The organism is Streptomyces sp. NPDC111520 (assembly GCF_055635295.1).
The window spans coordinates 1-113,779 of the sequence record NZ_JBVKBW010000001.1 but is presented as its reverse complement, the minus strand read 5'-3'; the positions used below and the strand labels follow the sequence as shown (position 1 = coordinate 113,779).

The 113,779-nt window shown below is 72.8% G+C and carries 100 protein-coding genes and 1 riboswitch (1 of these 101 cut by a window edge); of the genes, 59 read left to right on the top strand and 41 right to left on the bottom strand.

Going from position 1 to position 113,779, the window contains the following annotated elements; all coding sequences use genetic code 11:
* A protein-coding gene (locus ACZ7MY_RS00500) for an IclR family transcriptional regulator (protein WP_499598241.1) crosses the window boundary here: on the bottom strand, window positions 1–522 show its 5' portion. 246 nt of this gene lie to the left of the window's left edge; only the first 522 of its 768 coding nucleotides appear in the window; it begins with the start codon at window positions 520–522; the stop codon falls past the left edge of the window.
* A gap of 181 nt (window positions 523–703) precedes the next feature.
* On the opposite strand from ACZ7MY_RS00500, the gene ACZ7MY_RS00495 reads away from it, so the two are divergent.
* Both ACZ7MY_RS00495 and ACZ7MY_RS00490 read left to right on the top strand, forming a co-directional pair.
* A complete protein-coding gene (locus tag ACZ7MY_RS00495) occupies window positions 704–1,129 on the top strand; it encodes an ATP-binding protein (protein ID WP_499598239.1) in 426 nt (141 codons plus the stop codon).
* Between the two features lie 94 nt (window positions 1,130–1,223).
* The gene (locus tag ACZ7MY_RS00490; RefSeq protein ID WP_499598237.1) at window positions 1,224–1,646 is read left to right on the top strand and encodes a TOBE domain-containing protein; all 423 of its coding nucleotides are present in this window, start codon (window positions 1,224–1,226) and stop codon (window positions 1,644–1,646) included.
* 22 nt (window positions 1,647–1,668) lie between these two features.
* On the opposite strand, the gene ACZ7MY_RS00485 is transcribed toward ACZ7MY_RS00490, so the two are convergent.
* The 4 genes from ACZ7MY_RS00485 to ACZ7MY_RS00470 form a co-directional block, all read right to left on the bottom strand.
* Window positions 1,669–2,688 (bottom strand): TolB family protein, encoded by a 1,020-nt coding sequence (locus ACZ7MY_RS00485; protein ID WP_499598235.1) that lies wholly within the window; start codon window positions 2,686–2,688, stop codon window positions 1,669–1,671.
* A 23-nt stretch (window positions 2,689–2,711) separates the two neighbouring features.
* Window positions 2,712–3,971 carry an MFS transporter gene (locus tag ACZ7MY_RS00480; protein ID WP_499598233.1) on the bottom strand — a complete coding sequence of 420 codons (1,260 nt, stop codon included), beginning with the start codon at window positions 3,969–3,971 and terminating at the stop codon, window positions 2,712–2,714.
* A gap of 5 nt (window positions 3,972–3,976) precedes the next feature.
* Entirely contained in the window at window positions 3,977–4,876 is a 900-nt protein-coding gene (locus tag ACZ7MY_RS00475; RefSeq protein ID WP_499598231.1) for an alkaline phosphatase family protein, read from the bottom strand.
* A 189-nt stretch (window positions 4,877–5,065) separates the two neighbouring features.
* Window positions 5,066–7,384, bottom strand: coding sequence for an N-acetylmuramoyl-L-alanine amidase (locus ACZ7MY_RS00470; protein ID WP_499598229.1), 2,319 nt, complete (start codon window positions 7,382–7,384; stop codon window positions 5,066–5,068).
* A gap of 227 nt (window positions 7,385–7,611) precedes the next feature.
* Here ACZ7MY_RS00470 and ACZ7MY_RS00465 point away from each other — a divergent pair, with 227 nt between their 5' ends.
* Window positions 7,612–10,572: a bifunctional [glutamine synthetase] adenylyltransferase/[glutamine synthetase]-adenylyl-L-tyrosine phosphorylase gene (locus tag ACZ7MY_RS00465; RefSeq protein WP_499598226.1), complete on the top strand. Its 2,961-nt coding sequence runs from the start codon at window positions 7,612–7,614 to the stop codon at window positions 10,570–10,572.
* A 21-nt stretch (window positions 10,573–10,593) separates the two neighbouring features.
* On the opposite strand, the gene ACZ7MY_RS00460 is transcribed toward ACZ7MY_RS00465, so the two are convergent.
* Genes ACZ7MY_RS00460 through ACZ7MY_RS00450 form a run of 3 tightly spaced genes read right to left on the bottom strand, consistent with a single transcriptional unit; the run spans window position 10,594 to window position 14,255 of the window.
* Entirely contained in the window at window positions 10,594–11,436 is an 843-nt protein-coding gene (locus ACZ7MY_RS00460; protein WP_499598224.1) for a phosphatase PAP2 family protein, read from the bottom strand.
* 37 nt (window positions 11,437–11,473) lie between these two features.
* Window positions 11,474–12,562 (bottom strand): LacI family DNA-binding transcriptional regulator, encoded by a 1,089-nt coding sequence (locus ACZ7MY_RS00455; protein ID WP_499598221.1) that lies wholly within the window; start codon window positions 12,560–12,562, stop codon window positions 11,474–11,476.
* Window positions 12,563–12,587: 25 nt separating this feature from the next.
* Window positions 12,588–14,255, bottom strand: coding sequence for a glycoside hydrolase family 13 protein (locus ACZ7MY_RS00450; protein ID WP_499598219.1), 1,668 nt, complete (start codon window positions 14,253–14,255; stop codon window positions 12,588–12,590).
* Between the two features lie 325 nt (window positions 14,256–14,580).
* Here ACZ7MY_RS00450 and ACZ7MY_RS00445 point away from each other — a divergent pair, with 325 nt between their 5' ends.
* The 5 genes from ACZ7MY_RS00445 (at window position 14,581) to ACZ7MY_RS00425 (ending at window position 20,762) form a co-directional block, all read left to right on the top strand.
* On the top strand, window positions 14,581–15,855 hold the full coding sequence (locus ACZ7MY_RS00445) for an extracellular solute-binding protein (RefSeq protein WP_499598217.1): 1,275 nt from the start codon (window positions 14,581–14,583) through the stop codon (window positions 15,853–15,855).
* A 136-nt stretch (window positions 15,856–15,991) separates the two neighbouring features.
* Window positions 15,992–16,993 (top strand): carbohydrate ABC transporter permease, encoded by a 1,002-nt coding sequence (locus ACZ7MY_RS00440; protein WP_499598216.1) that lies wholly within the window; start codon window positions 15,992–15,994, stop codon window positions 16,991–16,993.
* Window positions 16,994–17,046: 53 nt separating this feature from the next.
* On the top strand, window positions 17,047–17,973 hold the full coding sequence (locus ACZ7MY_RS00435; RefSeq protein WP_499598214.1) for a sugar ABC transporter permease: 927 nt from the start codon (window positions 17,047–17,049) through the stop codon (window positions 17,971–17,973).
* Between the two features lie 88 nt (window positions 17,974–18,061).
* Window positions 18,062–19,693: a glycoside hydrolase family 13 protein gene (locus tag ACZ7MY_RS00430; RefSeq protein ID WP_499598211.1), complete on the top strand. Its 1,632-nt coding sequence runs from the start codon at window positions 18,062–18,064 to the stop codon at window positions 19,691–19,693.
* A 31-nt stretch (window positions 19,694–19,724) separates the two neighbouring features.
* Window positions 19,725–20,762, top strand: coding sequence for a LacI family DNA-binding transcriptional regulator (locus ACZ7MY_RS00425; RefSeq protein WP_499598208.1), 1,038 nt, complete (start codon window positions 19,725–19,727; stop codon window positions 20,760–20,762).
* A gap of 388 nt (window positions 20,763–21,150) precedes the next feature.
* Here ACZ7MY_RS00425 and ACZ7MY_RS00420 read toward each other — a convergent pair whose 3' ends face one another.
* The gene (locus ACZ7MY_RS00420) at window positions 21,151–22,611 is read right to left on the bottom strand and encodes an alpha/beta fold hydrolase (protein ID WP_499598205.1); all 1,461 of its coding nucleotides are present in this window, start codon (window positions 22,609–22,611) and stop codon (window positions 21,151–21,153) included.
* A gap of 327 nt (window positions 22,612–22,938) precedes the next feature.
* On the opposite strand from ACZ7MY_RS00420, the gene pulA reads away from it, so the two are divergent.
* From pulA to ACZ7MY_RS00405, 3 genes are all read left to right on the top strand, one after another.
* Window positions 22,939–28,398: a pullulanase-type alpha-1,6-glucosidase gene (gene pulA, locus ACZ7MY_RS00415; RefSeq protein ID WP_499598203.1), complete on the top strand. Its 5,460-nt coding sequence runs from the start codon at window positions 22,939–22,941 to the stop codon at window positions 28,396–28,398.
* Window positions 28,399–28,613: 215 nt separating this feature from the next.
* A complete protein-coding gene (locus tag ACZ7MY_RS00410) occupies window positions 28,614–29,354 on the top strand; it encodes a TNT domain-containing protein (RefSeq protein ID WP_499598201.1) in 741 nt (246 codons plus the stop codon).
* Between the two features lie 11 nt (window positions 29,355–29,365).
* Complete coding sequence (locus ACZ7MY_RS00405; protein WP_499598199.1) at window positions 29,366–29,716, top strand: hypothetical protein; 351 nt, start codon at window positions 29,366–29,368, stop codon at window positions 29,714–29,716.
* An 82-nt stretch (window positions 29,717–29,798) separates the two neighbouring features.
* Here ACZ7MY_RS00405 and ACZ7MY_RS00400 read toward each other — a convergent pair whose 3' ends face one another.
* The gene (locus ACZ7MY_RS00400) at window positions 29,799–30,305 is read right to left on the bottom strand and encodes a GNAT family N-acetyltransferase (protein ID WP_499598196.1); all 507 of its coding nucleotides are present in this window, start codon (window positions 30,303–30,305) and stop codon (window positions 29,799–29,801) included.
* Between the two features lie 563 nt (window positions 30,306–30,868).
* A complete protein-coding gene (locus tag ACZ7MY_RS00395; RefSeq protein ID WP_499598193.1) occupies window positions 30,869–32,836 on the bottom strand; it encodes a hypothetical protein in 1,968 nt (655 codons plus the stop codon).
* Window positions 32,837–33,124: 288 nt separating this feature from the next.
* Between ACZ7MY_RS00395 and ACZ7MY_RS00390 the strand changes: the two genes are divergently transcribed.
* Both ACZ7MY_RS00390 and ACZ7MY_RS00385 read left to right on the top strand, forming a co-directional pair.
* Window positions 33,125–34,288: a hypothetical protein gene (locus ACZ7MY_RS00390; protein WP_499598190.1), complete on the top strand. Its 1,164-nt coding sequence runs from the start codon at window positions 33,125–33,127 to the stop codon at window positions 34,286–34,288.
* Window positions 34,289–34,311: 23 nt separating this feature from the next.
* Window positions 34,312–34,836 carry a DUF1203 domain-containing protein gene (locus ACZ7MY_RS00385; RefSeq protein WP_499598187.1) on the top strand — a complete coding sequence of 175 codons (525 nt, stop codon included), beginning with the start codon at window positions 34,312–34,314 and terminating at the stop codon, window positions 34,834–34,836.
* A 65-nt stretch (window positions 34,837–34,901) separates the two neighbouring features.
* On the opposite strand, the gene glnII is transcribed toward ACZ7MY_RS00385, so the two are convergent.
* Entirely contained in the window at window positions 34,902–35,921 is a 1,020-nt protein-coding gene (gene glnII / locus ACZ7MY_RS00380) for a glutamine synthetase (RefSeq protein ID WP_499598184.1), read from the bottom strand.
* A gap of 299 nt (window positions 35,922–36,220) precedes the next feature.
* Here glnII and ACZ7MY_RS00375 point away from each other — a divergent pair, with 299 nt between their 5' ends.
* The 5 genes from ACZ7MY_RS00375 to ACZ7MY_RS00355 all read left to right on the top strand — a co-directional run bounded on the left by ACZ7MY_RS00375 (window position 36,221) and on the right by ACZ7MY_RS00355 (window position 39,780).
* Complete coding sequence (locus tag ACZ7MY_RS00375; protein WP_499598182.1) at window positions 36,221–36,595, top strand: 5-carboxymethyl-2-hydroxymuconate Delta-isomerase; 375 nt, start codon at window positions 36,221–36,223, stop codon at window positions 36,593–36,595.
* Between the two features lie 2 nt (window positions 36,596–36,597).
* A complete protein-coding gene (locus ACZ7MY_RS00370; protein ID WP_499598179.1) occupies window positions 36,598–37,467 on the top strand; it encodes a Gfo/Idh/MocA family protein in 870 nt (289 codons plus the stop codon).
* Window positions 37,468–37,525: 58 nt separating this feature from the next.
* A complete protein-coding gene (locus tag ACZ7MY_RS00365; RefSeq protein ID WP_499598177.1) occupies window positions 37,526–37,927 on the top strand; it encodes a hypothetical protein in 402 nt (133 codons plus the stop codon).
* A gap of 150 nt (window positions 37,928–38,077) precedes the next feature.
* Entirely contained in the window at window positions 38,078–39,100 is a 1,023-nt protein-coding gene (locus ACZ7MY_RS00360) for an NADPH:quinone reductase (protein WP_499598174.1), read from the top strand.
* 77 nt (window positions 39,101–39,177) lie between these two features.
* A complete protein-coding gene (locus ACZ7MY_RS00355; protein WP_499598170.1) occupies window positions 39,178–39,780 on the top strand; it encodes a TIGR03086 family metal-binding protein in 603 nt (200 codons plus the stop codon).
* Between the two features lie 43 nt (window positions 39,781–39,823).
* Here the strand turns inward: ACZ7MY_RS00355 and ACZ7MY_RS00350 are convergent, their stop codons facing one another.
* Window positions 39,824–40,660, bottom strand: a complete 837-nt coding sequence (locus ACZ7MY_RS00350; protein ID WP_499598168.1) for an undecaprenyl-diphosphate phosphatase — start codon at window positions 40,658–40,660, stop codon at window positions 39,824–39,826.
* Window positions 40,661–41,085: 425 nt separating this feature from the next.
* Between ACZ7MY_RS00350 and ACZ7MY_RS00345 the strand changes: the two genes are divergently transcribed.
* The 9 genes from ACZ7MY_RS00345 to ACZ7MY_RS00305 all read left to right on the top strand — a co-directional run bounded on the left by ACZ7MY_RS00345 (window position 41,086) and on the right by ACZ7MY_RS00305 (window position 50,002).
* Window positions 41,086–42,180 carry a magnesium and cobalt transport protein CorA gene (locus tag ACZ7MY_RS00345; protein ID WP_499598165.1) on the top strand — a complete coding sequence of 365 codons (1,095 nt, stop codon included), beginning with the start codon at window positions 41,086–41,088 and terminating at the stop codon, window positions 42,178–42,180.
* Between the two features lie 26 nt (window positions 42,181–42,206).
* A complete protein-coding gene (locus ACZ7MY_RS00340) occupies window positions 42,207–43,382 on the top strand; it encodes an NAD(P)/FAD-dependent oxidoreductase (protein WP_499598163.1) in 1,176 nt (391 codons plus the stop codon).
* Window positions 43,379–43,687, top strand: coding sequence for a (2Fe-2S)-binding protein (locus ACZ7MY_RS00335; protein WP_499598160.1), 309 nt, complete (start codon window positions 43,379–43,381; stop codon window positions 43,685–43,687). The genes ACZ7MY_RS00340 and ACZ7MY_RS00335 overlap by 4 nt, the downstream gene beginning before the upstream one ends.
* Before the next feature lie 358 nt (window positions 43,688–44,045).
* Window positions 44,046–45,380: an FAD-dependent oxidoreductase gene (locus ACZ7MY_RS00330; RefSeq protein ID WP_499598157.1), complete on the top strand. Its 1,335-nt coding sequence runs from the start codon at window positions 44,046–44,048 to the stop codon at window positions 45,378–45,380.
* Entirely contained in the window at window positions 45,377–46,276 is a 900-nt protein-coding gene (locus ACZ7MY_RS00325) for a dihydrodipicolinate synthase family protein (protein WP_499598154.1), read from the top strand. Before ACZ7MY_RS00330 ends, ACZ7MY_RS00325 begins: the two co-directional genes overlap by 4 nt.
* A 369-nt stretch (window positions 46,277–46,645) precedes the next feature.
* Window positions 46,646–47,647: a proline racemase family protein gene (locus ACZ7MY_RS00320; protein WP_499598151.1), complete on the top strand. Its 1,002-nt coding sequence runs from the start codon at window positions 46,646–46,648 to the stop codon at window positions 47,645–47,647.
* Window positions 47,648–47,705: 58 nt separating this feature from the next.
* Window positions 47,706–48,377 carry a GntR family transcriptional regulator gene (locus ACZ7MY_RS00315; protein WP_499598149.1) on the top strand — a complete coding sequence of 224 codons (672 nt, stop codon included), beginning with the start codon at window positions 47,706–47,708 and terminating at the stop codon, window positions 48,375–48,377.
* A gap of 32 nt (window positions 48,378–48,409) precedes the next feature.
* Window positions 48,410–49,066 carry a (2Fe-2S)-binding protein gene (locus tag ACZ7MY_RS00310; RefSeq protein ID WP_499598148.1) on the top strand — a complete coding sequence of 219 codons (657 nt, stop codon included), beginning with the start codon at window positions 48,410–48,412 and terminating at the stop codon, window positions 49,064–49,066.
* Window positions 49,067–49,210: 144 nt separating this feature from the next.
* Window positions 49,211–50,002, top strand: a complete 792-nt coding sequence (locus tag ACZ7MY_RS00305; protein ID WP_499599307.1) for an SAM-dependent methyltransferase — start codon at window positions 49,211–49,213, stop codon at window positions 50,000–50,002.
* A gap of 18 nt (window positions 50,003–50,020) precedes the next feature.
* Here the strand turns inward: ACZ7MY_RS00305 and ACZ7MY_RS00300 are convergent, their stop codons facing one another.
* Both ACZ7MY_RS00300 and ACZ7MY_RS00295 read right to left on the bottom strand, forming a co-directional pair.
* Complete coding sequence (locus tag ACZ7MY_RS00300) at window positions 50,021–50,479, bottom strand: SRPBCC family protein (RefSeq protein ID WP_499598146.1); 459 nt, start codon at window positions 50,477–50,479, stop codon at window positions 50,021–50,023.
* Window positions 50,480–50,897: 418 nt separating this feature from the next.
* The gene (locus tag ACZ7MY_RS00295) at window positions 50,898–51,668 is read right to left on the bottom strand and encodes a transposase (RefSeq protein ID WP_499598144.1); all 771 of its coding nucleotides are present in this window, start codon (window positions 51,666–51,668) and stop codon (window positions 50,898–50,900) included.
* Window positions 51,669–51,767: 99 nt separating this feature from the next.
* Here ACZ7MY_RS00295 and ACZ7MY_RS00290 point away from each other — a divergent pair, with 99 nt between their 5' ends.
* The 4 genes from ACZ7MY_RS00290 (at window position 51,768) to ACZ7MY_RS00275 (ending at window position 54,728) form a co-directional block, all read left to right on the top strand.
* Window positions 51,768–52,193: a hypothetical protein gene (locus ACZ7MY_RS00290; RefSeq protein WP_499598142.1), complete on the top strand. Its 426-nt coding sequence runs from the start codon at window positions 51,768–51,770 to the stop codon at window positions 52,191–52,193.
* A gap of 102 nt (window positions 52,194–52,295) precedes the next feature.
* Window positions 52,296–52,919: an XRE family transcriptional regulator gene (locus tag ACZ7MY_RS00285; protein WP_499598139.1), complete on the top strand. Its 624-nt coding sequence runs from the start codon at window positions 52,296–52,298 to the stop codon at window positions 52,917–52,919.
* Between the two features lie 448 nt (window positions 52,920–53,367).
* A complete protein-coding gene (locus tag ACZ7MY_RS00280) occupies window positions 53,368–53,808 on the top strand; it encodes a DUF6228 family protein (protein ID WP_499598137.1) in 441 nt (146 codons plus the stop codon).
* A gap of 212 nt (window positions 53,809–54,020) precedes the next feature.
* On the top strand, window positions 54,021–54,728 hold the full coding sequence (locus tag ACZ7MY_RS00275; protein ID WP_499598134.1) for a tyrosine-type recombinase/integrase: 708 nt from the start codon (window positions 54,021–54,023) through the stop codon (window positions 54,726–54,728).
* Between the two features lie 108 nt (window positions 54,729–54,836).
* Here the strand turns inward: ACZ7MY_RS00275 and glnA are convergent, their stop codons facing one another.
* Window positions 54,837–56,249, bottom strand: a complete 1,413-nt coding sequence (glnA, locus tag ACZ7MY_RS00270) for a type I glutamate--ammonia ligase (protein ID WP_499598131.1) — start codon at window positions 56,247–56,249, stop codon at window positions 54,837–54,839.
* Between the two features lie 199 nt (window positions 56,250–56,448).
* On the opposite strand from glnA, the gene ACZ7MY_RS00265 reads away from it, so the two are divergent.
* Window positions 56,449–56,916: an RDD family protein gene (locus ACZ7MY_RS00265; protein WP_499598129.1), complete on the top strand. Its 468-nt coding sequence runs from the start codon at window positions 56,449–56,451 to the stop codon at window positions 56,914–56,916.
* Between the two features lie 76 nt (window positions 56,917–56,992).
* Here ACZ7MY_RS00265 and ACZ7MY_RS00260 read toward each other — a convergent pair whose 3' ends face one another.
* The 4 genes from ACZ7MY_RS00260 to lipB form a co-directional block, all read right to left on the bottom strand.
* Entirely contained in the window at window positions 56,993–57,673 is a 681-nt protein-coding gene (locus ACZ7MY_RS00260; RefSeq protein ID WP_499598126.1) for a DUF4191 domain-containing protein, read from the bottom strand.
* A gap of 98 nt (window positions 57,674–57,771) precedes the next feature.
* The gene (locus ACZ7MY_RS00255) at window positions 57,772–57,996 is read right to left on the bottom strand and encodes an SCO2195 family GlnR-regulated protein (RefSeq protein ID WP_499598125.1); all 225 of its coding nucleotides are present in this window, start codon (window positions 57,994–57,996) and stop codon (window positions 57,772–57,774) included.
* A gap of 237 nt (window positions 57,997–58,233) precedes the next feature.
* Window positions 58,234–59,208 carry a lipoyl synthase gene (lipA, locus tag ACZ7MY_RS00250; RefSeq protein ID WP_499598122.1) on the bottom strand — a complete coding sequence of 325 codons (975 nt, stop codon included), beginning with the start codon at window positions 59,206–59,208 and terminating at the stop codon, window positions 58,234–58,236.
* 39 nt (window positions 59,209–59,247) lie between these two features.
* Window positions 59,248–60,054, bottom strand: coding sequence for a lipoyl(octanoyl) transferase LipB (gene lipB / locus ACZ7MY_RS00245; protein ID WP_499598119.1), 807 nt, complete (start codon window positions 60,052–60,054; stop codon window positions 59,248–59,250).
* Between the two features lie 362 nt (window positions 60,055–60,416).
* Here lipB and ACZ7MY_RS00240 point away from each other — a divergent pair, with 362 nt between their 5' ends.
* Window positions 60,417–61,943, top strand: a complete 1,527-nt coding sequence (locus ACZ7MY_RS00240; protein ID WP_499598117.1) for an NsdA family TPR-like regulatory protein — start codon at window positions 60,417–60,419, stop codon at window positions 61,941–61,943.
* A 70-nt stretch (window positions 61,944–62,013) separates the two neighbouring features.
* Here the strand turns inward: ACZ7MY_RS00240 and ACZ7MY_RS00235 are convergent, their stop codons facing one another.
* On the bottom strand, window positions 62,014–63,255 hold the full coding sequence (locus ACZ7MY_RS00235; RefSeq protein ID WP_499598115.1) for an NAD(P)/FAD-dependent oxidoreductase: 1,242 nt from the start codon (window positions 63,253–63,255) through the stop codon (window positions 62,014–62,016).
* A gap of 154 nt (window positions 63,256–63,409) precedes the next feature.
* Window positions 63,410–64,312: a TIGR01777 family oxidoreductase gene (locus tag ACZ7MY_RS00230; RefSeq protein WP_499598114.1), complete on the bottom strand. Its 903-nt coding sequence runs from the start codon at window positions 64,310–64,312 to the stop codon at window positions 63,410–63,412.
* Between the two features lie 50 nt (window positions 64,313–64,362).
* Between ACZ7MY_RS00230 and ACZ7MY_RS00225 the strand changes: the two genes are divergently transcribed.
* Window positions 64,363–64,848 (top strand): GNAT family N-acetyltransferase, encoded by a 486-nt coding sequence (locus ACZ7MY_RS00225; RefSeq protein ID WP_499598113.1) that lies wholly within the window; start codon window positions 64,363–64,365, stop codon window positions 64,846–64,848.
* Between the two features lie 78 nt (window positions 64,849–64,926).
* Here ACZ7MY_RS00225 and ACZ7MY_RS00220 read toward each other — a convergent pair whose 3' ends face one another.
* The 6 genes from ACZ7MY_RS00220 to ACZ7MY_RS00195 all read right to left on the bottom strand — a co-directional run bounded on the left by ACZ7MY_RS00220 (window position 64,927) and on the right by ACZ7MY_RS00195 (window position 73,055).
* Window positions 64,927–65,442: a DUF4240 domain-containing protein gene (locus ACZ7MY_RS00220; RefSeq protein WP_499598110.1), complete on the bottom strand. Its 516-nt coding sequence runs from the start codon at window positions 65,440–65,442 to the stop codon at window positions 64,927–64,929.
* A 61-nt stretch (window positions 65,443–65,503) separates the two neighbouring features.
* Window positions 65,504–66,469 (bottom strand): helix-turn-helix transcriptional regulator, encoded by a 966-nt coding sequence (locus ACZ7MY_RS00215; protein WP_499598107.1) that lies wholly within the window; start codon window positions 66,467–66,469, stop codon window positions 65,504–65,506.
* A 420-nt stretch (window positions 66,470–66,889) separates the two neighbouring features.
* The gene (gene sucB / locus ACZ7MY_RS00210) at window positions 66,890–68,671 is read right to left on the bottom strand and encodes a 2-oxoglutarate dehydrogenase, E2 component, dihydrolipoamide succinyltransferase (RefSeq protein WP_499598105.1); all 1,782 of its coding nucleotides are present in this window, start codon (window positions 68,669–68,671) and stop codon (window positions 66,890–66,892) included.
* A gap of 51 nt (window positions 68,672–68,722) precedes the next feature.
* Window positions 68,723–70,111: a dihydrolipoyl dehydrogenase gene (gene lpdA, locus ACZ7MY_RS00205; protein ID WP_499598102.1), complete on the bottom strand. Its 1,389-nt coding sequence runs from the start codon at window positions 70,109–70,111 to the stop codon at window positions 68,723–68,725.
* A 303-nt stretch (window positions 70,112–70,414) separates the two neighbouring features.
* A complete protein-coding gene (locus ACZ7MY_RS00200; protein ID WP_499598100.1) occupies window positions 70,415–71,926 on the bottom strand; it encodes a leucyl aminopeptidase in 1,512 nt (503 codons plus the stop codon).
* Window positions 71,927–72,215: 289 nt separating this feature from the next.
* Window positions 72,216–73,055 carry an adenosylcobinamide-GDP ribazoletransferase gene (locus ACZ7MY_RS00195; RefSeq protein WP_499598098.1) on the bottom strand — a complete coding sequence of 280 codons (840 nt, stop codon included), beginning with the start codon at window positions 73,053–73,055 and terminating at the stop codon, window positions 72,216–72,218.
* A gap of 69 nt (window positions 73,056–73,124) precedes the next feature.
* On the opposite strand from ACZ7MY_RS00195, the gene ACZ7MY_RS00190 reads away from it, so the two are divergent.
* The gene (locus ACZ7MY_RS00190; RefSeq protein WP_499598096.1) at window positions 73,125–73,862 is read left to right on the top strand and encodes a hypothetical protein; all 738 of its coding nucleotides are present in this window, start codon (window positions 73,125–73,127) and stop codon (window positions 73,860–73,862) included.
* Window positions 73,863–74,038: 176 nt separating this feature from the next.
* Here ACZ7MY_RS00190 and cobT read toward each other — a convergent pair whose 3' ends face one another.
* Complete coding sequence (cobT, locus tag ACZ7MY_RS00185; protein ID WP_499598094.1) at window positions 74,039–75,082, bottom strand: nicotinate-nucleotide--dimethylbenzimidazole phosphoribosyltransferase; 1,044 nt, start codon at window positions 75,080–75,082, stop codon at window positions 74,039–74,041.
* A gap of 40 nt (window positions 75,083–75,122) precedes the next feature.
* Window positions 75,123–76,325, bottom strand: coding sequence for a bifunctional adenosylcobinamide kinase/adenosylcobinamide-phosphate guanylyltransferase (locus ACZ7MY_RS00180; RefSeq protein WP_499598092.1), 1,203 nt, complete (start codon window positions 76,323–76,325; stop codon window positions 75,123–75,125).
* 69 nt (window positions 76,326–76,394) lie between these two features.
* Here ACZ7MY_RS00180 and ACZ7MY_RS00175 point away from each other — a divergent pair, with 69 nt between their 5' ends.
* Window positions 76,395–76,601 carry a hypothetical protein gene (locus ACZ7MY_RS00175; protein WP_499598089.1) on the top strand — a complete coding sequence of 69 codons (207 nt, stop codon included), beginning with the start codon at window positions 76,395–76,397 and terminating at the stop codon, window positions 76,599–76,601.
* 117 nt (window positions 76,602–76,718) lie between these two features.
* Here ACZ7MY_RS00175 and ACZ7MY_RS00170 read toward each other — a convergent pair whose 3' ends face one another.
* The 3 genes from ACZ7MY_RS00170 to ACZ7MY_RS00160 form a co-directional block, all read right to left on the bottom strand.
* Complete coding sequence (locus tag ACZ7MY_RS00170; protein WP_499598086.1) at window positions 76,719–77,819, bottom strand: S1C family serine protease; 1,101 nt, start codon at window positions 77,817–77,819, stop codon at window positions 76,719–76,721.
* A gap of 49 nt (window positions 77,820–77,868) precedes the next feature.
* Window positions 77,869–78,579: a class I SAM-dependent methyltransferase gene (locus ACZ7MY_RS00165; RefSeq protein WP_499598084.1), complete on the bottom strand. Its 711-nt coding sequence runs from the start codon at window positions 78,577–78,579 to the stop codon at window positions 77,869–77,871.
* Window positions 78,580–78,647: 68 nt separating this feature from the next.
* The gene (locus ACZ7MY_RS00160; protein ID WP_499598082.1) at window positions 78,648–79,238 is read right to left on the bottom strand and encodes a DUF3043 domain-containing protein; all 591 of its coding nucleotides are present in this window, start codon (window positions 79,236–79,238) and stop codon (window positions 78,648–78,650) included.
* A 195-nt stretch (window positions 79,239–79,433) separates the two neighbouring features.
* Here ACZ7MY_RS00160 and ACZ7MY_RS00155 point away from each other — a divergent pair, with 195 nt between their 5' ends.
* The 5 genes from ACZ7MY_RS00155 (at window position 79,434) to ACZ7MY_RS00135 (ending at window position 85,838) form a co-directional block, all read left to right on the top strand.
* On the top strand, window positions 79,434–80,225 hold the full coding sequence (locus ACZ7MY_RS00155; protein ID WP_018557019.1) for a PspA/IM30 family protein: 792 nt from the start codon (window positions 79,434–79,436) through the stop codon (window positions 80,223–80,225).
* A 20-nt stretch (window positions 80,226–80,245) separates the two neighbouring features.
* Complete coding sequence (gene pspAA, locus ACZ7MY_RS00150) at window positions 80,246–80,524, top strand: PspA-associated protein PspAA (RefSeq protein ID WP_499598079.1); 279 nt, start codon at window positions 80,246–80,248, stop codon at window positions 80,522–80,524.
* Between the two features lie 108 nt (window positions 80,525–80,632).
* Window positions 80,633–81,850: a sensor histidine kinase gene (locus tag ACZ7MY_RS00145; protein WP_499598077.1), complete on the top strand. Its 1,218-nt coding sequence runs from the start codon at window positions 80,633–80,635 to the stop codon at window positions 81,848–81,850.
* Window positions 81,847–82,533: a response regulator transcription factor gene (locus ACZ7MY_RS00140; protein ID WP_499598074.1), complete on the top strand. Its 687-nt coding sequence runs from the start codon at window positions 81,847–81,849 to the stop codon at window positions 82,531–82,533. Before ACZ7MY_RS00145 ends, ACZ7MY_RS00140 begins: the two co-directional genes overlap by 4 nt.
* A gap of 164 nt (window positions 82,534–82,697) precedes the next feature.
* The gene (locus ACZ7MY_RS00135; RefSeq protein ID WP_499598072.1) at window positions 82,698–85,838 is read left to right on the top strand and encodes an efflux RND transporter permease subunit; all 3,141 of its coding nucleotides are present in this window, start codon (window positions 82,698–82,700) and stop codon (window positions 85,836–85,838) included.
* Between the two features lie 82 nt (window positions 85,839–85,920).
* Here ACZ7MY_RS00135 and ACZ7MY_RS00130 read toward each other — a convergent pair whose 3' ends face one another.
* Both ACZ7MY_RS00130 and nadA read right to left on the bottom strand, forming a co-directional pair.
* Entirely contained in the window at window positions 85,921–86,805 is an 885-nt protein-coding gene (locus ACZ7MY_RS00130) for a GNAT family N-acetyltransferase (RefSeq protein ID WP_499598069.1), read from the bottom strand.
* Window positions 86,806–86,820: 15 nt separating this feature from the next.
* Window positions 86,821–87,996, bottom strand: a complete 1,176-nt coding sequence (gene nadA / locus ACZ7MY_RS00125) for a quinolinate synthase NadA (protein ID WP_499598067.1) — start codon at window positions 87,994–87,996, stop codon at window positions 86,821–86,823.
* A gap of 242 nt (window positions 87,997–88,238) precedes the next feature.
* Here nadA and ACZ7MY_RS00120 point away from each other — a divergent pair, with 242 nt between their 5' ends.
* The gene (locus tag ACZ7MY_RS00120) at window positions 88,239–88,592 is read left to right on the top strand and encodes an iron-sulfur cluster assembly accessory protein (protein WP_319134051.1); all 354 of its coding nucleotides are present in this window, start codon (window positions 88,239–88,241) and stop codon (window positions 88,590–88,592) included.
* 80 nt (window positions 88,593–88,672) lie between these two features.
* Here ACZ7MY_RS00120 and ACZ7MY_RS00115 read toward each other — a convergent pair whose 3' ends face one another.
* Window positions 88,673–90,025: a hypothetical protein gene (locus ACZ7MY_RS00115; RefSeq protein WP_499598063.1), complete on the bottom strand. Its 1,353-nt coding sequence runs from the start codon at window positions 90,023–90,025 to the stop codon at window positions 88,673–88,675.
* Between the two features lie 102 nt (window positions 90,026–90,127).
* Window positions 90,128–90,331: a hypothetical protein gene (locus ACZ7MY_RS00110; RefSeq protein WP_499598061.1), complete on the bottom strand. Its 204-nt coding sequence runs from the start codon at window positions 90,329–90,331 to the stop codon at window positions 90,128–90,130.
* 137 nt (window positions 90,332–90,468) lie between these two features.
* On the opposite strand from ACZ7MY_RS00110, the gene ACZ7MY_RS00105 reads away from it, so the two are divergent.
* The gene (locus tag ACZ7MY_RS00105; protein WP_499598058.1) at window positions 90,469–91,443 is read left to right on the top strand and encodes a carbohydrate kinase family protein; all 975 of its coding nucleotides are present in this window, start codon (window positions 90,469–90,471) and stop codon (window positions 91,441–91,443) included.
* A 499-nt stretch (window positions 91,444–91,942) separates the two neighbouring features.
* Here the strand turns inward: ACZ7MY_RS00105 and ACZ7MY_RS00100 are convergent, their stop codons facing one another.
* Window positions 91,943–93,364 (bottom strand): cysteine desulfurase/sulfurtransferase TusA family protein, encoded by a 1,422-nt coding sequence (locus ACZ7MY_RS00100; protein WP_499598055.1) that lies wholly within the window; start codon window positions 93,362–93,364, stop codon window positions 91,943–91,945.
* A gap of 268 nt (window positions 93,365–93,632) precedes the next feature.
* On the opposite strand from ACZ7MY_RS00100, the gene ctaC reads away from it, so the two are divergent.
* The 4 genes from ctaC (at window position 93,633) to ACZ7MY_RS00080 (ending at window position 98,121) form a co-directional block, all read left to right on the top strand.
* Window positions 93,633–94,598 carry an aa3-type cytochrome oxidase subunit II gene (gene ctaC, locus ACZ7MY_RS00095; protein WP_499598052.1) on the top strand — a complete coding sequence of 322 codons (966 nt, stop codon included), beginning with the start codon at window positions 93,633–93,635 and terminating at the stop codon, window positions 94,596–94,598.
* Window positions 94,595–96,337, top strand: coding sequence for an aa3-type cytochrome oxidase subunit I (gene ctaD / locus ACZ7MY_RS00090; RefSeq protein WP_499598049.1), 1,743 nt, complete (start codon window positions 94,595–94,597; stop codon window positions 96,335–96,337). The genes ctaC and ctaD overlap by 4 nt, the downstream gene beginning before the upstream one ends.
* On the top strand, window positions 96,334–96,732 hold the full coding sequence (locus ACZ7MY_RS00085; RefSeq protein ID WP_018557033.1) for a cytochrome c oxidase subunit 4: 399 nt from the start codon (window positions 96,334–96,336) through the stop codon (window positions 96,730–96,732). The genes ctaD and ACZ7MY_RS00085 overlap by 4 nt, the downstream gene beginning before the upstream one ends.
* A 123-nt stretch (window positions 96,733–96,855) precedes the next feature.
* A complete protein-coding gene (locus ACZ7MY_RS00080) occupies window positions 96,856–98,121 on the top strand; it encodes a L,D-transpeptidase (protein WP_499598046.1) in 1,266 nt (421 codons plus the stop codon).
* Window positions 98,122–98,123: 2 nt separating this feature from the next.
* Here ACZ7MY_RS00080 and ACZ7MY_RS00075 read toward each other — a convergent pair whose 3' ends face one another.
* Window positions 98,124–98,525 carry a hypothetical protein gene (locus ACZ7MY_RS00075; protein ID WP_499598043.1) on the bottom strand — a complete coding sequence of 134 codons (402 nt, stop codon included), beginning with the start codon at window positions 98,523–98,525 and terminating at the stop codon, window positions 98,124–98,126.
* A 169-nt stretch (window positions 98,526–98,694) separates the two neighbouring features.
* Between ACZ7MY_RS00075 and ctaE the strand changes: the two genes are divergently transcribed.
* The 6 genes from ctaE to ACZ7MY_RS00045 all read left to right on the top strand — a co-directional run bounded on the left by ctaE (window position 98,695) and on the right by ACZ7MY_RS00045 (window position 105,886).
* Complete coding sequence (gene ctaE / locus ACZ7MY_RS00070; RefSeq protein ID WP_319163544.1) at window positions 98,695–99,315, top strand: aa3-type cytochrome oxidase subunit III; 621 nt, start codon at window positions 98,695–98,697, stop codon at window positions 99,313–99,315.
* 81 nt (window positions 99,316–99,396) lie between these two features.
* Window positions 99,397–100,206: a cytochrome bc1 complex diheme cytochrome c subunit gene (gene qcrC / locus ACZ7MY_RS00065; protein WP_499598040.1), complete on the top strand. Its 810-nt coding sequence runs from the start codon at window positions 99,397–99,399 to the stop codon at window positions 100,204–100,206.
* Between the two features lie 8 nt (window positions 100,207–100,214).
* On the top strand, window positions 100,215–101,255 hold the full coding sequence (qcrA, locus tag ACZ7MY_RS00060; protein WP_499598038.1) for a cytochrome bc1 complex Rieske iron-sulfur subunit: 1,041 nt from the start codon (window positions 100,215–100,217) through the stop codon (window positions 101,253–101,255).
* Window positions 101,252–102,889: a cytochrome bc1 complex cytochrome b subunit gene (gene qcrB, locus ACZ7MY_RS00055; RefSeq protein ID WP_499598035.1), complete on the top strand. Its 1,638-nt coding sequence runs from the start codon at window positions 101,252–101,254 to the stop codon at window positions 102,887–102,889. Before qcrA ends, qcrB begins: the two co-directional genes overlap by 4 nt.
* Window positions 102,890–103,016: 127 nt before the next feature.
* Window positions 103,017–104,081 (top strand): anthranilate phosphoribosyltransferase, encoded by a 1,065-nt coding sequence (trpD, locus tag ACZ7MY_RS00050; protein WP_499598032.1) that lies wholly within the window; start codon window positions 103,017–103,019, stop codon window positions 104,079–104,081.
* Window positions 104,082–104,243: 162 nt separating this feature from the next.
* A riboswitch (SAM riboswitch) is annotated at window positions 104,244–104,360 on the top strand.
* 152 nt (window positions 104,361–104,512) lie between these two features.
* Window positions 104,513–105,886 carry an aminotransferase class V-fold PLP-dependent enzyme gene (locus ACZ7MY_RS00045; protein ID WP_499598030.1) on the top strand — a complete coding sequence of 458 codons (1,374 nt, stop codon included), beginning with the start codon at window positions 104,513–104,515 and terminating at the stop codon, window positions 105,884–105,886.
* Between the two features lie 36 nt (window positions 105,887–105,922).
* Here the strand turns inward: ACZ7MY_RS00045 and ACZ7MY_RS00040 are convergent, their stop codons facing one another.
* Both ACZ7MY_RS00040 and ACZ7MY_RS00035 read right to left on the bottom strand, forming a co-directional pair.
* Entirely contained in the window at window positions 105,923–106,204 is a 282-nt protein-coding gene (locus tag ACZ7MY_RS00040) for an Lrp/AsnC family transcriptional regulator (protein WP_499598028.1), read from the bottom strand.
* The gene (locus ACZ7MY_RS00035) at window positions 106,201–106,980 is read right to left on the bottom strand and encodes a rhomboid family intramembrane serine protease (RefSeq protein ID WP_499598025.1); all 780 of its coding nucleotides are present in this window, start codon (window positions 106,978–106,980) and stop codon (window positions 106,201–106,203) included. The genes ACZ7MY_RS00040 and ACZ7MY_RS00035 overlap by 4 nt, the downstream gene beginning before the upstream one ends.
* 115 nt (window positions 106,981–107,095) lie before the next feature.
* On the opposite strand from ACZ7MY_RS00035, the gene ACZ7MY_RS00030 reads away from it, so the two are divergent.
* The 6 genes from ACZ7MY_RS00030 (at window position 107,096) to ACZ7MY_RS00005 (ending at window position 113,689) form a co-directional block, all read left to right on the top strand.
* A complete protein-coding gene (locus tag ACZ7MY_RS00030) occupies window positions 107,096–107,347 on the top strand; it encodes a hypothetical protein (protein ID WP_499598022.1) in 252 nt (83 codons plus the stop codon).
* 89 nt (window positions 107,348–107,436) lie between these two features.
* The gene (locus ACZ7MY_RS00025; protein WP_499598020.1) at window positions 107,437–108,846 is read left to right on the top strand and encodes an NYN domain-containing protein; all 1,410 of its coding nucleotides are present in this window, start codon (window positions 107,437–107,439) and stop codon (window positions 108,844–108,846) included.
* 315 nt (window positions 108,847–109,161) lie between these two features.
* Window positions 109,162–110,187, top strand: coding sequence for a C40 family peptidase (locus tag ACZ7MY_RS00020; protein ID WP_499598017.1), 1,026 nt, complete (start codon window positions 109,162–109,164; stop codon window positions 110,185–110,187).
* Window positions 110,188–110,341: 154 nt separating this feature from the next.
* Entirely contained in the window at window positions 110,342–111,397 is a 1,056-nt protein-coding gene (locus tag ACZ7MY_RS00015; RefSeq protein WP_499598015.1) for a C40 family peptidase, read from the top strand.
* Window positions 111,398–111,428: 31 nt separating this feature from the next.
* On the top strand, window positions 111,429–112,604 hold the full coding sequence (locus ACZ7MY_RS00010) for a hypothetical protein (RefSeq protein ID WP_499598014.1): 1,176 nt from the start codon (window positions 111,429–111,431) through the stop codon (window positions 112,602–112,604).
* Window positions 112,601–113,689 (top strand): M48 family metallopeptidase, encoded by a 1,089-nt coding sequence (locus ACZ7MY_RS00005; RefSeq protein WP_499598011.1) that lies wholly within the window; start codon window positions 112,601–112,603, stop codon window positions 113,687–113,689. Before ACZ7MY_RS00010 ends, ACZ7MY_RS00005 begins: the two co-directional genes overlap by 4 nt.
* The last annotated feature ends 90 nt before the right edge of the window (window positions 113,690–113,779 follow it).

The following is a 113,779-nucleotide window of genomic DNA, read 5'->3' as shown; positions in this document are numbered from 1 at the left end:
CAGGTCCTCCGGGACCACCAGGGTGTGCCGCGTGTACGCCTCCAGCTCCTCCTTCAGCAGCGGCTCCAGCGGCGCCGCTCCGTAGGCCAGCAGGATCTTGCCGAGCGAGGAGGCGTGCAGCGGCAGCAGCGCTCCGACGTCGAGGGTCTGCAGGCTGTCGTCGGGCCGGAAGACGTGGTGGACGACGAGGACCTGGCCCTCCAGCGGGGTGCCCAGGCGCACCGCCTCGCCGCTGCGGGCGGCCAGGGCGTCGGCCCAGTTGATCGACCGCGACCGCAGTTCGTTGACGTCCAGGTAACTGGTGCCCAGGTGCAGCAGGGCCGCCCCGAGCTGGTACTTCCCGGTCGCCGGGTCCTGCTCGACGAAGTCCACGTGCTGGAGGGTCCGCAGGATGCCGTGGGCCGTGCCCTTCGCCAGCCCGAGGGAGGCGGCCACCTCGCCCAGCCCGAGCCGGCGGGGACCGCCGGCCAGGAGCCTGAGGATCGCCGCCGCCCGTTCGATGGACTGGAGCGGGCCGGCCATACGTCGATGCTATCCCCGGCAACGGCGATGGGCATCAGCGCGTTTCCGCAGGTCGTTCGGCCTGCGAAGGCGGCGTTCGACAATGACGACCCCGATTCATTGACCCGCGATGCCCCGTCTCGGAAGCTTTCGTCCAGGTCCGGGAGTCCACCCGGCAGGACTCCCCCGGGAGGAGGACACCATGGCGGCAGAGCCCGAGACGATGTCGCAGCGCGAGGACGTGCACGTCTGCGCGCTGTCGCACATCCCGGGTGCCCTGTCCGTCGTGCGCCGACGGGTACGGGGCGTGCTGGCGGACTGGGAGCTGTGCCCGGAGGTCGCCGAGGACGCGCTGCTGGTGATCTCGGAGCTCACCACGAACGCGATCGTCCACGCCGACGGCCCCGCCTCCCTGCGCATCTGCTGGACCGAGGTCGACGGGCACAGCGCCCTCCACATCGAGGTGACCGACGCGGGCCCGTCGGCCCGTCCGTGCCTACCGGGGGGCTCCACCGACCCCGACGAGCACGGCCGGGGCCTCGGCATCGTGGGCGCCCTCTCGACACGGCACGGCATCCGTGCCGACTGCGCGGGGGTCACCCGCTGGGCGGACCTGGTCACCGCCTGAGCCGCCGCCGGCGGGGCAGTACCGCCGCCCGGGCCCGGAGCGGGCGGCGGGTCGTTCCGCGCGCCGCGCCGGGAGCGGGCTTACGGTGCCGCTCATGGCACTGAGCATTCGCAACCAGATCGACGGCAAGGTCGCCTCGGTGGTCCCGGGCGAGGTGATGGCCGTGGTCACCGTCCGCCTCGACGGCGGGGGGCCGGACTTCACGGCGGCCGTGACGGCCGAGGCCGTGCGGGAGCTCGGCATCATCCCCGGGGGCGGGGTGACGGTGCTGATCAAGGCGACGGAGGTGTCCTTGGCGACGGCTCCGGTGCGCGGGATCAGCATCCGCAACCGGATCCCGGGGACGGTGACGGCCGTGACGGCGGGTGGGGCGGTGGCGACGGTGCGGGTGGCGTTCGGGGGCGGTCGTGAGCTGACGTCCGTGATCACCCGGGAGGCCCTGGAGGAGCTGGGGGTCGCCGAGGGTGCCGACGTCGTGGCGCTGGTCAAGGCGACCGACGTGTCCCTGGCGACCTGAGCGGGCGGTGCCCGCCGGGGCCCTAGCCGAGGTACGCGGGCGCCAGTGCCGCCGTCATCATGCGGCGGGCCGAGCCGGTGCCGTCGGCGGGCACCGTCCACAGGTCCGCGCCGAAGTCCCCGGAGAGGGCGTAGACGAGCGTGTGGTCGTCGCGCCAGACGACCTGGTCGTCGACGCTGCGCCGCTCGGCGAGCGGGGTCTCGCGCATGGTGGCCAGGTCCAGGACGTACAGCCGCCACGGAGCGTCGGGGGAGAGGCCCGCGACGCGCTTCTTGAAGACCAGCCGGGTGCCGTCGGGCGAGAGCGAGGGGCACTCGACGTTCTCGCGCAGCGTCCGCACCGAGCGGTCCGCGACGTCGCCGCGGACGAGGTAGGTGCGGCCGGCGGTGCCGAGGGTGGCGTAGAAGTGGGTGTCGTCGGAGTAGGTCACGCCCCAGAAGTTGACGTCGGCGGCGTGGTAGGGCCGGCCGTCCTTGGTGATCCGGAAGTCCTCGAGGTTCGTCACCAGGGCCCAGGTTCGGGTGTCCAGGACGGACGTGCGGGTGGAGAAGTTCGTGCCCGCGTAGGAGTCGCCGCCGACGAACACCGTCCAGGCGACCATGCGCCCGCTGGGCGATACGCGGGCCCGGGTCGGGATGCCCGCGAGGGGGAAGCTGCGCAGCTCGTGCAGCCGGGCGTCCAGGACGACGGCACGGTAGCTGTCCTGGACGGCGCCCTTGACCGACTGCAGGCAGATGCCGGTGCCGGCGGCCGCGTGGAAGCGCAGGCACTTGACGTCCGAGGCGGTGCGCGCGGCCCCCGGGCTGCCGGCCGGGACGGTGGCCAGTTCGTCCCGGTGCGGGCCCCAGGCCATGTTGCGGAACACCATGCGGGGCGCGTCCGGCGCCAGCGTCACCGTCCCGGACGTGACCGCGGGGCCGCCGGCCTGCGGGCGGTCCTTCTCCGCCGCGCGGTCGGCGGCGCGCAGCACGGAGACGGCGGCGACGGCGGCCAGCGCCGCCACGGCGGCGAGCAGCACGAACAGACGGCTGCGGGTGTTCATGGGGGGCCTTTCCTCGGGGGGGCTTAGGAACTCGGCGCCGGACGCAGGTACACGGCGCAGACCGCGCACACCGTCAGTGCCAGCGCGGCGGCGGTGAGGGCCGTGCGGTCGCCCCAGGCGGTCCAGGCGGCGCCGAAGGCGAGGGAGGCGGCGAAGCGGGCCGTGGCCTGCCCGGTCTGGACGAGGGCGAGCCCGGCGCCGTGCAGTTCCTCGGGTACGGCGGTGGACGCGGCGGCCATCAGCACCCCGTCCGTGGCGGCGTAGAAGGCGCCGTGCAGCAGCAGGACGACGTACACCGGGCCGTGCGCGAGCAGCAGCCCGTACGCGGCGAGCAGGGCCACGTGCCCCGCCAGGAACATCCGCCAGCGGCCCATCCGGTCGGCCAGCCGCCCCAGCGGCATCGCGAGCAGCAGGAAGGCCGCCGCGGTGCCCAGGGGGAGCAGCGCGAACCAGCGGTCGGGGACGCCGAGCCGGTGCTGGAGCAGCAGGTAGACGAAGGAGTCGCTGACCGTCGACAGGCCCAGCAGCGTCGCGCACACCGTCAGCCGCCGCACGTCCCGGCGGCGCAGCAGCGCCAGGGAGGCACGCAGCGTGGGCCGGGGCGAGTCCGCGGACGCGGGCACTTCGGCGGTGGGAGCCCCGCCGCGGCCGCCCGGCACGAACAGCAGCAGCACCAGCACGCCCACGGCGGCCACGCAGGAACTCACCGTGAAGACGGCGTCGTAGCCCTCGGCGGCCTGCCGCAGGATCAGGAAGGCCACCAGCGGCCCCAGCAGCGCCCCGGCGGTGTCCATGGCGCGGTGCACGCCGAAGGCCCGCCCGCGCGTCTCCGGCGCGGAGGACAGCGAGATCAGCGCGTCCCGCGGCGCGGTGCGCAGGCCCTTGCCGGTGCGGTCGACGGCGAGGACGGCACCGATCAGGGGCAGGCTGTGGACCAGCAGCAGCGCGGGCTTGCACAGCGCCGACAGGCCGTAGCCGACGGCCGCGACCGCCTTGTGCCGGCCGCCGCCCCGGTCGGCGAGGTGGCCGCCGGCCAGCCGCACCAGGGCGCTGAAGCCGTTGTAGACGCCGTCGAGCAGACCGAAGCCGAGGGGGGAGAGGCCGAGTCCGGCGACGAGGTAGAGGGGGAGCACCGCGGTGACCATCTCCGACGACACGTCGGTGATCAGGCTGACGGTGCCCAGGACGAGGACGGTGGGGGCGACGGCGGTGGCCCGGGGTCCGGGACGCGACGCGTCCCGGACCCCGGTGCCGGCTCCGCCGCGGCTGTCCGCGACGTACACCGGCCTCAGCTCGCCCAGATTCCGGTGATGTCCGAGGCGGAGGCGGCGTTGCCCGCGTGCGTGCTCAGACCCGCCAGGTCCTCCAGCGTGCGGAGCACGTTGTAGTGGTTGTAGGTCGTCGCGGACGACGAACCGGCCTTGACCGGCTGGCCGTACAGCACGGTCGCGATCTTGTTGCCGCTCAGCCGGTTGTCCTCGTCGAAGGTGACGACGAGCAGGCTGTTGTGGGTCTTCGCCCAGGTCGCGTAGGCGCCCAGCTTGTTCTTCAGCCACGTGTCACCGGTGGAGACCGAGCAGTCGTGCATGTCGCTGCACAGGTTCGGCGTGACGAAGGAGACCTTGGGCAGGGTGGTGAAGTCGGTCGGGAACTGCGCGAAGGTCTTCGCCGTCGAGGTCGGGACGTTGCTGAAGGCGAACCACGGGTTGTGCTTGCGGGCGTAGGTGCCGCTGCTGCAGGTGGTCGAACCCTGGCTCGGCAGCGTCTCGTTGTAGCTGGCCCAGCTCTTGCCGGCGGCGATCAGCTCGGAGGCCAGGTTGGGCTTGGAGCTGAAGCCGGGGGTGTAGCAGCCGTCGTCGGTGACGCCCTGGTTGCCACCGGAGAAGATCTGCAGGTAGTTGGGCTGGCTCGGGTGCGTGACGCCGTACGACTGCGTCAGGTTGGCGCCGCCGGCCTTCAGGGTGTTGTTGATGTAGGGGGCGCTGGAGCTCCCGATGACCTGGTTGTAGGCGTGGTTCTCGAACATCACCACGACCACGTGGTCGGGGTTCGGGACGCTGCCGGCCGCGTGGGCGGTCTCGGAGCCGCCGAGCCCGGCCCACAGGCCGAGGGAGGCGGCGGCGACGCCGAGGACGGACGTGAGGGCGGTGACGGTGCGACGGGGGCGGGGCAGGGACCAGCCGGACACGGCGGACCTCCGTGAAGGGGGGACGGGGAGTGGCGCCGCGCCAGGTTAGGAGGGGGACGTGGACGCCCGAAGCACCGCCGAAGTGAAGGTCCGGGGAACGGTCCCTACGTTTTGGATCTTGAGGTCAAGCACAGGTAAAAGGCCCGGGGAACGCGGATTCGCGTTCCCCGGGCCCTTGCTGTCAGGCCGTCACTTGACGTACGTGATGCCGTCCGTGGTGATCGCCGGGCGGCCGGAGGTGCCGACGACGACGATCTTCAGCGTGTGCTTGGCACTGGTGGTCCACGCCTTGGACCAGATCGTCTGACGGTAGGCGGTGGTGGAGGACTTGAGGTCCACCGTGGCCGTCTTGACCCCGTCGACGTAGACGTACGCCTGGCCGGAGGTCGAGGCCCGGGAGACCACCCAGCCGACCGAGCGGCCGGTGAACGTCCAGGTCAGGCTGGCGTTCTTGGAGGACGAGGTGAGCGACTTGCCGCCGAGGTAGCTGCTGCTGCTCTTCGCCGACCACGTGCCGGTCTTCGTCGCCGAGGTCTCCTGAAGGATCGCCGCCGTGCGGCTCACCGAGGCGGTCGTGTAGTTGCCGGCCGCGTCGGTGGCCTTCAGGCCGTACGTGACCGCGGTGTTCACCTTGCCGGTGGTGCTCCACGCCGTGGTGGTCGGGCCGAAGGTCGCCGTGCTGGGGGCGGTCGCCGCGACGCTCTTGAGCGCGCCGCTGTCGGTGGCCTTCCAGGTCACGGAGACCGGCACGGAGGTGCTGGACACCGTCGCGTTGCGGATCTTCACCGAGGGGGCGGTGGTGAACGTCGGCTTGGTCGTGTCACCGACCACGCTGTACGAACTCGCGGACGTCGCGGTCTTGTTGTTGTTGTGCACCGCCCGCACGGCCACCGTGTGCTTGCCCGCGGCGACCGTGATCGGCGCCGAGAGCGCGGTGGACTTGGCGGTGGCCGCGACCTTGCCGTCGACCAGGACCTCGAACCGCTTGATGACGGCCGTCGGCGTGGTCTCCTTCCAGGCCACCGTCGCTGTGCCCTTGGTGTAGTACGAGGAGCCGGAGAGCGTGGCGCCGCTGACGCCGTTGAGCGTCGGTGCGGCCACGCCGGCCGCGTACGAGCGGATCGTGGCCAGCTTGTCGTACAGGTTCTGGCCGGGGCAGGCGGTCGCGAAGCCGTCGCGGTGCCCGGAGATCGGGTTGAACGTGTACGACTTCTTGTAGACCCACGGCGGGCTGTCCTCCGCGCCCTCGACCAGGGTCTGCGACTTGGTGCCGGGGTTGGGGTTGATCCCGTACTGGCCGAGCTTCCAGGCGGACAGCGCGGCGATCGAGCCGAGCATCTTGGAGGAGATCGGCGTGGCCGGGACGCCCTTGATGACCTGGAAGGTGCCGATGGCGGCGATGCCCCAGCTGCGGGTGTTGAAGCCGTAGGTCTGCGCGCCGATGACCGGCAGGTCCAGGCCGCCGAAGCGGCCCTCGAAGATGGTGCCGCACTTGTCGACGAGGGCGTTGTAGCCGATGTCGCGCCAGTCCTGCGACAGGTGGTAGGCGTAGATCCAGCGCACGATCGAGGCCGAGTCGGCGCAGTCGTAGTCGGCGGCCGTGTCCGTGTGGTGGACGAAGACCACGTTCACCTTGTCCGCGTAGGGCGGGTCCCCGGCTTCGCGCTTGGACTCGTCGGCGCCCCAGTCCTTGCGGAGCTTGATTGCCGGCTTGGCCACGGTGGAGGCGGGAGCGGTCGGCCGGGTCGAACTCGGCGACGGCGAGGTGGAGGTGCTCGCGGACGTGCTCGGTGTGGCGCTCGCCGAGGCCGAGGAGCCGGCCGGCGGGGTGCTCTCCGGCGCCGAGGTCGACGGGACCGCGGTGTCGTCCGAGGAGGAGACGTCAGGATCCGGCGTGGCCGAGTCGGCCGGCGTGCCGGTCGCCGAGGGATCGGCGGGCGGGGTCGTGGTCTCCTCGGCGTCCGCCGCGAAGGCGACGGGCGCCATCGCGACATCGTTGCCGCTCTTCTTGGCGTCGCCCACCAGCTCCAGCTGGAGGCCCTTCGGGAGGGTGCCCGAGGCGCCGTCCTCCGACGCGACCTTGAGCTCGACGCCGTTGGAGAGGCCCACGTACAGCGGGGCGGAACCGCCCCGGGTGGCGCCCTCGGTCTTCGGGTCCGGTGCGTCGTCGTAGTGCGGGTCCACCGAGTGCCAGTCGGACCACTGGCCGGTCTTCACCGAACGGGTGCGCACCTGGACGGTTCCGTCCAGCTCGGTGCGCGGGTCGTCCCACGTCACGCCGAGCAGCCCGAAGGTGTCCGTGTCGCGCTGCGCCACGGTGCGCTCGCCGCCCTCGCCCTTGAGGTCGACCGACTGCACCGCGCTGGGAACAGGCCCCTTGGAGGGTGCCGACGAGGCGGTCCCCTCCGGGCCGCTCGCCACGGACGCGGCGGTGATGACACCGGCGCCTCCGAGTACGACCGCCCCCACCGCGAGCCAGGCACGCCCGCGCAGACGTATTCGCCGCATGTTCTCTTCCCCGCCCCGTCCCACCCCTGGATCCCGTGGGCACCGTTGGTTGATGGTTTAAACCTCTGAATCAGCAAGGCTTTATACCAGAAGGACCTGAGCACCCTCACACCGCCGGACGATCACCCTGAAAGCGGGCATACCGCCAGGTAACAGAGCCGGGGCCGGGTGGATACTCTCTCTAGGGCGGATCGGGCCGGCCGGGAGCACCGGGAAAGGCGGGCGGCGTGCTGGAAGGGCGACGGGACACCAGGTTCGGGAGGCTGCTGCGGCACGGCTTCAGCGACGCCGTGGCCGCCGAGGCGCTGCTGGGCGGCGAGCAGCTCGCCGAGGTCCGCAGCGACCCGGTCCTGCTCGACGCGCTGGGCGCCACCGCCGACCCCGACCAGGCGCTCGCCTCACTCGTACGGCTCGTCGAGGCCCTCGACCCCGGGGAACGGCGGACCCTCCTCGACACGCTCACCACGGCCAAGCCGCTGCGCGACCGGCTGCTCGGGGTGCTGGGCGCCTCCGTCGCCCTGGCCGACCACCTGACGCGGCACCCGCTCGACTGGCACGCCCTGGTCACCTACGAGCACGCCGACCTGCACCCGGGCACCACGGAGTTCGAGCGCGGACTGGCCGGGGCCGACGACCCGCAGTCGCTGCGGGTGGCCTACCGGCGCTGCATGCTGGGCATCGCCGCCCGCGACGTGTGCGGCACCAGCGACCTCGTGCAGACCGCGGCGGAGCTCGCCGACCTCGCGACCGCGACGCTGCGCGCCGCCCTGGCCATGGCCGAGGCGGAGGCGCCGGGCGACGCCGCACTGTGCCGGCTGGCGGTGATCGGCATGGGCAAGTGCGGCGGCCACGAGCTCAACTACATCTCCGACGTCGACGTCATCTTCGTGGCCGAGGCCCGCCCCGACGCCGAGGAGGCCAAGGCGCTGCAGGCCGCCACCCGGCTGGCCTCGCACATGATGCGGATCTGCTCCGACACCACCGTCGAGGGCAGCATCTGGCAGGTCGACGCCAACCTGCGTCCCGAGGGCCGGCGCGGCCCGCTGGTGCGCACCCTCTCCAGCCATCTGGCCTACTACAAGCGCTGGGCCAAGACCTGGGAGTTCCAGGCGCTGCTCAAGGCCCGCCCGGTCGCCGGCGACCCGGCGCTGGGCCAGGAGTACGTCGAGGCGCTGTCGCCGATGGTGTGGCAGGCCGCCGAGCGCGAGCACTTCGTCCAGGACGTCCAGGAGATGCGGCGCCGGGTCGTGGAGAACATCCCCGTCGCCCACCTGGACCGCGAGCTGAAGCTCGGCCCCGGCGGCCTGCGGGACGTGGAGTTCGCGGTGCAGCTGCTCCAGCTGGTGCACGGCCGCACCGACCCGTCGCTGCGCAGCGGCACCACCCTGACCGCGCTGTCCCAGCTCGCCGCCGGCGGCTACGTGGGGCGCGCGGACGCGGCGGCGCTCGACACCTCGTACCGCTTCCTGCGGACGATGGAGCACCGCATCCAGCTCCACAAGCTGCGCCGCACCCACCTGGTGCCGGAGGACGCTGCGGACCTGCGGCGGCTCGGCCGCTCCCTGGGCTTCCGCGCGGACCCGGTCACGGAGCTGCAGCGGGAGTGGCGGCGGCACGCCCGCGAGGTCCGCCGCCTCCACGAGAAGCTCTTCTACCGTCCGCTGCTCGACGCGGTCGCCCAGCTCGCCCCCGGCGAGGTGGGCCTGTCCACGGACGCGGCCAAGCAGCGCCTGGAGGCGCTCGGCTACGCCGATCCCGCCGCCGCCCTGCGCCACCTGGAGGCGCTGGCCTCGGGGGTCAGCCGCAAGGCCGCCATCCAGCGGACCCTGCTGCCGGTGCTGCTCGGCTGGTTCGCCGACTCCGCGGACCCCGACGCGGGACTGCTGGGCTTCCGCAGGGTCAGCGACGCCCTCGGCCGCACCCCCTGGTACCTGCGGCTGCTGCGGGACGAGGGCGCCGCCGCCGTCAACCTCGCGCGGGTGCTGTCCTCCGGGCGGCTCGCCCCGGACCTGCTCATGCGGGCCCCCGAGGCGGTGGCCCTGCTCGCCGACGACGAGGGCCTCCAGCCGCGCACCCGCGGTGCCCTGGACCAGGAGGTGCTGGCCGCGGTCCACCGCGCGGACACCGCCGAGCAGGCCGTGGCCGCGGTCCGCGGGGTGCGTCGCCGCGAGTTGTTCCGCACCGCGGCCGCGGACCTGGTCGGAGTCCACCGCGACGACCCCGACGCGATCGGCGCCGCCCTCACCGACCTCAACGCCGCCGCCGTCACCGGTGCCCTGCAGGCCGCGGTCAACGCCGTCGAGGCGGCCGACGGCGAGCCCCTGCCGACCCGGTTCTCCGTCATCGGCATGGGCCGCTTCGGCGGGCGCGAACTGGGCTACGGATCGGACGCGGACGTCCTGTTCGTCCACGAGCCGTACGAGGGGGTCGACGAGCACCGGGCCGCCAAGGCCGCGCTCAAGGTCGCCAACGAGCTGCGCCGGCTGCTGCAGATCCCCACCACCGACCCGCCGCTGCTGATCGACGCCGACCTGCGCCCCGAGGGCAAGAGCGGACCGCTGGTGCGCACCCTGGGCTCGTACGCCGCCTACTACCGTCGCTGGTCGCTGGTCTGGGAGAGCCACGCCCTGCTCCGCGCCGAACCGGTCGCCGGCGACGAGGACCTGGGCGCCCGCTTCATCGGCCTCGTCGACCCGCTGCGCTACCCGGCCGAGGGGCTGCCGGAGGAGGCGGTGCGCGAGATCCGCCGGCTCAAGGCCCGCATGGAGTCCGAGCGGCTGCCGCGCGGCGCGGACCCGACCACCCACGCCAAGCTGGGGCGGGGCGGGCTCAGCGACGTCGAGTGGACGGTGCAACTGCTGCAACTGCGGCACGGCGCACAGGTTCCCGGGCTGCGGACGACCCGGACCCGGCCGGCGCTGGCCGCGGCCGCGGCGGCGGGACTGGTGCCCGCCGAGGACGCCGAGGTCCTGGACGCCGCCTGGATCCTGGCCAGCCGGATGCGCAACGCCGTCATGCTCGTCCGGGCCCGGGCCGGCGACACCTTCCCCGGCGACGGCAAGGAACTGGCCGCGGTGGGGCGCTACCTCGGCTACGAGCCGGGGCACGTGGGCGACATGGTGGAGGACTACCGCCGGGCCACGCGCCGGGCCCGCGCGGTGGTCGAGCGCCTCTTCTACGGCACGTAGCCGGAGGACGTCACGGCCCGGCTAGGCCGTGGCGACCCTGACCTGGCGCGGCAACCGGTAGGCGAGACCGCCGTAGACGGCCCAGGAGGCGGCGAAGCCCACACCGAGGCAGAGGGTGCCGCCGGCGGCGTCCAGCCAGAAGTGGTTGGCGGTGGAGACGATGACGAGCAGGGTGACGACCGGGTAGAGCACCCCCAGCACCCGCACCCACGCCCGCCGCGCGAGCATGGCGACGGTGATGCCGCACCACAGCGACCAGCCGATGTGCATCGACGGCATGGCCGCGTACTGGTTGGAGACGTGCGCCAGGTCGCCCGAGGCCATCGACCCCCAGGTGTGGTGGATCTTCACGGTGTCGACGAAGCCGCCGCCCTCCATCAGCCGGGGCGGCGCCAGGGGGAAGAAGTAGTAGCCGAGCAGCGCGATGCCGGTCGTCACGAACAGGACGAGCCGGGTCGGCGCGTAGCGGCCGGGATGCCTCCGGAAGAGCCAGACGAGCACCGTCAGGGTGACGACGAAGTGGAGGGTCGCGTAGTAATAGTTCATCCCGACGATGAGCCACGTTACGGAGTTCACGGCATGATTGAGCGCGTGCTCGAAGCCGAGCCCGAGGGACCGCTCCAGGTCCCAGACGTGGCTGGCGTTCCGCATGGCGTCGTCCTGCTGCTCGGGCACGGCGTTGCGCACCAGCGAGTAGATCCAGTAGCTGATGGCGATCAGCAGGATCTCGAACCACAGCCGGGGCCGGCGTGGTGCCAGTAGTCCGTTGCCCGTCGTCGCTCCATCGGGGTCACGGGAATCGATGGAGCGCGGTGGTACGCCGTCACTGCGGTGGGCCATGATCTTCGCGGTCGATTCCCCCATGGGGCGATAGTCTGCCATGCGGTCCGGTGCCGCCCGATCAACCCCCGGTGGGATTCTGTGCATCCCGCGTACGCCTCCCGGCCGACTGCTGTACGGGTACGGCTGCCCCCGCCTTGGGACCTGATGCCGTCGAACCGCGTACGACCAGTTCGGGCAGGAAGACGAACTCGCTGTGCGGGGCCGGGGTACCGCCGACCTCCTCCAGCAACGCGCGCACCGCGGCCTGGCCCATGGCCGTGACCGGCTGCCGGATGGTGGTCAGCGGCGGATCGGTGAAGGCGATCAGCGGGGAGTCGTCGAAGCCGACGACCGAGACGTCGCCGGGGACGGACAGCCCCTGCTGCCGTGCCGCGCGGACGGCGCCCAGCGCCATCATGTCGGAGGCGCACACCACGGCCGTGCAGCCCGCTTCGAGCAGGCCGGCGGCGGCCGCTTGACCACCCTCGAGGGTGAACAGCGAGTGCTGGATGCGCTCGGCCGCCTCGTCGGCGGGTATGCCGAGCACCTCCTCCATGCTGCGCAGGAAGCCCTCGATCTTGCGCCGCACGGGGACGAACCGCTTGGGCCCGACCGCGAGGCCGATGCGCTCGTGGCCGAGCGCCGCCAGGTGGGTGACGGCCAGACGCATGGCACCGCGGTCGTCGGGCGAGACGAACGGCGCCTTGATCTTGGCGGAGAAGCCGTTGATCAGGACGAACGGCACGCCCTGGCCGTGCAGCCGGTCGTAGCGCGCCACGTCGGCGGTGGAGTCGGCGTGCAGGCCGGAGACGAAGATGATCCCGGCGACGCCGCGTTCGACGAGCATCTCGACGAGTTCGTCCTCGGTCGAGCCGCCCGGCGTCTGGGTGGCCAGCACCGGCGTGTACCCCTGCCGGGTCAGGGCCTGCCCGATGACCTGCGCGAAGGCCGGGAAGATCGGGTTCTCCAGCTCGGGCGTGATCAGCCCGACCAGGCCCGCGCTGCGCTGGCGCAGCCGCACGGGCCGTTCGTACCCCAGCAGGTCGAGGGCGGCCAGCACGGACTGACGGGTGGCGGCGGAGACACCTGGCTTGCCGTTGAGGACACGGCTGACCGTCGCTTCGCTCACCCCCGCCTGGGCTGCGATGTCGGCAAGCCTTGCGGTCACAGGATTGGACTGTACCGGTCGCATCTCAGATCGCCCACCAGATGCACGAATCAGCCGGAAGACGGACGGATCCGCCGGTGGGCGCCACGGGCTCGGAGGAGAGCACCGGCCGCCCCGGAACGGGCAGTTGGACCGGCTCCGGAGTGACGTTGACGGTGCACACCAGGCCGGGGCGGGAGAACGCCAGCACCCCCTCGGGGGCGTCCAGCCAGCGCATCGGCCCGTCGCCGAGGCCCGGCAGCTCACGGCGCAGCCGCAGGGCCGAGCGGTACAGCTCCAGCGTGGAGCCGGGGTCGCCGGTCTGCGCCTGCACGCTGAGCCCGCCCCAGCCCGCGGGCTGCGGCAGCCAGCTGCCGGCCGGGCCGAAGCCGTGGCTGGGGCCGTCGGTGGTCCACGGGATGGGCACCCGGCAGCCGTCGCGCAGCCCGTCCTGGCCGTTGTCCCGGAAGAAGGAGGGGTCCTGGCGGACCTCGTCGGGCAGGTCGGTGACCTCTGGCAGGCCCAGTTCCTCGCCCTGGTAGACGTAGACGGAACCGGGCAGCGCCAGCATCAGCAGGGCCGCGGCGCGGGCCCGGCGCAGCCCGGCCGCGCCGTCGCCGTAGCGGGTGACGTGCCGGACCACGTCGTGGTTGGAGAGCACCCAGGTGGTGGGGGCGCCCACGGAGACGGTGGCGGCGAGGGACTCCTCGATCACCGCGCGCATCGCCCCGGCCTCCCACGGGCACTGCAGGAAGTGGAAGTTGAAGGCCTGGTGCAGTTCGTCGGGGCGGACGTACAGCGCCATGCGCCCGGCGTTCGGCGCCCAGGCCTCGGCGACGCCGATGCGCTCGGCGGGCAGGCCCTCCGGCCGGGGCCCGCGGGAGTAGGAGTCGAGCAGCCGGCGCCAGGAGCGGTGGATCTCGTGGACCCCGTCCTGGTCGAAGAAGGGCAGCACCTGGGAGCCGATCATCTTGACCTGCTCCTTGCGGCCGATGTCGGGCAGGCCGGCCGCCTTGACCATGCCGTGGGCGACGTCGACACGGAAGCCGTCGACGCCCAGGTCGAGCCAGAAGCGCAGGACCGCGTCGAACTCCTCCCGGACCTCCGGGTGGTCCCAGTTGAGGTCGGGCTGCTCGGGGGCGAACAGGTGGAGGTACCAGTCGCCGTCCCCGACCCGGGTCCAGGCGGGACCGCCGAAGACCGACTCCCAGTCGTTGGGCGGCAGTTGACCGTGCTCGCCCCGGCCGGGGCGGAAGTGGTAGCGCTCGCGGGCCGGCCCCCCGCGCCGGTCCGTGAGCGCCGCCCGGAACCACGCGTGCCGGTCGGAGGTGTGGTTCGGGACGATGTCGACGATCACCCGCAGGCCCAGCTCGTGGGCGGTGCGGATGAGCGCGTCGGCGTCCGCGAGGGAGCCGAAGAGGGGGTCGACGCTGCGGTAGTCCGCCACGTCGTAGCCGCCGTCCGCCTGGGGGGAGGCGTAGAAGGGGGTCAGCCACACGGCGTCGGCGCCGAGTTCCGCCAGGTAGGGCAGCCGGGCCCGGATGCCGGGCAGGTCGCCCACGCCGTCGCCGTCGCCGTCGGCGAAGGAGCGTACGTACACCTGGTAGATGACGGCGCTGCGCCACCAGCCGGGAGCGCGCCCCTCGGGGGCGGCCGGGGCCGCGTCGGTCGCGTCGGTCGCGTCGTGGACGACGGGGGCGAGCTCTTGGGTCATGTCGGTCCCTCGGGAGTCGGCGCCGGTCCCTGCCGATGATTCCGATCCACCGCGTGATCGGCAATGCCTTTCAGAAATTTGCGGAAGATCGCGTAACGGCTTCCAGGACGGTGAGCGTCCCATGGCGCGTCTCCCGTCTGCAACTGTGAGGACACGCAGATGTAACGATCGGAAGATCTTGCAAGTCTTTGCAGCAAGGTCTTTCGTCGGGCTTTCTTCCCTGTTACGTTCCTCGACAGCCCGGCGGCCGCAACGGCGCAGTCGGCAGGGGGGACGCGGTGACGCGCCCCGCACCATCACGGGCTTTCATCCTGGAGGAGATCACATGCGGCGTGGCATAGCGGCCACCGCGCTGGTTGCGGCGCTCGGGCTCGCGGCGACGGCTTGCGGCGGCGACGACGGCGGCAGTGACAAGGCCGGCGGTCCCGTCACCATCACCTGGTGGGACACCTCGAACGCGACGAACGAGGCACCGACCTACAAGGCCCTGATCGCGGACTTCGAGAAGGCGAACCCGAAGATCAAGGTCACGTACGTCAACGTGCCCTTCGACCAGGCGCAGAACAAGTTCCAGACCGCCGCCGGCAGCAAGGGCGCCCCGGACGTGGTCCGCGCCGAGGTCGGCTGGACCGCCTCCTGGGCGAAGTCCCAGTTCCTCGCGCCGCTGGACGGCACCCCCGCGCTGGCCGACCAGGACGACATCAACCCGTCCCTGCTGAAGCAGGCGCAGTACGAGGGCAAGACCTACGGTGCGCCGATCGTCACCGACACCCTCGCGCTCATGTGGAACAAGGAGCTGCTGAAGAAGGCCGGCTTCGACAAGGCCCCCGCCACCTGGGACGAGCTGAAGGCGGTCGCCAAGGCCGTCAAGGCCAAGGACAAGGTCGACGGCTTCTGGCTCCGCGCCGACTCCTACTACGAGCTGCCCTTCCTCTTCGGCGAGGGCACCGACATGGTCGACGCCGCATCGAAGAAGATCACGATCAACTCGCCCGAGGCCGTCAAGGCCGTCGACGTCAGCAAGTCCGTGCTCGCCGCCCCGGGCGTCCACAAGCTCGACGTGACCGCCGACGCCTACGCCCACATGCAGGACGCGTTCATCAACGGCAAGGTCGCCATGATCGTCCAGGGGCCCTGGGAGCTGACCAACATCTACAAGGGCGCGGCCTTCTCCGACAAGGCCAACCTGGGCATCTCCGCCGTCCCGGCCGGCTCGACCGGCAAGGCGGGCGCCCCGACCGGCGGTCACAACCTGGCCGTCTACGCCGGCTCGGACAAGGCCCACCAGGAGGCCGCGCAGAAGTTCGTCGGCTTCATGACCTCGGGGAAGACCCAGGCGCAGATCGCGCTGAAGAACGGCACCCTGCCGACCCGCACCTCCGCCTACACCGCCGAGGTCAAGGCCGCCCCGGGCGTCGCCGAGTTCCAGGACATCCTGGCCAACGTCGCCCGCCCGCGTCCGGAGCTCCCGGAGTACAGCTCGCTCTTCGCCGACTTCGGCACCGACCTGACCAGCATCCTGCAGGGGAAGACCGACACCCAGAAGGGCCTGGACCAGACCGCCGAGTCCTACCGGAAGCTCGTCAAGGACTTCCAGTAAGGCAGCCGTGAGCCGTCCGGTCCGCCTCCCCGAGCGGGGGGCGGGCCGGACGGCCCGCCCGCGTCCGCAGGCCTGGCCCCCGGCCGTGCGGCGCGGCCGTACCACCCTCTGCGAACCTCTCGAAAAGGTGCCGAAGATGACCGTCGCCGTCCAGGGCGGGACCGGGAAGACCCAGCGTGGCCAGGCGCCGCGCCCCGGTCCGTTCAGCCGCATCCGGCAGTCGTACAACCGCAACTGGTATGCCTGGGCCATGGTGGCGCCGGTGGTCGCCGTCATCGGCCTGCTGGTGCTGTACCCGCTGGTCCGCGGCGTCTACCTGTCGCTGACCGACGCCAACAGCCAGAACGTCGGCCGGACGATCGGCGTCAACGAGATCCCGGACTCCTTCTCCTGGGTCGGCCTCGACAACTACACGGAGATCCTCTCGGGGGGCGACCACCAGTTCTGGCCGCACTTCACCTGGACCATCCTGTGGACGGTCGTCTGCGTCGCCCTGCACTACGGCCTCGGCCTCGGCCTGGCCATGCTGCTGAACCGCAAGCTCCGCGGCCGCACCTTCTACCGGCTGGTCCTGATCCTGCCGTGGGCCGTCCCGACCTTCGTGACCGTCTTCTCCTGGCGGCTGATCCTCGCCGACGACGGCGGCATCCTGAACACGGTCCTGCACTCGCTGCACCTGCCGACGCCCGCCTGGCTGAGCGACTCCTTCTGGCAGAAGACCGCCGCGATCATGGTCAACACCTGGGTCGGCGTGCCCTTCATGATGGTCTCGCTCCTCGGCGGCCTGCAGTCGATCCCCTCCGAGCTGTACGAAGCGGCCGAGATGGACGGCGCCACCCCCTGGCAGCGGTTCCGCTACGTGACGCTCCCCGGCCTGCGCTCGGTGAGCAGCACGGTGATCCTGCTCGGCATCATCTGGACCTTCAACCAGTTCGTCGTCATCTTCCTGCTGTTCGGCGCGAACGCCGGGCAGGACGCCCAGATCCTGGTGACCTGGGCCTACCGCCTCGGCTTCGGACAGGACCCGCGCGACTACGCCGGCTCCGCCGCCTACGGCGTGATCATCCTGTCCATGCTCATCGTCTTCGCCTCCGTGTACCGGCGCTGGCTCGCCCGCTCCGAGAACCCGGCCGCCTGACGGCCGCCCCGGCCAGGACATCCGTCATGACGCAAGAGAGGGCAGCCACCCCCATGAGCACCACCGCAGACCTCCCCGCCGCGGGGGCCACCGAGGGCGCCGGCCCGGCCACCGCCACCGCCCGCGCCGCCACGCGCCGGCGCACCGGCCGCGGCGAGCGCGGCCGGGGCCCCTCCGTGCTGATCCACGGCGTACTGATCACCGCGAGCTTCATCGCGGCGTTCCCCGTGCTGTGGATCGCCTGGGTCTCCTTCGGCCCGGACAAGACCGACTTCCTGCACCCGGCCGACATCGCGGGCAAGTTCAGCTTCGAGAACTACACCAAGGTCCTCGGCGACACGAACTTCCTGCAGTGGTTCCTGAACTCCATGATCGTCGCCCTCGGCACCTGTGTGCTGGGCGTGTTCATCGCCGCCAGCGCCGGCTACGCGGTCTCCCGGATGCGCTTCCCCGGCCACCGGCAGCTGATGTGGACCTTCCTGGTGACCCAGATGTTCCCGGTCGCCATCCTCATGGTGCCGCTCTACAACATCCTGGCCGACCTGGGCCTGCTGGACACGTACTGGGCGCTCATCCTGGTCTACTGCACCACCGCCGTGCCGTACTGCGCGTGGCTGCTCAAGGGCTACTTCGACACCATCCCGCAGGAGATCGACGAGGCCGGCCGGGTCGACGGCCTCTCCCCGTTCGGCACCTTCTACCGGCTGATCCTGCCGCTGGCCCGGCCGGGCCTGGCGGTGGCGGCCTTCTACACCTTCCTCACCGCGTGGGGCGAGGTCGCCTACGCCTCGGTCTTCATGCTCGGCGAGGACAAGTACACCCTCGCCGTCGGCCTCACCACCTTCGTCAGCGAGCACGACAACCAGTGGGACCTGATGGCCGCCACCTCCGTGCTCATCGCCGTCCCCGCGTCGGCCTTCTTCTACGTCGTCCAGCGGCACCTGGTCACCGGCCTGACCGCCGGCGCGGCCAAGTCCTGACCGTACGAACCGGGGTGCCCGGCCCGCGGGCCGGGCACCCGGCCTCGCCCCCTCGCCGCACGAGCAACCACTTTTCCAAGGGATCACCATGACCCAGTACCTGGCGGACTCCACCCGTCACCCCCACTCCTGCGACCAGGGCGCGGCCACCGCGGACTGGTGGAGAGAGGCGGTCATCTACCAGGTCTACCCCCGCAGCTTCGCCGACGGGAACGGCGACGGCATGGGGGACATCCCCGGCATCCGCGAGCGGCTCCCGTACCTGCGCGACCTGGGCGTCGACGCCGTCTGGCTGAGCCCCTTCTACGCCTCCCCGCAGGCCGACGGAGGCTACGACGTCGCCGACTACCGGGCCATCGACCCGATGTTCGGCACCCTCCACGACGCGGACGGCCTGATCCGCGACGCCCACCGGCTGGGGCTGCGGATCATCGTCGACCTCGTCCCCAACCACTCCTCCGACCAGCACGAGTGGTTCAAGCAGGCACTGCGCGAGGGCCCCGGCTCCCCGCTGCGGCAGCGCTACCACTTCCGCCCCGGCAAGGGCGGGAACGGCGAACTGCCGCCCAACGACTGGGAGTCCGTCTTCGGCGGGCCGGCCTGGACCCGCGCCGCCGACGGCGAGTGGTTCCTGCACCTGTTCGCGCCCGAGCAGCCCGACTTCAACTGGGAGCACCCGGCCGTCCAGGACGAGTTCCGCTCGATCCTGCGCTTCTGGCTGGACATGGGCGTCGACGGCTTCCGCATCGACGTCGCGCACGGCCTGGTGAAGGCCGACGGCCTGCCCGACATCGGGGCCCACGAGCAGCTCAAGCTGCTTGGCAACGATGTCCTGCCCTTCTTCGACCAGGACGGCGTCCACGAGATCTACCGCTCCTGGCGGCGCATCCTCGACGAGTACCAGGGCCGGCGCATCGCCGTCGCCGAGGCCTGGACCCCCACCGTGGAGCGGACCGCCAACTACGTCCGCCACGACGAACTGCACCAGGCCTTCAACTTCCAGTACCTGGGCACCAAGTGGGACGCCGGCGAGCTGCGCGAGGTCATCGACCGCTCCCTGGACGCCATGCGCCCGGTCGCCGCGCCCACCACCTGGGTGCTGTCCAACCACGACGTCGTCCGTCACGCCACCCGGCTGTCCGCCGACCAGAGGACGTACGACCTGCGCCGGGCCCGCGCCGCCTCCCTGCTGATGCTGGCGCTGCCCGGCTCCGCGTACGTCTACCAGGGCGAGGAACTGGGCCTGCCCGAGGTCACCGACCTGCCCGACGAGGCCCGTCAGGACCCGGCGTTCTTCCGCGCCGCGGGCCAGGACGGCTTCCGCGACGGCTGCCGCGTCCCGATCCCGTGGACCACCGAAGGCCCCAGCCACGGCTTCGGCAGCGGCGGCAGCTGGCTGCCGCAGCCCGAGGGCTGGGCGGAGCTCAGCGTGGCCGCGCAGACCGGGGACCCGGCCTCCACCCTGGAGCTGTACCGCTCCGCCCTGCGGCTGCGCCGCGAGCGCGACGGCCTGGGCGCCGGCGAGTCGGTCCAGTGGCAGGACGCCCCGCGGGGCGTGCTCTCCTTCCGCCGGCCCGGTTTCGCGTGCACCGTCAACACCACGGCCGGGCCGGTGACGCTGCCCGCGCCGGGCGCGCTGCTGCTGGCCAGTTCCCCCGTGGAGGTCACGGCGGACGGGGTCGTCGTCCCGGCCGACACGACCGTCTGGTGGGCCGTTTGACGTGCGTCGCGGTCGCATAGGGTCTGTAGGTGTGAACACCACGGCTCGTCTCGCCGACATCGCGGCCCAGGCTGGGGTCAGCGAGGCCACCGCCAGCCGCGTGCTGAACGGGAAGGCGGGGGTCGCCCCCGCCACCCGGCAGAAGGTGCTGGCCGCACTGGACGTGCTCGGCTACGAGCGTCCGGTGCGGCTGCGCCAGCGCAGCGCCGGCCAGATCGGGCTGATCACCCCCGAGCTCAACAACCCGATCTTCCCCGCCTTCGCCCAGGTCATCGAGCAGAACCTGACCGGCTACGGCTACACGGCGGTGCTGTGCACCCAGCACCCCGGCGGCTCCACCGAGGACGAACTCGTGGAGGCGCTCGTGGAGCGCGGGGTACGCGGCATCGTCTTCCTGTCCGGGCTGCACGCCGACGTCACGGCCGACCCCGAGCGCTACGCCCGCCTCCTCGGCCAGGGCGTGCCCTATGTGCTGGTCAACGGCTACAACCCGGCGATCGCCGGGCCGTACATCTCGCCGGACGAGCGCGCCTCGGCGCGCATCGCCGTCCAGCACCTGGTGGAGCTCGGCCACCAGCGGATCGGGCTGGCCGTCGGGCCCAACCGCTTCGTGCCCGTGCACCGCAAGGTCGAGGGCTTCGTCGAGGCGCTGGGCAGCCTGCTCGGGCTCGGCGGGGAGGAGGCCGCGGCGTACGTCCAGCACACCCTGTTCTCCGTGGAGGGCGGTCACGCGGCCGCCGGGGCGCTGCTGGACAAGGGCTGCACCGGCATCGTCTGCGGCAGCGACCTGATGGCGCTGGGCGCGGTGCGCGCAGTGCGGGAGCGCGGTCTGGCCGTCCCCGGGGACGTCTCGGTCGTCGGCTACGACGACTCGCCGCTGATCGCCTTCACCGACCCGCCGCTGACCACGGTCCGGCAGCCGGTCGAGGCGATGGGGGCGGCGGCGGTGAACGCCCTGCTGGAGGAGATCGGCGGCAACCCCGTGCAGCGCTCGGAGTTCGTCTTCCAGACCGAACTGGTCGTGCGCGGTTCCACGGGGCAGGCGCCCGGTGCCGGCCGGCGTTCCTGACGGCTTTCCGACGGCGGTTTCCGGCGGTCTCCGACGGCTTTCCCGGGGCGTTCCGACGGCTCTGCGGACGGCTCTGCGGAGGGCGGCGCGGGTCCCCGTGATGTCGGGGCGGGCCCTGGACCTGCCCCGGGCGGGGCGCAGCGGGGTGGCTTCTGCGGTCCTGGGCCCGCCCCCGTCCTGGTGACGGCCGGTCCGGCCGGCCGGGCGCGTGGGACCCGCCGTCAGGGGCGGACCCCCGGCCGGCCGAACCGGGCCGAAGAGGAACGTAACAGCCGCTCAGGGCAGGACGGAAGGCCCCTGCAGAAAGTTTCTGCAAGATTCTGCAGGGGCCTTGCGGAAGGGCGAGACCGCAGGTGGGAGGCCACATGCGGGGCCGGGCGGGAGCCGCTCAGGGTGCGATGCCCACGCCGTCCAGACGGCTCCACGCACGCTCCTGGGCGGCGGACAGCGCCGGCCAGTGCCGGGCCCCCGGCCGCGGGTACACGCGGGAGGAGTAGGCCCGCGGGACGTACCGCGGCTCGAAGAAGCACCCGGTGCCGTAGACGGCGTCGAACGCCGGGCAGGAGGCCGCGACCGAGCCCGGTGTCGGCCGGTGGCCTGTCCGTACCCACGAGGCCAGGGAGCGCATCGCGGCGGCGTACTCCGAGGAGCTCAGCTCGCTGTGCTCGCTCTCCCGCGTGAAGTTCTGCACCAGCAGCCCCCCGCGGTGGGCGCCCTCCAGCGAGGCCCGGTAGGCCGCCTCGTGCTCCACGAACGCGGTCGGGTCGTCGATGGCGTGCACGGTGAGCACCGGGATCGACACCGCGCCGGTGACGTCGCTGTCGAAGGACAGGTCCCGCAGGGCCGCCGGGTCGGCGGCGAAGCGCTCCACGCCCGCGTTGAGCGCGGTGTCGTCGTGCGATCCGGTGTAGCGGACGGTGGTGTTGCCGAAGGGGTTCCGGTCGCCCAGCCGGTTGTGCACGATGTCGCGGAAGGTGAAGGTCGCGAACCGCAGGTGCGACTCCAGCGTCCGCTCCGGGAGTCCCGTCACGGCCAGGATGTCGTCGAGGTTGCGCTGCTGCAGGGCCGTGCGCTCCTGCGGCGGCGAGGAGTAGCCGGTGCACTCCTGGAGGCGGGCGCGGAGTCCGGTGGCCGTCATCGTCGAGTCGGCGCGCAGCCCCATCCACAGCGGGTACTGGGGCTCCGTGGGCCTCGGGTGGTTGCGGCAGTAGTACTGGTAGACCACGCGCAGGTCCACCCGGTAGTCGTAGCCCCGCGAGCCCCCGCCCAGGACGCCGCTGGTCAGCAGGGCGCCGTCGTACGGCGATCGGTGACCGGCCGCGTAGATCTCGGCGACCTTGGCCGCCACGTTCCCGCCCCAGGACTGGCCGTGGACGAAGGTCCGGCGCGGTGTGCCGAACTGCCGCACGAACAGCCGCCGTACGTTCTCGGTGTCCTCGGCCGCCATGCGCGTGCCGTAGCCGCCGCGGCGGTAGGAGGAACCCGCCCAGGCGTAGCCCTCCTTCACCATGACCGACCAGCGAGCCAGGTCCCCGAGGCTGCGCTCCGGGTCGGAGGTGTCGCCGAGGTCGGGGCCGCCGTGGGCGTGGACGACCAGGGAGCCGTTCCAGTCGTGCGGGACGGCCATGGCGTAGTGTGCGCCGTTCGCGTCCTGGCCGCGGAAGCAGGCGGCGTCCGCCGGCAGTTCCGCCGGGCAGTCGGCGGGGGCGGGCGCCGTCGCGGCGGCCGCGGCGGGCGGGGGGCCCGCGAGCCCGGTGGCGAGGAGGGCGGCGACACCCCCGGCCGCCAGGGCCATGCGGCGTCGTACGGTTCCGGAACCGGTGCGTCGTGGGGAATGCCCGGTGAACATGATCTCGTCCTCCCGTGGTCGTCCGGCGCGTCGTCGCGCGGGGCCCCGATGTTTCGGGACGCGGGTGGCGGGGGTCCAGAGCCGTGGCCATTGCGTTCATAGTGTTCGGCGATCCGCGGCCGCGGGCGGCCTTCTGACGGTACGTCAGGTCTGCTGTGCGGCAGTGGAGGCGGGCCCGTTGGAAATCCTTGCGACATCTTGCTGTAAGGCCGCCGCAAGAGGTACGGTCCCGGCACGGTCCGGCACCGCTGCCGGGCGAAGGCTCATGGCGCGTGGGCTCCCAGAGGTACAACCGTCCGCACACGGATTCCGCAAGGAGAACACCCCGTGGCCCAGCACACCGGGCTGCCCGCGTCCACGCGCCCACGCGCGCGCAGACGCGGAGCCGCAGCCGTCGCGGTGGCGGCCCTCGCCGCCGCCCTCGCCGTCCCCGCCTCGGCGCCCGCCGCGTCGGCGGCCGCCCCGCCCCCGTCGCCCTCCGACGCCGCGCTCGCCGCCCAGCCGGCACGTCACGACCTGACGCGGGAGCAGTTCTACTTCGTACTGCCGGACCGTTTCGCCAACGGCGACGCGTCCAACGACAGGGGCGGCCTGACCGGCACCCGGCTCAGCACCGGCTACGACCCCGCCGACAAGGGCTTCTACCAGGGCGGCGACCTCAAGGGGCTGACCCGGCGCCTCGACTACATCAAGGGCCTCGGCACCACCGCGATATGGATGGCGCCGATCTTCAAGAACCGGCCCGTGCAGGGCACGGGGGAGCAGGCCTCGGCCGGCTACCACGGCTACTGGATCACCGACTTCACCCAGGTCGACCCGCACTTCGGCACCAACGCCGACCTCAAGGCGCTGATATCCAAGGCCCACGCCAAGGGTATGAAGGTCTTCTTCGACGTCATCACCAACCACACCGCCGACGTCGTCGACTACGACGAGAAGTCCTACGGCTACCTCTCCAAGGGCGCCTTCCCCTACCTGACGAAGGACGGCGTCCCCTTCGACGACAGCGACTACGCGAAGGCCGGCGGGGGCTTCCCCGCCGTCGACCGCGACTCCTTCCCCCGCACCCCCGTCGTCACCTCGGACGCCAAGGTCCCGGCCTGGCTCAACGACCCGACGATGTACCACAACCGGGGTGACTCCACCTTCGCCGGCGAGAGTTCCGACCAGGGCGACTTCTCCGGCCTCGACGACCTGTGGACCGAGCGCCCAGAGGTCGTGAGGGGCATGGAGGAGATCTACGAGAAGTGGGTCCGCGACTTCGCCGTCGACGGCTTCCGCATCGACACCGTCAAGCACGTCGACCTGCCGTTCTGGACCCAGTGGGCCACCGCCCTCGACGCCTACGCCGCGCGGCACGGCCGCGATGACTTCTTCATGTTCGGCGAGGTCTACTCCGCCGACACCGCGATCACCTCCCCCTACGTCACCCAGGGCCGCCTGGACGCGACGCTCGACTTCCCCTTCCAGGACGCCGCCCGCCAGTACGCCTCCCAGGGCGGCTCCGCGGCGAAGCTGGCCGGGGTGTTCGGTGACGACCACCGCTACACGACCGACAAGGCCAACGCGTACGAGCAGGTCACCTTCCTCGGCAACCACGACATGGGCCGCTTCGGCACCTTCCTGGAGCAGGACAACCCGGACGCCGACGACGCCGAACTCGTCCGCCGCGACCGGCTCGCCAACGAGCTGATGTTCCTCTCCCGCGGCAACCCGGTGGTCTACTACGGCGACGAGCAGGGCTACACCGGCGCGGGCGGCGACAAGGACGCCCGCCAGACGATGTTCGCCTCGAAGGTCGCCGACTACCTCGACGACGACCAGCTCGGCACCGACCGCACCCACGCGAGCGACGCCTACGACACCGGCGCCCCGCTCTACCGGGCGATCGCCAGGCTCGCCGCGCTCCGCAAGGCCCATCCGGCCCTGGCCGACGGTGTGCAGACCGAGCGCTACGCCGCGGACGGCGCCGGGATCTACGCCTTCTCACGCACGGACCCCAGGACCCGCACCGAGTACGTCGTCGCCGTCAACAACGCGACGGAGGAGCGGACCGCGTCCCTTCCCACCGGCTCCGCGAACACCGCCTTCACCGCGCTCTACGGCACCGAGGGCTCCGTCCGCAGCGGGGCCGACACCAGGATCGCCGTCACCGTCCCGGCCCTGTCCGCCGTGGTCTGGAAGGCGGCGAAGCCGCTCGGCGCCCCCGCCGCCAAGCCGTCCCTGACCCTGAAGGCCCCCGCGGCGGGTGCCACCGGCACCGTCGAGGTCTCCGCCGACGTCCAGGGCGGGCAGCTGAACCGGGTCGTCTTCGCCGCGCAGACCGGCAGCGGGCCGTGGAAGGTGCTCGGCTCCGCGGACCACGCGCCGTACGAGGTCACCCAGACGGTCGGCGAGGACGTGACGCCCGGCACCGCGCTGCGGTACAAGGCGGTCGTGATCGATTCCGCCGGCCGTACCGCGAGCGCCACCGCCGCCACCACCAGCGGCACCCCGGTCCCGCCGCAGCCCCCGGTGGCGAGCAGCCGCGACTACGCGATCGTCCACTACAAGCGCGCCGACAACGACTACACCGACTGGCGCCTGTACGCCTGGGGCGACATCGCCGACGGCGAGGGCACCACGTGGCCTGCCGGGCACGACTTCACCGGCCGCGACGCCTACGGCGCCTTCGCCTACGTCAAGCTCAAGCCGGGTGCCTCCAGCGTCGGTTACCTCGTCATAGACAAGGACGGCACCAAGGACGTCGGCTCCGACCGCTTCATCGACGTCACCAGGACCGGCGAGATCTGGGTCGAGCAGGGCAAGGAAGCCGTCGCCACCCAGGCCCCCTCCGGTACCGAGCCGGGGCTGGGGGCACCTCCCAGCCGCCAGGCTGGGGGAGACCGCTCCAAGGCCGTCCTGCACTACCACCGGGCCGATGGGGACTACACCGGCTGGGGCCTGCACACCTGGACCGGCGCCGCCGACCCCACCGACTGGACGGCCCCGTTGCAGCCGGTCAGGACCGACGCCTTCGGCGCCGTCTTCGAGGTGCCGCTCGCCGCGGGCGCCACGTCGCTGAGCTACATCCTCCACAAGGGCGACACCAAGGACCTGCCCGCCGACCAGTCGCTCGACCTCGCCACCTATGGACACGAGGTGTGGCTCCTGAACGGCACAGAGAAGTACCTGCTGCCCACCACGTCCGGCTCCTCCGCCGACCTCGACCTGTCCACGGCCAAGGCCCAGTGGATCGACGCGGACACCGTCGCCTGGAAGACCGGCGACACCGCGGCCAGTCACCAGCTCGTGTACGCCCCCGGCGGCGGCCTCGCCGTCAAGGACGGCGTGCTGACCGGCGAGGGCCACTGGCTCCGTCTCGACCGCGTCCCGGGCGGCCTGACCGACGCCCAGAAGGCCCGCTTCCCGCACCTGAAGGACTACGCGGCCTTCACGATCGACCCGCGTGACCGCGACCGGGTCCGCACGGCCCTCACCGGCCAGGTCGTCGCCACCCAGCGGCTCGCCAACGGGGCGCTGCTCTCCGCCACCGGCGTCCAGATCCAGGGCGTCCTGGACGACCTGTACGCGGCGAAGGCGACCAAGGCCGCGCTCGGCCCGGTCTTCTCCCACGGCGAACCCACGCTGTCGGTGTGGGCCCCGACCGCCCAGTCCGTCGCCCTGGACCTGGACGGGCGCACCGTCCCGATGCGGCGCGACGCCTCCACCGGCGTGTGGAGCGTGACCGGTGAGCGGAGCTGGACCGGCAAGCCGTACCGCTACGCCGTCACGGTCTGGGCGCCCACCGTCCGGAAGGTCGTCACCAACAGGGTCACCGACCCCTACTCGGTCGCCCTGACCACCGACTCGAAGCAGAGCCTCGTCGTCGACCTCGACGACCCGAAGCTCGCCCCGGGCGGCTGGTCCCACCTGGCCAAGCCCGAGGCCGTCGGCCTGAACAACGCCCAGATCCAGGAACTCCACATCCGGGACTTCTCCGTCGCGGACACCTCCGTCCCCGCCGCGGACCGGGGCAAGTACACCGCCTTCGCCGACTCCGGCTCGGCCGGCATGACGCACCTGAAGGCACTGGCGAAGTCCGGGGTCTCCTACGTCCACCTGCTGCCCGCCTTCGACTTCGCCACCGTCGCGGAGAGGAGCGCGGACCAGGCCACGGTCGACTGCGACCTGGCCGCCCACCCGGCCGACTCCGACAAGCAGCAGGAGTGCGTGGCGGCCGTCGCCGCCGGGGACGCCTACAACTGGGGCTACGACCCCTTCCACTACACCGTCCCCGAGGGCTCCTATGCCACCGACCCGGACGGCACCCGGCGCACGGTGGAGTTCCGGAGGATGGTGCAGAGCCTCAACACCTCCGGCCTGCGCGTCGTCATGGACGTGGTCTACAACCACACCGCCGCGAGCGGCCAGGACGACACGTCCGTCCTCGACCGGATCGTGCCCGGCTACTACCAGCGCCTGCTGGACGACGGGACGGTCGCGAACTCCACCTGCTGCTCCAACACCGCGCCCGAGAACGCGATGATGGGCAAGCTCGTCGTCGACTCGATCGTCACCTGGGCCAAGGAGTACAAGGTCGACGGTTTCCGCTTCGACCTCATGGGCCACCACCCCAGGGCCAACATCCTCGCCGTCCGCAAGGCGCTGGACGCGCTGACCCCCGCCAAGGACGGCGTCGACGGCAGGAAGATCGTCCTCTACGGCGAGGGCTGGAACTTCGGCGAGGTCGCCGACGACGCCCGCTTCGTGCAGGCCACCCAGAAGAACATGGCCGGCACCGGCGTCGCCACCTTCTCCGACCGGGCCCGCGACGCGGTCCGCGGCGGCGGCCCCTTCGACGCCGACCCCGGCGTCCAGGGCTTCGCCTCCGGCCTGTTCAACGAGCCCAACGGCTCCGCCGCCAACGGCACCGAGGCCGAACAGCGGGCCCGCCTGCTGCACTACCAGGACCTCATCAAGGTCGGCCTCACCGGCAACCTCAAGTCCTTCTCCTTCACCGACAGCGGCGGCAAGGCGGTCACCGGCGCCGAGGTCGACTACAACGGCTCGCCCGCCGGGTACGCGGACGCCCCCGGCGACGCGCTCGCCTACGTGGACGCCCACGACAACGAGTCCCTCTTCGACGCGCTCGCCTTCAAGCTGCCGAAGGACACCTCGCCCGCCGACCGGGCGCGCATGCAGGTCCTCGCCGAGGCCGTCCCCGCCCTCTCCCAGGGCCCCGCGCTCTACCAGGCGGGCTCGGACCTGCTGCGCTCCAAGTCCCTGGACCGCAACTCCTACGACTCCGGCGACTGGTTCAACGCCGTCCACTGGGACTGCGCCGCGGGCAACGGCTTCGGCCGCGGCCTGCCGCCGAAGGCCGACAACGAGTCCAAGTGGCCCTACGCCAGGCCGCTGCTGACCGCCGGCACACTGCGGGTCGGCTGCGCCGAGATCAGCTCGGCCTCGGCCGCCTACCGGGACCTGCTGCGGATCCGCTCCACCGAGCCGGTCTTCGGGCTGACCACGGCGGCGCAGGTCCAGGACCACCTGTCGTTCCCGCTCTCGGGCGAGGACGAGACCCCGGGCGTGATCACCCTGCGGCTGGGCCGGCTGGTGGTGGTCCTCAACGCGACCCCGAAGGCTCAGGACCAGCGGGTCGCCGCCCTGTCCGGGAAGGGCTACGCCCTCCACCCGGTGCAGGCCGGCGGCTCCGACGCCGTGGTGAAGCGCTCCTCCTACGACAGCGCGTCCGGCACCTTCACCGTGCCGGGCCGCACCGTGGCGGTGTTCGTCCGGCGGTAGCGGCACGTTCCGTGACCGCCCGGCCGGCGGCCCGCCTCCCGCGGGTCCCGGCCGGGCGGTGCTGCGTACGGGCGAAGCACGTGTCCATCCGGATGAATCGGCGGCGGGTCGGCTCCGGTGGGCGATCCGGCAGGGGTACGTATCCGCGCGGCTCCGGTGACGCACGGTGATCGCCGTCCCGGTCGGCCTCGTTCCCGTCGTCCCCTGGAGGACCCTTGAAGCGGCGCCAGCGAATATCGCTCTCCACCCTTCCCGCCCTGCTCGTCCTGCTCGTCGGTACCCTGCTGGGCACGGGCAGCTCGGCCCACGCCGAGGACTGGGGGCCGGGCGCACAGCACGCGGCTCCCCCCGCCCGCCCCGCCGCGGGGCACGGGCCCGGCCAGACGGCGGGCGCCCCCGGACGCGCTCCCGGTGGCCCGGAGAACCCCCGCATCTGCATCGGTGCCACCTTCACCGACCCCAAGTTCTTCTGCGGCGACCCCCGGCTCGGACCGCGGCAACTGCCCACCAAGGGCCTGCTCGGGGCGATGCTGACCGACTACCGGCGGCTCGACGGGCAGAACGCCAACGGCTTCCTGCGCACCTGGTTCGACTTCGCGACGAACAGCTACAAGTTCCCGCCCGGCGACGGCTTCCTGCCCGGCGGTCCCGTGTCGGTCATCAACCTGGCCGTGGGGCAGCGCATCGACCGCTTCGGCGGCGAGGGCGGGCGGTTCCTCGCCCCGGCCGGTTCGCCGTACTCCCAGCGTTCCATCGCACCGTCGAACCTCAACACCTTCGACCCGGGCTACCCCTTCAACTACCACCTGTACAAGGTCGTCAGGTCCTTCGCGGTGTCCGCGGGACCCGTGGCGCCCTTCTACGGCCAGCCCGGCAACGGCCTGCAGTACGTGCTGCCGCTCGGTGACAGCGTGCTCAACCACGTCACCAACGGCGACCTCATCCGGCTGAACTGACGGGCCCGGCCATGGACCGGCGCGAGCTGTGCGACGCCCTCGCTTCCGCGGGGGTGCCCGGCGGGCTGTACGAGGTCCCCGGGTTCCACGAGTTCGACCTGAGGCCGCCGGACTTCACCTACCTCCGGCAGGAGGGCGAGGCGTGGGTCGTCGGCAACTTCGAACGCGGGGTGCACGACCCGTTCCGGCACTTCGACACGGAGGACGCGGCCTGCCGCTACCTCTACGACCGGCTCACCCACCCCGGGCCCGGGCCGGGCCCCGGGGCCGACGAGGAGATGGAGGCGGTCCTGCGCGACCGGGAGGAGATCCGGCGAGCGGCCCACGACACCTATGAACGGGCGCGGCGCCGGAACGAATGATGCGGCGGCCCCTGCGGCCCGCCGACGCGGAGCGGCCCGTCCCGGCAGTCCGGGACGGGCCGCCCGCCTGTCCGCGGCGCCGCTACACCGCCTTCTCCAGCAGCGTCACCGCGTACGGGCTGCCCTTGGCGCCCTGCTTGTGGGGCTGTTCGCCGACGACGGTGTAGCCCGCGCCCCGGTAGTACGCCCGCAGTCGCGGGTTGCCCGCCACGCAGTCCAGCCGTGCGTAGGGACGGCCCTCCTCGGCGATGCGGCGCTCCGCCCGGTCGAGCATGGCGCGGCCGGTGCCGCGCGGGGCGGTCGCCCGGTCCACCATGAGGCGGTGGACGTAGCCCGCGTCCGGCGGACGTACCCCCCAGGCGTGCAAGTCGGTCCACCACAGCTCCCAGGCGCCGACCACGCGCCCCTCGCGCTCGGTGAGCCAGACCTCGCCCGCCGTCATGCGCGCGCGGAAGTGCTCCTCGTCCATCTCGCCGGGCTTCCACTGGTCGATGCCGTGCTCCTGCATCCATCGGGCCGCCTCGTCCCGGAGGCGGACGAGGAGGGCGGCGTCGTCGGGCCGCGCGAGACGGAAGGAGAGGTCGTTCATGCCCCCATACTCGGGGAACCGTCCGTGGGCCATCCCTCGGCCGGTCCCGCGAGGGCCGGACCGGCCGCGGGGTCCGTGCAGGTGAGCCCGAGCACGCCCGGCACGTGGAGCCAGGGCGAAGGCCGAGGCCCCGTCCGTCGCGCCGGGGTGGTGATGACTGCCTGCAGTGAGAGGGGGCCGGCCGCGGCGTGGTCGCCCTCGGGCGCCCGCGGGGAGCCGAGACCGAAGGTGGGCCTCCACACTCCCGGCGCCCGTGGGTCGGTCACCGGCTGCGGTCACCGGCCGCGCAGCGCACCCGCGGCCGTCCCGAGGGCGCCCCGCAGTAGGCCATGGGCACCCCGGTCACGAGGCCGGCCGGCCCGTGCGTTCAGGGTCCGCGCCCGGTGCGGCGTTTCCCGGCGGAGGGCGGGCTCGGCGCGGTGTCGTGGGTACGACGCCCGAGTCGGGCGCTGCCGACGCCCGGTTCGGGCCGCCCCTGTCGGGCGCTTCCGGGCGCCGGCGGCGGCCGGCGCCCGTGGTGCGGCCCGGTCGTGGCGGGCCGGGGTCGCGCCCGCGGGGCGGGTTCAGCGCAGGGTCGTGAGGGTGGTGCCCGAGTCGAGCGTCGCCGACAGTTCGGCCCGGGCGCCCTGTTCGGCCCGTACCGCCATGGTCGGGCCCTTCGAGGTGCCGGTCACGCCGCCCGTGGCCTTGATCCGCTGCACGTCACGGCTGCCCGCCGCCAGCAGGTACCAGTGCCCGCCCGTGGACTTCCACAGCGCCCCGGCCAGCACCCGCGGCACCGCCCGGCCGCAGGACCCGCCGTCCCGGCCGCTCTGGCCCACGGGCGCGCCCGGGGTGCCCGGATCGGACACCGGGGGCAGGAACAGCGCGAGGGCCCGGCCGTCCGTGCCGCGCCAGGTGTCGGCGCGGGCGCAGACCCACGACGCCTGCCCGTTGTCCTCCGGCAGCCGCTGCGTGGCGTACCGCCAGACGTTGACCGACCGGGTGCCCAGGCCGCTCATGGAGGACAGGTTGCAGGCCGTCCGGGCCACGTTCGCCAGCGCCGCGGGGCCGGTCGCCTCCAGCGGCGTGCCGTCCCCCGGCGGCTGGTACGTCAGGTGCGCCGGCACGAGGTCGCCGAGGTCGGTGAGGAGGAACGGCCGGTCCGGGCCGAGCCCGGCGGCGGCGCGGAACTGCAGCGCGGGCCAGGTGTCCCCGCACACCCCCGCACGGCTGTCCGCCCCCGGCATCCGCACCGGTTCGGTCACCCCGTCCGCCGTACGGTCCAGCTTCGCCGGGGCGCGCCCCGGGTCCCGCAGGTCGCGCGAGGCCGCCTCGGTGACCCAGGGGGCGGTCAGGAAACGGGTGTTGCCGTCCGTCCGGCCGAGGACCACGGCCGCCGTCGTCACGCCCGCGCCGTCCACCCGGGCGAAGTCCAGGGCCGCGGCGCCCCCGCCCTCGCGGGGCTCGGCGTAGCGCACCAGCCGGAGCCCGTCGTACATCAGCACCACGGTGGCGCCGTCCACGTCGCCGGCGTACAGCAACTGCGGCTGCTGCGCGGGCAGTCCCTCGGCGGTGCCCTGGGTGGCCGACACGCCGACCCGGGCGGAGGGCTGCGCCCACACCGCCATCGCCCGGCCCAGCAGGGCCCGGTCGCCGGCCCGCCCGCCGCGGGTGGGCCAGGCGGTGAAGTCCACCCGGGAGGCGCGGGTCCACGCGGTGCCGTCCACCCGCGTCAGCTTCGCCGGGTCCAGCAACCGCGCGGTCCCGTAGGCGCTCGGTGAACCGGACGCCGCGTACGGGTCCTGCCCGCCGGTCAGCACCGCGACCAGGGTCGCGGTCACGGCGACCGCACCCGCCGCGATGAGGCCCACCCGTACGTGCTGCCGCCTGCGCAGCAGATCCGTCGGCCGGGCCTGCACCGTGCACGGGTCGAACCCGCTGCCGCACAGCAGCAGCCCCTCCGGCACCGCCTTGGCCGCCTTCAGCGCGCCCCGCGGATCGGCCACGCCGGAGGCGACCAGCAGCCGGCGCACCTCGCGGCCGTCCGCGTGCCGGGGCCGTTCCAGCTCCAGCAGCGCGTACGCCGCGCGCCCGGCCGCGTTCAGCCCGGACAGCGCCCGGTCCAGCTCCGCCTCGTCGGTCCCGGTCGCCTTGGTGTGCAGCCGCAGGCCCCAGACGTACGGCGCCGGGCCGCCCACCAGCGTCCTGCGCAGCCGGCCCCGCCAGCCCCGCTCGCGCCCGAACGCGAGTGCCGTGTCCAGCACTTCCTGCCGCACCAGGGCGTACGCCGGGTCCACGGTGCCCCGTGGCCCGGGCACGTCCGCCACGGCGGGGTCCGGTTCGCACGGCGAGCGCGGCAGCGCGCCCTGCGTCAGGGTGTGGGCGGTCAGCACCCTGCGGTGCCGGCCGAGGGACGGCGGCAGCGTCAGGTAGGCCAGCCGGACCAGGTGCGGGTAGTTCTCGACGAGTGCGGCCTCCGCCTCCTCGACGTCCACGATCACGGGTGCGCCGTGCCGGGGACGGGTGGCGGTCGCGTGCTGGGCGTTCACGTTCCGTTGAACGAGTGAATCCTGGGATGGTCACTCCGCCGCCCCGCGGTGCCGCCGGGGCGGAGCCCACCGAGCGTCCTCCGGGCGGGCGTTGACGCATCCGCGAGACGGCCGCCGGTGTCGCCGATCACAGCGACGTGGAGGGTGTCGGCGTGGGAACCGGCCCCGCCGAACACCTCCCTTGGTCCACGCCGATACGTCTGACAGGGCGTCAGTCAGTGCCCGGGGCACGACCGCCGGCACCCGGGTCTCAGCGTCGATGTCGGTGCCCGCCGCCATGATGGCCGCATGCATGAGACGGACTGGTCACGGTTGTTCCACGCCTACGGCGCCGCCACGGACACCCCGCGGCATCTGGCCGCCCTGCGCACCGGGCGGGAGGCGGAGGTGGCGGCCGCCCTGGAGCACCTCGACGGGGCGATCGTGCACCAGGGCACGCCCTGGCCGGCCACACCCCCGGCCGTCCGGCAGGTCGCGGAGCTGCTCGCCGGGGAGCACCCGCCCGGTGTGCGTGCCGCGCTGCTGGGCTTCCTGCGGTACGCGGCGGAGGCGGCGCCCGGCCCGGAGGAGGCCGAGGAGTGCCGCGCGCGGGCGTTCCCCGCGGACGGCGCGGCGATCGACGCCTGGCAGGAAGCCTGGGCGGAGGCGGACGAGGAGGAGCAGGAGGCCCTCTGGGACCCGGAGATGGCCGATCTGGCGGTCCTCCGCGCGGCCGTCGGGATCCACGACGCGCTGCCCGCGGTCCACGCGGCCGCCGCCGTCCACCTGACGGACCCCGACCCGGAGGTGCGCGCCGCCGCGGCCTCCTGCCTGGCGCTCACCGCCGTGCACCCGGCGCTCGCCGGCCCGCGGCAGGAGGTGGTACGGGCCCTCACCGCGGCCTCCCTCACGGCCGGGACGGACGAGCGCGCCGCCCTCGCCGTCCACCTGGGGGAACTGGGCGAGGCCCCCCGGGCCCTGCTCGCCGACCCCGAACCGGCCGTACGGGTCTGCGCCGCGCTCGCCCCCGCCCTCGAGGACGACGAGGACGCGCAAGCGGTGCTGCTGGACGCCCTGCGCGACCCGGCCGCGCTCGACGCGGCGTTCGGGCGGCTGCCGGCCGTCTTCTCCGGCCGGCCCCGCTTCACCGTCTCGGCCGTGCTGTGCCGCCGTGTCACCGACCCCGAGCGGCTGCTGCCCGCGGCGGTCGGCGTCCTGCCGCTGCTCCAGTGGCGCTACCCCAACCCCGACCTCGGCCCCTACCTGCCGCTGTTCTTCCCCGACGGCTGGCCGGACGCCCACGCCGCCACCCCGGCCCAGCGGGCCTACGCCGCCGCCGTGGCGGCGCACGACACCGTGTGGAACCCGCGCGGCGGCAACCGGGGCGCGCTCTTCGTCCCGCTCGGGCTGCCCGACGACCGCGCCGCGTGGCGGGCCCTGAGCACGACGTCCGAATCCCGCCGGACGCCCTGAGCGCTCCCGGCGACGCTGGGGGCATGGACACCCATCGCACCACGTACGAGGTCCGGGCCCTCGACCCGGCCGTCGCGGAGGAACTGCGGGGCCTCGACGACGCCGGTCTCGTCCCCCGCCCCGAGCCGGACCCGGAGGGCGGCGCCCCGCTCCGCTGCTGCCTGCGGCACAGCGCGCCGGGCGAGCGGATCGCGTTGGCCGCCTACGCGCCGCTGCGGCGCTGGGCCGCCGCGACCGGCGCCGACCCCGGCCCCTACGGCGAGACCGGGCCGGTCTTCGTGCACGCCGTCGCGGAGGACTGCCCCGGCCCGCCGGGCGGCCCCGGCTACCCCGCTGGACTCCACGGCGAGCGGCGGGTCTTCCGCTGCTACGACGCCCGGGGCCGCATCCTCGGCGGCCGCCTCGTCCAGCTGACCGCGGACGAGGTCGCCGCGGGCGCCGCCGACGCGGTGCTGGCGGCCCGGTTCGCCGATCCGCGGGTCGTCCTGGTGCACGTGCGGGCCGTGGAGTACGGCTGCTTCCTCTTCGAGGCCGTCCGCGTGCCGTGAACACGCCGTGGACGCGCCGAGGGCGCCCGTCCGCACGACGGGCGCCCTCGGAGTGGTGCGGGACGTCAGACGAGCTCGGCCTTCTCCAGCGCCGAGCAGCAGGTGTCGACGATGAGGCGGGTGACGACGTAGGGGTCGACGTTGGCGTTGGGCCGGCGGTCCTCGATGTAGCCCTTCTTGTCGGCCTCGACCTGCCACGGGATGCGGACCGAGGCGCCGCGGTCGGAGACGCCGTAGCTGTACTCGCTCCACGGGGCGGTCTCGTGGGCGCCGGTCAGGCGGGCCTCGACGCCGGAGCCGTAGTTCTTGATGTGCTCCATCGGCTTGTCGTCGCGGCCGAGGGCCTCGCAGGCCTCGACGATCGCGTCGTAGCCCTCGCGCATGGCCTTGGTGGAGAAGTTGGTGTGCGCGCCCGCGCCGTTCCAGTCGCCCTGGGCCGGCTTGGGGTGGAGGGTGGCGGAGACGCCGAAGTCCTCGGCGGTGCGGTAGAGCAGCCAGCGTGCGACCCACAGCTGGTCGGCGACCTCCAGCGGGCTCAGCGGGCCCACCTGGAACTCCCACTGGCCCGGCATGACCTCGGCGTTGATGCCGGAGATGCCCAGGCCCGCGGCGAGGCAGTTGTCGAGGTGCTTCTCGACGATCTCGCGGCCGAAGATCTCGTCGGCGCCGACGCCGCAGTAGTAGCCGCCCTGCGGGGCGGGGTAGCCGGCCTCGGGGAAGCCCAGCGGGCGCGAGCCCTGGAAGAAGGTGTACTCCTGCTCGATGCCGAACAGCGACTCCTGGCCGGCGAAGCGCTCGGCGACCGGGCGCAGCAGGGCGCGGGTGTTGGAGGAGTGCGGCGTGCCGTCGATGCCGAAGACCTCGCACAGCACGAGCACGTTGTCGCCGCCGCGGATCGGGTCCGGGTACGTGGCGACGGGCTTGAGCACGCGGTCCGAGCTGTGGCCCTGGGCCTGGTTGGTGCTGGAGCCGTCGAAGCCCCACACCCCGGGCTCCGCGCCGTCTGCGAGGATCTTGGTCTTCGAGCGCAGCTTGGCGGTCGGCTCGGTACCGTCGATCCAGATGTACTCGGCCTTGTAGCTCACGGGCGTCATCCTTGTTGGCGTGGGCCTTGCGGGGCGGGTGTCGTTGCCGCTGCAGCGTCACAACCTGCGATTTCGCATCCATTGCCCATGTGTTAACCCGATGTGAACGAGGTCGTGCCCCACCTGCCGGACACCCGGCCCGGCGGGCGCGGCGGCCCCCGCGTACGTCCGGTGCCGCCGCCGCGCGGACGCCGAAGAACCCATGCGGCACGGGCCGTTGACGACCGGCGCCGCTGGTCCGGCCACCCCGGGGACGGGCCCCCGCGGACCGCCGTGACCAGGGACGTAGGGTGTGTGCCATGCCTCACATCACCGTGGACTACACAGGCAACCTCGCGGACGCCTTCGACCGGCAGGGCTTCGCGACCGCGTTGCACCCGCTCGTCGCCGGGACCATCGACACCAAGGTGGAGGCGTGCACGACCCGCTTCCGCCGGTCCGACGAGTACGTCCTCGCCGACGGCGCCCCCGGGCACGCGCTCGTCCTCGTCCGGGCCGCCGTCCTGTCCGGGCGCACGCCCGAGGCGAAGACCCGGCTGAGCGAGGCCGTCCTGGAACTCGTGCGCAAGCACCTCGCGCCGACCCCGGAGCTGAGCGTGCGGACCGCCGTCGACGTCGTCGACCTCGACCGCACCTGGTACCGCAGCCACCTCGAGCCGGCGGGGGAGCGGTGACCATGCGCATCGGACTCCTGGGCACCGGCCCCTGGGCGGAGATCGCCCACGGCCCCGCCCTCGCCGCCCACCCCGACGTCGAGTTCACCGGGATCTGGGGCCGCCGCCCCGAGGCCGCGGCCGCGCTCGCCGCGACCCTGGGCACCCGCGCCTACGCCGACGTGGACGAGCTGATCGGCGACGTGGACGCCGTCGCCGTCGCCCTGCCCCCGGACGTGCAGGCCCCGCTGGCCGTGCGTGCCGCCGAGGCCGGCCGGCACCTGCTGCTGGACAAGCCGGTCGCGACGACCGCCACCGACGCCCGCCGGGTCGCCGACGCCGCCGAGGCGGCCGGGATGGCGTCGGTGGTCTTCTTCACCCTCCGCTTCGACGCGACGAGTTCCGCGTGGATCGACGAGCAGGCCACCCGGGACGGCTGGTTCACCGCCCGCGCGCAGTGGCTCGGTTCGGTGTTCACCTCCGGCGACAGCCCCTTCGCGGCCTCCCCCTGGCGGCGCGAGAAGGGCGCGCTGTGGGACGTCGGTCCGCACGCGCTGTCCGTGCTCCTGCCGGTCCTCGGGGACGTCACCGCGCTCACCGCCGTCCAGGGGCCGGGCGACACCGTCCACCTGGTGCTGCGGCACGGCAGCGGCGCCTCCAGCACGGCGGCGCTGAGCCTCACCGCCCCTCCGGCGGCGGCCGGCATGACCGTCGAGCTGCGCGGCACCTCCGGTGTGGTCACGCTCCCCGAACGCGCCGACGGGCCCGTGCCCGCCTTCGGCAACGCCATCGACGCCCTGCTCACGGCCGTGCGCACCGGCGTCCCCCACCCCTGCGACGCCCGTTTCGCGGCGCGCGTGACGGAGTTGCTGGCCTCGGCCGACCCCGTGTGACGCGCCGTCAGGGGCAGGACCCTGGCGGGCGACTTGCGAAGTGCCTATCGTTTTGGGTATGGCAGCGGACTGGTGGTCCATCGAAGTCCTCAACGCCAGCACACCCGCCGCGGCATGGCGTGACGCGTACGCGTCGACGCTCGTGGAATCGGCGGTCACCAACCGTGCACTGGCGTGGGAATGGCACACGTACGGGTGGGGCGTCGTCTTCGAGTTGTGCTTCCGGGAAGAGGAGCACTGGCTCGCGTGGCGCGCCCTGCCCGGCACTCGCGCGGCGCTCGACGCCGTCCCCGATCCGGTCTCCGGCCTCCTGGTCCACCGCGGCCACGGTGGCACCAGTGGGGCCTTCGTCCCCCGCGCCCCGCACCGTTCGCCGGGCGCGGCCGCGGTGGGCCTTCCCGAACCCCCGCCGGAACCGGCCGGCGCCGCCCTCCTGTGCGAACGCGCGGCGCCCGTCTGACAACTCCGGGTGCCCCGCGGTGGGTGCCCGGCGAAATCGGAGAACCGCCGGCGGTGGTACCCGGGCCGAGCGCTCGTCGCGCGGCGCCCGGCCCGCAGTGAACACCCGCGCGGCGGGAAGAACGCGCGCCGCTGCGGCCTTGTACGGATCATGAAGGCCATCGTGTACACGGAAGGCGGCGGCCCCGAGGTGCTGCGCCTGACCGAGCGGCCGGTGCCGCAGCCGGGTCCGGGCGAAGTACGGGTGCGGGTCGAGGTGTCGGGGGTCAACCCGACGGACTGGAAGTCGCGGCGGGGCGGTCCGCCCGGCACGGTCGCGGAGCAGGTGCCGAACCAGGACGGCGCCGGTGTGGTCGACGCCGTCGGCGAGGGTGTCGACCCCGGGCGGACCGGTGAGCGGGTGTGGCTGTGGGAGGCCGCCTGGCAGCGGGCGGACGGCACCGCCCAGGAGTACGTGACGCTCCCCGCCGCGCACGCCGTGCCGTTGCCCGGTTCCGCGTCCTTCGACCTCGGCGCCGCCCTCGGCATCCCCGCGATGACCGCGCACCGCGCGCTGACGGTGGCCGAGCACGGCCCGGCGCGGCTCGCGCCGGGCGCCCTCGACGGCCGGACGGTCCTGGTCGCGGGAGGCGCGGGCGCGGTCGGCCACGCCGCGATCCGGCTCGCCCGCTGGGCCGGGGCCTCGGTGGTGACCACGGTCAGCGGCCCGTACAAGGGGGACCTCGCGCGGGCCGCGGGCGCGCACCACGTCGTCGACTACCGGGGCAGCGACGCCGCGGCGGAGATCCGCAGGGTCGCGCCCGGGGGCGTCGACGTCGTCGTGGAGGTGTCCGTCGCGCAGAACGCCGCGCTCGACCTGGCGGTGCTGGCGCCCGGCGGCGTGGTCGCCTACTACGCCGACAACGGCGGCGCCGAGTTCACCCTGCCCGTACGGGAGAGCTTCGTGCGCAACCTGCGCTGGCAGGGCGTCCTCGTCTACACCATGCCGGACGCGGCCAAGGCGGAGGCCGTCGCGGCGCTGACGGCGGCCCTGGCCGACGGGGCCCTGCGGGTCGGGGAGGACGCGGGGCTGCCGCTGCACCGCTTCCCGCTGGAGCGCACCGCGGACGCGCACGCGGCGGTGGAGGAGGGCGCCGTGGGCAAGGTGCTCGTCGACGTCCGGCAGGCCGGGTAGCCGCGCGGGGCGGGCGGCCGGCGGAGCTGTCGCGTTTGTTCAAGACCGGCCGCCGCCCGTCCCCGCAGGCTGGACCCATGACCGAAGCCCATGCGTTCATGATCGAAGCCGCCGCCGAGGCGGCCCGGGTCGCCCGCGGCGTGGGCGGGGACCCCGCCCGCCTCGCCGCGCCGACGCCGTGCGGGGAGTGGGACACCCGCACGCTGCTCAACCACTGGATCCTCTACACCTCGCACGGCCTGGAGCACCGGGCGCTGCGCACGCCGCTGCCCGAGGAGCTCACCGCCCGCGACTTCACCGCCGCCCCGGACTGGGCCGCGGCGTACGCGCAGCAGCTGGACCGCGCCGTCGCGGCGTGGGCGGGGCCGGAGGTGTGGGAGGGGGACGTCGACCTGGGGTACGCCGCCGTGCCGGCCGCCGAGGTCGCCTCGATGATCGTCAAGGAGCTGGCCGTCCACGGCTGGGACGTGGCCCGCGCCACCGGCCAGGAGTACCGCTGTGGCGCGGGGCTCGGCGCCTTCGTGCTGGAGGTCGTCGACCGGTACGCCGAGGTGTACCGCACCTACGAGGGGTTCGCGGCGCCCGTCACGCTCCCGGACCCCGCCGCGGCGACCGCCTTCGAGCGGGCCCTGGCCCTGTCCGGCCGTACGCCGGAACGCCGGCCGGGGCCCGTGCACTGACGGCGGCCTGCGTGCCGACGGGCGTCGACGCGTCGACGGGCGCCTACGCGCTGATGGCGTTCGTGGCGAGCAGGCCGAAGAGGAGGGCGCCGATCACGAGCCGGTAGACGATGAACGCGTTGAACGAGTGCTTGGCCACGAACTTCAGCAGCCAGGCGATCGACGCGTACGCGACGACGAAGGAGACGACCGTCCCGACGACGAGCGGCGCCGTGTCCACACCGGCGCCGAGCGCGTCCTTCAGCTCGTACAGGCCGGCGCCGGTGAGCGCGGGGATGCCCAGGAAGAAGGAGAGCCGCGTCGCGGCGACCCGGTCCAGGTCGAGGATGAGCGCGGTGGACATCGTCGCGCCGGAGCGGGAGAAGCCGGGGAAGAGCAGGGCGAGGATCTGCGAGGAACCGACGAGCATCGCGTCCTTGAACGTGGTGTCGTCCTCGCCGCGCTTGTGGCGGCCCATCTGGTCGGCCGCCCACATCACGCCGCTGCCGACGATCAGCGAGCCCGCGACCACCCACAGCGAGGCCAGCGGCCCCTCGATGAGCGGCTTGGCCGCCAGGCCGACGACGACGATCGGGATCGTCGCGAAGATCACCCACCAGCCGAACTTGTAGTCGTGGTGGTACCGCTCCTCGCGGTTGGCGATGCCGGTGAACCACGCCTTGCAGATCCGGACGATGTCCTTGAAGAAGTAGACCAGCACGGCCGCGATGGCGCCGGACTGGATGACCGCGGAGAAGGCGACGACGGCCTTGTCGTCCACCGGGATGCCCATCAGGCCCTCGGTGATCTTCAGGTGGCCGGTGGACGAGATCGGGAGGAACTCGGTGACCCCCTCCACGACGCCGAGCACAGCTGCCTGACCGATACTGATGGCGCTCATGGGACCCATCTCTGCGGAGTACGTGGCATGCCCGGGCCTGCACCGGCCGGAGCCCTACGGAGTGTAAGAGAAGTCCCGCGCCCCCCGCGAACCAGGGCCGCCCCGCCGCCCGCCCCCGGCGGGCGGCGACCTCGTCGACGGCGCGGTCGCACGGCAGCCCGGGACGGCGGCCTGTCACGTACGTCACATCCCGGGCATCGCCGGAAAAACGATGGCGAACCAGATGTCCGCCGGGCGGAACCGGAGAAATGCCCCCATGGTGACGCGGTCCCGGTACGGCCGTGCCCGGGGTGCCGCGCGTGACAGCGGTGGAGGGGCAGGGGATCGCCCAAGGCCCGTACGGGGCAGGGACGATGGGGCGGAGGGCTCGAACGGGCCCGGCCGTGGGAAATACTGGCGGCCGCACGCCTGCGTAGGAGCCTTTCATGTCGATGATCAGCAATCTCCGCAAAGCCGTCCGCCTCACCCACATACGCCAACGGCGCGTGGACCTGAGCCACCCGGCGCGTTCCCCGCTGGGCAGCTCGGTGGTGAACTGCGTGATCTACAGGGACGGACTGCGGCAGGACGACTGCGCCGCGTACGAGGCGATCGCCCGGGTCCGCAAGTCCGGTCGCGGCTTCGTGTGGAGCGGGCTCCACGAGCCGTCGGAGGCGGAGTTCGCCGGTGTCGCCGAGCTGTTCGGGCTCCACCCGCTCGCGGTCGAGGACGCCGTCCACGCCCAGCAGCGGCCCAAGCTGGAACGGTACGGCGACACCCTCTTCACCGTCCTCAAGACCGCCCGCTACGTCGAGCACGACCGGCTCACCGCCACCAGCGAGGTCGTGGAGACCGGCGACCTCATGGTCTTCACCGGTCCCGACTTCGTCATCACGGTGCGCCACGGCGGCCACGGCTCCCTCGGCCCGCTCCGGGAGGGCCTGGAGACCGTCCCCGACCAACTCGCCAAGGGGCCGGCCGCCGTCCTGCACGCGATAACCGACCATGTCGTCGACGAGTACCTCGCCGTCACCGCCGCCGTCCACGAGGACATCGAGCAGGTCGAGACGGACGTCTTCTCCGACCACCACGGCCGCGGCACCGACGCCGGCCGGATCTACCAGCTCAAGCGCGAACTGCTGGAGCTCAAGCGGGCCGTGGTCCCGCTCGGCCGCCCCCTCCAGCGGCTCGCCGAGGACCCGCTGCCCGGCGTCGAGGAGGACCTGCGGACCTACTTCCGCGACGCCGCCGACCACCTCGCCCGCGCCACCGAGCAGGTCAACTCCTTCGACGAACTGCTCAACTCGATCCTCCAGGCCAACATCGCGCAGGTGACCATGGCCCAGAACGAGGACATGCGCAAGATCAGCGCCTGGGTCGCCATCCTCGCCGTCCCCACCATGATCTGCGGCCTGTACGGCATGAACTTCGACCACATGCCGGAGCTGCGCTGGACCTACGGCTATCCGCTCGCCGTGGGCGTGATGGCCGTCGCCTGCTACGTCATCCACCGCGGATTCCGGCGCAACGGCTGGTTGTGAGCAGTGCTGTGTGACATATTACCGGCGTGAGCAAGCCGACGAGCTGCGATGTCGTGGTCGTCGGCGCCGGGATGGTGGGCGCGGCCTGCGCCCTCCACGCCGCGGCGGCCGGGCTCCGCACCGTCCTGGTGGACCGCGGACCGGTGGCCGGCGGCACGACCGGGGCCGGCGAGGGCAATCTGCTGGTGTCCGACAAGGAACCGGGTCCGGAGCTCGGACTCGCCCTGTTCTCCGCCCGCCTCTGGCAGGAGCTGACGGTACGTCACGACCTCGGCGCCACCGCCGAGTACGAGGCCAAGGGCGGACTCGTCGTGGCCTCCGGCGAGGACGGACTGCGCGCGCTCCTGGACTTCGCCGCCGCCCAGCGGCGCGAGGGCGTCCAGGCCGTGCCCGTCCCGGCGGACGGGCTGCACGACCTCGAACCCCACCTGGCGGACGGCCTCGCCGGAGGCGTCCACTACCCGCAGGACGCCCAGGTGCAGCCCGCGCTCGCCGCCGCCCGCCTCGTCCGCGCCGCCCGCGACCTGGGCGCCGAGGCGCGGCTCGGCACCACGGTGACGGCCGTGCTCCGCGGGCCGTACGGCGCCGTGCGCGGGGTCCGCACCGACCGCGGCGACATCCACGCCCCGGCCGTCGTCAACGCCGCGGGCACCTGGGGCGGCGAGGTCGCCGCCCTCGCCGGGGTACGGCTTCCCGTACTGCCGCGGCGCGGTTTCGTCCTGGTCACCGAACCCCTCCCGGCACGCACCGTCCGGCACAAGGTGTACGCGGCGGACTACGTCGCCGACGTCGCCAGCGACTCCGCCGACCTGCAGACCTCCGCGGTCGTCGAGGCCACCGCCGCGGGCCCCGTCCTCATCGGCGCCAGCCGTGAACGCGTCGGCTTCGACCGCACCTTCTCCCTGCCGGTCGTACGCCGCCTCGCCGCCCAGGCCCTCGCCCTCTTCCCGGTGCTCCGGGACGTCGCGACGCTGCGCGCCTACACCGGCTTCCGCCCCTACCTGCCGGACCACCTCCCCGCGATCGGCCCCGACCCCCGCGTCCCCGGGCTGCACCACGCCTGCGGCCACGAGGGCGCGGGCATCGGACTCGCCCCGGCGACCGGCCACCTGATCGCCCAGTGCCTCACCGGGGCCCGCCCCGAGCTCGACCTCACCCCCTTCCGCCCCGACCGCTTCCCCGCCGAGGAGGCCACCCCGTGAGCCGCCGCAGTCCCCTGCGCCTGGCCCGCGCCGTACCGGGCCCGGGCTTCACCTTCACCTTCGACGGGCACGAGGTCCCCGCCCACCCCGGGCAGTCCGTCGCCGCCGCCCTCTGGTCGGCCGGCGTCCTGTCCTGGCGCACCACCCGCGTCGACGCCGCCCCCCGCGGGGTCTTCTGCGGGATCGGCGTCTGCTTCGACTGCCTCGTCACGGTCAACGGCCGCCCCGGCGTGCGCGCCTGCGTCACCGAGGCCCACCCCGGCGACGTCGTCACCCCGCAGGCCGGTACGGGGGAGCTGCCGTGAGCGCCGACGGCGGGGCCCCGGCGCGGGCGGCCGGACGGCCGTACGTCGCGGCTGGGACGGACGCGGGGAGTCGCCCGCCCCGGGGGCTTGGCCGCGTCCCCTGGTGCGGTCCGCGGGGGGCGTCGCGCGTCGGGCCGGCGGGGGAGGCGGGCGCGAGCGGGGACGGGCACGGGCCGGCCGGCGTGGGGACGGGGGTCACGGCGCCGCCGGTGGCCGCGGCCGCGTGCGTGCGCGTCGCGCTGGTGGACGCCGTGCCGCGGGCAGGCGGGCGGTTCGGCCGGCAGCCCGCGTCGCCGGGCCCGGTCCGCGGGGTGCGCCCCGCACCGGGCCCGCCGGAGAGCCGTCGCGGGAGGCGGATGTGACCGGGGAGAGGTACGGGCTGGCCGTCGTCGGCGCCGGGCCGGCGGGGGTCGCGGCGGCGCTGGAGGCCGCGGACGCGGGCGTACGGGTCGCTCTGGTGGACGCCGCGCCCCAGCCGGGCGGACAGTTCTACCGGCAGCCCGCACCAGGGCTCCGGGCCCGCAGGCCGCAGGCCCTGCACCACGCGTGGCGCACCTGGCGGAGGCTTCGCGAACGCCTCGACGCCCACATCGCGGCGGGCCGTATCGCCCACCTGCCGGGACGCCAGGTCTGGTCCCTGGAACCGGGGTTCACCCTGCATACCCTCGAATCGGGCGCGATCGGCGCGGACGCGGTGGTCCTGGCGACCGGGGGCTACGAGAAGGTGCTGCCGTTCCCCGGCTGGACGCTGCCCGGGGTCGTCACGGCGGGCGGCGCGCAGGCCATGCTCAAGGGCGGCCTGGTGCTCCCCGGGCGTACGGTCGTCGTCGCCGGTACGGGCCCGCTGCTGCTCCCCGTCGCGGCGGGCCTCGCGGCGGCCGGGGCGCGCGTCGCGGCGCTCGCCGAGGCCGCCGACCCGCGCGCCCTGCTGCGGCACGCCACCGCCGTACCCCTCGGCAAGGCCGTGGAGGGCGCCGCCTACGCCGCCCGCCTCGCCCGGCACGGTGTCCGCGTGCGCTGGCGGCACACCGTCGTCGCCGCCCACGGCACGGACCGCGTCGAGGCGGTCACCCTGGCCGGACCCGGCGGCGTACGGCGCCGCGTCTCCTGCGACGCCCTCGCCGTGGGCCACGGGCTGCTGCCGCACACCGACCTCGCCGGCTCCTTCGACGTGGACGCGGAACAGCGCACCCCCACCCCCGGCCTCTGGGCCGCGGGCGAGGTCACCGGCGTCGGCGGCGCGGAACTCGCCCTCGCCGAGGGGGAGATCGCCGGACGGTCCGCCGCCGCCCGGCTGCGCGGCACGGAGCCCGACCCCGCGGCGTGGGCGGCCGCCGCCCGCCGCCGCGAGCGGCTGCGGCGGTTCGCCGCCGTGCTCGACGCCGTCTACCGCCTCCCCGGCGACTGGGCGGAGTCCGCCGTCACCGACGACACCCTCGTGTGCCGCTGCGAGGAGGTGCCCGCCTCCGCCGTCCGTGAGGCCGTCCGCGACCTCGGCGCCGGCGACCTGCGCACCGTCAAGCTGCTCACCCGCGCCGGGATGGGCTGGTGCCAGGGCCGCGTCTGCGGCCCGGGCGTCGCCGCCGTCGCCGGATGCCCCTTCACCGACCCCGGGCGGCCCCTCGCCCGGCCCGTGCCGCTCGGCCTGCTGGCCGGCGCGGCAGACGAAGTGGAAGAGAGGGAACAGCCATGAACACCACCCCCGACCGCCCGTGGCGCGGCGTGCTCGTCGCCACCGCCCTGCCGCTGCGCGCCGAGGACCTGTCCGTCGACTACGACGCCTACGCCGCCCACTGCGCCTGGCTGGTGGCGAACGGCTGCGACGGTGTCGTGCCCAACGGCTCCCTCGGCGAGTACCAGGTCCTGACCCCCGCCGAGCGCGCGCGGGTCGTGGAGACGGCCGTCGCCGCGATCGGCGGCGAGCGCGTCGTGCCGGGCGTCGCCGCGTACGGCTCCGGCGAGGCACGCCGCTGGGCCGAGCACGCCGCCGACGCCGGCTGCTCGGCCGTGATGCTGCTGCCGCCCAACGCCTACCGCGCGGACGAGCGTTCGGTGCACGCCCACTACGCCGAGGTCGCGCGGGCCGGACTGCCGGTCGTCGCGTACAACAACCCGTACGACACCAAGGTCGACCTGACCCCGCGGCTGCTCACGGAGCTGTACGAGGCCGGCCACATCAAGGCCGTGAAGGAGTTCAGCGGCGACGTGCGCCGCGCCTGGGAGCTGGCCGAACTCGCCCCGGAACTCGACCTCGTGATCGGCGCCGACGACGTGCTCCTCGAACTGGCCGCCGCCGGCGCCAAGGGCTGGGTCGCGGGCTACCCCAACGCCCTGCCCCGAGCCTGCGGCGAGCTCTTCCGCGCCGCGGTCGCCGGGGACACCGGGACCGCGCTGCCGCTCTACCGCTCCCTGCACCCGCTGCTGCGCTGGGACTCCCGGACGGAGTTCGTCCAGGCCATCAAGCTCTCGATGGACCTCGCCGGACGCCACGGGGGCCCCTGCCGCCCGCCGCGCGTGCCGCTGCTGCCGGAGCAGGAGAAGGAGGTCCGGGCCGCCACCGAGGCCGCGATCGCCTCGGGCCTCGCGTAACGGCCCAGGGCCGCGGCCCCGGAAGCCGTTTCCGGGCCGCGCCCCGTTCCGCTTCCGGCCCGGGCCGGGCCTGTCGCCCCGGCACCGGACCGGGTACCCGGTCCGGCCCGTCGCCCCGGCATCCCAGCCGTGGCACCCGCTCGGGCCTCCAGCCCGTCGCCCACTCCGACCTCCGGCCCCGGCCCCGGCCCGTCCCGTGGCGGCCCCGAGCCCCGCCCCCACGACCCAGGGCCCAGGGCCCGCGAGGACGACACACCCCACGCGCGGCGAACCCGTCCCGCACGCGACGGAGTCCGGTCCGCGACCACCTCAGGCACCCCCACCCACCCCCGGCCCCACGACCCAGGGCCCACGAGGAGGACACACCCCATGCGCAGCAAACTCGTCCTGCACGCCGTGGACTCCCACACCGAGGGCATGCCCACCCGCGTCGTCACCGGCGGCATCGGCACGGTCCCCGGTGCCACCATGAACGAACGCCGCCTCCACTTCCGTGACCACCTCGACCACATCCGGCACCTGCTGATGGACGAACCGCGCGGCCACGCCGCGATGAGCGGGGCGATCCTGCAGCCGCCGACCCGCCCGGACGCCGACTACGGCGTGATCTACATCGAGGTCTCGGGCTACCTCCCGATGTGCGGGCACGGCACGATCGGCGTGGCGACCGTCCTCGTCGAGACCGGCATGGTCCCGGTGACCGAGCCCGTCACCACGGTCCGCCTCGACACCCCGGCCGGGCTGGTCGTCGCGGAGGTCGCCGTGAGCGGCGGCGCGGCGACCGCCGTGACCCTGCGCAACGTCCCCTCGTTCAGCGTCGCGCTGGACCGCAAGGCCGTCCTCGCCGACGGCCGCACGGTCACCTACGACCTCGCGTACGGGGGCAACTTCTACGCGATCCTGCCCCTGGACGCCTTCGGCCTGCCCTTCGACCGGTCCCGCAAGGACGACATCCTCGCCGCCGGCCTCGCGCTGATGGACGCGATCAACGCCGAGGAGCCGCCCGTCCACCCGGAGGACCCGACGATCCGCGGTTGCAAGCACGTCCAGTTGCTGGCGCCCGGCTCCACGGCGGTCCGCTCGCGGCACGCCATGGCCATCCACCCGGGCTGGTTCGACCGTTCGCCCTGCGGCACCGGTACGAGCGCGCGCATGGCGCAACTGCACGCCCGCGGCGAACTCCCCCTGGACCAGGACTTCGTGAACGAGTCCTTCATCGGCACGCACTTCACCGGCCGGCTCACCGGCACCACCGAGGTGGCGGGCGTGCCCGCCGTGCTGCCGTCCGTCACGGGCCGCGCCTGGATCACCGGCACGGCCCAGTACCTGCTCGACCCGTCCGACCCGTTCCCCGCCGGATTCGTCCTCTAGCGCCCCGGACACCGATACTGGGCGCATACATGCCACGCCGCCAAGGAGGAGCCACCGCATGGCAGCGCACGACGGGCCCGCCCTGCCCGCCCTCGGCGGTCAGCGCACCGGCAGTTACCGCGAGCGCGTCGCGGACGCCCTGCGGGCGGCGCTGGTGGCGGGGGAACTGCGGCCCGGCGAGGTGCACTCGGTGCCCGCGCTGGCCGGCCGCTTCGGCATCTCCGCCACGCCCGTCCGCGAGGCGCTGCTGGACCTGGCCAAGGAGGGGCTGCTCGACCCGGTGCCCAACAAGGGCTTCCGGGTGACCGCGGTCTCCGAGCGGCAGCTCGACGAGTACACCCACATCCGCTCCCTCATCGAGATCCCGACCGTCACCGGCCTCGCCTCCACCGCCGACGCCCCGGCGCTGGAGGCGCTGCGTCCGGCCGCCGAGCAGATCGTCGACGCCGCCGCGGCCGGCGACCTCATCGCCTACGTGGAGGCCGACCGCCGCTTCCACCTGGGGCTGCTCGCGCTCGCCGGCAACGAGCACCTGGTCGAGGTGGTCGGCGACCTGCGCAAGCGCTCCCGGCTGTACGGCCTCACGGCGCTCGCAGAACGCGGCCTGCTCCGCGCCTCCGCCGAGGAGCACCTGGAACTGCTGGACGCCCTGCTGGCCCGCGACGGCGCCGCCGTGCAGGCCGTCATGACCCGGCACCTCGGCCATGTCAGGGGCCTGTGGGCGCGCTGACCGGCGGAGGCGGCCCGGGACCGTTCTTCGCCGTGCGCACCGGGCCGGGGGAGCCGCGGGCCGAGGGCTTCGTGCCGCTGGCGGAGGTCTACACCGGGCGGCCCTCGCCCGCGCTCACCGGACGGGTGGCGGAGGTCGGCCGGCGGCTCGGCACCCCGGAGCGGCGCGTCGCCGCCTCGCTGGCCCACCAGGGGCTGGCCGCGCGGCTGTGGTCCGTCGCGCTCGGCCCGGCGGCGCTCACCGGCCGCATGCCCGACCTGTCCGGCGGACGCCTGTGGTGGCACCCCGGCCGGTCCGCCCCGGACGAGCTGTGGCTGCCGGACGACGTCCCGCAGGTCCCCGCGGGCCGGCTGCGCGAGAACGTGCTCCTGGGCCACCTGGTGCCCCTCTGCGAGGCCGTGCACGCGGTGTCGGGCGTCGCGCCCGCACTGCTGTGGGGCAACACCGCCTCGGCCCTCTCCGGCACCCTGCGGGTGCTGCACTCCTGGTGCCTGGGGGAGGGCGCCCGGCCTGACGCGGCCACCCGCGCCGTCGCGCTGGCGGCGGAACTGATGGCGGATCAGCTGCTGCGCGACGTCGGCGAGCTCCGCCTCACCGGCCCGGGCGCGCCCGCCTACACCCGCCGCAGCTGCTGCCTGTACTACCGCGTGCCGGGCGGCGGGCTGTGCGGGGACTGCGCGCTGCGCTGAGCGCGGCCGGCCTCCCGTGGGCGCCGCGTGGAACTCCCGGTGACCAGGAACTCTTCACGTGGGCAGAGAAGTTGATGATGTGAAAAGCTGTCGTCAGCGGTGCCGGGTCAGGGCCCGGACGGCCGCCGAGAGGAGCGCAGCGTGATGGAGAACGGCTTCCGCGCCGAGGAGATCGACACCGGCAGGCCGCACCCCGCGCGGATCTACGACTACCTGCTGGGCGGCAAGGACAACTACGAGGTGGACCGCAAGGCCGCCGACGCACTCGCCGCCGCGGCACCCGAGGTGAGGATCGGCGTCCGCGCCAACCGGGCCTTCATGCGCCGCGCCGTCCGGCACGTGGTGGAGAGCGGCGTCCGCCAGATCCTCGACATCGGCACCGGCCTCCCCACCTCGCCCAACGTGCACGAGATCGCCCAGGAAGCGGCGCCCGACGTCCGCATCGCGTACGTCGACAACGATCCGATCGTCAACACCCACGCCAACGCCCTGCTCAGCCGCTCGGGCGCCACCAGCGTCGTGCTCGGCGACCTGCGCGACCCCCGGGCCCTCCTGGAGCACCCCGACGTCCGACGGGTCATCGACTTCGACCGGCCCGTCGCCCTGCTGCTCGTCGCCGTCCTCCACTTCCTCACGGACGAGGAGAAGCCCGCGGAGGTGGTCGCCACCCTGCGCGACGCGCTCCCGGCCGGCAGTTACCTGGTGCTCTCGCACGCCACCGGTGACTTCGCCGACCGCAGCGACGCCCAGGCCGTCTACAACAACGCCACCGCGAGCCTCAACCTGCGTCCGCACGCCGAGGTCGCGCGGTTCTTCGACGGCTTCGCACTCGAGGAGCCGGGCCTCGTCCAGGTCCCCTTCTGGCGCCCCGGCACCCCGGTCCCGCCGCGCTCCGGCGAGATCGGCTTCTACGGGGGCGTCGGCCGCCGCGTCTAGCGGGACCCGCCCGTTTCCTCAGGCGGGCCGGTCCAGCCGGGCCTTGAGGACCCGGGCCCGGGCCTGCTGGACCGTTCGCGCCTGGGAGGCGGCGAAGCGCAGCAGGCCGGGCGGCGTGCGCAGGCGCAGGGTGTCCGTGACGATGCTGCCGACGCCGTTACGCTCTATGGCGAAGCGGTAGCCCATGCGGACCCGGGCCGGGCTGCGGACCTCGCCGGAGATCTCGGCGGAGTGCGGCAGCCGGTCCGGGACGGCGACGAGCGTCACGCCGATGACGTTGTCGTGCCGCAGCAGACCCAGGAACCGGAACCGCTCCACGGCCGTGTAGTGCACGATCCCGCCGCCGCGGTGCACGTCGCGCACGTCGACGAGGAGCGGCGACAGGCCGACGTAGTGCGTCGGCTCGGCCAGGTGCGCGTAGACCTCCTCCGGGGGCGCGGCCACCCGGAAGGTGTGCTCCAGTTCGGTGGACGGCATCGCGGACCCCTTCTCGGCACGGCACCCGGCACGGGGATCCTCCCACCGGGGCGCGCGCCGCACACCGGCTTCCGGGACGGGAAAGCCGTCGGCCGGCCCTCCCGGAGGAGGAGGGCCGGCCGACGGGTGGCGCACGGTCCGGGCCGGCGGTTCCCCGCTCCGGCCCGGGGCCGCATCAGATGTCGAAGAAGTGATCCGAGGGGCTGCTGACCTGGGGCCGCCTAGACGATCAACGCTGTGACCTGCGATCGAGTGGTCAGCGGTTGTCAGCGTTGGTCGTCGTCGTGCGCCCTCGGACGGCCCGGAGACGGCCCAGCGCCCGACGCCGTCCTCGCCTCGGACTGTCGCACTAAGGGCTGTCCCGTAAATGATCTGCGAGTCGCCTCGGGCATGGTTGGCCGGAGTGTGGCCCGCTGGTCTATCCGGCGAGGGCGAGGTTGTGCATCCGTGCGATGCCGAGCATGGCGTGGTGGACGCCATCGCCCTTCAAGCGGCAGTCTCGGAGGATCTTCCAGGTCTTCATGCGGGCGAAGACGTGCTCTACGCGGGCGTGGACATGCTTGTGGGACTTGTTGTGCTCCTCTTTCCAGGCCGGGAGTTCGGTCTGGCCGCGCTTGCGGCGGTGCGGGATGACGAGTCCGGTACCCGGGTAGCCGCCGTCGGCGATGGTGAGGGTGTTGCCGACGGCGGTTTTGGCGCCGGATTCCTCCCACGCCTTGCAGTCGTTGCGGTTCCCGGCGAGTGGCCGGCCGACCACGACGACGAGCCGTGTGTCAGCGTCGATGACGACCTGGTGGTTGGTGGAGTACCGGTAGTTCTTCGACCGCTCGGCGATGGCGTGGTCACGCGTGGGGACCAGCGTGCCGTCCACGATGAGCACGGCATCCTTGGCGAACCGCTTGCGGGACTGGAGCGCGAGCAGTGGCCCGAGGTGGTCGATGATGCGGTCCGCTGCCGACTTCGAGATCCCGAACAGCGGGGCGAGCTGTCGCATGGTCAGGTTCGTTCGCCAGTAGGCAGCGACCAGCAGTGCCCGATCCCCCAACGGAAGACTCCACGGGCGACCCCTGCGGACCGCGTCCGCACCCCGGTGCCGCAGAACCCTTACCAGCTTGCCGAACTGCCGCGGACTCAGCCCGGTGAACGGGGCTATCCAAGAGAGTTCCGACGCCGTGATCACACCAGCCACGGCGAGATCGTCTCACCTTGATCACGCTCCCAGCCTGCGGCCCCTGACCGGGACCTATCTCGCTCGCCCGCACGGATTCGGCGTGAGAGCCTCACGCCCATGGCTACGGAGACCGAGGTGGGAGAGCTGTTGCACCAGCGCGGCTGGCTTACGGCATTCACAGTCGCTGACAGGGTGGATGCTTGGGCCGCCCTGGTTCGCGTCATCGAGCGCGGCTACGACGACGACATCGATGAATACGTCAACGACCTCTACTGTCGAAACTGGCTGCACGAGGCGTGGCTCCTGCTGGATGACTACATCGTCCAGATCTGGACCCCCCAGATCAAAGCTCTGGACGACCGATACAAGGCCGCGACCATCGACGACGACGGTCAAGCACTCAACCAGTTCCTCCATCAGTTCCACAGGCTGCCCGGCCCCGACCTGTGGTGGTGGCGGCGACACCCCCGCATCCTCACAGGAGACCTCGGGCGTTCGCTTCGCTCGGTCGGTGCCATCGGCGCCGACCTGGACACAACCTGACCCTCAGCCCCTCGGCATTACGGGACAACTCTTAGTGCCACGTCAACCAACGTCTGCCTGGTCGCAGCAGATTGCTTTCCCGACTGGTGGGAGAGTGCGGACATGGAGATTGCCAACCGCGCGCTGACGGTGGACGTGATCGCGGCATTGACGTACTGGCCTGGCATCATCTGGGGAGGTCAGGAGAACCCTCCGGAGCCCGTGGATCTCACTGTGCTGCCCCCTTTCTTCAACGAGGTGCTGCAAGATCTTCCCTGGTGGAACCGCGACTGGAAGGTCAGCCACGTCGAACCGGGTCTTCCCTTGGAGATCGGGAGTGATCACCACGGTCACCCTTCAAGGTTCACAGAGGTGTCGGTGCCGGGCACGGTTGGTTCCAGCGGTGATGAAAGTCTGCCCTTCGTCGCGAAGGTCGGGTTTGCGGGTGATCGACTGATCCGATTTCAAGTCAAGATTGACGACGTGGTCCTCGGTCCTGCCGTTGCCCCTGCTGGGCAGCTGGAGCCACATCCGTTCGCACGGGTGCTCACCGGGTTGATGGACCTGCGCGGAATTCCGGTCAGGAGGATGGCAAGGGAAACCGCACGATCGATGTCCACCGTCCACATGCTTCGCGGCGGACGGCTCAACCCGGAGCCAGTACTTGTCCAGGAGATCGCCAAGGTTCTGGGTATGTCCGAAGCAGACGTCAGAGTCATCGCTGGACTCGACGTCGGCAGTACGTAGTAACTGACAGGCGACGGTGTCAGGCTTGAGGATCTGGACGACACAGCCAGCGACCTCGACGGCTTCCTGCAAGGCGGCCCCGAAGCCCGGTCGGGCATCACGCGGCGTGTGCACATCGGTCCGCCCGACGCGACCACCTGGCCGGGCTTCGCCCACGCGCTCCTCAACATCGCCAAGACATAGCGAAGCAGGTAGCCCCAGTTTGGAAGACTGAGGCTGCGGACCCTGCCTCACCTGGGCGGACGCTGACCTGCGGCAACTCGGCCTCGTCACCGCTGTTCCCCGTGGCTCCCCGTTCGGCACTGCCTCACCTGGCACAGCTGTGGCACGCCCGTGCAGCGATGGCGGTACCGCCCCTGTCACTCGCGGCAGCCGCAAGCGACCGTGCCGTGGTCTCCGGTTGGAGAGCGGTCGCTGGCTGTCCAGCCTGTTCCTCTAACCTTTTCGCGTGATCGACTATGACGACTCCGGCCGCCCTGCAGTACAGGTGGGAAGCCCCGGCCCTGCCCTCGTGCTCTTGTCGGAGCCGATTCGACGGTTTGGGGATGAAGAGATGCTCGACTTCCTCATCAGGGCCAGCGGGTCGTGGGGAAGTGTCGAGACCTCGGTGGAGACGTGGGGCGGTGACGGCCTCGATGCCTACCTCGCCTCACTTGCCGAAGATTTCCGAGGCTGGGAAGGAGTACGTACCTGGCACTCTCTGTGCTCTGACCTGACCCTCTCAGCCGAGCACCGTCCCGGTGGATACGTCGGGCTGACTTGGGGTATCTACGACCGGGCGCCGTCTGAGCAATGGCGCTTCGAGGTCGCTACGGTGCACGCGGCAGGTGAGGACATGCGTAACCTCGCCGCCGAGATCCGTACCTTCATTGAGGGCGTCACGGAGTAGCTGGAGGAACCCCTGGGGCGGGCAGGAGGCGAAGCCTCGGGGAGGCGGAGCGGGTTTGGCCGGTGGCCTGCGGTTGCGTCCTTGGAAGTGGTGTAGCGGTTGGACCTGATGCGGGGGTTTGCTCCGGCGTCTGGGTTGGTGCCCGCATAGACAAACGGCCACCGGCTGCCGCCCGAAACCCCTGCCGGGCAGGCTCCGTCAAGGCTCCCAAGGTGGACGCGAGGAAGCTCAAGCCGTGGACCGGGCAACGTGTCACAGCCGTCCGTGGCGGGCTCCCGGACCGGTACGCCGCCCTGGCCGACGTGGGAGCTGGCTGCGGCCTGAGGCAGGGCGAGATCTTCGGACTGGCTGTTGACGAGGTGGATTTTCTCGGAGGAGTCGTGTGCGTCGTGCGGCAGGTGAAGCTGGTCGGCCCGGATCTCGTCCTCGCCCCTCCCAAAGGCGGCAAGCTCCGGGACGTGCCGCTCCCGGAGGTGGTCTCCCGGACGTTCGCGGAGCACATCACCCGCTGGCCGCCGCAGGAGGTCGCGCTTCCCTGGAAGACGCCGGACGGTCCACTCGTCACGGCCTCGCTCGTCTTCTACTCCCGGGAGCGGAAGGCGCTGAACCGGAACTACTTCAATATGTATCTCTGGAAGCCCGCTCTCGTCTCGGCTGGCGTGATCCCTGAGCGGCAGCCGGGTGCCCGCTTCGCGCAGTCGCGGGAACACGGGATGCACGCACTGCGGCACTACTGCGCCTCGGTGCTCCTGGACGCCGGCGAGAACGTCAAGGCTCTGGCCGACTACCTTGGCCATGCCGACCCGGGGTTCACCCTGAGGACCTATACGCACCTGATGCCGAACAGCCAAGAGCGTGCCCGTCGGGCCATCGACGCCGCGTTCGGGGACGGGGGAGAGGCACCTTCTGCTGCTCCGTGAAAGCGCCCCACCAACAAGCCGTGGGCCGTGCCTCCCGATGAGGGAAACACGGCCCACGGCCCATGGACGGCTCAGGTCAGGTAATCATGGCCCTGACCTGCGGACTTCCTAGATGTCGAAGTAGAGCTCGAACTCGTGCGGGTGCGGCCGCAGCGCGATCGGGGCGATCTCGTTGACCCGCTTGTAGTCGATCCAGGTCTCGATCAGGTCGGAGGTGAAGACGCCGCCCTGGAGGAGGAACTCGTGGTCGGCCTCGAGGGACTCCAGGACCGCCGACAGCGAGGTCGGGACCTGCGGGACGCCCGCGTGCTCCTCGGGGGCCAGCTCGTACAGGTCCTTGTCGACGGGCTCGGCCGGCTCGATCTTGTTCTTGATGCCGTCGAGGCCGGCGAGCAGCAGCGCCGAGAAGGCCAGGTACGGGTTGCCCGAGGAGTCCGGGGCGCGGAACTCGATGCGCTTGGCCTTGGGGTTGGCACCCGTGATCGGGATGCGGATGGCCGCGGAGCGGTTGCGCTGCGAGTAGACCAGGTTGACCGGGGCCTCGAAGCCGGGCACCAGGCGGTGGTAGGAGTTCACCGTGGGGTTGGTGAAGGCCAGCAGCGCCGGGGCGTGCCGCAGGATGCCGCCGATGTAGTAGCGGGCGGTGTCCGACAGGCCCGCGTAGCCCTGCTCGTCGTAGAACAGCGGGGCGCCGTTGGTCCACAGGGACTGGTGGACGTGCATGCCGGAGCCGTTGTCGCCGAAGATCGGCTTGGGCATGAAGGTCGCGGTCTTGCCGGCCCGCCAGGCGACGTTCTTCACGATGTACTTGAAGAGCATCAGGTCGTCGGCCGCGGCGAGCAGCGTGTTGAACTTGTAGTTGATCTCGGCCTGGCCGGCGGTGCCCACCTCGTGGTGCTGGCGCTCGACCTGCAGGCCGGACTTCATCAGCTCCAGGGTGATCTCCGCGCGCAGGTCGGCGAAGTGGTCGACCGGCGGGACCGGGAAGTAGCCGCCCTTGTACTTGACCTTGTAGCCGCGGTTGTCCTGCTCCGCACCGCTGTTCCAGGCGCCGGCCTCGGAGTCGATGTGGTAGAAGGACTGGTTCGCGCTGGTCTCGAAGCGGGCGCTGTCGAAGACGTAGAACTCGGCCTCGGGGCCGAAGTACGCGGTGTCGGCGATGCCGGAGGAGGCGAGGTAGGCCTCGGCCTTCTTCGCCACGTTCCGCGGGTCACGGCTGTACTGCTCGCCGGTGATCGGGTCGTGGATGAAGAAGTTGACGTTGAGCGTGGAGTCCTTGCGGAACGGGTCCAGCTTGGCCGTGGAGAGGTCCGGCACCAGAGCCATGTCGGACTCGTGGATGGCCTGGAAGCCGCGGATCGAGGACCCGTCGAACATCAGCTGCTCGTCGGGGTCGAAGGACTCGACCGGGACCGTGAAGTGCTGCATGACACCGGGCAGGTCGCAGAACCGGACGTCCACGAACTTGACGTCGTTGTCCGAGATGAACTTCTTCACCTCGTCGGCGTTTTGGAACGACATCCAACTCCTCCTTGGCCCGGCCCGGGAGGCCGGATTGCAGCTCATGGGTGCGACCAGTGCGGTGGCGCACGTTGGTGCCGACCATAGAGATCGGGCATTTCCCTCTCGTGACCCATTTGTTTCTTGCAGGTTAACCGAGCCGCCGCACGGGTGCCGGGTCGGACGCGGGCGTCCGGAGGCGGGGGGTTACCGTGGAGCGGTGGACAACAGGGATGTCATCGGATCGTGGATCGAGGGCCCTAAGGCCGCCGCGGAGCGGATGGGCGTCGACTTCGGCTACCGCGGGCAGCGCCTCGGGCTGCCCGAGCACGGCCCCGGCTCGATCGCCCCGGTCGGGCGGCGCATCGGGGCCCTCTTCATCGACTGGGGCCTGTGCGCGCTGATCGCGTACGGGCTGATCGCGCACCGGGACGCGGCCGCGGCCAATCCGTGGACCACCGTGGTCTTCGGCCTCATGAGCGTGCTGCTGCTCGGCACCGTCGGCACCACCCCGGGCAAGCGCCTGCTGGGGCTGCGGGTGGTGCGGCAGGACGGCGGGCGGCTCGGCCTCGGCGCCGCCGCGCTGCGGACGCTGCTGCTCCTGCTGGTCGTCCCGGCGGTGGTCTGGGACCGCGACACCCGCGGCATGCACGACCGGGCCGTGAAGGCGGTCCAGGTCCGGATGTGACCGAGGCGCGCACGACGCGAAGTGCCCCGGACGAATCGCTTCGTCCGGGGCACTTCGCGTTCGGTTTCGTATGCGATCAGCGGCCCTTCGGCATGCGCATGCCCTTGGGCATCGGGCCCTTCGGCACCGGCATGTTGCTCATCAGGTCGCCGAGCGCCCGGAGCCGGTCGTTGACCTCGGTGACCTTGGGGCCGGGCAGGACGCGCGGCAGCTTCAGCAGCGTGGTGCGGATCTTCTTCAGCGGAACCTGACCCTCGTCGTTGCCCACGATGAAGTCGGTCACCGGGACGTCGACGACGATGCGCGCCATCTTCTTCTTCTCGGAGGCCAGCAGGCCCTTCACCCGGTTCGGGTTGCCCTCGCCCACCAGGACGATCCCGGCCTTGCCGACCGCGCGGTGCACCACGTCCTGGCTGCGGGTCATCGCCACCGCGGGCGTCACCGACCAGCCGCGGCCGACGTTGTCCAGGACCGCCGCGGCGGCACCGGGCTGCCCGTCGAGCTGGCCGAACGCGGCCTTCTCGGCACGCCGTCCGAAGATGATCGCCATCGCCAGCAGGGCGAGCAGGAAGCCCAGGATGCCCGCGTAGATGGGGTGACCGATCAAGAAGCCGATGGCGAGGATGACACCGAAGGTGACGATTCCCACAGCCGCAAGGACGAGACCGACCTTGGAGTCGACCCGCCTGGTCATCTTGTACGTCTGGGCGATCTGCTTCAGGCGCCCAGGGTTGCTCTCGGATGTATCCCTCGCCATGCCGCACAGGATACGTGGCCCGCGCCGCCCCGGCCCCACCGGAGGGGGTCCGGTCTTCGCCCGGAGGCAACGGAGGGCCCCGTAAGGGCCCTGGAGCGCTAGAGCACGTCGCCGTGCGAGGCCCGCGAGGAGACCAGGGCGTCCATCACGTGCTGGGCGTCGCGGCGGTCCTTGGCGCGCTTGCGGTCCTCCAGGACGGCGGTCCAGGCGTTGCGGCGGGCCGTCGCCTCGGCGCCCCGGAACAGGAGGTGCTCCACGGCGCGCAGCGCGCCGGCGGCGGCGCCGGGGATCGTGCTCTGGCGGTGGAGGTGTGCGGCCTGCATGGTGGTGTCCCCCTCAGGACGGCTCAGACGCGGTCGGATGTTCCGCTTATCCAGAGTCACCACATTGTGTTACCAGTCCGTGACCGGTCGGTCAAACCGTCGTGAAGCCCCGGCGGTGGCTTCGCGCCGTTCTCCGCGAGGGCGCCGCACGTCAGGGACGCGTCAGGGGCCCCGAGGGGGCCCCTGACGTGACGAACCGCACGTTGCGGCGGTGACCCGGAGGTCAGCGCAGTGTGATCAGACCGCCTGGGCGGCGACGACCTCGCCGCGCTCGCCGCGGCGCTCGACGGCCTGCTGGAAGAGGCGGCCGGCCCGGTACGAGGACCGCACGAGCGGGCCCGACATGACGCCGGCGAAGCCGATCTCCTCGGCCTCCTCCTTCAGCTCCACGAACTCGTGGGGCTTCACCCAGCGCTCCACCGGGTGGTGCCGCAGGCTCGGGCGCAGGTACTGGGTGATGGTGATCAGCTCGCAGCCCGCGTCGTGCAGGTCCTGCAGCGCCCGGCTGACCTCCTCGCGCTCCTCGCCCATGCCGAGGATGAGGTTGGACTTGGTCACCAGACCCGCCTCGCGCGCCTTGGTGATGACCTCCAGCGAGCGCTCGTAACGGAAGCCCGGACGGATGCGCTTGAAGATCCGCGGCACCGTCTCCACGTTGTGGGCGAGCACCTCGGGACGGGCGCCGAAGACCTCGGCGAGCTGCTCGGGGACCGCGTTGAAGTCCGGGATCAGCAGCTCGACCTTGGTGCGGCCGGTGGCGCGGCCGGCGGTCATGGCGTGGATCTGCCGCACGGTCTCGGCGTACAGCCAGGCGCCGCCGTCCTCGAGGTCGTCGCGGGCGACGCCGGTGATGGTGGCGTAGTTGAGGTCCATGGTGACCACGGACTCGCCGACGCGGCGCGGCTCGTCACGGTCGAGGGCCTGCGGCTTGCCGGTGTCGATCTGGCAGAAGTCGCAGCGCCTGGTGCACTGGTCGCCGCCGATGAGGAAGGTGGCCTCGCGGTCCTCCCAGCACTCGAAGATGTTGGGGCAGCCCGCCTCCTGGCACACCGTGTGCAGGCCCTCGCGCTTCACCAGGCTGTGCAGCTCGGTGTACTCGGGACCCATCTTGGCCCGGGTCTTGATCCACTCGGGCTTGCGCTCGATGGGGGTCTGGCTGTTGCGGACCTCCAGACGCAGCATCTTGCGGCCTTCAGGCGCTACAGCAGACACGTCCGACTCCCTCGCGAGGCTTCGTTTCCTTGGTGAACATCAGCGTACGCCTGTGGATTCCGGGACGACCCGGGGGAGCGGCACGGCCGACTCCAGGACGCGGCGCAGGTGCTTCTCGATGACCGGGAGGACCTCGGCGACGGTGACCTCGCGGCCGAGCTCGTTGCTGAGCGAGGCCACACCGGCGTCCCGGATGCCGCACGGCACGATCCGGTCGAACCAGGTGTTGTCGGGGTTGCAGTTCAGCGCGAAGCCGTGCATGGTCACGCCCTTGGCGACGCGGATGCCGATGGCGGCGAGCTTGCGGTCCTCGCGGCGCTGGCCGGCGTTGGACGGCGCGTACTCGGGGCCGGAGAGGCGGGGGTCGAACTCCTCGTCGTGCAGCCGCGGGTCGAAGTCCAGGGTCAGCCCCGGGATCACCGGCGGCCGGTCCTCGATCGAATCGCCCAGCACCCACACGCCGCTGCGGCCCTCCACCCGGGTGGTCTCCAGGCCGAACTCGGCGCACGCGTCGATCAGCGCCTCCTCCAGCCGGCGCACGTGCGCGACCACGTCCACCGGGCGCGGCAGTTTCAGGATCGGGTAGCCGACCAGCTGGCCCGGCCCGTGCCAGGTGATCTTGCCGCCGCGGTCGACGTCCACCACGGGGGTGCCGTCCAGCGGGCGCTCGCTGTCCTCGGTGCGGCGGCCCGCGGTGTAGACCGGCGGGTGCTCCAGCAGCAGGCACGTGTCGGGGATCTCGTCGGCGAAGCGCGCGGCGTGCACGCGGCGCTGTTCCTCCCACGCCTCCACGTACTCCACCGCGTCCTCGCCGAAGCCCAGGTGGACGAAGCGCAGGTCACTCACGGCCGCTCCCTTTGTGGTCCTTTGCGGCACCCCACCACGTGTCCGGAGCGCCTCAGCAACTGTACGTCCGGTGCGGCGGTGTCCTGCACGGGGCGGGGGCGTTACCACCCGACGAAGGGCAAAGGAAGCGTTCTACCGATATGTGGGTGCAGATTCACCCGATACGGCGAATGCGAGGCGCTCGAGTGGTGAGTGAGTCGATACAGAACGTTACATTCGCGCCGTTCTGCGGATGGACCGGCGGGCCGCGGACGGTGAACCGCCGCCCGCCCCGGACGCCCGCGACGCCGCGCACGCCCGAACACCCGCAACTCGTACGCCCGCACACCCGCACGCCCGGAAGGCAGGGGACCGCACCACCGATGTCCGACCGTTCCTCGCAGCGCCCCCCGAACCGTCAACTGGCCGCCCTGATCGCCGAAGCCGGGTTCTCCAACGCCGGGCTCGCCCGGCGGGTGGACCAGCTCGGCATCGAGCACGGCCTGGACCTGCGGTACGACAAGACCTCCGTCACCCGGTGGTTGCGCGGCCAGCAGCCCCGGGGCACGACGCCCGCACTCATCGCCGAGGTCTTCACCCGGCGGCTCGGGCGGCGGCTGTCCGCCCACGACCTCGGCCTCGACGCCGTCGCCCCCGTCTACGCGGGGCTGGAGTACGCCTCCTCGCCCGAGGAGGCGGTGGAGATCGTCTCCGGGCTGTGGCGGAAGGACACCGGGAACCAGGCCGACCTCCGCAAGATCGCGTTCACCCCCGCGGGCCTGGTCGTCCCCAGCCGCGACTGGCTGATCGGCCGGGCCGACGACCGGGTGGGGCGGGGGCCCGAGCCGGGAACGGTCCCGGCCGGAGTCGCCGGTCCCGGCCACGGCGGCGCCCCGGGGGCCGCACGGCTGCCGGCGCAGCGGGCCGGCGGCGGCTCACGCGGGGCGCCCGCACCGGTCGCCGTCGCCGCGCCCGCGGTGTTCGGCGGCAACGGCCAGCGGGTCGGCATGGGGGACATCGCCGCCCTGCGCTCCGTCGGCGAGCTCTTCCGCACCCTGGACAACGCCTACGGCGGCGGCCACGCGCGGCAGGCCCTCGTCCGCTACCTGGAGCACGAGGCCGAGCCCATGCTGCGCGGCGCCTACGGGGAGACCATGGGGCGCCGCCTGTTCGCCGCGGTCGCCGACCTCACCCGGCTCGCCGGGTGGACCTCGTACGACGTCGGCGCCCACGGCCTGGCCCAGCGGTACTTCGTGCAGGCCCTGCGGCTCGCGCAGGCTGCCGGGGACCGGGTCTACGGGGGGTACGTCCTGGTCACGATGAGCCGCCAGGCGGTCTACCTCGGGCACGGCCGCGAGGCCGTCCAGCTGGCCCGGGTCGCCCAGCAGGGCGTCGGCAGCGGCGCCCCGCCGGTCGTGCAGGCGCTCTTCCACTCGGCCGAGGCACGCGGCCACGGGCTGCTCGGCGAGGTCCGCGCCTGCACGGCGGCCCTCGTGCGGGCCGAGCGCGCCCTGGAGGCGGTCAGGAATGGCGACGACGTCCCGTCCTGGGCGCGCTTCTTCGACGAGGCCCAGCTCGCGGACGAGTTCGGCCACTGCCACCGCGACCTCGGGCAGTACCGCGCGGCCTCGCAGCACGCCGAGCGCTCGCTGCAACTGCGCGCCCACGGGTACGCCCGCAGCCGCGTCTTCTGCCGTACCGTGCTGGCCACCGCGCGGCTCGGCCTCGGCGAGGTCGACGCCGCCTGCGCCCTCGGCGCGGAGGCCATGCAGGCCGCCGTGGAGATGCGCTCGCTCCGCGCGCTCGAGTACGTCCGCGACTTCGGCCGGCGCCTCGACACCCACCGCGACGCCGCCCCCGTCCGCGCCTTCCACGACCGCGCGACGGCCCTGGGCGTCCCCGTCGGGTAGGCACCCGGAGCGGCGGCAGGGGGGACGCCGCCGCTCCGGACGTCTCGTTGGGGGCCCGGCCCCGCGGGGCTCAGGCGGCCAGGGGTTCGGCCGGGGGCGCCGGAGGGAGGCCGACGTCCCGCAGGAGCCGCTGGGCGGCACGACGGCCGGACAGCAGGGCCCCCTGGACGGTGCTGGTGTCGCGGTGGTCGCCGCAGACGTAGAGGCCCTGCAGTATCCGCACCGGGCGGCGCAGGTCGTGCGGGGCCGTCATCGCGGGGAGCGCCTGCGCGTCGTGGTGGACGGCGAGCAGCTCCCACCCGCCCGTGGAGGTGCCGTAGAGCTCCGCGAGGTGGGCCCGGACGGCGATGTCGTCCGGGGCGGGGGCGGCGGCCGGGCCGAGCAGCACGGAGGTGACCAGGGCGCGGCCCACGGGGGCGCGGGAGGGGTCGACGAGGCTGGCCGGGAACGTGTGGGAGACGGGACCGCGCCGGTCCGCGTCCAGCACGAGCGCGGGCTGCTTCAGCGGTGCCGCCGGCGCGGCGTGGTGCAGGACCGTGACGCCGTGGAAGGCGGGCACCCGCAGCCCGGGCAGCAGTCCGGCCGCGGCGGCCGCCCCGGTGGCGACGACCACGGCCCGGCACGGGATCTCGTCGCCGCCCGCGGTGCGGACGCCGTTGGTCGCCGCGGCGACCGCCCGGACCCCGGTGCGGACCGTGCCGGGCGGCAGCGCGGCCGCCAGCGCCTGCGGCACCGTCGCCGCGCCGCCCGCCGGCAGGCACGTACGGCCGAGGGCGAAGCCGCGCAGGACCAGGTCGGCGACCCGGCTGGACGTCGTGAGGTCCGGGTCGCACAGCAGCGCGGACAGCAGCGGCCGCAGGTACCCGTCGAGCGTGCGGGGCGCGAAGCCGCGTGAGGCGAGGGCCGCGGCGGCCGTGGTCTCCGGGCGCTCCAGGAGGCGTTCGACGGGTGCGCCGGCGAGGCGGTTGAGGGCCGTCCGCAGCCGCGCCTTGTCCAGGGGCGAGCCGATCGGCGCGCGGGCCGCGGCGAGCGCCGCGCGCGGGTCGCCGACGCGGTAGCCGCGTCCGGCGGAGCGCACCAGGACGCCGGGCGAGAGCGGCCGCAGCTGCAGCCCCCGCAGTTCCGGGGTGCGGTCCAGCTCCGGGTAGGAGGTGTTGAGCAGTTGTGGACCCCGGTCGAGGAGGAAGCCGTCGACCTTCTCGGTGGCCATGCGGCCGCCGACCCGGTCCTCGGCCTCCAGCACGGTGACGGTGAGCCCCGCACCGGTGAGGTGACGCGCCGCGGAGAGACCGGCGAGGCCGGCCCCGATCACGCACACGTCCGTCTGTGAACCCGTAGAGCGTGCTGTAGAGAGCACGATGCCCCTCCCCGAGGTCGGCACGTTTCCCCGCGCGCGTCGGCTGGCGCTGGAACCGTCATGCCCACTCGCGCGCCAACTGATGCCGGAAAACGGCTCTGGGTGGCATTCAGTGCCTTTCTTCGGCCAGCGCGGCGCGGATCGCCTCCTCGATCCCGGGGTGCGCGTGGGCGAACCCGGAGTCCAGCAGCACCCGCGGCACCGCGCGGGTGCTGCCGAGGATCTCGGAGGCGAACTCCCCGACGACGGTGCGCAGTACGGGCGCGGGGACCGCGAACAGCGTGGGCCGGCCCAGCACCCGCCCCATCGCCCGGGTCACCTCGGTGTTGGTCAGCGGCTCGGGCGCGCACAGGTTGACCGGCCCGGAGACGGACTCGGTGTCGACGATGTGGCGCAGCGCCGCGACCTGGTCGTGCAGGGAGATGAAGCTCCAGTACTGGCGCCCGTCGCCGAGCCGGCCGCCCAGGCCCGCCTTGAAGAGCGGGAAGAGCCGGCCCCACGCCCCGCCCCTGCCGGAGACGACCAGGCCGGTGCGGGAGAACGCGGTACGGATGCCCGCGTCACGGGCCGGCGCGGCGGCGGCCTCCCAGTCACGGCACACGGAGGGGAGGAAACCGGTGCCGAGCGGCGCGCCCTCGTCGACCCGGCGGTCGCCGGTGTCGCCGTACGCGGTGATGCCGGAACCGCTGACGAGCACCCGCGGCGGGGTGTCCAGCGAGGCGAGGGCGCGCACGAGGGTCCGCGTGCCCCGCACCCGGCTGTCGTGGATGGTCCGCTTGTACCCCTCCGTCCAGCGGTGGTCGCCGACCCCGGCGCCGGCGAGGTGGACGACGGCCTCCACGCCCACCAGCCCCGCGGTGTCGACGGTGCCCCCCTGCGGGTCCCAGCGCACCTCGTCCGGACCGGACGGCTCGTGCCGGACGAGGCGTACGACCTCGTGCCGGTCGGAGCGCAGGGAGCGGACCAGGGCGGAGCCGATGAGGCCGGACGAGCCGGTGATGGCGATGCGCATGGGGACATCGTCGCGCGGAACGGCCCTTGCGGTGTGGGAAGGTGACACGCATGTCCGACATCCGTGTGCGCCCGGCAAGGCTCTCCGACGACCCCGCCCTCGTCCGTCTCGAGCGGGCGACCTGGTCGACCCTGCACGCGGTGCGGCCGCCGCGGGAGGAGAACGAGGACTTCTTCGGCGAGCGTTCGGGACCGGACGTGTTCCTGGTGGCGGAGACCGAGGGCCGCGTCGCCGGTTTCGTCGGGATGGTGCCGCCGACACCGCTGGCCTCCAACGCCCATGTGCGCCAGATCCAGGGCCTGGCGGTGGACACCTGGGCGCGGGGCCGCGGGGTGGGGCTGGAACTCGTCCTGGCGGCGGTGTCGGACGCCCGCCGGCAGGGCGCGGTGCGCGTCACGCTGCGGGTGCTGGGCCACAACACCCCGGCCCGGCGGCTGTACGAGGCGGCCGGATTCAGCGTGGAGGGCGTCCTGCCGGGGGAGTTCCTGCTGGACGGCGTCTACGTGGACGACGTGTGCATGGGGCGCCGGGTCTGACGCGTCGCCGGGTCGTCCTCCTCACGTCCTCCCGGATGTCGACGGGGCGGCCGGCGACACGGGTCGTCCGGGGCCGGCTCAGCCGAAGCGCGCCCAGAGCCGGGGGAAGCGTTCCGCGACCGCGGCCGCGTTCTCGAAGTCGATGTAGACGCCCTCCGGCTCGGCGGGCTGCGCCGGCAGGTCCAGATCCGGCAGCCGGACGCCGGTGAGCTGTTCGTACGCCTCGTCCGCCGCGTAGCCGAGGTCCTCGGCGTCACCGTCGACCTCCGGGTCGAACGAGTCGGTCATCTCCGCGAGGCTGTCGGGGTCGTGGACGGCCCCTTCGAAGACGTGCCGGCCCTGGCCGATGAGCCAGCACCGGAAGAAGTCGAACGCGTCGTCACCGGCGCCCCCCAGCATCAGGTCGGCGGCGCCCCACACGTCCCAGCGGTAGGCCCGGTTGAAACGGCTCTCGAAGTGCCGCGCGAAGTCGACGACGGACTCCGGGTCGAGCTGGGTCAGCCGTTCCACCAGCAGGTCGGCGTGCTCCTCCGGGTCGCCCCCCGCTGCCTCTCGCGTGCTGTCGACGATCTCCCAGAACTCCGTCTCGTCCATCACCGCTCCAGCATCCTGGCTGCGGCCCTCCGACGCACGCGGAACACGGCAGTGGCGGCCCTCAGAAGTAGACGGCCGCCATGGCGCGGACGGCATCGGCCAGCCGCTCGCGCAGGGTGTCCGGGCCGAGCACCTCGGCGTCGGGGCCCAGGGACAGCAGTTGTTCGTAGGCGACGTCCTGGCCCTCGACGGGGAGCGTGACGGTGACCCGCCCCGTTGCGTCCGGCGGCCCGGCCGCGGCGAGGGCCTCGCGGGCGGCGGTGCGGTCGGTGACGTACGGCAGGCGCCGGGCGCCCTCGGGCGTCAGGCGCACGACGACCTCGTCGCGGAGCACCGAGCGGGCGAACTCGGCGGCGCGGGCCTCCCAGAACGCGGGCAGGTCGAACTCCGGGTCCCTGACGAAACGATCCTCCGTGGGCTCCGCCGCGGTGAACCGGTCCACCCGGTAGACCCGTACGTCCGCGCCGCAGCGCGCCACGGCGTACCAGACACCCGCCTTGAGCACGAGGCCGTACGGATCGAGCTCGCGCTCCACCTCCTGCGCCCCGCGCAGGTACCGGGCCCGCAGCCGGCGGTCCCCCCACACCGCCGCGGCGAGCGCCGGCAGCAGCCGTGGCGTCTCCGGTTCCTGCCACCAGCCCGGCGCGTCCAGGTGGAAGCGCTGGGCCGCCGAGCGCGGCGCGTCGCGCAGTTCGGGCAGCAGGGCGGCCGAGACCTTCAGACGGGCCGAGGAACCGGCGTCGTGGAGGCCCATGGCCCGCAGCGCGGCGGGCACGCCGGACAGGAAGAGCGCCTCCGCCTCCGCGCGGGCCAGCCCGGTCAGCCGGGTGCGGTAGCCGTCGACCAGGCGGTAGCCGCCGGCACGCCCCCGCTCGGCGTAGACCGGCACCCCCGCCTCCGACAGGGCCAGCACGTCCCGGCCGACGGTGCGCTCGGACACCTCCAGGGCCCTGGCGAGTTCGGTCGCCGTCATCGACTCGCGGGACTGGAGCAGGAGGACGAGGTGGATCAGTCGTGCCGCACGCATACCCCGAGGCTATGCGGTCGCCCACGGCACCGGGACGGGGCCGGTCCGGGAGGTCCGGACCGGCCCCGCCGGGGCCCGCTGCGGCCGCGTCGTCGCGGGGGGAAGGACACCGCAGCGCGCAACCCGCCGGGGCGGCCGGGCCGGTGGGGGCGGTGGCGCCCCGGCGGGAGCAGGTGGCGGTGGCGGTGGCGGTGACGCGCCCGTCACCGTCCGGCCATCCGCCGTCGCCGCGGGGCGGGTTCACCGGAGTGCGGGTCCCCCGCCCTGCCCCCGGGAGTACGTCCGCCGGGCCCGGACCGTTCAGTCCGGCGCGGAACCGGCGGCGGACGGCGGGACCACGGGCGCGGAACGGCCGAGGCCCCAGCCCGGGAAGGGGCTGGGGCCTCGGCCGTCGTACGGTCCCGCGAGGACTCCGGTCGGTTACAGACCGAGGTCGCCCTCGAACTCGCCGGCCTCGAGACGGGCCTTGACGTCGTTCAGGTAGCGGGCGGCGTCCGCGCCGTCGACCAGCTGGTGGTCGTACGACAGGGTCAGGTACGCCACGTCGCGGATCGCGATGGTCTCACCCAGGTCCGGGTGGTTGACGACCATCGGGCGGCGCACGGTGGCGCCGATGCCCAGCTCGGCCACCTGCGGGAAGTTCACGATGATCGTGTCGAACAGCGCACCGCGCGAACCGGTGTTGCTGATCGTGAACGTGCCGCCGGACAGGTCGTCCGGGCTGATCTTCTTGTTGCGGACCTTGCCGGCCAGCTCGGCGGTCTTCTTGGCGATGCCGGCCAGGCTCAGGTCGCCGGCGCCCTTGATGACCGGGACCATCAGGCCCTGCTCCGAGTCCACCGCGATGCCGACGTTCTCGACGTCGTGGTAGGTGACGGTGCCGTCCTCGTTGATCTTGGCGTTGATGGTCGGGTGGGCCTTCAGCGCCTCGGCGGCGGCCTTGACGAAGAACGGCATCGGCGAGAGCTTGACGCCCTCGCGGGCCAGGAAGGACTCCTTGGCCCGGGCCCGCAGCTTCATGATCCTGGTGACGTCCACCTCGACCACGGTCGACAGCTGCGCCTGGCTGTGCAGGGCCTTCATCATGTTCTCGGCGATGACCTTGCGGATGCGGGTCATCTTGACCGTCTGCCCGCGCAGCGCGGCGGCGGCGGCCGGGACCGTGACGCCCGCGGACGGGGCCGGGGCGGTCGGCGCGGCAGCGGCGGCCTTGGCGGCCTCGGCGGCGGCCAGGACGTCCTGCTTGCGGATGCGGCCACCGACACCGGTGCCCTTGACCGAGGCCAGGTCCACGCCGTTCTCGGCCGCGAGCTTGCGGACCAGCGGGGTCACGTACGCGCCCTCGTCGGTCGGCGCGGTGGCCGAGGGGGCGGCAGCGGCGGCCGGGGCCGGGGTGACCGGAGCCGGAGCGGCGGCCGGGGCGGGAGCCGGGGCCGCGGCGGCCGGGGCCGGAGCCGGGGCGGGCGCCGGGGCGGGCGCGGGAGCCGCGGCCGCAGGAGCGGCCGGGGCGGGCGCCGGAGCCGCGGCGGCCGGGGCCGGAGCGGGGGCGGCGGGCGCCGGGGCGGCGGCGGGCGCGGCACCGGCGGCACCGACGACGGCGAGCTTGGCGCCGACCTCGGCGGTCTCGTCCTCACCGACGAGGATCTCCAGCAGCGTGCCGGCGACCGGGGACGGGATCTCGGTGTCGACCTTGTCGGTGGAGACCTCGAGCAGCGGCTCGTCGGCCTCGACGCTCTCGCCGACGGCCTTGAGCCAGCGGGTGACGGTGCCCTCGGTGACGGACTCGCCCAGCGCCGGCAGCAGCACCGGGGTGCCCTCGGCACCGCCGGCCGGAGCCGCGGCCGGGGCAGCCGGAGCCGGGGCCTGCGCGGCGGGGGCCGGAGCGGGGGCGGGAGCCTCCTGCACCGGAGCCGGCGCGGGTGCCTCGGCCGCGGCCGGGGCGGGGGCGGCAGCGGGGGCACCCGTGCCGTCGTCGATGACGGCCAGCTCGGCGCCGACCTCCACCGTCTCGTCCTCGGCCACCTTGATGGAGGAGAGGATGCCGGAGGCGGGCGCCGGGATCTCGGTGTCGACCTTGTCGGTGGAGACCTCGAGCAGCGGCTCGTCGGCCTCGACGCGCTCACCCTCGGCCTTGAGCCAGCGGGTGACGGTGCCCTCGGACACGCTCTCGCCGAGCGCCGGCAGGGTTACGGAAACCGCCATGGTTTCGGTTGCTCCTAACGATCTGTGCGGATGGTTCTGCGTGTCCGTGTGTCAGTCGTGCGAGTGCAGCGGCTTGCCGGCCAGCGCGAGGTGGGCCTCGCCGAGGGCCTCGCTCTGCGTCGGGTGCGCGTGGATGAGCTGCGCGACCTCCGCGGGCAGGGCCTCCCAGTTGTAGACCAGCTGGGCCTCGCCGACCTGCTCGCCCATGCGGTCACCGACCATGTGGACGCCGACCACCGCACCGTCGCGGACCTGGACGAGCTTGATCTCGCCCGCGGTCTTGAGGATCTTGCTCTTGCCGTTGCCGGCCAGGTTGTACTTGAGGGTGACGACCTTGTCGGCGCCGTACAGCTCCTTGGCCTTGGCCTCGGAGATGCCCACGGAGGCGACCTCCGGGTGGCAGTACGTGACGCGCGGCACGCCGTCGTAGTCGATCGGCACGGTCTTCAGGCCCGCCAGCCGCTCCGCGACGAGGATGCCCTCGGCGAAGCCGACGTGGGCCAGCTGCAGGGTCGGGACGAGGTCGCCGACCGCGGAGATCGTGGGCACGTTGGTGCGCATGTACTCGTCGACGAGGACGTAGCCGCGGTCCATGGCGACCCCGGCCTCCTCGTAGCCCAGGCCCTGGGAGACCGGGCCGCGGCCGACGGCCACGAGCAGGACCTCGGCCTCGAACTCCTTGCCGTCGGCGAGCGTCACCTTGACGCCGCCGGCGGTGTACTCGGCCTTGGAGAAGAAGGTGCCGAGGTTGAACTTGATGCCCCGCTTGCGGAAGGCGCGCTCCAGCAGCTTGGAGCTGTTCTCGTCCTCGGCCGGCACGAGGTGCGGCAGGCCCTCGACGATGGTGACGTCGGCGCCGAAGGACTTCCACGCCGAGGCGAACTCGACGCCGATGACACCGCCGCCGAGGATGATCGCCGACTTCGGCACGCGGTCCAGGACCAGCGCGTGGTCGGAGGAGATGATGCGGTCGCCGTCGATGGCCAGGCCCGGCAGCGACTTGGGCACGGAGCCCGTCGCGAGCAGGACGTGCCGGCCGGTGTAGCGCTGGCCGTTGACGTCCACCGTCGTCGGGGAGGAGAGCCGGCCCTCGCCGGTCACGTAGGTGACCTTGCGGGAGGCCACCAGACCCTGCAGGCCCTTGTAGAGGCCCGAGATCACGTCGTCCTTGTACTTGTGGACCCCGGCGATGTCGATGCCCTCGAAAGTGGCCTTGACACCGAACTGCTCGGCCTCGCGGGCCTGGTCCGCGATCTCACCGGCGTGCAGCAGAGCCTTCGTGGGGATGCAGCCGCGGTGCAGGCAGGTGCCGCCGAGCTTGTCCTTCTCGATCAGGGCGACGTCCAGACCGAGCTGCGCCGCGCGCAGCGCTGCGGCGTAGCCGCCGCTACCGCCACCGAGGATCACTAGGTCGAAAACGGTGCTGGCGTCGTTCGCCACGTCACGTCCTCCATGCATGGATACGCCGGAGCCGGTCCGTCGTGACCGGGCGGCGGCTTTTGTTCGGCCGCTTCTGTTAAACGGGGCCCTGTCGTGCCGAGACAACATCTTCGCACTTGTTCGGGGCGGACGAGGCACCGGGCCGCTGTCTGAGACGTACGGAACGTCCCGGGCCGGTGCTACTCGCCGGTATCCCCTACGGAATACGGAGCGGTTGCGTTCTTTGCTCGCTCTTGGCGAACGCGTACGGCCCCGGATGCCATACCCGGGGCCGTACGGAATGTGCCGAGTCTTACACCGCGGTCAGAGCAGCTCGCCCTCGCCGGCCTTCTCGGCCAGGCGCACCAGGGTGCGGATCGCGGAGCCGGTGCCGCCCTTGGGGGTGTAGCCGAAGGGGCCGGACTCGTTGAACGCCGGGCCCGCGATGTCGACGTGGGCCCAGGTGATGCCCTCGCCGACGAACTCCTTCAGGAACAGGCCGGCCGCCAGGCCGCCGCCCATGCGCTCGCCCATGTTCGCGATGTCCGCGGTGGGGGAGTCCATCGCCTTGCGCAGGTCCGTGGGGAGCGGCATCGGCCAGGACTGCTCGCCGACCTCGGTCGCGGTCTCGTGCACGGCGGTGCGGAAGGCGTCGTCGTTGGCCATGACGCCGAAGATGCGGGTGCCGAGGGCCAGCACCATGGCGCCGGTCAGGGTCGCCACGTCGATGATCGCGTCGGGCTTCTCCTCCGAGGCGCGGGTGAGGGCGTCGGCCATCACCAGGCGGCCCTCGGCGTCGGTGTTGAGCACCTCGACGGTCTTGCCGCTGTACATCTTCAGCACGTCGCCGGGGCGGGCGGCGCTGCCCGAGGGCATGTTCTCGGCGAGCGCCAGCCAGCCGGTGACGTTGACGGGCAGGCCCAGGCGCGCGGCGGCGACCACCGTGGACAGCACGGCGGCGGCGCCGCTCATGTCGCACTTCATGGTCTCGTTGTGACCGGCCGGCTTCAGGGAGATGCCGCCCGAGTCGTAGGTGATGCCCTTGCCGACCAGCGCCAGGTGCTTGGCGCCCCGGCCCTTGGCGCCGGTGTAGGCGATCTTCACCAGGCGGGGCGGGTTCGCCGAGCCCTGGCCGACGCCCATGATGCCGCCGTAGCCGCCCTTGACCAGGGCCTTCTCGTCCAGCACCTCGATCTTGAGGCCGTGCTCCTTGGCGGCCTCCTGGGCGAACGCGGCGAAGGACTTCGGGTGGAGGTCGTTCGGCGGCATGTTGATCAGGTCGCGCGCCCGGTTGACCTCGGCCGCGACGACCGTGGCCCGCTCGGCGGCGGCCTTGACCGCCTTGTCCCGCGGCTTCGCCCCGACGAGCGCGACCTCGGCGAGCGGGGCCTTGCCGTTGGAGGACTGGTACGCGGTGTACACGTAGGCACCGAGCAGCGCGCCCTCGGCGACGGCCTGCGTGGCGTCCGCGTCCTGCACGGGGAGCGCGTAGGCGGCCTTCTTCGAGCCGGCGAGCGCGCGGGCGGCGGCGCCAGCGGCCTTGCGCAGCGCCTCGGTGTCGTAGGCGGCGCCGTCGGCGGGGGCCTCACCGAGCCCGACCGCCAGCACGACCGGGGACTTCAGGCCGTCCGGAGCGGGGAGCTTGGTCACCTCACCCTCAGCGCCCGAGGCGCCCAGTGTCTCGAGCGTCGCGGCGAGCCGGCCGGCGAAGGCCTGGTCCACCGACTCCGCCCCGGCGGCGACCTCGGGGCCCTTGGCGCCCTTGGTCACGCCGACGACGACGGCGTCAGCGCGCAGCGCTGCCGCGGAGGAGGTGCTGAGAGTCAGTGCAGTCACGGTGATGCGGATCCTGTTCCTTCGGGGGTCCAATACTTGACGCCGGACTCCGTCCGGCTCCCCTCGTGTCCCGACGCCGGGCGTCCTTCGCGGCACGGGACGGGGGTGCAGGACCGACCTTACGCTCACTGCTGTCACTTGCGACCACGACCTGCGCCCATGACGGCCAAGGCGCGGGTTTTCCCTATGGGAGCGCGCCCGCCCCGCACCCCCGGCGCGGCCCCGACGCCCGTCCGTACGGCGGGAGTCGGCGGATCCGCCGACTCCCCGCGCGGTCGCCGTACGGCGCTCAGCCCAGGGTCAGCACCAGCAGCACGGTCGTCGCCGCGGTCTCGCACAACGCGCCGAGGACGTCACCGGTGACCCCGCCCAGGCGCCGGCGGCAGCGGCGCAGCAGCAGTTCCGCGGCGGCCGTGGCCGCCGCCGCGGCCGCCGCGCAGCGCACCGCGTCCGGCACGCCGTGGGCGGCCCCCGCGGCGGCGCAGACCGCCACCGTCACCGCGGCGAGCAGCCAGGCGGCACGGGCGGGGACGGCACCCGCCACAGCCGCGCCGAGCCCGCCGGGCCGGGCCGCGGGCACACCCTCGCGGCAGGCCAGCGTCATCACGGCGCGCGAGGTGAGCCCGGCCAGGGCGGCGGCCACCGCGCCCCGGGTCCAGGACTGGCCGTACAGCCCGGCCAGCGCGGCGACCTGCGCCAGCAGCACCAGGACCAGGGTGAGCACGCCGAAGGGCCCGATGTCGGACTGCCGCATGATGCGCAGCGCGTCCTCGGCGGGCTTGCCGCTGCCCAGTCCGTCGGCGGTGTCGGCCAGCCCGTCCAGGTGCAGTCCCCGCGTCAGGGCGGCCGGAACGGCGACGCCCGCGACCGCGGCGAGCAGCGGACCCGCGCCGAGGAGCAGCAGCAGTCCGCCGGCCGCCGCCGCGCACAGGCCCACGACCAGTCCGGCCGACGGCGCCCAGAGCATCCCCGCGCGGGCCGCGGGGCGGTCCCAGCGGCCGACCCGGACCCGCAGCACCGTCAGCGTGCCGAAGGCGAAGCGCAGTCCCTCGGCGGCGGTGGCGGCGGTGGCGGCCGCGGGGGCCGCGGCGGCGGGAGGAGCGGGTTCGGGCGCGGGGTCGGCGGTCATGGCGTGCAGGGTAACCGCCGGACCCGGACCGTATAGTGCCGCGTACGGGGCGAACCGGGAGCAATCGGCATGGGTGACTGGTGGTACCGCAACATCGTCGAGCCGGGAAAGCTGCCGCTGCTCCTCGCGCTGGGCGCGTTCGTACTGACCTTCCTGGTCACGCGGATGATCACCCGTCTCATCCGGGCGGGCAAGGGCCCCTTCCGCAACATCTCCTCCGGCGGTACCCACATCCACCACGTGGTGCCCGGGATCGTTCTCATGACGATCGGCGGCTTCGGGGGCGTCGCCAGCTCCTCACGGGGCTTCGGCGCCGCCCTGTCCGCCGTTCTGTTCGGCGCCGGAGCGGGCCTGGTGCTCGACGAGTTCGCGCTGGTGCTCTACCTCGACGACGTGTACTGGAGCGATCGCGGCCGCAAGAGCGTCGAGGCCGTCGTCGTCACCTTCTCCGTCGTCCTGATGATGCTCTGCGGCCTGGTCCCCTTCGGCGTCGACTCGCTCACCCCGGACGAGCAGCAGAGCCGCGTCTCGGTGATCCTCACCATCGCCGTCAACTTCCTGTTCGTCCTGACCGCCCTCGTCAAGGGCAAGGTGCGCTCCGCCGTCGTCGGCGTCTTCGTGCCCTTCGTCGCCCTGTACGCCGCCCTGCGGCTGGCCCGCCCCGACTCGCTGTGGGCGGAACGGCTCTACCCCCGCCGTCCCCGGACCGCCCGGCGGGCCGAGGCCCGTGCCGCCCGCCACGACGCCCGCTGGTCGGGCCCGCTGCGGCGCGTCCAGGACTGGATCGGCGGCTTCACCGAACGCTGAGGCCCGGGCCCCGGAGGCAGACGCAGGCGAATGCCACCGGACAGCCCCACGACCAGGGCCGGTTGGTCCTCGGCGCGGGCCGTCGCGGGCGCTCCGGCGCGGTACGGCGAATCGATCCGCCGCCACCACGAGAAGCACCCCCGCCCCGAACGCCCCCGCCCACCGGGGGCGAGGTGTCAGAAACGTTCCGGCAGCTCCGCCGACAGGGCGGCCGCGGCCTTCAACAGAGGCAGCGCCAGCAGCGCTCCGGTGCCCTCACCCGCCGTCACCTTCTGGTCGAGCAGCGGCTCGATGGACAGCCGGTCCAGCGCCTTGACCTGGCCCGGCTCCCCGTTGGCCTGCCCGGCCAGCCACCAGTCCGGCGCCCGGAAGGCGATCCGCTGCGCGACCAGCGCGCACGCCGCCGACACCACGCCGTCCAGCACCACCGGCAGCTTCCGCACCGAGGCCTGCAGGAGGAAGCCGGTGATCGCCGCCATGTCCGCGCCGCCGACCGCAGCCAGCAGCTCCAGCTGGTCGCCGAGCACGGGCCGGGCCCGCCGCAACGCGTCGCGGATCGCCGCGCACTTGCGCATCCACGCGATGTCGTCGATGCCCGAACCGCGGCCGGTCACCACCGAGGCGTCCGTGCCGCACAGTGCCGCGATCAGCACGCCGGCCACCGTCGTGCCGCCCACGCTGAGGTCGCCGAGGAGCACCAGGTCAGTGCCGGAGTCCGCCTCCTCGTCCGCGACGGCCATACCGGCCCGGAACGCTGCCTCGGCCTCCTCGGCCGTCAGCGCGTCCTCCACGTCGATCCGGCCGGAACCGCGCCGTACGCGGTGCGCCGTCACGTCCGCGGGCAGGTCCTCGGCCGGGGCGTCCACGCCCACGTCCACCACCCGGACCGCCGCGCCGTACTGACGGGCCAGCACGTTGACCGGCGAGGCGCCGTCCAGGACCCGCCGCACCAGTTCCACCGCGGTGCCCTCGGGGCGGGCCGACACCTTCAGGGCCGCCACCCCGTGGTCCGCCGCGAAGAGCACCGTCTTGGGGTGCTCGACCGGGCGCACGGTCGCCGTGCCCTGGGCCGCCGACAGCCAGTCGGCGAGCTCGGCCAGCCCGCCGAGCGCGCTTGCCGGACGCACCAGCCGCTGCCAGCGGTCGCGCGCGTCACGGCGCACACCGGCGTCCGGACGCTCCACCAGGGTCGCGAAGTCATCAAGGTTCAGGCCGCTCACGGGGTCGAACACTACCGGTCCGCGGGGCCGCGCGCCCAGGTCAGCCCCGCAGTGCCAGCGCCTGCCCCGCGACCACCAGCACCACGTGCTCGGACTGCTCGGCCAGTGCGACGTTCAGCCGGCCCAGCTCGTCCCGGAACCGGCGCCCGCTGGCCGTGGCCGGGACGACCCCGGAGCCGACCTCGTTGCTGACCGCCACGACCGTCCTGCGGGTCGCCCGCCAGGCTGCGGTCAATTCCCCGACACGGCGGCGCAGTTCGCGCTCGCCGCCCTCCGCCCACTTCCCGTCGTCCCACGCGCCGAGCTCGTCCATGGTGTGCGTCAGCCACAGCGACATGCAGTCGATGAGCAGGGCGGGACCGTCCCCCTCGGCCAGCAGCGGCGGCAGGTCGCAGGTCTCGAGCGTCTGCCAGGACTGCGGGCGCCGCTCCCGGTGCAGGGCCACCCGTTCCGCCCACTCCGCGTCACCGCCCCGGGCCCCGCCGGTGGCCACGTACACCACCTCGGGGCAGGCCGACAGCCGCCGCTCCGCCTCCACCGACTTGCCCGACCGCGCCCCGCCCAGCACCAGCGTGCGGCGCGGCACGTCGGGCACGTCGCGGAGGTCGCCGACCGTCAGTGTCGTGCCGTCCGGCACCGCCCGTACGCCGAGCGCGGCCAGCCGGCGCCGCAGTTCCGGCCCCGGGTGGACGCGGTGGTCGAGGTGGACCGCGACGACGTCGGTCGTGCTCCCGACCGCGCCCGCCGCCCGCAGCCGGCCCAGCGCGTCCGGCCGGCCCACCGCGTCCAGCAGCACCAGCCGGTACGGCTCCGCGGCCTCCGGCAGGCCCGCGGTGGCGCATTCCGGCGGCAGGTACAGCAGGCGCTCGCCCTCGGGGCCGGTCACCTCGTAACCGGAGCCGGGCGCGTCGACCGGCACCGCCCGCACCCGGTGCCCGGACAGCAGCGTGATCTCCTGGCCGGGCGCCAGTCGGCCCGGCGCGGGCAGTCCCGCCGGGATCTCCACGGCCGGGCCGTCGTGCGGGTGCGACAGCAGCACCTGGTGGACCCCGGCGAGCGAGTGGCCGGAGCGCGCCGCCGTGAGCGCGAGTCCCGGCGTCAGGTCGAGCAGCAGCACCCCGTCGACGAGCAGCGAGGTCGCCGCCCGCGCCTGGTCGCCCACGGCCGTCGCGCAGGCCGCGCAGGGGCAGCCGGGGAGGGGCAGGCCGTCCGGGCCCCCGGTGCCGAGGAGAGTCAGTTCCACGTGCAGATCCTCTCGCGTCCGCGCACGCTACGCTGCCGGACAGGCACCCCCAGGGACGAGGAGACGGACATGGCGTGGACGTGGCGTTTCGAGAAGACCGACGGCACGGAGGTCACCCCCGCGGTCGAGCCCGAGGAGTTCACCACGCAGGGGGACGCGGAGTCCTGGATCGGCGAGGTCTGGAAGGACCTCCTCCAGGGCGGCGCCGACCAGGTCCACCTCTTCGACGACGGCACGAAGATCTACGGCCCGATGAGCCTGCACGCCGAGGAGTAGGACCGTCAGGACCCGTGCCGCGGCGGCCGGGAGAGCCGGCCGCCGTACCGCCCCGCGTGCCGGGGGAGGGCCGGCGGGACGTCCCGCGACCCCGCCCCCGGCGCGCGGGGCGGTCCGCTACCCGAGCTGCCCCAGCGTGACCTTGACGGTCCTCTCGCCGCTGCCGCGCTGGAAGGTGACGTCCACCCGGTCGCCGGGGGCGTGCTGCACCAGGGCCTCGGACAGCGACTGCAGGGTGGTGATGTCGTCGCCCCCGACGCCGACGATGACGTCCCCGGCCCTGATGCCGGCCTTGTCGGCCGCCCCGCCCCGGGTGACCTCGACGACGCCGACCCCGGCGGGCTGGAAGTTCTCGTCGAGCACCGTCCGCGCGGTGATGCCCAGCGCCGCGCGGCCGGAGTCGACGACCTTGCCGTGCTTGACGATCTGGTCCGCGATGCGGGTGACGGTCGCCGCGGGGATGGCGAAGCCGATGCCGGGCGCGGAGGAGTCGCCCATGGTGGGGTTGACCGCGGCGAGCGTCGGGATGCCGATGACCTGGCCGGAGAGGTTGACCAGCGCGCCGCCGCTGTTGCCGGGGTTGATGGGGGCCGAGGTCTGCACCATGTCGGCCAGGGTGGCGCCGGTGCCGCCCTCGGCCCCGGTCTCGCTGACCGTACGGCCGACCGCGGAGACGATGCCCTGCGTGACGCTGCTGTTCAGGCCGAGCGGGCTGCCCATGGCGAGCACGATCTGCCCGACCTGGATGTCGTGGGAGCGCCCGAAGGACGCCGCGCGCAGGCCGTCCGGCGGGTCGTCGAGCTCGATGACGGCGAGGTCCTGCTCGGGGTAGGAGGCCACGAGCCGGCCCTTGTGGGGGGTGTCGCTGTTGGCGAGGGTGACCTCGAAGGTGTCGGAGCTGCCGACGACGTGGGCGTTGGTGACGATGTGGCCCTTGGTGTCGTAGACGATGCCGGAGCCCAGTCCCTCGGACGTGTTGATCTGGACGACGGACGGCAGCACCGCCTTGACGACCTGCTGGTACGAGTGCTCCAGATCACGGGCGGCGGCCCCCTCGGAGGCGGCGACGGGCGCGGGCGCCGAGGACGCCGCGCCGGGGGAGGGGTTGTCCTCCGTGCATCCGGCGGTCAGGCTCCCGCAGCACGCGACGGCCAGCAGCAGGGCCGCCGCCCGCAGCGCCGCCGGCGGCCGCCATCGGTTCGGCTTCGAATCGCGCATGACCGAAGTGTCGCGTTCGCGGTGCCCCGTCCCCGGTATCCCGCCCCGGTCAGTTCCGTACGCCGCACAGATGCAGCAGTGCCGCGACGCCCCGGTAGGGGTCGGTGCGTCCCGCCAGCTCCTCGGCGGCCAGCAGCTCCTCCGGCGCCTCCACGGCGTCGTCCGGCGCCGTGTCGGTGAAGACCCGCACCCCGTACCAGGCGTGCAGCGGCGCGCCGATGGCGCTGAGCGTGGTCGTGAGGTCCGCGCGCCGGTCGGCGCGGGCCGGCAGCCCCAGCCGGTTGGTGTACGTGTCGCCGCCGAAGGCGGCCAGCGCGCCGGCCCAGTCGCCCTGCAGCGCGGGCCGCATCGCCAGGGCGTCGGCGTTGCGCACCAGCAGCGACAGCAGCCCACCGGGGGCCAGCACCCGGGCGAGTCCGGCGACCATGGCGTCCGGCTCGGGCACGTACATCAGCACGCCGTGGCAGAGCACCACGTCGAAGCTGCCCGGCCCGAAGTGCCGGCCGGTCTCCCGGCCGTCGCCCTCGACGAGGGTGATGCGCTCGCGTATGCCCTCGGGCTCGGCGGCCACCGCCTCGCGCAGCACCTCCGCCATCCCCGGATCGGCCTCCAGGCCGGTGACCAGGTGACCGGCGCGGGCCAGCCGCAGCGCCTGGGTGCCCTGGCCGGGGCCGACGTCGAGGATCCCGAGCCGCCGCCCCACGGGGAAGCGCGCCGTGATCTGCTCGTCGAGCTGGCGTCCGACCAGCTCCTGGCGCACGGTGTTCCGGAGTCCGCCCAGCCGGTCCAGCCAGGTGCCGGCGGCGCCGGCGAACCCGCCGTTCCCGCTCAGAGCTTGGTGCCGCGCTTGACCTGCGGCTTCGGCAGGCGCAGTCGGCGCATCTGGAGGGTCCGCATGAGGGCGTAGGCCACGGCGCCCTTGGTGGGCTTGTCCGGGAAGCGCTTCGCCAGCTCGCGCCGCAGCAGGAGACCGCTGACGGCCGAGTCCACGACGATCAGCACGATCACCACGAGCCACAGCAGCAGCGAGATGTTCTGCAGCGCCGGGTTGCGGAGCATGCTGAGCACGAGGATGACCACGGCCAGCGGCAGGAAGAACTCCGCCACCCGGAACCGCGAGTCCACGTAGTCACGGGCGAACTTGCGCACCGGGCCCTTGTCACGGGCGGGCAGGTAGCGCTCGTCGCCGTTCATCAGCGATTCGCGCTGCTTGGCGAGGTCGGCGCGCCTGGCCTCACGGGCCTGCTTGGTGGCGGCCTTGCGGTCGGTGGGCGTGGTCACCGCCTTGCGGCGCTGCGTCTGGGCATCGCTGCGCTTGGGGGTGGGGCGGCCCTTGGGAGCCTGCGGGTCGCGGGATTGCCGGTCCTCCACCACGGTGGTGGACGCGGTCTGCTCGGTTTGGGAACGACGTCGGAACACGACTCCAAGGTTACGTGCTCGCCGGCGGGACCCCCAGCCCCTCACCTACTCCCTGGGCCTGAGGTCATCGAACTGTGATCGTTCCTAAGGATGAGCGCATCCGCAACGGAACAGTGGGGTAATGGAACCAGGCCCCGTACTGTGGGGTCTGTAGAGGTGTGCTGGCGAGCTGAATGAAGGGGGCGCGCGAGGCCCATGAGCGGTGTCATGAAGCGGATGGGGATGATCTTCCGCGCGAAGGCCAACAAGGCCCTTGACCGGGCCGAGGATCCGCGCGAGACCCTCGACTACTCGTACCAGAAACAGCTGGAGCTGCTGCAGAAGGTGCGGCGGGGGGTCGCGGACGTCGCCACCTCGCGCAAGCGCCTGGAGCTGCAGCTGAACCAGCTGCAGCAGCAGTCCGCGAAGTACGAGGACCAGGGCCGCAAGGCGCTCGCCCTGGGCCGGGAGGACCTGGCCCGCGAGGCGCTCTCGCGCCGGGCCGCCCTCCAGCAGCAGGTCACCGACCTGGAGACGCAGCACCAGACGCTGCAGGGCGAGGAGGAGAAGCTCACCCTCGCCGCCCAGCGCCTGCAGGCCAAGGTGGACGCCTTCCGCACCAAGAAGGAGACCATCAAGGCCACCTACAGCGCGGCCAAGGCCCAGACGCAGATCGGCGAGGCCTTCTCCGGCATCTCCGAGGAGATGGGCGACGTCGGCCTGGCGATCCAGCGGGCCGAGGACAAGACCGAGCAGCTGCGCGCCCGGGCCGGTGCCCTGGACGAGCTGCTGGCCTCCGGCGCCCTCGACGACCCGACCGGGATCGCCAAGGACGACATCCAGGCCGAGCTCGACCGCCTCTCCGGCGGCAGCGACGTCGAGCTGGAGCTGCAGCGCATGAAGGCCGAGCTGGCCGGCGGTTCCCCGCAGCAGGCCATCGAGGGCGGACAGCAGCAGGGCCAGACTCAGTCCCAGCCCCAGGACCAGCCCCGGTTCGACAAGCAGTAGACACCCCCGAGGAGGGCGTCGTGATCGTAAGGATCATGGGTGAGGGCCAGGTGACGGTGGACGAGGGCCACCTCGCCGAGCTCGACAAGCTCGACGACGAGCTCCTGGCGGAGATGGAGAGCGGTGACGAGGCCGGGTTCCGGCGCACGCTCACCGCGCTCCTCGACGCCGTCCGCCGGCTGGGCACGCCCCTGCCGGACGACTCCCTGGAACCGTCCGAGCTGATCCTGCCGGCCCCGGACGCCACCTTGGATGAGGTCCGGGCGATGCTGAAGGACGAAGGCCTCATCCCCGGCTGACACCAGCGACCAGCGCACCGCGTACGTGCCCCGGCCCGGTACCGCACCGGACCGGGGCACGGCCGTCCGTGGGGACCCGTACCGTTGATGAGCGTGCAGCATAGATCCATGAGGGACCGGGCCCGTCTGTGGCCCCAGGCCCACCCCATCGCCCTCGACGCCGGGCTGGCGTTCGCCGTCCTGGCGGTGATCATCGGCAACATGTTCATCGGGCCGCACACCGAGCGGTACGACGCCTCGGTCCCCGACATCCTGCTGGCCGTCGTCGCCTCCGCCGCGCTGCTGCTGCGCCGGCGCAGCCCGCTGGGCGTCCTCGCCTTCACCGGCGCAATCACCGTGGTCTACCTGCTCACCGCGACCGGCGAGGGCCGCGCCCCGGTGGCCGCCACGGTCGTCGTCGCGCTCTTCTCGGCGTCCACGCACACCGACCGCACCACCACCTTCCGGCTGGGCCTGGCGACCTGCCTGCTGCTGCCCGCGATCGCCATGCTCTTCGGGGCCCGGCCCTGGTACTCCGCCGAGAACATCGCCCTGTTCGCGTGGAGCGGCATGGCCGCGGCGGCCGGTGAGGCCACCCGCAGCCGGCGCGCCTACGTCGCCGCCGTCGAGGAGCGCGCGGAGCGGGCCGAGCGCACCCGGGAGGAGGAGGCCAAGCGCCGCGTCGCCGAGGAGCGGATGCGGATCGCCCGGGAGCTGCACGACGTGGTCGCCCACCACATCGCCCTGGTCAACGTGCAGGCCGGCGTCGCCGCCCACGTCATGGACAGCCGCCCCGACCAGGCGAAGCAGGCCCTCGCGCACGTCCGTGAGGCCAGCCGTTCCGCGCTGGACGAGCTCCGCGCGACCGTGGGCCTGCTGCGGCAGTCGGGGGACCCCGCCGCCCCCATGGAACCGGCACCCGGTCTCGGCGTGCTGGACCAGCTCGTCGACGGCTTCCGCCGGGCCGGACTGCCGGTGGAGGTCGTCGAGGAGGACCCGGGCACGCTCCCCGCGAGCGTGGACCTCACCGCGTACCGGGTCATCCAGGAGTCGCTCACCAACGTCCACAAGCACGCTGGCCCCGGCGCCCGGGCCGAGATCCGCATCGCGCGCGGCACCGGGACGCTGGAGGTCACCGTCGTCGACCGCGGCGGCCGCCCGCAGGCCCCGGGCGCCGCGGGCGGCGGTCACGGTCTGATCGGCATGCGCGAGCGCGCCGCGGCCCTCGGCGGCACCTGCGAGGCCGGCCCCGGCGCGCAGGGCGGCTTCCGCGTCCACGCCCGGCTGCCGCTCGCGGTGCCGGGCCGGCCGGCCGGCCCGCACGGGGATGGGAGAATCCCGGCATGATCAGGGTGCTGCTCGCGGACGACCAGGCGCTGCTGCGGGGCGCGTTCCGCGTCCTCGTGGAGTCCGAGCCGGACATGGAGGTCGTGGGCGAGGCCTCGGACGGCGCCGAGGCCGTCGCGCTGGCCCGCGACACCCGGGCGGACGTCGTCCTGATGGACATCCGCATGCCCGGCACCGACGGCCTCGCCGCCACCCGCGAGATCACCTCCGCCGAGGACCTGACCGGCGTGGCCGTCCTCGTCCTGACCACCTTCGAGGCCGACGAGTACGTCGCGCAGGCGATCCGCGCCGGCGCCGCCGGCTTCCTCGGCAAGGGCGCCGAGCCCGACGAGCTGCTCGCGGCGATCCGCACCGTCGCCGGGGGCGACGCGCTGCTGTCCCCGTCCGCGACCAAGAGCCTGATCGCCCAGTTCCTGGCGCAGAGCGGCGGGCAGCGCCCGCTGCCGGGGGAGGGCGGATCCGCGGGCCCGGACCTGGACGCGCTGACGGCGCGCGAGCGCGAGGTACTGGTCGAGGTGGCGATGGGGCTGCCGAACGACGAGATCGCCGAGCGCCTCGGGGTGAGCCCGCTCACCGTCAAGACGCACGTGAACCGCACCATGGCCAAACTCGGCGCCCGCGACCGCGCGCAGCTGGTCGTCGCCGCGTACGAGTCGGGTCTGGTGCGCGCCGCCCCACGCTGAGTACGACCGGCGCGTACCGCATCCGCAGTACGCCCCCGCGAGCAATCACGACCTCGGGCTGAGGAAACCACCCTCCGCGGCAGGAGAAAGTGGCGTGGGCTGACAAAAGTCCGCAACCCGAGACCATCCGAGCACTCTGAGCACAGAGAAGAGACCGCACCACGATGTCCTGGCTGTCCCGAATCAGCCTTGCCCAGCGCAGCCTGGTCGCGCTGATGGCGGTGGTCGCCATCGGCTTCGGCGCCATCGCGATACCGTCCCTCAAGCAGCAGTTGTTCCCCTCCATCGACCTGCCCTTGGTGTCGGTGATCACGACCTACCCCGGCGCGTCCCCCGACGTCGTCGAGAAGCAGGTCGTCGAGCCGATCGAGAACGGCGTCAAGGGCGTCGACGGCATCACCGGCATCACGTCCACGGCCAGCGAGGGCGCCGCCGTGATCATGGCCCAGTTCGACTACGGCAACGACAGCGACAAGCTGGTGGCCAACGTCCAGCAGGCCGTGAACCGCGTCTCCTCGCGGCTGCCGCAGGACGCCGACCCGCAGGTCATCGCCGGCTCGACGGACGACATCCCGACCGTCGTCCTCGCCGCCACCTCCACCGGCTTGGACCAGCAGGCACTTGCCGACGCGCTCGACCGCTCGGTCGTCCCGGTGCTGCAGGACATCGACGGCGCCGGTCAGGTGACCGTCACCGGCGTCCAGGACCGGATCGTCACCGTCACCCCCGACGACAAGAAGCTCGCCGCCCGCAAGCTCGGCGCCGCCGCCCTCGTGCAGGCGCTGCAGGCAGGCGGCCACGCCGTCCCGGCCGGCTCCTTCGACGACGGCGGCAAGAGCCGCACCGTCCAGGTCGGCGGCGAGTACGCCTCGGTGCGGGAGATCGAGGACCTGCGGATCCCCACGGCCTCCAAGCCCGTGCGCCTCGGGGACGTCGCCACCGTCGCGGAGCGCCCCGACGCCGCCGACTCCATCACCCGGACCGACGGCAAGCCCAGCCTCGGCGTCGCCGTCACCATGGACCAGGACGGCAGCGCCGTCGCGATCTCCTCGGCCGTCAAGGACAAGCTCGCCGACCTCGAGCGCGACCTCGGCAAGGGCGGCAAGCTCACCGTCGTCAGCGACCAGGGCCCCGCGGTCTCCAAGTCGATCCACGGACTGACCATCGAGGGCCTGCTCGGTCTGCTCTTCGCGGTCGTGGTCATCCTGGTCTTCCTGGCGTCGCTGCGCTCGACCCTGGTGACCGCGGTCTCCATCCCGCTCTCCGTCGTGCTGACGCTGATCGTGCTGTGGACCCGTGGCCTGTCGCTGAACGTGCTGACCCTGGGCGCGCTGACCATCGCCATCGGCCGGGTCGTCGACGACTCGATCGTGGTGCTGGAGAACATCAAGCGGCACCTCGCCTACGGCGAGGAGAAGCAACCCGCGATCATCGCCGCGGTGCGCGAGGTGGCCGGTGCCGTCACCGCCTCCACCCTCACCACGGTCGCCGTCTTCCTGCCGATCGGCCTGGTCGGCGGCTTGGTCGGTGCGCTGTTCGGCTCCTTCTCGCTGACCGTGGCGGCGGCGCTGCTGTCCTCGCTGCTGGTGTCGCTGACGATCGTCCCGGTCCTGTCGTACTGGTTCCTCAAGCCGCCGGCCGATGCGGGCCGGACCACGCCGGAGGAGATCCGGCGCCGCGCCGAGGAGGAGGAGTCCCGCGGCGCCCTGCAGCGGCTGTACGTGCCGGTGCTGCGCTTCGCCACCCGCCGCCGGCTGACCAGTGTCCTCATCGCCGTCGCGGTCCTGCTCGTCACCGTCGGACTCGCTCCGTTGCTGAAGACGAACCTCTTCGAGCCCGGCGCCCAGGACACCCTGACTCTCAAGCAGGAACTCCCGCCGGGTACCAGCCTGTCCGCTTCCGACGAGGCGGCCCGCAAGGTCGAGAAGTTGCTCGAGGGCATCGACCAGGTCCAGGACTATCAGGTCACGGTCGGATCCTCCGGCTTCCTGGCGGCCTTCGGCGGCGGCACCGGCGCCAACCAGGCGAGCTTCCAGGTGAAGCTGAAGAATGCGGACGACAGTGATGTCGTCCTCGACGAGATCCGGACGGGCCTGAAGAAGCTCGATGGCGTCGGCACGACCTCGGTCTCCGCCGGCGGCGGCTTCGGCAACCAGAACCTGTCGGTCGTCGTCAAGGCTGCGGACGCCGGCACCCTGGCCAAGGCCAGTGCCGAGGTGCGTGACGCCGTGGCCGATCTGGACGACGTCACAGACGTCACCAGCGACCTCGCGCAGAGCGTGCCCAGGATCGAGGTCCACGCCAAGCAGGCCGAGGCCGCCAAGTACGGTCTCAACGACGCCACCATCGGTGCCGCCGTCACCCAGGCCGTGCGCGGTACGACCGTCGGAAGCGCTGTGCTGGACGACACCGAGCGCGACGTGCGGGTGGTCTCCGGTCAGAAGGCCGGTACGGTCGCCGAGCTCACGGCCCTCACCATCCCCACCCCGGTGGGACCGGTGAAGCTCGGCAAGGTCGCCGAGGTCGTCGAGGCCCCCGGCCCGGTGCAGAAGACCCGGATCGACGGCGCCCGCGCCGCGACGATCACGGCGAAACCGACCGGTGACAATACCGGTGCGGTGAACGATGCCCTGACGAAAAAGATCGACGACCTCGATCTCCCCAAGGGCGCCACTGTCGAGATCGGCGGTGTCTCCTCGGACCAGGACGAGGCCAACGCGAGCCTGGCGCTGGCGATGCTCGCCGCCGTCGCCATCGTCTTCATGCTGCTGGTGGGCACCTTCCGCAGCCTGATCCAGCCGCTGGTGCTGCTGGTGTCCATCCCGTTCGCCTCGACCGGCGCGATCGGCCTGCTGCTCGTCACCGGCACCCCGCTGGGCGTGCCGGCGCTGATCGGCATGCTGATGCTCATCGGCATCGTCGTGACCAACGCGATCGTGCTGATGGACCTCATCAACCAGTACCGCGCGCAGGGTTACGGCGTGGTGGAGGCGGTCATCGAGGGTGGCCGGCACCGTCTGCGGCCGATCCTGATGACCGCGCTGGCGACCATCTTCGCGCTGCTGCCGATGGCCCTCGGGGTCACCGGCGAGGGCGGCTTCATCGCCCAGCCGCTCGCCGTGGTCGTCATCGGCGGTCTGCTGACGTCGACGCTGCTCACGCTGCTGCTCGTACCGACCCTCTACACGATGGTCGAGCTCCGCAAGGAGCGGCGGGCCAAGCGCAAGGCGCTCAAGGGGGCCGCACAGCCGGGCGGTTCCGGCGCGGGCGAGGCCGAGCCGACGCCCGAGCTGACCAAGGTCTGACACCTGTGAGCAGGGCCTGACGACGAAGGGGCCAGGGGCGAACGCCCCTGGCCCCTTCGTCCGTCGCGGCCGTGTACGGCTCTCAGAGGAAGAAGCCCGAGGGGATGTACGGCTGCGGGGGCCGCATTCCGCGCAGGCAGACCCAGCCGGACGTGGTGAGTTCCAGACCCGCCGTCAGGCCGACGTCCACCGCCCACTGCTGTTCGGCCGTCAGGTGGGGGACCCGCGCCGTGCTGCCCTCGGGCAGGCTGAGCAGCGCGGCGGTCAGCAGCCGGGACGCCAGCCGGCGCGAGGTCGCGGCCAGCAGCCGTACGTGGCCGTCCCGGTCGACGTAGCAGTAGCCGCTGCCGGCGAGGTCGTCCACGACCAACAGGGGGCACTCGGTCAGCAGTTGGTCGTGGTCGGGGCCGTGCGCGCCGCCCCGGGTGCGCCGGTCCACGGAGTCCATCAGGTCGCGGTGCTTGGCCGAGCCCTCGTGCACCGCCCCGTCCGGCGCCGGCAGATCGCCCTTGTGGACCGCGCCCTCCAGGCGCATCGCCGGGTGCAGCGCGAAGCCCGCCCGGCGGTAGGTCGCCGCCGCCCGCGGGTCGCGGGAACTGCAGATGATGCCGCGCAGGCAGCCGCGCCCGTACGCCATCGCGGCGGCGAGCAGTTCGCGCCCGACCCCCTGCCGTTGCGCCGAGGGCAGCACCGCGAACAGGGAGAGCCCCCACGTCCCCTCACGGCGCGTCGACATGGAGACGCCCAGCGGCATGCCGGACGTCTCGTCGAGGGCCAGCCAGCAGCCACCGGGGTCGGTCCGCGCGACGTACCGGTTGCGCCGCCGCAGCAGGGCGGCGCGCTCCGGGGGCGTCTCCTCGGGAGAACCGCCGCCGGGCAGGGCGCCCGAGGCGCCGAAGGCGGCGGCCGCCACGACCGCCACCGCTTCGGCGTCCTCGTCGGAGTCACGGAGGGGACGCAGGATCATGCGCCCATCCTGCCCCTACGGCAGGGCGAGCATCCGCTCCAGCGCCAGCTTCGCGAAGTGCTCGGTGTCCCGGTCGACTTGGATGCGGTTGACGACCTTGCCGTCGGCCAGCGACTCCAGCGCCCACACCAGGTGCGGCAGGTCGATCCGGTTCATGGTCGAGCAGAAGCAGACGGTCTTGTCGAGGAAGACGATCTGCTTGTCCGGGTGCGCCTTGGCCAGCCGGCGCACCAGGTTGAGCTCGGTGCCGATGGCCCAGGAGGAACCGGCCGGGGCCGCGTCCAGGGCCTTGATGATGTACTCGGTCGAACCGACGTGGTCGGCCGCGGTGACGACCTCGTGCTTGCACTCGGGGTGCACCAGGACGTTGACGCCGGGGATGCGGGCCCGTACGTCCTCGACCGAGTCCAGTGAGAAGCGTCCGTGCACCGAGCAGTGGCCGCGCCACAGGATCATCTTCGCGTCGCGCAACTGCTCGGCGGTGACACCGCCGCCCGGCTTGTGCGGGTTGTAGACGACGCAGTCGTCCAGCGAGAAGCCCATCTCCCGCACCGCGGTGTTGCGGCCGAGGTGCTGGTCGGGCAGGAAGAGCACCTTCTCGCCCTGCTGGAACGCCCACTCCAGGGCGCGCTGGGCGTTGCTGGAGGTGCAGATGGTGCCGCCGTGCCGGCCGGTGAAGGCCTTGATGTCGGCGGAGGAGTTCATGTAGGAGACGGGAACGGTGACGTCGGCGACGCCGGCCTCGGTGAGCACGTCCCAGCACTCGGCGACCTGCTCGGCGGTGGCCATGTCGGCCATGGAGCAGCCGGCCGCCAGGTCGGGGAGGATCACCCGCTGGGCGTCGGAGGTCAGGATGTCCGCGGACTCGGCCATGAAGTGCACACCGCAGAAGACGATGTACTCGGCCTCGGGGCGGGCGGCGGCGTCACGGGCCAGCTTGAAGGAGTCGCCGGTCACGTCGGCGAACTGGATGACCTCGTCGCGCTGGTAGTGGTGCCCGAGGACGAAGACCTTCTCGCCGAGCTTGGCCTTCGCGGCGCGGGCGCGCTCCACCAGGTCCGGGTCCGAGGGGGCGGGCAGGTCGCCGGGACAGTCGACGCCGCGCTCGCTGCGCGGGTCGGACTCGCGGCCCAGGAGGAGCAGGGCGAGCGGGGTCGGCTGGACGTCCAGCGGTTCGGATGTGGTGGTCACGGGCCCGAAGCCCTTTCTCTGCGGAACTGCGGCTCAACCTTTTCGTCGGTTTGACGCTATCTATCATAACCCGTTCGCGTCAGAATGACGATGGCCCTCGCGTCAGTGTGACGCATTACCCGTACGGGGCCCGGTGTGCGAGCATGGATGGCGCGCATAAGCATCGGACCCCGGAGGAATGAATCCGGGAAGCCACCGGTTCACCGTTGTGGCAGCATCCGTACAACCCGGGAGTGGATCAGATGACGGTTCAGGACGAGACCAGCCAGAGCGAGGGCATCATCCTGTCCGACGCGGCGGCCTCCAAGGTCAAGAACCTGCTCGAGCAGGAGGGCCGCGACGACCTCGCGCTGCGCGTCGCCGTCCAGCCGGGCGGTTGCTCCGGCCTGCGCTACCAGCTGTTCTTCGACGAGCGTTCGCTCGACGGCGACGTCGTGAAGGACTTCGGCGGTGTGAAGGTGGTCACCGACCGCATGAGCGCCCCGTACCTGGGCGGCGCCTCCATCGACTTCGTCGACACGATCGAGAAGCAGGGCTTCACGATCGACAACCCGAACGCCACGGGCTCCTGCGCCTGCGGCGACTCGTTCCACTGAACCCCGCGCGAAGGCGGCGGGCACCCAGGGTGCCCGCCGCCTTCGGCATGTCCTGACGCCCCCTGCGGGCGGCCCGCCGGCTACGTACGCGGCACCATGCTGCCGTCGGAGAGGTCGACGACCTTCCGGTCGCCCAGCGGCGTGTCGAGCCGGACGGTCCGGGAGAACCGCTCGGCGATCATGATGCAGGCCTTCCCGGGGTCCTTCTGCACCACCGTGACCTTCACCTTCACCACCGCACCCGACTCGTCGGCCGACGCCGTGTAGCCGCTGCACACCCCGCCCCAGAAGCGCAGCGTCAGCTCCGTGCCCTCGGCGCGGTAGGACTCCACCTTCGCCGTCGAGGCAGCCGGCGCCGCCGTCCCCGTGGGCGCGGGGGACGCCTCCCCGCCCCGTACGTACGCCGGGTCCACCGCGGGCCGGGCCAGCACCGACGGCCGCCGCACGCCCTCCTGCGCCACCTCGAAGAGCCAGGACGGCACCAGCGCCTGCCGTCCGGCCACGAACTGCGCCGACAGCCCGAACTCGGCCTTGCGCACCTCCAGCCGCCGGTCCGCGGTCGGCACGCAGGGGAGCACCTTCGGCAGCAGCGGGTCGTCGCCGGGCCCGCGGGAGGGCTTCGGCACCACGGTCGGGCAGTCGCCGAGCCCCAGATCACCGCCGGTGCCGGGACGCTTCAGCGCCTTCAGCGCCTCCGCGGCCGACCCCACCGGATAGGTGTCACCCCTGGTCAGCGGCGCCATCAGGCCGTACCCGGTGACCAGCAGCCCGTCGGAGGCGACCTGCAGCGCCGTCCGCCAGCCGTGCGTCGGCAGCCCCGCCACCCGCGGGTCCGCGGTGACCGTGCGCAGCACCCCCGAGACCTCGCTCGCGTCGGTCCGCGCGTCCTTCAGCCCCAGCGCCGCGAGGACCGGCGCCGCCCTGCGCAGCGCCTCCGCCGCCGGCACCGCGAGGTCGTCCCGCGCGGGCGCGCGGCCCTTGCCGGGCTTGCCGCCGTAGTACGAGTAGGACCAGGTGCCCGGCGCGTCCTTGTTCACCCGGAGCACCGGGCCGCCGCCGTCGGGCGTGCCGCCCGCCTTCCAGGCGCCGTGGTCGGACTTCACCGTGCCGGGCACGCCCAGGGCGCGCGCCAGCCGTTCCACCGCGGCACGCGGGACGCTGCCCGGGCGCTGTACGGCGGCGGAGGAAGGGCCCCGGGGCAGATCGCCCCGGACGGTGAGTTCGGCGCCGGTGCCGCCGGTGGCGCCGTCGAGCCGCAGCGGCTCCGGGGAACCGTCCCCGTTGGCGCCCGAGGCGTGCGGGACACCGTCCCGGGTGTCCGACGCGGCCCAGTAGGCGCCGCCGCCTCCGGCGGCCAGCACCGCGACGGCGACCGCCGACATCACCCACGGTGACCTGGGCCTGCGGCGCGGTCGCGTCGGCTCGCTCTCCACGATGGCTCCTTCGGCTCCGCGCAGCTGCGCACAGCTGCCGACCTCCCGGTCCTTCGACCGGGGGACGCCACTTGGACGGGCCGGAGCGCCTCGCGGTTCCGATCAGTCGCCGTACTCGGCCATGCCCTCGACGACGTGCGAGGACGCGGCCGGCACCGTGATCCCGTGCAGACTCGCCGGGCTGACCCGCGCGGACTCGCTCTCCGCGGGGACCTCCCAGTGCGCGGCCATCTTGCGGCAGTCACCGATCAGCTCGGCGAGCGACTCGGGGTCGTCGAGGGGCGCGGTGGGAAGAGGAGTGGTCATAGACACGACCATAGGTACCCGGCGTCACGGGAGAAAGCCCTACTATCGGGTAGTTTCGCCATGTCGGCGCCCACCGGCCCAGCCGGTAGCGTGGACAGGTACCGTCCGCCGTCCGCCTCCGCAGGAGCATCCCAGCCGTGCGTATCGCAGTCACCGGCTCCATCGCCACCGACCACCTGATGACCTTCCCCGGCCGATTCGCCGACCAGCTCGTCGCGGATCAGCTGCACACGGTCTCCCTCTCCTTCCTGGTCGACACGCTCGACGTCCGCCGCGGTGGCGTCGGTGCGAACATCTGTTTCGGGATGGGCCAGCTGGGTGTCCGGCCCGTCCTCGTCGGCGCCGCGGGCTCCGACTTCGACGAGTACCGCTCCTGGCTCGACCGGCACGGCGTCGACACCGCCTCCGTCCGCATCTCCGAGGTGCTGCACACCGCGCGCTTCGTCTGCACCACGGACGCCGACCACAACCAGATCGGCTCCTTCTACACCGGCGCCATGAGCGAGGCCCGCCTCATCGAGCTGCACTCGGTCGCCGCCCGCGTCGGCGGCCTCGACCTCGTGCTCATCGGCGCCGACGACCCCGAGGCGATGCTCCGCCACACCGAGGAGTGCCGCTCCCGCGGCATCCCGTGGGCGGCGGACTTCTCGCAGCAGATCGCCCGCATGAACGGCGACGAGATCCGGATACTGCTGGACGGCGCGGCCTACCTCTTCTCCAACGAGTACGAGAAGGGCCTCATCGAGTCCAAGACCGGCTGGACGGACGAGGAGATCCTCGGCCGGGTCGGCACCCGCGTCACCACGCTGGGCTCGCGCGGCGTCCGCATCGAGCGGGCCGGCGAGGAGCCGATCGTCGTGGGCTGCGCGGAGGAGGACGCCAAGGTCGACCCCACCGGCGTCGGCGACGCCTTCCGCGCAGGCTTCCTCTCCGGCCTCGCCTGGGGCGTCGACGCGGAGCGCGCGGCGCAGGTCGGCTGCATGCTGGCGACGCTGGTCATCGAGACCCTCGGCACGCAGGAGTACCAGCTGCGCCGGGCCCACTTCATGGACCGCTTCACCAAGGCCTACGGCGACGAGGCCGCCGAGGAAGTCCGCACCCACCTGCACTGACCCGCTCCCCGTTCACCACCCGACGGCGGCGCCGCACGTGCGGCGCCGCTGTAGTGCCATCCGATCCGCCCTCCCGCCCGGACGGCGGGCGCGGGGCTGCGGGCCGGATCGCTCACGGGAGGCCGGGGCGGGACGCTGTTCGCTGTGTGCGCACCGCCGCTGCCGCCCCCGGCGCCGCCGACGCTTCCCTGGGCACGTTCGGCGCGTGCACCGGGCCCGGCTGCCCGGACGGGTGTCCACCGATGGCGGAGCCCCGGCCGTAGGCATCCGACGTACCCCCAGTCGCGCTCAACCCGTACGGCCCGCCTGCCCGGACGAGTCTCGGCCGGTGGCGGCGCCGGCCGACGGCTCCCCTCCCGCCCCGGACCTGGGGGCAGGCCCCTCGGGCCCGGACGCGCGCAGGTCGGGCACACCTGGACGGCGGGGCGGCAGCCGTCGTCAACCGGCCCCGGGCGACGCACCGGCGTACCCGCGCCGGGCGGTCAGGCCCGTCGGGGTGTCAGGAGACGCGCCGCACCCAGTACGCCGTGCCGCGGGGTGCGGCGTGTGCGCCGAGGTACTCCTGCTCGCGCATGTCGCACCACGCCGGGATGTCGAGCCGGGCTGCCTCGTCGTCGGAGAGGACCGACACGACGCCCCCCACGGGTACGTCCCCGATGACCTTCGCCAGCTCGATCACCGGGATCGGGCACCGCTTGCCGAGGGAGTCCACGACGAGGTCCGGCCCGTCCTCCTCCTCGTCCGGCTCCGCGCCGGCCGTCCGCCCCGCCCCCGCCGCGGGCCCGGACGCGGGGGCCGGCGCGCCGAGCCGTTCCCGCACCGTCCGCACCACCCCCGGCAGCACTTCGAGGAAGCGGTCCACGTCGCCGGCCTCCGCCCCCGCCGGGAGCGAGACCCGCACGTTCCCCTCGGAGAGCACGCCCATCGCCTTGAGCACGTGGCTCGGCGTCAGCGTGCTGGACGTGCACGACGACCCGGAGGAGACGGAGAAGCCCTCCCGGTCCAGTTCGTGCAGCAGCGCCTCGCCGTCCACGTAGAGGCAGGAGAAGGTCACCACGTTCGGCAGCCGCAGCTCGGGGTGGCCCACCACCTCGACTTCCGGGACGAGTTCGGGCACCGCGGTGCGGATGCGGTCGACCAGCGCGGACAGCCGTGCCGCCTCCGCGGAGGCCTCGGCGCGCACCGCCCGCAGCGAGGCCGCCGCGGCGACGATCGCGGGGAGGTCCTCGAAGCCGGGCGCGCGTCCCGACTCCCGTTCGTCCGCGGGCCCCTGGGCGGCGAAGCGGGTGCCCTTGCGGACGGCCAGCAGTCCGACCCCGGACGGCCCGCCCCACTTGTGGGCGCTCGCCGCCAGCAGCGACCAGCTGCCCGCCACGGCTCCCCAGCCCAGTGACTGGGCGGCGTCGACGAGCAGCGGCACCCCGGCCGCCCGGCACAGCTCCGCGACCTCGTCGACCGGCTGCACCGTGCCGACCTCGTGGTTGGCGGACTGCAGGCAGGCCAGCGCGGTGTCCCCGCGCAGCGCGGCGCCGAAGGTGCCGGCGTCGACCAGACCCGTGCGGTCGACCCCCACCTCCGTGACGTCCGCGTCCTCCACGGCGTCCGCCGCCGCGTGCAGCACGGAGGAGTGCTCGACGGCCGAGACGACCACGTGCCGGCCGACCCGGCGCCGCCCGGCGAGGGCCCCGGCCACTCCCGCGTGCACGGCGCGCGTACCCGAAGGAGTGAAAACGAGTTCGTCCGGACGGCACCCGACGGCGTCCGCGGCGGCCTCCCGGGCGGCGTCGAGCAGCAGCCGGGCGCGGCGCCCCTCGCGGTAGAGCCGGGAGGGGTCGGCCCACCCCTCGTCGAGCGCGGCGAGGAGTGCCTGCCGGGCGACGGGATGCAGTGGTGCGGCGGACGCGGCGTCGAAGTAGGGCACGTGGTGCACGCTACGCCCCGGCGTCCGGCAAGGCGTCTGGGGACCAGTCAAAAGCCCCCGAAACGGGGCCCTCCGCAGGTGCGGAGCGGTGCCCGACACCCCTTCGGGGGCCGCCCCGGCGCGTTGGCACCCCTCCCCGCGCGCCCCAAAATCGAGTCCAGTAGGGTTTGGTCCGCATAAACATCCACACCACTGCCCGCGCCAGGGCGACCGACCAGCACAGGCCGGGCATCCGGACGCGTGGGCGAGACTCTCGGGAAGGCGCTACGTGAGTCCCTACGGCTCCGACCGCTCGTCGCGGCGCCCGATGCGGCGGATTCTGCCGCAGGCGCTGGCCGCGGGCCTGGTCCTTGCGACCGCCACCGGTTGCACATACGAGGACTTCCCTCGCCTCGGCATGCCCAGCCCCGTCACGGAGCAGGCTCCGCGGATCCTGTCGCTCTGGCAGGGTTCCTGGGCCGCCGCGCTGGCGGTCGGCGTGCTCGTGTGGGGCCTGATCCTCTGGAGCATCATTTTCCACCGGCGCAGCCGCACCAAGGTGGAGATCCCGCCCCAGGTCCGCTACAACATGCCGATCGAGGCGCTCTTCACCACGGTCCCGCTGGTCATCATCTCGGTGCTCTTCTACTTCACCGCCCGCGATGAGTCCAAGCTGCTGGAGACCTCGGCGCGCCCCGACCACGTCGTCAACGTGGTCGGCTTCCAGTGGAGCTGGGCCTTCAACTACGTCGAGGACGTCGACGGCAACCCGTCGACCCCGGCGGCCGGCAAGGTCCCCGCGGAGCTCTCCACGATCTCCGCGAAGAAGCTGGACGCGCCCGCGGGCGCCGACGGCGTCTACGACTTCGGCACGCCCGCCTCCAAGGACCAGGACACCGGCAACCCGGGCCCGACCCTGTGGCTCCCCAAGGGCGAGTCGGTCAGGTTCGTCCTCACCTCGCGTGACGTCATCCACTCCTTCTGGGTGGTGCCCTTCCTGATGAAGATGGACGTCATCCCCGGCCACACCAATGTCTTCCAGGTGACCCCCAACAAGGAGGGCACCTTCGTGGGCAAGTGCGCCGAGCTGTGCGGCGTGGACCACTCCCGGATGCTCTTCAACGTCAAGGTCGTCTCCCCGGAGGCCTACCAGCAGCACCTCCAGGACCTGGCGAAGAAGGGCCAGACCGGTTACGTCCCGGCAGGCATTGCCACCACCGGCAACGCCAAGAACGCGGAGACCAAGACCCAGTGAGCATTCTCAACGAACCCCACGGTGCGGCCGCCGCGCAGGACGACGCGTACGCGGACGAGCTGCCGGTCCGCACGAAGCAGCCGGGCAACGCCATCGTCAAGTGGCTGACCACCACCGACCACAAGACGATCGGCACGCTCTACCTGGCGACGTCGTTCTTCTTCTTCCTCATCGGTGGCGTGATGGCGCTCGTCATGCGCGCCGAACTCGCGCGCCCGGGCACCCAGGTGGTGTCCAACGAGCAGTTCAACCAGCTCTTCACGATGCACGGCACGATCATGCTGCTGATGTTCGCGACCCCGCTCTTCGCCGGCTTCGCGAACTGGATCATGCCGCTGCAGATCGGCGCCCCCGACGTCGCGTTCCCGCGGCTGAACATGTTCGCCTACTGGCTCTACCTGTTCGGCTCGCTGATCGCGGTCGCCGGCTTCCTGACCCCGAACGGCGCGGCCGACTTCGGCTGGTTCGCCTACTCCCCGCTGACCGACGCGGTCCGCTCGCCGGGCATCGGCAGCGACCTGTGGATCATGGGTCTGGCGTTCTCCGGCTTCGGTACGATCCTCGGCTCGGTCAACTTCATCACCACGATCATCTGCATGCGCGCCCCCGGCATGACGATGTTCCGCATGCCGATCTTCACCTGGAACGTGCTGCTCACCGGTGTGCTGGTGCTCTTCGCCTTCCCGGTGCTGGCCGCCGCGCTGCTGGCCCTGGAGGCCGACCGGAAGTTCGGGGCGCACGTGTTCGACGCCGCCAACGGCGGCGCGTTGCTATGGCAACACCTCTTCTGGTTCTTCGGGCACCCAGAGGTGTACATCATCGCCTTGCCGTTCTTCGGCATCATCAGTGAGGTCATCCCGGTCTTCTCCCGGAAGCCGATGTTCGGCTACGTCAGCCTCATCGCGGCGACGATCTCCATCGCCGGCCTCTCGGCGACGGTGTGGGCCCACCACATGTACGTCACCGGCGGTGTGCTGCTGCCGTTCTTCTCCTTCATGACCTTCCTGATCGCGGTACCGACCGGTGTGAAGTTCTTCAACTGGATCGGCACCATGTGGAAGGGCTCACTGAGCTTCGAGACACCGATGCTCTGGGCCATCGGCTTCCTGATCACCTTCACCTTCGGTGGGCTGACCGGTGTCATCCTGGCCTCGCCGCCGCTGGACTTCCACGTCTCCGACTCGTACTTCGTGGTGGCGCACTTCCACTACGTCGTCTTCGGCACGGTCGTCTTCGCGATGTTCTCCGGCTTCCACTTCTGGTGGCCGAAGTTCACCGGCAAGATGCTCGACGAGCGCCTCGGCAAGATCACCTTCTGGACGCTGTTCATCGGCTTCCACGGCACCTTCCTCGTCCAGCACTGGCTGGGCGCCGAGGGCATGCCCCGCCGCTACGCGGACTACCTGAACGCCGACGGCTTCACCACGCTGAACACCATCTCGACGATCAGCTCGTTCCTGCTGGGCCTGTCGATGCTGCCGTTCATCTACAACGTGTGGAAGACCGCGAAGTACGGCAAGCCGGTCGAGGTCGACGACCCCTGGGGTTACGGCCGCTCGCTGGAGTGGGCGACCTCCTGCCCGCCGCCGCGGCACAACTTCCTCACGCTGCCGCGCATCCGGTCCGAATCCCCGGCCTTCGACCTCCACCACCCGGAGATGGCCGCTCTGGACCAGCTGGAGAACGTCGGCGCGGCTCCGGCCGTCCCCGGCGGCGACGAGAAGGAGAGCGGCAAGTGAAGTTCCAGGGCAAGCTGTTCCTGTGGCTGTCCGTCTTCTTCCTGGGCATGGCCGTCGTCTACGGCCTGTGGTCCAAGGAGCCGGTGGGCACCACGGCGCTCTTCCTCTCCTTCGGCCTCGCCGTGATGGTCGGTTTCTACCTGGCCTTCACCGCCCGGCGCGCCGACACCGGTGCGCAGGACCGCGAGGACGCGGACGTCGCGGACGACTCCGGCGAGCTGGGCTTCTTCAGCCCGCACAGCTGGCAGCCGCTGCTGCTGGCCTTCGGTGGTGCCATGGCGTTCCTGGGCATCATCTTCGGCTGGTGGCTGATCTACTTCGCGTCGCCCTTCATCCTCGTCGGCCTGTGGGGCTGGGTCTTCGAGTACTACCGGGGTGAGAACCGCACCCAGTGAGCGCCCAGCGCCCACGCACCGCACCACGGCGAAGGCCCGGACCCCCGGCAGGGGGTCCGGGCCTTCGCCCGTTCGCACGCGCTCGACGGGCGGCGGAGATCATCTCTGCTTAGCGTGGTGACCATGGGTCACCTTTCTCCGCGTCGCCTGGCGACCGCGATCGCTGCAGTGACACTCTCCGCGCCGCTGGCCTCCTGTTCGGGCGGCGGCGATCCCCTCGCCACCGCCCCCTACGACGCCGCCGGCCAGGTCGTGTGGACCGGGGGAACCGCCGGGTCGAAGAAGGCCGACCCCAAGAAGCCGCTGGAAATCACCGTCAAGGGTGACGGCAACCGCATCACCGATGTGACGGCCTCCGACGGTTCGGGACGCTACGTCAGCGGCCGGCTGTCCGCGGACGGCAAGCGCTGGCGCAGCACCTCCAAGCTCTCCTCCGCGGCGCACTACGTCGTCAAGGTGACCACCGAGGACAAGGAGGGCCGCCAGGGCCGCAAGACGCTCTCCGTCGACACCACGGGAACCAAGCGCCACCTGAAGGTCACCTTCGGACCGGAGAGCGGCACCTACGGCGTCGGCCAGCCCATCACCGCCGAGCTCAGCGCGGCCGTCAAGGACGCCCTCGGCCGGAGCGTGGTCGAGCGCAACCTCCACGTCAACGCCTCACCGGCGGCGGAGGAGGGCGCCTGGTACTGGGTCGACGACAAGACCCTGCACTACCGCCCCCGCACCTACTGGCCCGCGCACGCCCGCATCGACGTCCGCAGCACCCTGGACGACGTGCACATCAAGGGCTCGCTCTACGGCGGCGACGTCAAGCCGCTGACGCTGCGCACCGGCGACCGCATCGAGGCCGTCACCGACGCGGCCACCCACACCATGACGTTCAAGCGCAACGGCAAGCTCGTCCGCACCATCCCGGTGACGACCGGCAAGCCCGGCTTCTCCACCCGCAACGGCATCAAGGTGGTGCTGGGCCAGGAGGCCAACGTACGGATGCGCAGCGAGACCGTCGGCATCGCCTCGGGCAGCTCCGACTCCTACGACCTGCCCGTCCAGTGGGCCACCCGGGTGACCTGGAGCGGGGAGTACGTGCACGCGGCGCCGTGGTCGGTGGGCTCGCAGGGGATCGCCAACGTCAGCCACGGCTGCGTCGGGATGAGCACCGAGAACGCCCACTGGTTCTACGACAACGTGCGCGTCGGAGACCTCGTCTCGGTCGTCCACAGCCTCGGCGACGAGATGCCCGCCTTCGGCAACGGCTTCGGCGACTGGAACCTGTCCTGGAGCGACTGGCGCAAGGGCAGCGCGACAGGAACGCGCAAGGGCGCCGACCCGGCCGTGGCAGACCGTACCGACGCCCCTGGAGCCCGCCTGCAGCCCGAGATGTGAGGCTACGCGTCGACGGCCAGCCGCTGCCTCAGCAGCCCCGTCAGGGCCTCGCTCAGCGCGACCGGGTCGACCGGGTGGCTCACCGCCGCGTCGGCCCGGCTCCAACTCGCCAGCCAGGCGTCCTGGGGGCGGCCGATGAGCACCAGCACCGGCGGGCAGCGGAAGATCTCGTCCTTCACCTGGCGGCACACGCCCATGCCGCCGGCCGGGACGGCCTCGCCGTCGAACACGCACGCGTCGATGCCGCCGTTCTCCAGCGCGCTGAGGACCGCCGGGAGGGTCGCGCACTCCACGTACTCGACCGGCGGCAGGTCGCTCGCGGGGCGGCGGCCGACGGCCAGACGGACCTGTTCCCGGGTGTTCCTGTCGTCGCTGTAGACCAGCACCGTCGCGGTCGTCTGCATCCGTGCCTCCTCGCCCTCGTGGAGTCGCCTGCCTGTGGCCGAACCTTACTCCCGAGCACGGTGCTTCGAGGAGGGTTAGCTCCTTCGAGCGACGCCTTTCCCTACCTCAAGGGCCTTGACACACCGAATGGCACCCCCCGGAGTGAGCGCGAGATAAGCGACCGACATAATGTCGGTCGTGGCGACAGCAACAGCAGTAGAAACCGGGCACGCGCACCCGTCGGTCAACCGGCCGAACCTCACCAGCGTCGGAACCATCATCTGGCTGAGTTCCGAGCTGATGTTCTTCGCGGCCCTCTTCGCGATGTACTTCACCCTTCGCTCGGTGACGGGTGCCGAGTACTGGAAGGCGCACGCCGACGTCCTGGACATCCCGTTCTCGGCGACGAACACCACGATCCTCGTGCTCTCCTCCTTCACCTGCCAGATGGGTGTCTTCGCCGCCGAGCGCGGCGATGTGAAGAAGCTGCGCGCGTGGTTCATCGTGACGTTCATCATGGGCGCGATCTTCATCGGCGGTCAGATCTTCGAGTACACCAACCTGGTGAAGGAGGACGGGCTCTCGCTCTCCTCCGACCCCTACGGTTCGGTGTTCTACCTGACCACCGGATTCCACGGTCTGCACGTGACGGGTGGTCTCATCGCCTTCCTGCTGGTCCTGGGACGGACCTACGCGGCACGGCGGTTCACCCACGAGCAGGCCACCGCGGCCATCGTCGTGTCCTACTACTGGCACTTCGTCGATGTCGTCTGGATCGGCCTCTTCGCCACGATCTACCTGATCAAGTAGTCGGGCCCCGCGCGCGGGTCGCGCACACGGTCACGACATCCAGAACCATCGACGCAAGAGATCCTGACACCGGGGTAATCCGTGAAAAAGCTCTCCGCACGACGGCGCCACCCGCTGGCGGCGCTCGTCGTCCTACTTGTCGCGCTCACGGCCATCGGGGGGCTGTACGCCGCGCTCGCGCCGGCGCCCAAGGCGCAGGCGGACGACAGCTCGCAGTCCCTCGCCATCGAAGAGGGCAAGAAGCTGTTCACCGTCGGCTGCTCCAGCTGCCACGGTACGTCGGGGCAGGGCGGCAGTGACGGCCCGAGCCTCGTCGGCGTCGGCTCCGCGGCCGTGGACTTCCAGGTCGGCACCGGCCGCATGCCGGCCCAGCAGCCCGGCGCCCAGGTGCCGCGCAAGAAGGTCATCTACACGCAGAAGCAGATCGACCAGCTCGCGGCCTACATCGCCTCGCTGGGCCCCGGCCCCGTCACGCCCACCGAGGAGCAGTACGACCCGGCCGGCGCCGACGCCGCGCGCGGCGGGGAGCTGTTCCGCACCAACTGCGCCCAGTGCCACAACTACCAGGGCAAGGGCGGCGCGCTGACGCACGGCAAGTACGCTCCCACGCTCGAGGGCGTGAGTGACAAGCACCTGTACGAGGCCATGCTGACCGGCCCGCAGAACATGCCGTCCTTCCCCGACACGACGATGCCGGAGGAGAACAAGCGGGAGATCATCGCGTACCTCGACGCCGTCAACGGCGAGGGCGCACCGAGCCCCGGCGGCATGTCGCTGGGCAGCCTCGGCCCGGTCACCGAGGGTCTCTTCGGCTGGATCTTCGGCCTCGGGGCCCTGATCGCCTGCGCCATTTGGCTCGCGGCCCACACCACCAAGGCGAAGAAGTCATGAGTCAGGACATGTCAGAAGAGAACCTGCCGGACAGGCCGGCACACCAGGGCGGCGGCCAGCTCGCGACCGCGGAGAACCCGTTCGCGGACCCGGGCTTCCCGGCCCACCTGCCGCGCCGCCAGGACATCGACGAGAAGGCCGCGAGGTCCTCCGAGCGCACGGTGGCCTTCCTGTTCACCGTGTCGATGCTCGCCACGCTGGCCTTCATCGCCAGCTTCGTGGTCATCCCGATCGACAAGATCGTCTACATCTGGCCGCTGGGTCACATCAGCGCGCTGAACTTCGCGCTGGGCATGACCCTCGGCGTCTCGCTCTTCGCCATCGGCGCCGGCGCGGTCCACTGGGCCCGCACGCTGATGTCGGACGTCGAGGTCGCCGACGACCGCCACCCGATCGAGGCGAGCCCCGAGGTCAGCGCCAAGGTCAAGGCCGACTTCGCCACCGGGGCCGGGGAGAGCCAGATCGGCCGCCGCAAGCTGATCCGCAACACCATGCTCGGCGCGCTGACCCTGGTGCCGCTCTCCGGTATCTTCCTGCTGCGCGACCTCGGCCCGCTGCCGGAGGACAAGCTGCGCCACACGCTGTGGTCCAAGGGCCGGCTGCTGATCAACCAGAACACCAACAAGCCGCTGCGTCCCGAGGACGTCGCCGTCGGCTCGCTGACCTTCGCCGTGCCCGAGGGCCTGGAGGAGGAGCAGCACGACTACCAGGAGCAGCTCGCCAAGGCGGCCCTGATGATCGTCCGCATCCAGCCGGACGACATCAAGGACAAGAAGTCCCGCGAGTGGGCGCACCAGGGCATCCTGGCGTTCTCGAAGATCTGCACCCACGTCGGCTGCCCGATCAGCCTCTACGAGCAGCAGACGCACCACGTGCTCTGCCCCTGCCACCAGTCGACGTTCGACCTGTCCGACGGTGCCCGGGTGATCTTCGGCCCCGCCGGTCACGCCCTGCCGCAGCTGCACATCAGCGTGAACGGCGAGGGTTACCTCGAGGCTCTGGGCGACTTCGAAGAGCCCGTGGGCCCTGCGTTTTGGGAGCGTGGATGAGCACCAACACGAGCGCGAGCGCGAAGCCGCGCGGAAAGGCCCCGGCCGGCGAACGCGTCGCCGACTGGGCCGACGGCCGGCTGGGCATCTACAGCCTGGGCAAGGCCAACCTGCGGAAGATCTTCCCGGACCACTGGTCCTTCATGCTCGGCGAGATCGCCCTCTACAGCTTCATCATCGTCATCCTGACGGGTGTCTACCTGACGCTGTTCTTCCACCCGGCGATGAACGAGGTCGTCTACGACGGCTCGTACGCGCCGCTGCAGGGCATCTCGATGTCCGAGGCGTACGCGTCGACCCTGCACATCAGCTTCGACGTGCGCGGCGGTCTGCTCGTCCGGCAGATCCACCACTGGGCGGCCATCGTCTTCGTGGCCGCGATGCTCGTGCACATGATGCGCATCTTCTTCACCGGTGCGTTCCGCAAGCCGCGCGAGATCAACTGGGTCTTCGGCTTCCTGCTGCTGTTCCTCGGCATGTTCGACGGCTTCATGGGCTACTCGCTGCCGGACGACCTGCTGTCCGGCACCGGCATCCGCTTCATGGAGGGCGCGGTCCTGTCCGTGCCGATCGTCGGCACGTACCTCTCGTTCTTCCTCTTCGGCGGTGAGTTCCCCGGCGCCGACATCGTGCCGCGGTTCTACACCATCCACGTGCTGCTGATCCCCGGCATCATGGCGGGCCTGCTGGTGGCCCACCTGATCCTGATCGTCTACCACAAGCACACGCAGTGGGCCGGCCCCGGCAAGTCCGAGAAGAACGTCGTGGGCATGCCGTTCTTCCCGGTCTACACGGCCAAGGCGGGCGGCTTCTTCTTCATCGTCTTCGGTGTCATCGCGGCCATGTCCGCGCTGGTCTCCGTCAACCCGGTGTGGGCGTACGGCCCCTACCGGCCGGACCAGGTGTCGACCGACGCCCAGCCCGACTGGTACATGGGCTTCTCCGAGGGCCTGATCCGCATCATGCCGGGCTGGGAGATCAACTTCGCGGGCCACACGCTCGTCCTGGGCGTGTTCATCCCGCTGGTGATCTTCCCGCTGGTCCTGGGCTTCATGGGCGTCTACCCGTTCCTGGAGTCCTGGGTCACCGGTGACAAGCGCGAGCACCACCTGCTCGACCGCCCGCGCAACCGGCCGGTCCGCACGGGCATCGGCGCGGCCTGGATCAGCCTCTACCTGATCCTGCTCGTCGGTGGTGGCAACGACCTCTTCGCGACCCGCTTCCACCTGTCGATCAACGCGATCACCTGGGTGGTCCGGATCTCGTTCTTCGTGCTGCCGGTGCTGGTCTTCTTCGTCACCAAGCGGATCTGCCTGGGTCTGCAACGGCGCGACCGCGACAAGGTGCTGCACGGTCGTGAGACCGGCATCATCAAGCGGCTCCCGCACGGTGAGTTCATCGAGATCCACGAGCCGCTGGAGCAGGGCTCGCTGTTCAAGCTCACCGCGCACGAGCAGCCCAAGCCGCTCGACGTCGGCCCCGAGGTCGACGAGAACGGCGTGGAGAAGAAGGTCGGCCGCACCGCGAAGCTGCGCGCCAGGCTGTCCCGCGGCTACTACGGCGAGGGAACGCAGATCGACAAGCCCACCGTCGAGGAGTACGAGGAGATCACGAGCGGCCACGGTCACCACTGATCACTGAAGCTGTGCCACCGGGCAGGGTCCCGTCCATCCGATGGACGGGGCCCTTTCCCGTTCCCCCGCGCCGATAGGCTGGGGCCCGAAGACTTCCCGCCGCACGTCAGACCCCGTGGAGTGGACCATGAGCGTTGTGAACCCCGCCGGAGGCGCATCAGTGGCGGGCGGCTCCTGGCCCGACGTCCTGGGCGCACTGCTGAACGGCAGGGACCTCACGGCCGCGGAGGCGGCCTGGGCGATGGACCGGATCATGAGCGGCGAGGCCTCGGACGCCCAGGTCGCCGGCTTCATGGTGGCCCTGCGGGCCAAGGGCGAGACCGTCGAGGAGGTCACCGGCCTCGTCGAGTCGATGTACGCGCACGCGGAGCCGCTGGAGATCCCCGGCCCCGCCGTGGACATCGTCGGCACCGGCGGCGACCGGGCCAGGACGGTGAACATCTCCACGATGTCCGCCATCGTCATCGCGGGCACGGGCGCCAAGGTCGTCAAGCACGGCAACCGCGCGGCCAGCAGCGCCAGCGGGGCCTCCGACGTCCTGGAGAAGCTGGGCATCAACCTCGACCTGCCCGCCGCCCGGGTGGCGGCGGTCGCCGAGGAGACCGGGATCACCTTCTGCTTCGCGGCGAAGTTCCACCCCGCGATGAGGTTCGCCGCCCCGGCCCGCCGCGACCTCGGCGTCCCCACCTCGTTCAACATCCTCGGCCCGCTGACCAACCCGGCCCGGGTGGGGGCCTCTGCCGTAGGGTGCTTCGACACCCGGATGGCCGGCCTGATCGCGGGCGTCCTGGCCCGCCGCGGCTCCTCCGCGCTGGTGTTCCGGGGCGACGACGGGCTGGACGAGCTGACGGTCACGGCCACCTCCCAGGTGTGGGTGGTGCGCGACGGGAAGGTCGAGCAGGAGTCCTTCGACCCGCGCGACGTCGGCATCGAGCTGGTGCCGATCGAGGCGCTGCGGGGCGCGGACGCCGCCTACAACGCCGACGTCGCCCGGCGGTTGCTGGCCGGCGAGACCGGCCCGGTCCGCGACGCGGTGCTGCTCAACTCGGCTGCCGCGCTGGTCGCGTTGGAGGGCGCGGGCGGTGGGCTGACCGACGGGATCGCGGCCGGGATCGCCCGGGCGGCCGAGTCGATCGACTCGGGCGCGGCCGCCCGCACCCTGGAGCGCTGGGCCGCGGCCACGCACGCGTAGGGCGGGCGTACGGGAACGGCCGTGGAGGGCCGGGGCGGTTGCCCCGGCCCTCCGTGGCGTTCGCGGCGGGACGGACGGCCCGGGGCGGGGGCCCGGGGCCGGCCCGTCCGGGATGCGGACCGCGGCTTGCGGCGTCACACCCGTGTGGCATGATGCTGCGCAGGTCACGAGTGACAGCGAAACGGCCCCGGCCCGCTGTCCGGCAACCCTCCTTCCGTGGCGGGGTGCCCCGGGTGATGACCAGGCCGTAGGCAGCGAGGTCTGCGGCAAGCGCGGTCAGAGGAGTTCCTCCATGAGCAAGCGAATGCGCTAGGGCCTTCGGGGCCCCCTGTCGCGTACCCACCCTCCCCGGGCGTCCGCCCGCCGTGCCGAGGGCTTTCCCGTCATCACTGACGTTCCTTCACTCCCGCCTGCACCCAGGAGACTTCGCCATGTCGCCGCGCCCTGCCCTGCCCTCCACCGTCCACACCCCGCTGCCCGTGCTGGGGCGTGAGGTCCTCGTGCCGCTGGTGACCGGGGGCGAGGTCGGCTACGCCGCCCTCGACTACGCGGCCAGCGCGCCCGCGCTGCAGCGGGTCTGGGACGACGTGGCGGCCTACGCGCCCTACTACGGCAGCGTGCACCGGGGGGCCGGCTACCTCTCCCAGCTGTCGACGGACCTGTTCGAGCAGAGCCGGGCCACGGTCGCGGAGTTCCTCGGCTGTCGCCCCGGCGACCAGGTGGTCTTCACCCGCTCCACCACGGACTCGCTGAACCTGCTGGCCGCCGTCCTGCCCGCCGGCACCGGCGTCCTCGTCTTCGAGACCGAGCACCACGCCTCCCTGCTGCCGTGGCGGGACGCCGACGTGACCTACCTCGACGCCCCCCGCACGCCGGCCGAGGCGGTGGCGACGCTGGAGCGGGCCCTGGCCGCCCGGGTGGCGGACGGACCGGCGCTGGTCTGCGTGACCGGGGCGTCCAACGTGACCGGCGAGCTGTGGCCGGTGCGGGAACTGGCCGCGGCGGCCCACGCACATGGTGCCCGGATCGTGCTGGACGCGGCGCAGCTCGCCCCGCACCACCCGGTCGACATCGCGGAACTCGACGTGGACTGGGTGGCCTTCTCCGGACACAAGCTGTACGCGCCGTTCGGCTCCGGGGTGCTCGCGGGCCGCGCCGACTGGCTGTGCGCGGCCGAGCCCTACCTGGCCGGCGGCGGCGCCTCGCGTCGGGTGGCCCGCGGCGCGGACGGCGGGGTGGACGTCGACTGGCACACCACGGCCGCCCGGCACGAGGCGGGCTCGCCCAACGTCATCGGCGCCTACGCGATCGCCTCGGCCTGCCGCACGTTGACGGAGGCCGGCTTCGGCCGGCTGGTCGAGCGGGAGCAGGCGCTGGTGGCCCGGGTGCGGGCCGGACTGGCGGAGGTGCCCGAGGTGAAGGTGCTCTCGCTCTTCGGCGACGACGCCCCCCGGGTCGGCGTCATCTCCTTCGTCGTCGAGGGCTGGAACAGCTCCCACTTCGCGGCGGCGCTCTCCGCCGAGTACGGGATCGGCGTCCGCGACGGCCTCTTCTGCGCGCACCCGCTGGTGCGCACCCTGCTCGGGGGCAGCGAGCAGGAGCCGGGTGAGTGCGGGGCCCCCGAGGCCGCCCCGGACGGGGCCGGCCCCGCGCTCAACGCGATCCGGGTGTCCTTCGGCGCGGGCACCCCGGACGAGCACGTGGAGCGCTTCGTCGACGCGGTGCGGGAGCTCGTGGCGGAGGGCGCCAAGTGGCGCTACCGCACCGAGGACGGCCGCTGCGTGCCGGACCGCGGCCAGGCGTAGCGGCAGGTCCCGGGCGTCCCGGGCGTCCTAGGCGTCCTAGGCGTCCAGGCCGATGGCGAAGGCCGCCTCGAGGTCGTGCTGGGAGTAGGTGCGGAACGCCACGTGGGTGTCCGTGGCCTCGACGCCGGGGATCTTGCTGATCCGGCCCGGGATGACGTCCGCGAGCTCGTCGTGCCGGGCCACCCGCACCATGGCGACCAGGTCGTACGTCCCCGTGACGGAGTAGACCTCGCTGACGCTGTCGAGCGAAGCGATGGACTCCGCGATCTCGGGGATACGGTCGACGCTGGTCTTGATGAGCACGATCGCGGTGATCACGGCTGTAGGTCTCCTTGGGTCGCCCTGGCTGCGGGCTCCAGCTTAGGCGTTGTCCGATAGCACACCCACGCGCACAGGAAGCCGAAGACGAAGCCGGTGATGTGGGCGAGGTAGGCCGTGCCGGGACCCGTCTGCTGGATCTCGCCAGCCAGCCACTGCAGCACGAACCAGAAGATCAGCACCATCCAGGCGGGGAAGCGCAGCGGCAGGAAGAAGAGGAAGGGGAAGACGCTGGTCACCCGGGCCTTGGGGTAGAGGTAGAGGTACGCGCCGAGCACCCCGGAGATCGCCCCGGACGCGCCGACCAGGGTCTGGGTGGAGGAGGTGTGCCCGAGCGCGTAGCCGTACGTCGCGATGTAGCCCGAGGCGACGTAGAAGAGCAGGAAGCGGAAGCGGCCCATGCGGTACTCGACGTTGTCGCCGAAGACCCACAGGAAGAGCATGTTGCCGAGCAGGTGGACCCAACTGCCGTGCACGAACATCGCGGTGAGCACCGAGACGGACGGCGAGGCGGCGAAGGACCCCAGCGGCGGGCAGCCGCTCGGCATCGGGACCCGCGTCAGGGGGATGCGGCCCTGCCAGAGCTCGGTGGGGAAGACACCCCAGCGGGCGAAGTACGTCGCCTGGGCGCACACCTGATCGTGGCCCGTGCCGTACACGTAGGTGAGCCCGGAGGACGGGCTGATGACGAAGAGCACCGCGCACAGCCCGATCAGGGTGTACGTCACCACGGGTGTGCGGCGGACGGGGTTCTTGTCGTACACCGGGATGACCATGGACCGATCATGACGGAACGGGTGTAACGGTCGTGGGGCGCCTCGCCGCAGCGCGCGGGACCACCGAGGCCGTAGGGTGACCGGAACGCATCCCGCGCGACCGAGGAGACGACCGATGACGGTGCCCCTGCCGACCGCCACGACTCGCTGGCGTTGCACGCTGTGCGGCAACCTGACCCGGTTCGACGTCACCCGTTCCAGCAAGGTCGTCGAGTACGTCCACCTGGACCTGGCGGGCGAGCCCTCGGTCGAGGAGCGCGAGGTGGTCAGCGAGACCGTGGAGTCGGTGCGCTGCCGCTGGTGCAACGCCGTGGACCAGGTCGAACTGGTCGACCGGCCGGACGCGGCGGCGGCGGCGCAGGCCTGAGCGCGGCCGGGGACAATAGAAGAATGCGGCGCGGCCAGAGAGGTTGAAGGAGGCCGGGGAGGCGCCCACGGACTGGACGGGAGTGACGGGTGGACGGGACCGGCGGTAACCCGGGCCGCGGCGACGAAGCGGCCGCGCCCGAGGCTGCGGCTGCGGCTGCGCCGGAGGAGTCCGTCCACGGTGAGTCGCTGGACCGTCCGCTGCCCGAGGGCGTGCGGCACCGCGTGGTCGCCCTGGCGGCGGAGGCGTTCGGCGGGCTGACCCCGGCCGAGCTGCCCGCCGTACTGCGCCCGTACGCCCGCTTCACCCCCAGCCGTCGCGCCAAGTTCGCCGCGACCGCGCTGGCCACGGCCCTGGAGGGCGACCCGTCCTTCCGGCAGCGGGTGGGCGCCCGGCTGCGCGAGTCCGAGCCGGAGCTGTGCGAGGCGCTCGACGCCGGCACCCCGCCCCCCGCGGTCGACCCGCTCGACGTGGCGGCCGCCGCATATCTGCTGCGCCCCGCGGGCTGGGCCAAGCTCGTGGCCGCGGCGGGCGAGGAGGCCCAGCGGGTCAGCGCCGAACGGGCGGGCGAGGAGGTCCAGCGCGAGCTGCGGCAGCTGAAGGCGGAACTCGACGAGTCCCGCAACCAGGCCCGCACCGAGGCCGTACGGGTCCGCGCCGAGCTGGAAGCGGTCCGCAAGGAGGCCGAGTCGCTGCAGCGCAAGCTGCGCAGCGCCGCGAGCGACGTCAAACGGGCCGAGGCCGCGCTGCGCAAGGTCGAGGCCGAACTGGAGGAGACGCGGGCGGCCGCCGCCGCGGAGAAGGCGTCGGCGGACGGCGAGGCGCGCCGGCTGCGGGCCCGGCTCGCCGAGGCCGAGCAGGCCGTCGAGGCGTCCCGCCGGGCGGCCCGGGAGGGCCGCAGCACCGAGGACATGCGTCTGCGGCTGCTGCTGGACACCGTGCTCGACGCCGCCTCGGGGCTGCGCCGGGAGCTGGCGCTGCCCCCGCGCGACACCATGGCCGCCCGGCCTGCGGACACCGTCGAGGCCGTGAAGCCGGGGGCGATCAGCCCGAAGGACATCGCGCGGCGCGCCCTGTCCGAGGACGACCCGGCGCTGCTGGACCAGTTGCTGGCGCTGCCGCAGTCCCATCTGGTGATCGACGGCTACAACGTGACCAAGACCGGTTATCCGGCACTGCCGTTGGAGAAGCAGCGGCTGCGGCTGCTGGGCGGCCTGGCGGTGCTGGCGGCGCAGAGCGGCTCCGAGGTCACCTGCGTCTTCGACGGGGCCGATCTGGACGCCCCGGTGCTGCTGGCGCCGCCGCGCGGGGTGCGGGTGCTGTTCAGCAAGGCCGGTGAGACGGCCGACGAGTTGATCCGCCGTCTGGTTCGGGCGGAACCTCCCGGTCGTCCGATTGTGGTGGTTTCTTCCGATCGCGAAGTTGCTGACGGTGTGGCCCGTGCCGGCGCCCGCCCGGTCGCATCCACCTTGCTGCTGAAGCGACTTGCCCGGGTGTGACCTGGAGCACACCGTGAGGCGGGTGGGGCGCCTTTCGGGGACTCAGCGTCAACTCGTCATCACTGCACGTGCGATATGTGTAAAGAAACCGCGGCCGAGCGACTTTTTTTCTTCAGGGATTTGATCCGATCACAAGATGGTCACTATGGTCGTGCTTCGAACCTCTGCCCAGTCGATCATCCACTCAGGATGGCGGCGGAGGTCCCGCCGATCTGAAGTGCCGTGCGTACGACGGGGGACGCCGACGCTCAGGGCCGGGGAACGCAGTTCCCGATGCATGCGGCAGGCGGCTGGAGGAAGAAGGAGCTCGCCCGAGTGGCGTCCCACCGTCGTCCCAAGCAGGCCAGTCGCACACGTGTCACCGTGCTCACCGCGACCGCCGCCGCAGCCGTCGCCCTGTCCGCGCAGGCGGCCCAGGCCGCTCCCGCCAAGCCGTCCGTCAAGAGCGTCAAGGCCAAGGTCGACGGCCTCTACGACCAGGCCGAGCAGGCGACCGAGAAGTTCAACGGCGCCAAGGAGAAGCAGGAGAAGCTCCAGAAGCAGGTCGAGGACGTCCAGGACGAGGTGGCCCGCCAGCAGGCCGAGCTCAACGACCTCCAGGACGACCTGGGCACCCTGGCCAGCGCCCAGTACCGCAGCGGCGGCATCGACCCGTCGCTCCAGCTCTTCCTCTCCTCCGACCCGGACACCTACCTCGACAAGGCGTCCACCCTCGACCAGCTGAGCACCAAGCAGGCCGAGGCGCTCCGCCAGATCGCGGAGAAGAAGCGCACCCTCAACCAGCAGAAGGCGGAGGCCGCGAGCAAGCTCAACGAGCTCGACGAGACCCGCACCGAACTGGGCAAGAAGAAGAAGGAAGTCCAAGCGAAGCTCGCCGAGGCGCAGAAGCTCCTCAACTCGCTGACCGCCGCCCAGCGCGCCTCCCTGACCGCCGCGGAGAACCGCGCCAACCGCTCCAACGAGCGCGTGGACCTGGGCAACGTCCCGCCCGCCTCCTCGCTGGCCGCCGCGGCCCTCTCCGCCGCCAAGACCAAGCTGGGTTCGCCGTACGTCTACGGCGCCACCGGCCCGAGCTCCTTCGACTGCTCCGGCCTCACCTCCTGGGCCTACGCACAGGCCGGCGCCGGCATACCGCGCACCTCGCAGGCCCAGGCCGGCGCCGGCGCGCACCTGTCGATGAGCCAGCTCGCGCCCGGCGACCTCGTGATCTTCTACGGCGACCAGCACCACGTCGCCCTCTACGCGGGCAACGGCATGGTCCTGCACGCGCCGCGCACCGGCACCGTCGTGCGGTACGAGTCCATCAACAACATGCCGTTCCAGTTCGGCGTCCGCATCTGAGATCCGGGTGCGACGACCGGAACCGGTTGAACCTATCGGGTGATCTCGTACGGTGACGGCCCGGCGGTGACCTGCGCAAGCGGAGCACCGCCCGGCCGCCCGGCGGTACACGGTCTTTGAACTCCCCGTGTCCGGCTGACTACTGTCAGCCGACGTGCCATCCCATCGACGCATTCCGCAGCCCGGCCGGGCCCCGCGCACCTCAAGGGCCACGGTCCTGACGGCGGCGGCCACCGCAGCCGCCGCGATGGCGGGCGCGGCCGCCACGGCGCAGACGGCCGCCGCCGACCCGGCGGACACCTCCGTCGATGTCGCGGCCCGCATCGACCACCTCTACACGCAGGCAGAGCGGGCCACCGAGCAGTTCAACGCCGCCCGCGAGAACACCCAGCGGCTCCGGCGCGAGGTGGAGGTGCTCCAGGACCGGGCCGCCCGCGGCCAGGAACGGGTCAACCGGCTCCGCGACGACCTCGGCACGCTCGCCGGGGCCCAGTACCGCGGCGGGGGAGTGGACCCCACCCTCGCCCTGCTGCTCTCGCCCGACCCCGCGACTTACCTCGACCGGGCCGCCACCCTCGACCGGATCAGCAGCCGCGGCAACGCGCGCCTCGGCGAACTCCGGTCCGCCCAGCGCTTCCTGGACCAGGAACGTTCCCGGGCCACCGAACGGCTCGGCGAGCTCGAGCGGGCCCGCACCAGCCTCACCGCCCGCAAGAAGGCCGTGCAGCACAAGCTGCTGGCGGCGGCGCGCCTGGTCAACTCCCTCTCCCCGGAGGAACGGGACCGGCTCGCCGACCGGCTGGAGGCCCGGGCCTCCCGCTCCGGCCGCAGCGTCGACATCCCCGACCTCGGTCCGCTCTCCCTGCGCGCCGCGAGCGCCGTCGCCGCCGCCCGCTCCGCCGTGGGCGCCCCCTACGTGTGGGGTGCCACCGGCCCCGGCTCCTTCGACTGCTCCGGGCTGATGGTCTGGGCGTACCGCCAGGCCGGCGTCGGCCTGCCCCGCACCTCCCAGGCCCAGCTGAACGCCGGACGGCACGTGCCGCTCAGCCAGGCCCGCCCCGGCGACCTGGTCCTCTACCGCGGCGACGCCAGCCACGTCGCCATGTACGTGGGCGACGGCCAGGTCATCCACGCCCCCTACCCCGGGGCCCGGGTCCGCTACGACCCGGTCGCCATGCTGCCGATCTCCGCGGTGACCCGGCCCACGTGACCGCCGCCGCCGGGACCGTACGATCGGCGGCGTGGCCCTCTTCCGTTCACCGACCCGCACCGTGGCCGCCGCGCTGTGCGGCGCGGCGGTGCTCCTCGCGGGCTGCGGGCCCTCGGGCGGCGGCGCGGTGGAGCACGCGGGCCCCGGGGACCCGGTCGTCCGGCACCTGCTGGAACGCCGGGCCGACGCGGTCCTCGCCCACGACGAGAAGGCGTACCTGGCCGATGTGACGCCCGCCCGGCGCGCCGCCGAGCGGCAGGTCTTCCGCAACCTCGGGGAGCTGCCGCTCGCGTCCTGGTCGTACCGGCTGGTGTCGACGCAGGGCGCCGACCCGGTGACCGCCCGCGTCCGGCTGAGCTACCGCCTCAAGGGCTACGACAGCGCCCAGGTCACCGCCGACGACTCCCTGCTGCTGCGCACCGACGGCGGCGGACGCTGGCGGGTGGCCGGCGACGGCGACCCGGGCGGCCTGCTGTGGGAACAGGGCGCGCTGCACGTCGTCCGCGGCGGCCACAGCCTCGTCCTCGGCACCGGCGACCCGGCCGAGCTGGCCGGGTACGCCGCCGACGCGGACCGGGCCGTCCCGCAGGTACGGCGGGCCTGGGGCGGGGCGGGCTGGACCGGGCGGGTGGTGCTCGAAGTGCCCTCCTCCCTGCGGCACATGGCGCAGCTGCTGGACGCCCCCGCGGAGACGTACGCGGGCGTCGCCGCCGTCACCACCGGGGAGGCCGGCGGCAGCGGCACCGCGCCCGCCGGACGCGTCATCGTCAACCCCGAGGCCTTCGCCGGGCTGTCGGCCTTCGGCCGCCAGGCCGTGCTCACCCACGAGACCACCCACGTCGCCACGCGCGCCGCGACGACCCCCCGCACCCCGATGTGGCTCTCCGAGGGCTTCGCCGACTGGGTCGCCTACCGGGACTCCGGCCGCACGCCGCAGAGCCTGGCCCCCGAGCTGCGCCGGGACGTCGCGGCCTCGGGCCCGCCCGGGCACCTCCCCGCGGACGCCGACTTCGCGCCCGGCGCGCCCGCGCAGGCCCAGGCGTACGAAGCCGCCTGGCTGGCCTGCCGGCTCATCGCCGACACCTGGGGCGCCGACCGGCTGGTCGCGCTGTACCGTTCCGGTGCGGATCTGCGCGGCACGCTCGGCATCGACGAGGACGCCCTCACCGAGCGCTGGCGGGCCTACGTCAAGGGGGAGTTGGCATGAGCGGCACGGACGGGGACTTCACGCCGGAGGAGACCGCCCGCGGCAGGGCGCTGCGCCGCGCACAGCTGCCCTACCTGCTCGGCGGCCGCCTCGCCGGGCTCGCCCTGCTGCTCGCGCTGGGACTGACCCCCGCGGGGGCCGCCCTCACCGGGCTGTTCGGCGACGACCGGGCCCTGCGCGTGCTGGCCGGCGGCCTGCTGCTGGTGCTGCTCCAGCAGGCGGTCACCCTGCCGTTCTCCGCCCGGGTCCGCGTCCTGCGGCGCCGCTACGGGCTCGTCACGCAGGGCTGGGGCGGCTGGGCCGTCGACGTCCTGCGCGGCCTGCTCGTCTCCGTCCCGCTCGTGCTGGCCGCGCTGTACGGCTACTACGGGCTCGGCTGGGCCTGGGCGGCCCTGGGCGCCGTCTGCGCCGCCGTGGTGCTGTCCTGGCTCGCCCCGGTCGTCCTGGAACCGCTCTTCAACCGCTTCCGGCCGATGGAGGACGGGCCCCTGCGCGACGCCCTGCTGGCCCTGGCCGAGCGGGACGGCATCCCCGTGCGGGCGGTGCTCGTCGCGGACGCGTCCCGGCGTACGACCGCGCTCAACGCGTACGTCTCCGGCTTCGGGCGCACCCGGCGGATCGTCGCCTACGACACGCTGCTCGGCACGGCCCCGGCGGCGGAGGTCGAACTCGTCGTCGCCCACGAACTCGGCCACGTCAAGCACCGCGACGTGCCGCGCGGCACGCTGCTCGGCGCCGTCGGCGCGGGCGCGGGGGTGTGCGTGCTCTCCGCCGTCATGGCCGCCACCTCCTACGGCACCGGCGACCCGCGCGGGCTGTTCCTGCTCGCCGCGGTGGCCGCGGTGCTGTCGGCGTGCGCCGGGCCGCTCGGCTGCGCGCTGAGCCGGCGCGTCGAGCGGCGGGCGGACACGCACGCGCTGCAACTCACCGGGGACACCGAGCGGTTCATCGCCATGCAGCGCCGGCTCACCGTCACCAACGTCGCGGACCCCGACCCGCCACGCCTCCTGCACGTCCTCTTCGGCACCCACCCCACCGCCGTCCAGCGCATCGCCGCCGCCCGCGCGTTCGCCTCCGCGAGCTAGGTGTATTGATCACGAGCGTTGTTGACACCTGCGGGGGCTTGATCAAGGCGAAGACCTCCGGTGTGGTGGAGCTGTCTAGGACTGCACCAC

Excerpts from the sequence above, each read along its gene's own strand:
- ACZ7MY_RS00495 (WP_499598239.1), top strand. The coding sequence starts at position 704 with ATGGCGGCAGAGCCCGAGACGATGTCGCAGCGCGAGGACGTGCACGTC.
- ACZ7MY_RS00490 (WP_499598237.1), top strand. The coding sequence starts at position 1,224 with ATGGCACTGAGCATTCGCAACCAGATCGACGGCAAGGTCGCCTCGGTG.
- ACZ7MY_RS00485 (WP_499598235.1), bottom strand. The coding sequence starts at position 2,688 with ATGAACACCCGCAGCCGTCTGTTCGTGCTGCTCGCCGCCGTGGCGGCG.
- ACZ7MY_RS00470 (WP_499598229.1), bottom strand. The coding sequence starts at position 7,384 with ATGCGGCGAATACGTCTGCGCGGGCGTGCCTGGCTCGCGGTGGGGGCG.
- ACZ7MY_RS00460 (WP_499598224.1), bottom strand. The coding sequence starts at position 11,436 with ATGGGGGAATCGACCGCGAAGATCATGGCCCACCGCAGTGACGGCGTA.
- ACZ7MY_RS00450 (WP_499598219.1), bottom strand. The coding sequence starts at position 14,255 with ATGACCCAAGAGCTCGCCCCCGTCGTCCACGACGCGACCGACGCGACC.
- ACZ7MY_RS00445 (WP_499598217.1), top strand. The coding sequence starts at position 14,581 with ATGCGGCGTGGCATAGCGGCCACCGCGCTGGTTGCGGCGCTCGGGCTC.
- ACZ7MY_RS00440 (WP_499598216.1), top strand. The coding sequence starts at position 15,992 with ATGACCGTCGCCGTCCAGGGCGGGACCGGGAAGACCCAGCGTGGCCAG.
- ACZ7MY_RS00435 (WP_499598214.1), top strand. The coding sequence starts at position 17,047 with ATGAGCACCACCGCAGACCTCCCCGCCGCGGGGGCCACCGAGGGCGCC.
- ACZ7MY_RS00430 (WP_499598211.1), top strand. The coding sequence starts at position 18,062 with ATGACCCAGTACCTGGCGGACTCCACCCGTCACCCCCACTCCTGCGAC.
- ACZ7MY_RS00420 (WP_499598205.1), bottom strand. The coding sequence starts at position 22,611 with ATGTTCACCGGGCATTCCCCACGACGCACCGGTTCCGGAACCGTACGA.
- ACZ7MY_RS00405 (WP_499598199.1), top strand. The coding sequence starts at position 29,366 with ATGGACCGGCGCGAGCTGTGCGACGCCCTCGCTTCCGCGGGGGTGCCC.
- ACZ7MY_RS00400 (WP_499598196.1), bottom strand. The coding sequence starts at position 30,305 with ATGAACGACCTCTCCTTCCGTCTCGCGCGGCCCGACGACGCCGCCCTC.
- ACZ7MY_RS00390 (WP_499598190.1), top strand. The coding sequence starts at position 33,125 with ATGCATGAGACGGACTGGTCACGGTTGTTCCACGCCTACGGCGCCGCC.
- ACZ7MY_RS00385 (WP_499598187.1), top strand. The coding sequence starts at position 34,312 with ATGGACACCCATCGCACCACGTACGAGGTCCGGGCCCTCGACCCGGCC.
- ACZ7MY_RS00375 (WP_499598182.1), top strand. The coding sequence starts at position 36,221 with ATGCCTCACATCACCGTGGACTACACAGGCAACCTCGCGGACGCCTTC.
- ACZ7MY_RS00370 (WP_499598179.1), top strand. The coding sequence starts at position 36,598 with ATGCGCATCGGACTCCTGGGCACCGGCCCCTGGGCGGAGATCGCCCAC.
- ACZ7MY_RS00365 (WP_499598177.1), top strand. The coding sequence starts at position 37,526 with ATGGCAGCGGACTGGTGGTCCATCGAAGTCCTCAACGCCAGCACACCC.
- ACZ7MY_RS00360 (WP_499598174.1), top strand. The coding sequence starts at position 38,078 with ATGAAGGCCATCGTGTACACGGAAGGCGGCGGCCCCGAGGTGCTGCGC.
- ACZ7MY_RS00355 (WP_499598170.1), top strand. The coding sequence starts at position 39,178 with ATGACCGAAGCCCATGCGTTCATGATCGAAGCCGCCGCCGAGGCGGCC.
- ACZ7MY_RS00350 (WP_499598168.1), bottom strand. The coding sequence starts at position 40,660 with ATGAGCGCCATCAGTATCGGTCAGGCAGCTGTGCTCGGCGTCGTGGAG.
- ACZ7MY_RS00345 (WP_499598165.1), top strand. The coding sequence starts at position 41,086 with ATGTCGATGATCAGCAATCTCCGCAAAGCCGTCCGCCTCACCCACATA.
- ACZ7MY_RS00325 (WP_499598154.1), top strand. The coding sequence starts at position 45,377 with ATGAACACCACCCCCGACCGCCCGTGGCGCGGCGTGCTCGTCGCCACC.
- ACZ7MY_RS00320 (WP_499598151.1), top strand. The coding sequence starts at position 46,646 with ATGCGCAGCAAACTCGTCCTGCACGCCGTGGACTCCCACACCGAGGGC.
- ACZ7MY_RS00315 (WP_499598149.1), top strand. The coding sequence starts at position 47,706 with ATGGCAGCGCACGACGGGCCCGCCCTGCCCGCCCTCGGCGGTCAGCGC.
- ACZ7MY_RS00305 (WP_499599307.1), top strand. The coding sequence starts at position 49,211 with ATGGAGAACGGCTTCCGCGCCGAGGAGATCGACACCGGCAGGCCGCAC.
- ACZ7MY_RS00300 (WP_499598146.1), bottom strand. The coding sequence starts at position 50,479 with ATGCCGTCCACCGAACTGGAGCACACCTTCCGGGTGGCCGCGCCCCCG.
- ACZ7MY_RS00290 (WP_499598142.1), top strand. The coding sequence starts at position 51,768 with ATGGCTACGGAGACCGAGGTGGGAGAGCTGTTGCACCAGCGCGGCTGG.
- ACZ7MY_RS00285 (WP_499598139.1), top strand. The coding sequence starts at position 52,296 with ATGGAGATTGCCAACCGCGCGCTGACGGTGGACGTGATCGCGGCATTG.
- glnA (WP_499598131.1), bottom strand. The coding sequence starts at position 56,249 with ATGTCGTTCCAAAACGCCGACGAGGTGAAGAAGTTCATCTCGGACAAC.
- ACZ7MY_RS00260 (WP_499598126.1), bottom strand. The coding sequence starts at position 57,673 with ATGGCGAGGGATACATCCGAGAGCAACCCTGGGCGCCTGAAGCAGATC.
- ACZ7MY_RS00255 (WP_499598125.1), bottom strand. The coding sequence starts at position 57,996 with ATGCAGGCCGCACACCTCCACCGCCAGAGCACGATCCCCGGCGCCGCC.
- ACZ7MY_RS00240 (WP_499598117.1), top strand. The coding sequence starts at position 60,417 with ATGTCCGACCGTTCCTCGCAGCGCCCCCCGAACCGTCAACTGGCCGCC.
- ACZ7MY_RS00230 (WP_499598114.1), bottom strand. The coding sequence starts at position 64,312 with ATGCGCATCGCCATCACCGGCTCGTCCGGCCTCATCGGCTCCGCCCTG.
- ACZ7MY_RS00225 (WP_499598113.1), top strand. The coding sequence starts at position 64,363 with ATGTCCGACATCCGTGTGCGCCCGGCAAGGCTCTCCGACGACCCCGCC.
- ACZ7MY_RS00220 (WP_499598110.1), bottom strand. The coding sequence starts at position 65,442 with ATGGACGAGACGGAGTTCTGGGAGATCGTCGACAGCACGCGAGAGGCA.
- ACZ7MY_RS00215 (WP_499598107.1), bottom strand. The coding sequence starts at position 66,469 with ATGCGTGCGGCACGACTGATCCACCTCGTCCTCCTGCTCCAGTCCCGC.
- sucB (WP_499598105.1), bottom strand. The coding sequence starts at position 68,671 with ATGGCGGTTTCCGTAACCCTGCCGGCGCTCGGCGAGAGCGTGTCCGAG.
- ACZ7MY_RS00195 (WP_499598098.1), bottom strand. The coding sequence starts at position 73,055 with ATGACCGCCGACCCCGCGCCCGAACCCGCTCCTCCCGCCGCCGCGGCC.
- ACZ7MY_RS00190 (WP_499598096.1), top strand. The coding sequence starts at position 73,125 with ATGGGTGACTGGTGGTACCGCAACATCGTCGAGCCGGGAAAGCTGCCG.
- ACZ7MY_RS00175 (WP_499598089.1), top strand. The coding sequence starts at position 76,395 with ATGGCGTGGACGTGGCGTTTCGAGAAGACCGACGGCACGGAGGTCACC.
- ACZ7MY_RS00170 (WP_499598086.1), bottom strand. The coding sequence starts at position 77,819 with ATGCGCGATTCGAAGCCGAACCGATGGCGGCCGCCGGCGGCGCTGCGG.
- ACZ7MY_RS00155 (WP_018557019.1), top strand. The coding sequence starts at position 79,434 with ATGAGCGGTGTCATGAAGCGGATGGGGATGATCTTCCGCGCGAAGGCC.
- ACZ7MY_RS00145 (WP_499598077.1), top strand. The coding sequence starts at position 80,633 with ATGAGGGACCGGGCCCGTCTGTGGCCCCAGGCCCACCCCATCGCCCTC.
- ACZ7MY_RS00140 (WP_499598074.1), top strand. The coding sequence starts at position 81,847 with ATGATCAGGGTGCTGCTCGCGGACGACCAGGCGCTGCTGCGGGGCGCG.
- ACZ7MY_RS00135 (WP_499598072.1), top strand. The coding sequence starts at position 82,698 with ATGTCCTGGCTGTCCCGAATCAGCCTTGCCCAGCGCAGCCTGGTCGCG.
- ACZ7MY_RS00130 (WP_499598069.1), bottom strand. The coding sequence starts at position 86,805 with ATGATCCTGCGTCCCCTCCGTGACTCCGACGAGGACGCCGAAGCGGTG.
- ACZ7MY_RS00120 (WP_319134051.1), top strand. The coding sequence starts at position 88,239 with ATGACGGTTCAGGACGAGACCAGCCAGAGCGAGGGCATCATCCTGTCC.
- ACZ7MY_RS00110 (WP_499598061.1), bottom strand. The coding sequence starts at position 90,331 with ATGACCACTCCTCTTCCCACCGCGCCCCTCGACGACCCCGAGTCGCTC.
- ACZ7MY_RS00080 (WP_499598046.1), top strand. The coding sequence starts at position 96,856 with ATGGGTCACCTTTCTCCGCGTCGCCTGGCGACCGCGATCGCTGCAGTG.
- ACZ7MY_RS00075 (WP_499598043.1), bottom strand. The coding sequence starts at position 98,525 with ATGCAGACGACCGCGACGGTGCTGGTCTACAGCGACGACAGGAACACC.
- ctaE (WP_319163544.1), top strand. The coding sequence starts at position 98,695 with ATGTCGGTCGTGGCGACAGCAACAGCAGTAGAAACCGGGCACGCGCAC.
- qcrA (WP_499598038.1), top strand. The coding sequence starts at position 100,215 with ATGTCAGAAGAGAACCTGCCGGACAGGCCGGCACACCAGGGCGGCGGC.
- qcrB (WP_499598035.1), top strand. The coding sequence starts at position 101,252 with ATGAGCACCAACACGAGCGCGAGCGCGAAGCCGCGCGGAAAGGCCCCG.
- trpD (WP_499598032.1), top strand. The coding sequence starts at position 103,017 with ATGAGCGTTGTGAACCCCGCCGGAGGCGCATCAGTGGCGGGCGGCTCC.
- ACZ7MY_RS00045 (WP_499598030.1), top strand. The coding sequence starts at position 104,513 with ATGTCGCCGCGCCCTGCCCTGCCCTCCACCGTCCACACCCCGCTGCCC.
- ACZ7MY_RS00035 (WP_499598025.1), bottom strand. The coding sequence starts at position 106,980 with ATGGTCATCCCGGTGTACGACAAGAACCCCGTCCGCCGCACACCCGTG.
- ACZ7MY_RS00030 (WP_499598022.1), top strand. The coding sequence starts at position 107,096 with ATGACGGTGCCCCTGCCGACCGCCACGACTCGCTGGCGTTGCACGCTG.
- ACZ7MY_RS00005 (WP_499598011.1), top strand. The coding sequence starts at position 112,601 with ATGAGCGGCACGGACGGGGACTTCACGCCGGAGGAGACCGCCCGCGGC.